The following is an 85,270-nucleotide window of genomic DNA, read 5'->3' on the forward strand; positions in this document are numbered from 1 at the left end:
ATTTTTACAAGCCATTCGCCTCATTAAACTAGAGTTTTCTCCAATTCCGGCTGTAAAAATAATGGCATCTAATCCGTTTAATATTGCGGTATAAGAGCCAATATATTTTTTGATTCTATAGGCAGCTATGTTTAATGCATTTTGACATTTTTCATCTCCGTTATCAGCTTTTTCAGAAATTTCTCTTAAATCAGAAAAGCCAGTTAAACCTTTCATTCCTGATTCTTTTTGTAATAAAGTGGTGACCTCTTTAACCGATTTATTGAGCTTTTTCATCAAAAATAAAAGTACAGATTGATCTATGTCTCCGCAACGAGTTCCCATTACCAAGCCATTCATGGGTCCAAAACCCAATGAATTGTCTATGCTTTTTCCACTTTTTATTGCAGACATACTGCAACCATTACCCAAATGAATTGTAAGAATGTTTTTAGATTTTGCTCCTAAATATTCAATGGCTTTTTCTGAAACATATTTATGACTTGTGCCATGAAAACCATAAGCTCTAATTTTATGTTCTTCTAGATAGTAATTTGGAATGGCATATTGATACGCTTCTTTTGGCATTGTCTGATGAAAAGCGGTATCAAAAATTGCAATCTGTTTTGCTGAATTAAATATCGTTTCAGCAATCTCTATCCCAGTTAGATTTGCGGGATTATGAAGTGGTGCTAAATCAAATAAATCTCGAATATTGTCTTTAACCTCTTGATTAACAATTACCGTGCTGCTGAATTTTCTTCCTCCATGAACAACTCTATGTCCAACAGCTTCAATTTCATCTACAGATTTTATTACACCAAGTTTTGCATCCATTAAAGTTTTAGCAATTTTTTTTAAACCCACTTCGTGGTTTAAAACAGGTAAAACCTCAGAATATGTATTCGTATCTTTTTCGTGCGTAAAAATGGCATCATCCATACCAATCCGTTCAATAATACCAATACATTTTACTACTTGTAGAGGCATTTCTATTAATTGATATTTTAAAGATGAAGAGCCTGCATTTAAAACTAAAATATTCATATTATCCCTGGTGTGCTTGAATGGCGGTTAATAAAACGGTATTAAAAATGTCATCTACCGTGCAACCTCTGCTTAAATCATTTACAGGTTTGTTTAATCCTTGCAGCATTGGACCAATTGCCAAAGCTCCTGTTTCTCTCTGTATGGCTTTATAGGTATTGTTTCCTGTGTTTAAGTCAGGGAAGATTAAAACAGATGCTTGGCCAGCTACTTTAGAGTTTGGCATTTTTGTTTTAGCAACAGTCATGTCTACAGCAGCATCATATTGGATAGGACCTTCAATTTTTAATTCTGGGTGTAAGGATCTAACGATTTCTGTTGCTTTTCTTACTTTTTCAACTTCTTCACCTTTTCCAGAACTTCCAGAAGAATAAGACAACATAGCAATTCTCGCTTCAATACCAAAAGCTTCTGCAGATTGAGCAGAAGAAATTGCAATTTCTGCTAATTGTTCTGCATTTGGGTTTGGATTTACCGCACAATCACCCATTACAGAAACTCTATCTGATAAACACATAAAAAATACAGAGGAAACTACTGAAACTCCAGGTTTAGTCTTAATTAATTGAAGTGAGGGTTTTATGGTATGCATTGTTGTATGAATAGCGCCAGAAACCATTCCGTCTGCTAAACCATTTAAAATCATTATAGTACCGTAGTAAGAAACGTCATGTACTAAATCTTTTGCAGTAGTTTCTGTCATTCCTTTGTGCTTGCGTGCTTCAAATAACGTATTTGCAAAATCAACATTATGAATAGAGTTTTCAGGGTTTAGGATATTTATTTTATCCAAATCTATTTGTAATCCAATTTGATCACATTTTAATTGAATTGCATTTTTATCTCCTAACAAGGTTAAATCAACAATATCTAGCAGCTGCAAACGAGCAGCAGCTTTAATAATTCTTTCATCTTCGCCCTCTGGTAACACAATATGTTTTTTAAAAGCTCTAGCTTTTTGCAGCAAATTATACTGAAACATACTTGGTGTTAGTTTATTTGACTTATAGGATGTTAATATGTTTGTTAATTTTTCTGCATTTACATATTTATCAAAAGTATCTAATGATAATAAGATCTTTTTGTTGTGAGTGGAGTATATTTTAGATTTTACTGAACCAATTTTGTTAGATACACCAAAGGTTCCTCCGTCGACAGAAATAATCGGAACGGTAGATTGCACACCTTCAATTAACTTGAGAATAGATTCTTCAGGAATTAAAGTTCCTGTTAAAATAATTCCTGCAATTTTTGGGTAGTTGCTAGAAGCATTGGCTTGCAAAGCTCCTAAAATAATATCGGCTCTATCTCCTGGAGTTATAATTAAAGCATTTTCTTTAATTCTAGTCAAATAATTACGCAATTGCATAGCGCCGGTACTATAACTTCCTATTGCATTATTTAAAAATTGTTTTCCAAATAAAACGCTACCATTTAAAGCTTTTACCACTTCTCTAACCGTAGGATATGACAAAAAATCAATTTTGGGAATAATGTCTATTTGTAGGTTTTTAGGAAAGCTTTTTTGTAATTCTTTTTGAATGTAATCAATTTCGTCAACTTCAATTTTGTTGGCAATAATACCAATAACATCAACTTCTTTATTAATAAAAGATTGATGAGTAAGTTGCATTGTATTTATGAAATCTTTCTTCTTTTTTCCATTTCCAGAACCCACTATTAATGCAGGAATTCCAAGATTTTTGGCTATCATAAGATTTACATCTAATTCTGTAAAGCCACCCTCACCTGAAAAATCTGTTCCCTCTACCAAAACATAGTCATATTTGGCTTCTAATTTTTTGTATTTTTTGATAACATTATGAATAACATCATCTGCTTTACCTTCACTTAACAATTCTACAACTTCACCTTGTTTATAGGAATAACAATCATTGTAGGCAATATCTAAGTTGAAAAAATTAATTGCTGTATTTGTATGATCATCAAATGAACTTGGTTTAACTTCGTTGATAATAGGTCTAAAATAGCCTACTTTCGAAGATTTGGTTAACATCATTCTTAAAAGACCTAATGATACCAAAGATTTACCGCTGTCAGATTCTGTTGCGGCAATATAAATTGCTTTACTCATTGTTTATGAAAAATTATTTGTCAAAAATATAGCATAAAGTCACTACTAATTATGATAAAGGTCATTATTTTTTAAATAAAAAATATCTTTTTTTATAAAAGTATAGCAATTCCCAAAAAGATAAAGTTAATTTATTTGGAAACACACTTTGTATTATATAGAGCTACAATTTTTGGAATTTCTTTAACTTTACACTCCTTGTTTTCTAAATGTTTCATAATTAAAGAACACGGCTTGAGACGTTTTTTTATAATTTCTCCAAACCTTCTTTTTGAAGTCATTTCAGTGTTCCCAAAAAAGAAAGCTTTGCCTCATTGTTTTTTACCATTTAATACTCGTAATTAATTTTATTAGCGTCTACAATTTTTGTTGCTAGAGCGCCTATCAAACCAAAAGTATGTAAATAGTTAGATTCAATAGCAATAGCACACAATGATAAATTATCGTTCTCTATAATTACTTGGAGTAATTTTGGAGCTCTTTTGCCTCACGTTTTTTTGTAACGAAAGGAATGAGAAATAGAATCTTTTTTTAATATTAAATTACTACTATTTTTATGATTGTATTTTTCTTTTTTTGAATTTTTATGATCCTTGTAAATTGTTTTATCATTTAAAGTATTAATTCGAGCAATTCCATTTTTAGTTGTTTCATTCATAAAATGCAATTCAGCTTCAAAATACTGAGCATAAGATTTTAAGTAAAAAAGTAATAAAATAGTCTTCTGCGTGCTGGCATAGATTCTTTTAAACTTGTAAAACGCCCATATTAAATTGCTTTTTAATAGGAGCATGATTGGCAGCTTCTATTCCCATAGAGATCCAAGTTCTCGTGTCTAATGGGTTTATAACGGCGTCTGTCCATATTCTTGCGGCTGCATAATAAGGAGAAATTTGCTTGTCATATCGAGATTTTATTTTGTCAAATAGCTCAGCTTCTTTTTCAGGGGTAATTTTTTCACCTCGTTTTTTAAGTGAGGCTGTTTCTATTTGTAGTAGAACTTTTGCAGCAGAATTACCACTCATAACTGCTAGTTCTGCACTTGGCCAAGCAACAATTAATCTTGGGTCGTATGCTTTTCCGCACATAGCGTAATTTCCTGCTCCGTAAGAATTTCCAATAATTATTGTGAATTTTGGAACTACAGAATTGCTAACGGCATTTACCATTTTTGCACCATCTTTTATAATTCCTCCATGTTCAGACTTAGAGCCAACCATAAAACCGGTTACATCTTGAAGGAAAACTAAAGGTATTTTCTTTTGATTGCAATTCGCAATAAAACGAGTTGATTTATCCGCTGAGTCATTGTAGATAACGCCACCGAATTGCATTTCCCCTTTCTTTGTTTTTACCAATTTTCGCTGATTAGCAACAATACCAACGGACCAGCCATCGATTCTTGCATAACCAGTTAAAATGGTTTTTCCATAACCTTCTTTGTATTGTTCAAACTCAGAATTATCCACCAAACGTTTTATGATCTCTAACATATCATACTGCGCGTTTCTTTCTTTTGGAAGAATTCCGAAAATATCGTCTTCTTTTTCTTTTGGCGGAAATGCTTCTTTTTTACTAAAGCCAGCTTTGTCGTAATCACCAATTTTATCAATTATAAATCTTATTTTATTTAAAGCATCTTTATCATCTTTTGCTTTGTAATCTGTAACCCCTGATATCTCACAATGTGTAGTTGCTCCGCCTAAAGTTTCATTGTCAATACTCTCACCAATTGCAGCTTTTACCAGATAGCTTCCAGCTAAAAAAATACTTGCGGTTTTATCTACGATCAATGCCTCATCACTCATAATTGGTAAATAGGCACCACCGGCAACGCAACTGCCCATAACGGCAGAAATTTGAGTAATTCCCATACTACTCATTACCGCATTGTTTCTAAAAATTCGTCCAAAATGTTCTTTATCGGGGAAAATTTCATCCTGCATTGGAAGGTAAACTCCTGCAGAATCTACTAAGTAAATAATAGGTAAGTTGTTTTCTATGGATATTTCTTGAGCACGTAAATTCTTTTTTCCAGTAATAGGAAACCAAGCTCCAGCTTTTACGGTAGCATCATTGGCAACCACGATACATTGTTTTTCGCTGATGTAGCCAATTTTCACAACAACTCCGCCAGAAGGGCAGCCTCCATGTTCTGCATACATTTCTTCACCAGCAAAAGCGCCAATTTCGATAGATTTAGACTTGTTATCTAACAAATAATCAATTCTTTCTCTTGCAGTCATTTTGCCATTTGCGTGATGTTTGTCAATTCTCTTTTGACCACCACCTAATTTTACTTTCACAAAACGTTTGCGTAAATCTGAGACTAAAAGTTTATTGTAATCTTCGTTTTTATTGAAGTTGATATCCATAAAAAATAGTTGTTATAAGATGCTAAAATAAGAAAATTTTAACTGTAAGAATTGATAATATTGTCAACTGTTTTAGCTATTTCCTTATGTTGATTTTCCTTTTCTAAGCGAGTTGGTTCTGCAATTCTTTCTGTACAATTTTTTACGGCGCAGGTTTCACAGGTAACGCCAACAATATTTTTATGAAAAGTGTTTTCTTTAAGAAAAGTAAGTTTCTTTTTTAAGTGAGGAGAAAGTAACATTCCAATACTTACACTTCTGTTAATGGCTTTTTTAAAAGGATCTGGAGTTGCCGAAGAAAGTACTAAATATTCGTTTTTTTGATTTTCGTAAGAAGAAATTTGAATGCCAAAAGTTGCTCTTTCTTTGGATGAATTTTCTAAGTCTTGAATTGTTTTTATAGATATCCAACGTCTGCAATAATGCTCATTTTTTCTGTTTGCATGAGGTGCTTGTTGTTGTGTTATGTGTAGTTCTTTACTTAGTTTAAATTCTGGTGAATTCTCTTTGTGTGTAAAACGTAAGAAAAATAAATTTTTGATTTTGAAAAACTTGGGTAAAATATTTGTTAAACGTTGGTAAAAAGTTTCTTGAGAGCAATTAAAGCTCTTAATTATTTGATGCAGTTTTAAAGGTTTCCAGTCTTCCTGTTCAAAGAAGTTTGTTAGTTTCTCTGTTAAATTTTTTCTTGGGATAATTAAAGCGCCAGCAAAATAAGATGCAATAAAATTATTCAAAACTTGATCAAAATTTTCAAATTTAATCCAAGGGAAAGTGTAAAGTCTATCTTTAATCTTTAAATGATTGTACGCCAATTCTTTTGCGTAAATAAATGTTTTTTGTGCTTCAGAAATGTTTTTATCAATTAAAAGTATTTTCTTTTTTGGGATATAAATGTTTCTCAAAACACCTAAATTGTCGTGTTTAGAAAGTTCTTTGTCATCAATTTTGTATCCAAATTCTTCGATTAAAATTTCTTCTAAATCCTTGGAATTTATTCTTTTTGATAAGTTTATATGATATAATTTGGCAAATTTCTCTACATCATTTTCAATATCTTCAAAATAATTATTGTGCGCTTCTTGGTACGAACGTAAAGATGCTAAAAAAAAGCTTTCTCTTGTTAGGTTGTAGTTTTGTGCAATTTTTATAATTGTACTTATAAACGCATTAACTTTTGCAGGAGCGTTTGCAATGATGTCTATTAGATTATTCTCTTTGATACCAAATAGCTCTAGTGGTATTTCTTTCAAAATTTTAGATTGTAAAATTTCGCCAATAGGTGCAAGGTTTTTATCTAGTTTTAAAGATACAAAATGGTCATAAGGAACTTCTAAATTTTCAGAAAGTAATAATATTTTATCTGTTTTTGGATATTTTTTTCCTTTTTCAATTTCATTTAAATACGATTTTGAAAGTCCGGATAACTTTGCTAGACCAAAAAGAGAAAGGTTCTTCTCTGTTCTTATTTGCTTCAGTTTTAAGCCAAATATTAATCGTATGTATTCGTCTTCTATCATCATAAATCAAAGATAAGAATAAATAGCGAATTAATTTAATTAATATTTTTATATTATTTAGCGAACGTTCGCTTGTGGAGTTCAAATATATTTTATATCATTGTAGTGTAGAAATTAAAATATTCTAATTATGGAAGAAAATAGTATTATTAAAGAAATCAGTTTTAAAGAATTTAAGTTTGATGCGTATCAAGATGTTTTAACTAACAAGGCTCAATTGTTTTTATTAGAATTACATGAAAAATTTAATCAAAGAAGATTAAAATTATTGGAAGATAGAGAAGCTGAACAAGCTTATTTTGATGCCGGAAATTATCCTTCTTTTCCAAAAGAGACAAAAGAAATAAGGGAATCTGATTGGGTTTGTGCTCCTTTGCCGGAAGATTTATTAGATAGAAGGGTAGAAATTACAGGTCCTGTAGAGCGTAAAATGGTAATTAATGCTTTAAATTCTGGTTCCAAAACTTTTATGGCAGATTTTGAAGATAGTAATTCTCCAAACATTCATAATAATTTGCAGGGTCAAATTAATTTAAAAGATGCTATCAATAAAACAATTTCATTCTATGATGAGAAAAAGGATAAAACCTATCAATTAAATAAAGAAACGGCAACGTTACTTGTGAGACCCAGAGGTTTACATTTAAATGAAAAACATTTTACTGTTGATGGTGAGGAAATGTCTGGTTCTTTTGTAGACTTTGGGTTGTATTTTTTTAATAACATTAAAGCATTACAAGCGCAAAATTCTGCTACCTATTTTTATTTACCAAAATTAGAGCACTATTTAGAAGCAAGGTTATGGAATGATATTTTTGTGTTTGCCCAAGAATATCTAAAGATTCCTCAAAACACAATTAAAGCGACTGTTTTAATAGAGACGATCACAGCAAGTTTTCAGTTAGATGAAATTATTTATGAGTTAAGAAATCATATGGCTGGATTAAATTGTGGTCGTTGGGATTATATTTTTTCTTACATCAAAAAGTTTAGAAATCATCAAAATTTTATGGTACCGAATAGAGATCAAGTAACAATGAAAACACCTTTTATGAAAGCTTATTCTTTGAGGGTTATTCAAAAATGCCATAAAAGAGGAGTGCATGCGATGGGAGGAATGGCAGCACAAATTCCGATTAAAAATGATGAATTAGCGAATAATAATGCATTCGCAAAAGTGTATGCAGATAAAGAGCAAGAGGTAAAAAATGGACATGATGGAACTTGGGTTGCGCATCCAGGATTAGTTTCTTTAGCAATGAACGTATTTAATGAAAACATGATGACAAAAAATCAAATTCATGTAAAAAGATTTGATGTAAATGTTGGAGTTAAAGATTTAGTTGAAATGCCAAAAGGAACCATTACTGAAGATGGCGTTAGAAAAAACATTAATGTAGGTATTTTATATATAGAAAGTTGGTTACGTGGAAACGGAGCGGCTGCAATATATAATTTAATGGAAGATGCTGCCACGGCGGAAATCTCTAGGACTCAGGTTTGGCATTGGTTAAACCATAATATTCAATTAGAAGATGGGCGCTTTTTTAGGGAAGAAATGTATCAGCAATTAAAAAAAGAAGAATTAGAGAAAATTCAAGAATTAGTTGGTGAAACTAATTTTTTAAATGGAAAATTTGAATTAGCAATTAACCTCTTTGATCAGTTAGTTTTATCAAAGGAGTACAAAGAGTTTTTAACACTATCAGCATATAAATATATTTAAAAAAAATGTCTCGCAACTACGGCAATAGTGTGCGAGACGAAATTATCAAAATCTAGAAACCTTAATAATCAAAAGACAAAATTATGAAAAAATTATCACAAACGAATTATAGTTCAGCATTAGAAACTGTAAGAAATCTTAAAGAAAAATATGGTAATTCTTGGAATGCAATAAGTTCTGAAAGTGCAGCAAGAATGGTTACTCAAAATCGTTTTAAAACAGGTTTAGATATTGCTAAATATACTGCAGCTATCATGCGAAAGGATATGGCAGAATATGACGAGGATTCATCTAACTATACACAATCTTTGGGTTGCTGGCATGGTTTTGTTGCGCAACAAAAAATGATTGCTGTAAAAAAACATCATAAAACAACCAATAAAAGATACTTGTATTTGTCTGGATGGATGGTTGCTGCATTGCGTTCAGAATTTGGGCCGTTACCAGATCAATCTATGCACGAAAAAACGGCTGTGCCATCATTAATAAGCGAAATTTATGATTTTCTTCGTCAAGCAGATGCTATTGAATTGAATGATTTATTTAAACGATTAGAGAATGGAGAAGATGTGCAAGATCAAATAGATAATTTCGAAACTCATATTGTTCCAATTATTGCAGATATTGATGCAGGTTTTGGAAATGAAGAAGCTACTTATTTATTGACTAAAAAGATGATTGAAGCAGGAGCATGTGCGATTCAAATTGAAAATCAAGTTTCAGATGCAAAACAATGTGGCCATCAAGATGGAAAAGTAACGGTGCCGCATGAAGATTTTATTGCTAAATTAAATGCCATTAGATATGCATTTTTAGAGTTGGGTGTGGATGATGGAATTATTGTAGCACGAACAGATTCTGAAGGGGCAGGTCTAACTCAGAAACTACCAGTAAGTCAAGAGCCAGGAGGTTTAGCTTCTAAATATTTAGCTTTTGTTGAGGCAGAAGAAATAGCAATTAAGGATGCTAAAGAAGATGATGTTCTATTGAAAAGAGATGGTAAATTAGTACGTCCAATTAGATTGGCCAACGGTTTGTATAAATTTAAAGAAGGTTCTAATATAGATAGAGTTGTGTTAGATTGTATTACCAGTTTACAAAATGGGGCAGATTTATTATGGATAGAAACACCAACACCAAATGTAAAGCAAATTGCAAATATGGTAAATAGAGTAAAAGAGGTTGTGCCAAACGCTAAGTTGGTGTATAATAATTCGCCTTCATTTAACTGGACACTTAATTTCCGAAATCAAGTATTTGAAGAAATGCTTTCTGAGGGAGAAAATATGACAGCTTATGATAGAAATAATTTAATGGATGTCAAATATGATACTTCTGAATTAAGTTATCGTGCAGATCAAAAAATTAAAACTTTTCAAATTGATGGGGCAAAAGAAGCAGGGATTTTCCATCACTTAATTACTTTGCCAACGTATCATACAACAGCTTTGCATATGAATGATCTTACGGAAGGTTATTTTGGTGAAGAAGGAATGTTAGCCTATGTAAAGGGTGTTCAAAGACAAGAAATTAGAAAAGGAGTTTCATGTGTAAAACATCAAAGAATGGCAGGTTCTGATTTAGGTGATGATCATAAAACTTTTTTTGCTGGTGATAAAGCTTTAAAAGCAGGAGGAGAGAACAATACTTCAAATCAGTTTGAAGCTTCTGAAGAGGTTAAAAAAACACGAAATAAAATTTCAAAAGTAGCTTAATAAATTTACGGAATTCATAATTAAAAAATCCTCTTTGAGCTGCTCAAAGAGGATTTTCTTATTTTTAATCAAAGAAAAATGTTCTTTTATTTGATAGTTAGTTTTGTTTTACCTGAAGAAATTAAGCTGACGTTTAGCTAGTAATCAATTGAAGGAGAAGTCTTTTGATGTATTTTCCTAGCTAGCCTTAGTTGTCAATATCTAAGTGCACGTTAAATGGAGGTATAAAATGTTATTCTCTTAATTGAGATTTAATATCTTGAAAAGTTAATGGATTTGTTAAGAATAAAATAAAGCTTTTTTTTACATATTAATCTATTTATTTAAAAGACTGTGTAAAATTAGTTGTGATCTCAAATCATAAAATTAGTACTTAGAATTGGCCTAAAAAAAAGGGTTTTATAGCTGTACATATTTAAAGTAATACTTCTTTTAATTAAAAAAAAATAACGAAATTTGTTATCTAAAAATTGCTCAATTTTTTTCTGTTTAGAAGTTTTTTATTTGTAAAAATATTTATGCTAGTGTATGTTGTATATCACCATTTATGCTGCTGTAAAAATTGATGATATGAAGATGAAAGGATTCGTTTTTCTTAAAATTAAAGGGTAAGATATAATGGTTTAAAGAGATTTTGTTATCATAACAACAGATATAAATTATAGAGAAAAACGGATGACACTAAAAAGTATTTAAATATGGGTTTAAAAGTAAAAAGAAGTTTTGAAGATGGAAGTTAAAGATAAAATTAGTAACGTTACCTCTAAAGTTATTTCCAGTATTTGGGGTACTTTAGAGCAATTTAATTTTGATTTTACGTTTAAAAACGGAAAAACAAGAAATGTATTTCATGAAGTTTATGGAAAAAGTGATGGAGTTGCAATTTTGCTTTATAATACTAAAACAGAAAAAGTAATTTTATCGAAACAATTTAGAATGCCCGTTTTTGTGGCAGGTATTTCAAAAGGATTTTCTATCGAAGTTGTTGGCGGTGGAATTGATAAAAATGAGTCTCCAGAGACTTGTGTGATTCGTGAAACGGAGGAGGAAGTTGGTTATCGAATATCAGAAGTAAAAAAAGTATGCACTGTTTTTTTATCACCAGGCATTGTGAAAGAAAAAGTACATCTTTTTGTGGGTGAATATAAAGATGAAGACAAAACAGAAAATGGAGGAGGTCTTGCAATTGAAAATGAAGAAATAGAAGTAATAGAAATATCATTCATAGATGCTTTAAAAATGATTAAAACACAAGAGATTATGGATGCAAGAACCATTTTATTATTACAGTATTTGGAAATAAATCAATTTATATAGGAGTTAGCTAGTTCCTATTTTATGAAAAATTAGTGGAATTTTATACTAAATATTTAGTAAAAATAGGTTTTATAGTAACTAATTTCATGTTGTTTTTTGTTGATGAAATTGACTGGATTCGGGAAGTTTTTTAGAAAAAAAATGAACAAATAATAGATTCCATTCAATTGTTATCTAAACAGCAAAATAAGATTCAAGAAATACAACATCTTCAGAAAAAAATCGATTCAATAAAAATGGATAAGTAAAGTTTTCTGTTTTCATTTTTTAGGCATATTTCGTTTATAAGTTTAGTTATGGGTTTGTCCTCTTAGACATTCTAGAACATTAAATTATCATTGTAAGAAAAGAATTTTCGAGTAGGAAAATCCGCTCCAATGAATTATTGTTGTTGTTTTAAACAGTTTATTAAAGATTAAAAAATGAATAATATAAAAGAAAAACATACAAGATAAAAAATAAGTACTAGAATTGAGATAACAAGTCCAGCTATTGCTAGTTTATTCCGTTTTTTATAAATTCCTGCCCAAGATAAACTAAATCCAAGAAGCCATATTATCCAACCCAAAAATGTAATCCATGCAATAAATATGGAAATTAATGCAAAAACGAATCCTGCGCTCCCTATTCCATTTGATTCATTTTGTTTTGCTTTTATTGATTGTTTTTGGTTTTCAGTTTTTTGGTCATTAATTGATGTCATTTGATTCATAACTTTTGATTAGATTTAATTTAGAGTCTAAATTGACTAAAACCTATTAGTGAATATACATCGTTTTTAATAACCAATATTTAAAGTAAGTTAAGTTAGTTTTTTTATCATAGAATATCAACCGTAAAAACATCCATTTTAAGTAAAATCCATTTTAAATATTTCCTTGGATTTATTTTCCTTGGTAAATAAATTTTTATTTTGTAATTTTGTCTTGAATTTATAAAGGTACAAGATGAAAATTACTAAGATTATTTACTATATCTCTATAGTGTTATTAACCTTATTAATGCTTTTTTTGCACATTTTATGATTGGAGACGGAGAACAGAAGGAAGCAGCATTCACAATAATTCTTTTAATTACCTCTTACAAAACTGATAAAAAAATTAAAAATGCTTAGAGATAAAAATGCTGAAGTAGTTTTAACAAATAAAAACTATCTGGCTGAAGTTAAAACAAGAAATCACTTTTTAGTAATTGATGAACCTGTCAGCTCTGGCGGTGACGATAACGGCCCAACACCAGTTGAATACTTATTAACTGCAATAGGCGGTTGTGTTTCAATAACCTTAAGAATGTATGCAGAAAGAAAAGGATGGGATGTAGGTAAAATAACTGTCAATGTTTCTCAAAAAGAAGAGTCAACTTCTGAAGGAATTAAAAAATGGTTGGTTGAAGATATTTCCTTTGAAAAAGAAATCACTGAAGATCAAAAAAAGAGGTTGTTGGTTATTGCAGGGAAATGTCCAGTGGCAAAAATGATAAAAGGAGAAACAAAAATGGAATCAAAAATTATATAAATGAAAAAAGTATTAGCGTTTGCAGGAAGCTCGAGCTCAACATCTATCAATAAAAAATTAGCAATTTTTGCTGGAGAGAAGTTAGAAAACACCTCTTTTGATGTGATAGACTTAAAAGATTTCACTTTACCGATTTATAGCATTGATGAAGAACAAAATGGATTTCCAGGAGATGCAAAAAAGTTTACTTCTTTGTTGGATAATTATGACGGATTTATCCTCTCATTAGCAGAACATAATGGATCTTATGCTGCAGCTTTTAAGAATGTTTTTGATTGGAGTACAAGAATAGAAAAGAATTTTTTTAGAGATAAACCATTATTATTAATGGCAACTTCACCAGGAGGTAGGGGAGGGCAAACAGTTTTAGAAACAGGAGTTCAATCATTCTCTAGAATGGGTGCTAAAGAACTAATTTCTTTTTCTTTTCCAAGTTTCTACGATAATTTTAAAGATGGTAAAATCATACATGAAAATTTATTAATATCATTAAAAGAACAAGTAAATAAATTTGAGAATGCTGTAAATCAATCCATATGAAAATAGTTTTATACGGGAAACAAGGACATGCCTATACAGTTGCTTTTAAAAATTTTTTAAATTCAACCGATGTTCCTTATGTATATAAAGATGTTTCTAAGGATGCTGAAGCAAGAGAACATAGCAAAGAACTATATGATGGAGTTGTTAAATTTCCAACTTTATTTGTAGATGATACCATCTATTTAACGCCAACAACTGAAGAATTTAATAAAATAATGCAAGATTTAAGATTAAGAGCATAATTATGGGAGACATTTCTAAAGATATCAACTCTAAGTTTATAAACTGTAAGGTAAAGGCATTAATCAATATAAAATATACTTTTAATTGGTTAAATAGCAGGGAGAATGAGTTTTTTAAACCTTATGGAATTTCTCCACAACAATACAATATTTTAAGAATTTTAAGGGGTGCTAAAGATAAAATTAAGGTTCAGATTGTGAAAGACAGAATGGTAGAAAGAGCTCCAAATGCAACTCGTTTAATGGATAAGTTGTGTGATAAAAACTTAATTGAAAGAGAGCGCTGTGAGCATGACAGAAGAGTAGTGTTTGTAAAAATAACGCTATCTGGGTTGGATTTATTATCTACTATAGATGACAATGAAAAGGTGTCTTTTTTAGAAAAATTAACAGATGAAGAAGCCATTACTTTAAGCAATCTTTTAGATAAAATTAGATAGAAAAAATTTTTAAAAATATTTTCCTTGGGAAGTATCTATAGAATGTTAGTTTGAGTGACTAGTATTTTTTATCAGAATTGTATCGAGAGCTAATAGATTATTTAATTATGAAAAAATATAAAACAATACAGCATAAAGTTACAAGTCCTATGGTAAATATGGGGCCAATAAAATTGCGTCAACCATTGCCAACGGAAGAAATAGAAAATGTAGATCCGTTTTTATTGTTGCATCATTATGGGCCTTATGCGATATCAGAATTTAACAATCCGTTTGATTTAGGGCCGCATCCGCACAGAGGTTTTGAACCAATAACATTGTTGTTTAAGGGTGAGCAATTACACAGAGATTCATTAGGAAATGAAATGGTGGTGAAAGCTGGAGATGTTCAATGGACAACAGCAGGTCATGGAATTATCCATGCTGAGGGGCCAACTAAAGAATTTGTGAAAGAAGGGGGAGATTTAGAGGGAATTCAGTTGTGGTTAAACTTGCCAGCAAAAGATAAAATGATGACACCGAATTATCAGCACTTAGAAGAAAAACAAATACCAAAAATTTTTTCTGAGGATAAAAAAGTGCAATTAAATATTATTGCAGGTAATCAAAATAATGAATCTGGTTTGATACAAACTCAGACGGCTGTTAACGTTTTTACCTTAAAAGCAAATAAAGGGGGACAATTAGAAATTAATATTCCAGAAAAGCATCAATCTTTAATTTATTTGTTAGTTGGTGAAATTTTAGTGAATACTTCAGAACTACTCAGGAAAGGAGAAAGCCAAATGGTTACTTTTAATCAAGATGGAAATACCATTCAATTTGAAGCAAAAAAAGAAAGTACACTATTGGTTTTATCAGGAGAACCAATTGGAGAAAAAATTACTCAATATGGACCTTATGTAATGAATACTCAAACAGAAATTTTGGAAGCAATGCGCGATTATCAGAAGGGTAAAATGGGGTATTTGTATTAATCAAGAAAGTTAAATCATGAATAAAATAATACACAAAGCAGCATCTAGAGGTCATGCAAATCATGGATGGCTGCGGTCACATCATACATTTAGTTTTGCAAGTTATCAAAATTTAGAAAGAATGAATTTTGGGATGTTACGCGTTTTAAATGATGACGTTGTGGAACCAAAAATGGGGTTTGGAACACATCCTCATAAAAATATGGAAATTATTTCTATCCCTATTTCTGGAGCCTTATCTCACAAAGATAGTATGAGTAATAAACGTTCTATAGAAGTTGGGGAAGTACAGGTTATGAGTGCAGGAACTGGTTTAACACATTCAGAATTTAATGACAGTGAAACAAAGGCTGTAAATTTTTTACAACTTTGGATTATTCCTGAGTTAGAAAATATAATGCCTTATTACAATCAAAAAATATTTAAAGCGATAGAAAGAAAAAACAAATTTCAAGTTTTAGTTTCCCCAAAAGATAAATTGGTTGCAGGTTCTTTGCCAATAAACCAGCAAGGATATATTTCGATGATTGATTTAGATAAAGGCTTCGAAACAACTTACAATTTAAAAAATGGAGCTTATTTTTTCTTAATTGAAGGAGAAGTATTAATAGAGGATGAAACTCTTGAAAAAAGAGATGCCATTGGAATTACGGAAAAAGAAAAAATCAATATCAAGGCAAATGTGTTAAGTAAATTGTTAGTGATTGATGTTCCTATGAAATAGGAATTAAATTATAAATTTTTTAAAGCCAAAGAATCAATTTTTTTGGTTTTTTATTTTCAGAAAATAAACATATCTTGCAAACTATTATGCATGCATAATAAATTTAACTCCAAGATTATGAAATATAAGCACATTTTTGAACCATTAGATTTAGGTTTTACAACTTTAAAAAATAGAATTTTAATGGGTTCTATGCATACAGGTTTAGAAGAAGAAAAAAATGCTATTGATAAAATTTCAACCTATTACGCAGAAAGAGCTAAGGGAGGAGTTGGTCTTATTGTTACAGGAGGAATTTCACCAAATATTCAAGGTTGGACAGGGCCTTTTGCTGCAAGAATGTCTTCAACAAAACATGCTATACAGCACCAAAAAATAACGAATGCAGTTCATAAAGAAGGAGGGAAAATTTGTATGCAAATTTTGCATTCAGGGCGTTATGGATATCATCCTTTTAATGTTGCTCCCTCTAAAATAAAGTCGCCAATAACACCTTTTAAACCATTTAAGTTAACACAATCAGGAATCAAAAGAACAATTAGAGATTTTGTAAACTGTGCTGAATTATCTAAAATGGCAGGTTATGATGGTGTTGAAATTATGGGCTCGGAAGGCTATTTAATCAATCAATTTATTGCAAAAAGAACCAATAAAAGAACTGATAATTATGGTGGTGCATATGAAAACAGAATGCGTTTACCTATTGAGTTGGTAAAACAAACTCGTGAAGCTGTTGGTAAAGAATTCATTATAATTTACCGACTATCAATGTTAGATTTGGTTGAAAATGGTAGTTCTTGGGAAGAGGTGGTTCAACTGGGTAAAGAAATAGAAAAAGCTGGAGCCACTATTATAAATACAGGGATTGGTTGGCATGAGGCTAGAATCCCTACAATTGCAACTTCAGTTCCAAGAGGTGCATTTACTTGGGTTACAAAAAAAATGAAAGAAGAATTATCAATTCCTTTGATTACTTCTAACAGAATAAATATGCCAGAAACAGCTGAAAAAATATTATCAGAAGGAGATGCAGATATGATTTCTATGGCGCGTCCTTTTTTAGCAGATTCAGAATGGGTAAATAAAGCAGCACAAGATAGAGTAGACGAAATAAATACATGTATTGGTTGTAATCAAGCTTGCTTAGATCATGTTTTCGAACAAGAAGTTGCAAGTTGTTTAGTAAACCCTCGGGCTTGTCATGAAACAGAACTGAATTATTATCCTACAGAAAGTCAAAAGAAAATAGCAGTAATTGGAGCAGGTCCAGCAGGTTTAGCAGCATCAACAATTGCGGCACAAAGGGGCCATTTGGTTACTTTATTTGATGCGGATAAAGAAATTGGTGGTCAGTTTAATCTTGCAAAACAAATTCCAGGAAAAGAAGAGTTTTATGAAACCTTACGTTATTTCAAGAAACAAATTGAACTTCATCAAGTAAGCTTAAAACTAAATACTAGAGTTTCTGAGGATGATTTAAAAGATTCAGATTTTGACGAAATTATAGTTGCAACAGGAATTAAGCCGAGAGAATTAAAAATTGAAGGAATTAATCATCAAAAAGTATTGAGTTACATTGATGTCTTAAAGTTTAAAAAGCCAGTAGGCAAAAGAGTAGCTGTAATTGGAGCGGGAGGAATTGGTTTTGACGTTTCAGAATATTTAACACATGAAGGAGAATCTACCTCGCTAAATATTGATGCTTGGTTAAAAGAATGGGGAATTGACAAAACGCTAGAAGCCAGAGCAGGAATTGAAGGAGAAAAACCATTAATTCATGCAGCATCTAGAGAAATTTTTATGTTTAAAAGGAGTAAAGGAAAATTTGGTGGAAATCTTGGAAAAACTACAGGTTGGATTCACCGCTCTAGTTTAAAAAAGAAAAAAGTTCAGTTTATAGGAGATGTTTCTTATACTAAAATTGACGATCAAGGGTTGCATTATACACAAAATGAGGAAGCTAAAATTTTAGAAGTAGATCATATTGTTATTTGTGCAGGTCAAATACCTTTTAAAGAATTATACCAACCTTTATTGGATGCAGGTAAAAAAGTACATGTAATTGGTGGAGCAGATTTTGCATCAGAGTTAGATGCAAAAAGAGCGATCAAACAAGGTGCAATATTGGCGGCCAAAATTTAGTTTTTTCTTTAATTGCTATGGGGAACTCTTATCAAAAAAATGTATAGTATTCGCAAAAACGAATACATTTAAAAATCATAATTATGAAATCATTCTCCCTTAAAGAAATATTAGCAATTGTTAACGGTGAACTTATTGGAAATTGTAAAGATTTAATATTCGCTCCAGAGCAAATTGAAAATGCAGTAAAGGGGAATGTTACCTTTATAGGAAATTCTAAATATGCTCGTTTCTGGGAAAAATCAAAGGCGAGTATAGCAATTGTATATGACGGAATTAAGGTGCTTCCAGGAGAAGGAAAAGCATTTATTAAAGTAAAAAATGCTGACTTAGCAATGGCACTGATATTGGATGCTTTTGAACCGGAACCTCCCTATTTTGAAGCAGATATTCATCCAACAGCGGTTATAGATAAAACTGCAAAAGTGGGAAATGGATGCAAAATTGGTGCAAATTCTTATATCGGTAAAAATGTAATAATAGGGGAAAATGTAATCATCTACCCTAACGTTTCTGTTTTTGATGATACTATTATTGGAAATGAGACAGTTATTTGGTCTGGAACAGTGATTAGAGAACGAAGTAAAATTGGAAGTCATTGTATTTTTCATTCAAACGTTAGTATTGGAGCAGATGGTTTTGGATATAGACCAAGTAATGATGGTAGAGGCTTAGTTAAAATAAAGCATATTGGTAATGTTGTTATTGGAAATGCTGTAGAAGTAGGTGCTAATTCATGCATTGATCGTGGAAAATTTAGTTCTACTGTCTTAGGCGATGGCTGTAAGATTGATAATTTAGTGCAAATAGGTCATAATTCTGTGCTAGGAAGATGTTGTATAATGGCTGGAAACAGTGGTTTAGCAGGTTCTGTAACGTTAGGCGATGGAGTTATTATTGGAGGTAGTGCTTCTATAAAAGATCATGTTACTATACATTCTGGTGCTAAAGTTGGCGCTGGTTCTGGCGTTATCAGTGACGTAGAAGCGGGTAAAACGGTAGTTGGTTATCCAGCATGCGATTCAAGAGAAAAAATGAAACAGTGGGTAGCTTTGCGTAAACTTGCAAGAAATTAAGTATGTAATCTATAACACTTTCTAACCCCCTAATTTATAAGACTTTTTATCAAATCTATAATTTGACAGTATCAAATAAATACCGATATTTGTCGAACAAATTAACGAATTACATAATATGGGAATGAATAAAAATACAGTGCTTGCTTGGGCAACATTGATAATGATACTTGTAGGATTAGGATTAATTGCTTTAGGCGCTTTTAGATATAATGAAGTTGCAGGTTGGGGATTTGCAGCCGTTGGTGTTGGTTTTTTTGCTATTGCTTGGGTTTTTAATGCCTTAAAGGGTAGAGTATAAAAAAGTCTACAATTTTCAGTAGCAGTTTTCAAATTAAATTTAAAAAAAAGTATAATGAGCGACGATAAGAAGGTTATCTTTTCGATGAATAAGGTTTCTAAAACCTATCAATCAACTGGTAAACAAGTATTAAAAGATATATATTTAAGCTTCTTTTATGGAGCTAAAATTGGAATTCTAGGTTTAAACGGATCTGGAAAATCAACATTATTAAAAATTATAGCGGGTGTAGAAAAGAATTTTCAAGGCGATGTAACTTTTTCTCCTGGTTATAATGTTGGGTATTTGGAACAAGAGCCTCAACTAGATCCTGAGAAAACTGTTTTAGAAGTTGTAAAAGAAGGGGTTGCAGAAACTGTTGCAATTCTTGACGAATACAACAAAATTAATGATATGTTTGGTTTAGAAGAAGTTTATTCTGACGCAGATAAGATGGAAAAACTAATGAATCAGCAAGCAGAATTGCAAGATAAGATTGATGCTGCCAATGCTTGGGAATTAGACACCAAATTAGAAATAGCAATGGATGCTTTAAGAACTCCAGATTCTGATAAAAAAATTGGAGTATTGTCTGGAGGGGAAAAAAGACGTGTTGCATTATGTAGATTATTACTGCAAGAGCCAGAAATTTTATTATTAGATGAGCCAACAAATCACTTGGATGCAGAATCGGTGCATTGGTTAGAGCATCATTTAGCACAATATAAGGGAACCGTAATTGCAGTAACACATGATAGATATTTCTTAGATAATGTAGCTGGTTGGATTCTTGAACTGGATAGAGGAGAAGGAATTCCTTGGAAAGGAAATTACTCTTCTTGGTTAGATCAAAAATCTCAGAGAATGGCGCAAGAAAGTAAAACAGCTTCTAAACGTCAAAAAACATTAGAACGTGAGTTAGATTGGGTTCGTCAAGGAGCAAAAGGTCGTCAAACAAAGCAAAAAGCTCGTTTGAAAAATTATGACAAATTAATGAGTCAAGACCAAAAACAAGTTGATGAAAAATTAGAAATCTACATTCCTAATGGACCTAGATTAGGAACAAATGTGATTGAAGCAATTGGTGTATCTAAAGCTTATGGAGATAAATTATTATACGATAATTTAGAATTTAATTTACCACAAGCAGGTATTGTTGGGATTATTGGTCCGAACGGAGCAGGAAAAACAACGATTTTTAAAATGATCATGGGAGAAGAAGCTCCTGATAAGGGAACTTTTAAGGTAGGTGAAACTGCTAAAATTGCATATGTAGACCAAGCACATTCCAATATTGATCCAGAAAAAACAATATGGGAAAATTTTTCGGACGGTCAAGATTTAGTTATGATGGGAGGAAAGCAAGTAAATTCTCGCGCTTATTTAAGTCGTTTTAATTTTTCTGGAAGTGAACAAAATAAGAAGGTCTCTGCTCTTTCTGGTGGGGAACGTAACCGTTTACATTTAGCCATGACCCTAAAAGAAGAAGGGAATGTTTTACTTTTAGATGAACCAACAAACGATTTAGATGTAAATACTTTAAGGGCTTTAGAGGAAGGTTTAGAGAATTTTGCTGGTTGTGCAGTGGTTATTTCTCACGATAGATGGTTTTTAGATAGAATTTGTACACATATTTTAGCTTTTGAAGGAAATAGTGAAGTATATTTCTTTGAAGGAGGTTTTTCTGAATACGAAGAAAATAAAAAGAAACGTTTAGGTGGAGACTTAATGCCGAAACGAATTAAATATAGAAAGTTAATTAGATAGTTTTCATATATTTTTATTGAATTAGTGCTCTCTTCATGACAATGGTCATAGTTGAAATTAAAGGTTATATATACTTTTAATTAATTGTTTCATTTACAATTTAGAGGGTATTAATTTAATCTTAATATTATGAATAAAAATTTTTTAAAACTTGCGTTTCTAATGCTATCAGCATTAGTTTACGGACAAGCGGGCCACGTTATGCAAGGTGTTGGTGCCGTTAATATGTCTATGGGTGGCGCAGCCACTGCACAACCCTTAGATATTTCCGGAGCTCTACAATGGAATCCTGCGGCAATATCAACTTTTGATAGTAAAATATTAGATTTTAATTTTGGTTTATTCTATTCATCTCCAGAATTAAGTTCTACTGGATTTGAGTTTAATGGATCAACTGGCGAACAAACAGGAAATATGATTACTGGTCTTACTGAGGATGATAGAGGTGTCTCTCCTATGCCAGCTCTAGCAATGGTTTGGGGAAAAGAGGATAGCAAACACACCTTTGGTTTATCGGCTTTTGGTATTAGTGGTTTTGGAGTTACTTTTCCACAGCAAGAGTTTAATTTTAATCCAATTAATAACATGCAACCTTTTGGTTTTGGTCGTGTAGAATCTGATTATATGTTATTGCAAGTTGGTTTGGCTTGGGCATATGAAATAAGTGAAACATTTTCAATAGGTATTCAGCCAACAATTAATTATGGAGCATTAGAGTTAGCGCCAAGTCCATTATCTTCTCCAGATTTCACACCACCTTCAGGTGCTCCAGGTGATCAAATGTACCCAAATAGTGATAAAGCATCTGCTCTTGGTTTTGGGGCACAGTTTGGGGTGTTTTACAACTCACCAAGTGGAATTAAATTAGGAGCTTCCTATAAAACCGGACAGTCATTTGGGGATTTAGAATTTAAAAACACTTATTTGGATGGCTCTGTAGCTCCAGATGTTTCATTTAATATGGATTACCCAGCAATATTATCATTTGGTGTAGGATATTCAAAAGGAGATGTTGATTTTGCTATGGATTACAGATATGTTGATTATGAAAATACTGATGGTTTTGCTGAAAAAGGATGGACCCAAACTGGTTCAGTTGCAGGATTTGGATGGAAAAATATAAATATACTTTCCGTTGGACTTCAATACAAAGGAATTGAAAAATTACCTTTAAGAGTTGGTTATACATACAGTAGCAATCCTATTGAGGATGAATTGGCATTTTTCTCAATTCCTGCAACTGCAGTTATTGCGAATGCTTTTCAATTAGGTTTTAGTTACCCAATAACTGATAATTTCATGTTGAATGGTGTGTATCATTATGGTGCTAGTGATGGAAAAACAGAAGGGCCAATGTTAAACCCTAATTATTTATCATCTACGAATCCTTATGGAGCAATTCCAGAATCTAAAGTTGGTTACGAAATGACAACAAGTATGGTGATGTTTGGTGTAAGTTATACATTTAAAGAATAGAAGGTTTTTTTTTTACTTACGCAGAAAATAAGAAAAGCCCTATTTTAAAATAGGGCTTTTGATTTTTATATTCTTAACTTCTTCTCTTTCTGCTAATTTTTCTTTTTTTAGAATTTTTATCGGTCTTTATAGAGCTACTATTTTTATCTGCTCTTTGTGTGCTGTTTTCTCTTTTAATTTTAGAAGAGGTTCTTTTTTTAGTATTTTTTACAACCTCAACTTTTTTGTTTCTATTAGGTTTTCGATAAGAATTATTAGCATTTCTTTTTCTCTTTTTTCTTGGATCAATCTCGGTTGAAGGTTTTCTCCTTTTTAAAATTGTACTTCTTTTTCCTATTTTGGCATTAGGTCTAGCTTTATAGTAATAAAAATTTTGATCCTCTCTAAATTGGTTATAATTTCTTTTAAAGTCATTTCTATAAAAATAACTATCATTATAGTTACAAATATCACCAAAACTTATGTTGAACCTTATGCCATTATCATAATAAAAATCTCTTACATTTCCATAAAAATTAGGATTTCCCCATCTATCGTAATGCACTCTTAAATCTCCAACCTTTGTTAGTTTTCCAAATCTGTATCTCATCGAAATACTACCTATTCTAGTAACATTTCCTCTATAATCGTAATTGATAAAAGCATTTCCAATTCTTGTAATCCTGCCTCTATAATCTCTATTTACGCGAACACCTCTGTTATTTATTCTTCTATTATAATCATTATAAGAATTTTCAAGATGCGTGTTAAAATCAAAATTACCATTTGTAAAAATGTAGAACTCGATTCCACGTTCTATGAAGTTTACAGCATTGTCATAAGTGTAATTTACCCTAATTCTGTTTGGTTTTTCGTTTCCCGTTTTGGCTTCAATGGTAGAAACCATGATCAACATTCCAAATAATATAAGTGCCGTTTTTTTCATAATATATGATTTTAATGGTTTTGCCTACTCTAAACGCTTTTCAGCTTCCGCATTTGATTATCATAATTTCAAAGAACGTGCCAAAAGATGTAAACTAAGTTCTCTGATTTGGAATTTTTTAATGTATTGTACTGATATGTAGGTTTTTACTGGTGTCTTAAGAGAATAATAATATAATTTTAAGGCTACTTCTAAGACAATATAACTTAGAAATAAATAATTATTAGGTGTTAGAAGCTAGTAAGATAAATTTGTAAAAAGTATTAGAATTGCTAAATAATATTTCTGATGAATACAATATTAGTTCTCTTTGTTCTATTATATACTTCCTACTTTAGAGGTGTTTCTCTGTTTAAAATGAATCTTAAAAAGAAAATAAATAGAAAGGATCTATGAACGTAATAAATTAGGTAAACAAGAACCTTACGGCTAGTATTGTATTAGTAACTGAATGACGAAATAGTACTTTTGAGTTTAGTGCAGCATCAAATAAAAATTAAGAAGGATTCTAAGATTCAGAAGTTATAGTTTTACCTGCTGAAAAATAAATTCCTGATTATTTTGTTTTATATACATTTCTTTGCAATTGGTTGGGTGCTCAAATCTATGATTTTGTCTTAAATTGAAAGAAGGGTTATCAGCTAAAAAAATACCCTCAAAGTCTTTTTCACCGCATCTTGTATATCTAGAAATTCTGTACTTTAGAGCATCTATTTTTTCTTCAACCTTAAACCAAGCTCCACTGCCAACTCCAGATAACCAGGTGCCATTTATTAAATTAAATGTTTTTATATCGGGTATTTCAGAACCAATTAAATTAAGTTCAGAATCAAATTTTTTAAAGAAAGTAGCATTGTATTCTTTTAAAATAGACCGGTTTTTATATTCTTTAATCTTTTGGTTTTTTACCTTATAGACTGTTCTACTTGTTCTTCCTTTTAATGTATTTCCAATAGGACTAGGAGTTAATAAATGAGAACTTTTTAACTTTAGTTGGATGCTTTTTTTTGTGCAAGAATTTATGATTGTATCGGTTACAAACCTAGCACAATTGCTGCCATTTTTAATAAAAGCACCATAAGGAAATTCTTTTTTATCAATTAAATTATAAATAAAGTTAAATGCTTTGTCATAATTAATTTTATGATTAACACTTGCAATTAACCTTCCTGCTCCATGTGTTTTTTCAGGATGTTTTTCCAACCACAACAAAATGTCATCTAGATTCGTTAGTGCGTTATTTTTAAAGGAAGCTTTTAAAGGAATATAAATTTCGGGATCTGTTTCAAAAGATCTTACGCGGCCATTTCCATAAGAAGTTATATATCGGCCAAAATCAAAATATTTAATTTCAGATTCATTTTTTTTGATCAATAATAGTGCAGAATGCCCTGCTTGAATTGCATGCTTGTTGCCTATGCCAATTTTTGGCCAAATTCTACTTGAATATTCCCTGTAGGCGGGTCTAACAATAGTATCAGGAAAGGATAATATAACGATAATGGCATTTTCCATTTTATTTATTTTCATCCTTAGCGATTCTTTTCCCCGTTTTACAATGTATTTTATTTTCTATTTTTATTGGTTTATTTATTGTTAAAAAGAGAATTACTGATTATTTTAAAAGTTTTAAATGCAAAGTAAATCGTGAAAATTAAAGCAGCAAATCCTACTAAAATTAATAGGTATGCAATATAAATTTTTGGAGATTCTGTAAATCTATCAAAAGCTTTAAAGCCCATCGTTAAAAGTATAGGAGACGCAATAAAAAGAAATACTAAAATTCCTAATCTTATTAATCCTTTGCCTAGTAAATTTGTGTCTGTACTCATGGTTTATAATTTTGAATAGCATTTCTTACACTTCCAAATTTTTGTAATAAGGTACTTGCTGTTGTTTGGTCTATGTTTAATGCGGCAACCAACATTTTTTCACCTCTATCTACTAATTTATTATTAGATAGTTGCATGTCAACCATTTTGTTTCCTTTTACTTTTCCAAGTTGAATCATGGTTGCAGTAGAAAGCATGTTTAAAACTAGTTTTTGTGCTGTTCCTGCTTTCATTCTAGAGCTTCCTGTTACAAATTCTGGTCCTACAACTACTTCAATAGGAAATTGAGCTGTGCTAGATAAAGGACTATTTTTATTACAAGAAATGCTACCTGTAATAATGTTGTTTTCGTTACATTTTTCTAAAGTTGAAATAACATAGGGTGTCGTTCCTGAAGCAGCAATGCCAACAACAATATCTTTATGAGAAATAGCATGTTCTTGTAAATCTAACCAACCTTGATTTGTAGCATCCTCAGCAAATTCAACGGCTTTTCTAATCGCATAATCTCCACCTGCAATTAAACCTACAACCAATTCATGAGGAACACCAAAAGTTGGCGGGCATTCCGAGGCATCTAAAATACCTAATCTTCCAGAAGTTCCTGCACCAATATAAAAAAGTCTTCCCCCTGTTTTTAATTTTTCAACAATTTGTTGGGTTAATTTTTCTATTTGAGGCAGTGCCTGCTCTACCGCTAAAGGAACTGCCTTGTCTTCGTTATTAATATTGGTTAATAATTGAGACACAGTCATTTTTTCTAGATGGTTGTATTTAGAATCTTGTTCTGTAGTTTTTGTAAAAGTCATCAATCAAAAATACATGTTTTATGTTATTATTGATTACTTATCGCAAAAGTTATTTAATCTTTTTCTACCAAATCTAATGAAAAAGAGTCTGTTTCTGAAATATGAAAATATCCTAGAGGGAAATTTTCTTCAGCAGTCATATTGATCATATTCCCTAATAAAGAAGAAGGAACAGTTTGAAAAGGACCTCCTGAATTTTGTCCACTTTGATTTACCAAAACTCTAAAATAAGTGAAATACTCTTTTGAAACTCCAGACATTTTTATATTTACCGTTGTTGGCAATTCGATATCGTCTTCACTGTAAAAGAAAGAAAAATTATAATCAGCCCCATTAAAAAAGCGATCCTCTATAGAAGTAAATAAATTATTGGTAAAATCAAATAAGTAATAATTATCTTCAAAATCCGAATCTGTAAAATCGATTCTCACCTCTGTTTCTTTTCCAGAGAATAAAGTCTCATCACCTTGAACAGCACTTAATAATGGCGTAGATTTTATTTTACTAGCCTTTCCTTTATACGTTTCATTGTTGTGAATTACTGTTAATTCATATGCAATATTATCAGCAGGAATAAAAGCAGTTTCAGGTTCATAACTTCCATCTGCATCTAGATCAGAAAAATTAATAATACTAAGGTTTGATAAGTCTGTAAGAAATACAGTAGCATTCGTAACTACCGGAATTACGTCTTCAAAATAGTCAGCTGATAATTTTAATTTTACAACTGTATATGCGTTAACCGGGCTTTCGTCAAAATAAACTTCAAAAGCGGCATCAATAATTAATTTTGGTTCAATAGAAGGAACATCAATAGTAACAACTTTTTCACAATTAGTAAAAAACAATATGAATAAAACAGGGAGTATATATATCTTTCTCATCATCTGATTAAAATTTAAAATTATAAGTAACAGAGGGTACCAAACCAAATATTGAAGTCTGAACTGCTTCGTTTCTAAAAGTTTCTCTATTCTGTCTAAAGTTGATAGATGCCGCATTTTGTCTTCCATATAAATTATAAATTCCAAAAACCCATTCTCCTTGCAATTTTCTTTTTTTGTTCTTGTCTGGAGTTAAAGTTGCAGAAATATCTAATCTATGATAGGCTGGCAATCTATCAGCATTTCTTCTGTTATCGTCAAAAACAGGAACATTTAAACCTTGTACTTCATATTGCCCCACAGGATAGTTTGTCGGTTGCCCAGTTTGAAATAAAAAATTTGCGTTGAATGTCCATTTTTTAGATAATTCATAACTTGCATTTATAGAAATATCATGCGTTTTATCATATGGTGAACTGTACCATTCCCCTTGATTAATGCCAGGTTCATTTGCAGTTCTGCCTGTAGTTTGTTGCTCTGATCTAGACAATGTGTAGGCCAACCAACCTTTAAATTTTCCTTCATTTTTTTTGAATAAAACTTCTAAACCATAAGCTCTTGCTTGACCATTTAAAATAACAGTCTCAATTTCGTTATTAGCAACTAAGTTTGCACCATTTATATAATCAATTCTATTTTGAATTTCTTTATAGAAAACTTCTGTTTCTAAGGAATAATCTCCATTTTTTATAGATTTAAAATATCCAAGGGCAAATTGATCTAATAATTGAGGTTTTATAAAACGTCCACTTGGTGCCCAAACATCCAATGGGGTAGGCGAGGCAGTATTAGAAAGTAAATGTAAATATTGTGCCATTCTGTTATAGCTCATTTTGAATGATGCAGCATCACTCAAAATATACGATAAGGAAACTCTAGGTTCAAAATTACTAAAAGTTGCTAATTGATCTTTTCTTTTGTAAGATTCTGTGCCAATAGCTTCAGCAGATTCGTATTTTTTAAATTGCGAATTATATATAACGGGTTCGTTATTAGCGTAAACATTAATTTCATCTTGTCCTAAGCGTGTGAAATTACTAAAACGGACTCCGTATTGTAACGTTAGTTTATCATTTATTTTTTGTTCAGCTTCTAAATAAGCGGCAAATTCGTTGGCGTATTTGTCTATTAATTTTTCTGGCTGAATCCCAGAGTCTTCTCTATTAGGTATGATTTCTCCTGGATTAAATTTGATGTAAATATTGTTAACACCATAGCTTAGTTTAAACTTGCTATTTAAATAATGTTTAAAATCATATTTTAGATTGAAGTTTGTGATTCCAGAATCCCATTCAAAACCAACAAAGTCGAGAATCAACCCGTAGAAATAGTCTGAATAAATTAAAGATAAATTAGAGAATATTTTATCAGAAAATAGATGATTCCAGCGTAAATTAAGCACTGTATTTCCATATTTATTTACAAAGTTGTCGCTAATTCCGAAAACGTCTTTTCCAAAATAAGTTGATAAGAATACGTTGTTTCTATCATTCATTCTATAATTAAATTTACCATTTAGATCATAAAAATATGCTTTGTTGTCATTGTCAAAAAGCGGTAAAAATAAATGAGCGTAAGAAGCTCTACCCGCTACAACGAAAGAACTTTTTTCTTTTTCTATTGGACCTTCCACTAATAATCTTGAGGAAACCAAACCAATTCCTCCGGTTATATTAAAGTCTTTACTATTTCCTTCTTTTTGATAAATATCTAAAACTGAAGATAACCTACCTCCAAAACGTGCAGGGATTCCACCTTTATATAATTTTACATCTTTAATTACATCAGGATTAAAAACCGAGAAAAAACCAAATAAATGTGAAGAATTAAAAACAATAGCTTCATCCAATAAAATTAAATTTTGATCTGCAGCTCCACCTCTTACATTAAAACCTGAAGCGCCTTCCCCTGCGCTTGTAACGCCAGGTAAAAGAATTAAAGACTTTATGATATCTGCTTCACCTAAAACAACAGGAATTTGTTTTATAGTGGCAGATGTTAATTTATTCACACTCATTTGAGGTGATCTGATATTTATTTTTTCAATGTCAGCTTCAAAAATGATTTCATCTAAACTTTCTGTTTCCTCATTTAGATATAAATTTTTAGTTAAATTTTCTAATACATTAATACTTTCATTGATAGTAGAAAATCCTAAGTAGCTAATTTGAATTTTGTGCATTCCTTTAGGAATTGTTATGGAATAAAAACCATACTCATTGGTAGTTGCACCTAAGTTTAATTCTGGAAAATAAATAGAAACTCCTATTAAAGTTTCATTATTAGAGTTGTCGTAAACAGTACCACTTATCGTAAATTTTTCCTGGCTAAAAGATGATAACGTTATGATGGAAATTAAAAATAGTAACTTTTTCAAATGAAGCATTTTTTGTTTAATATATTGATTCTATTATTCAACAAAACTACAACTATCTAGTTATAAAATAATGTTAAATTTAAAATTGTAGTACAAAAAAAACTGATGAGTATATCATCAGTTTTTTAATACTTTGTCTTGTTGGCTTTAAGCTAAAATACTATTTAAAAGGCTATTTGGCCTCATAGATTTTGTCGCTAGCGCTTCATTAGGTTTGTAATAACCACCAATATTTACCGCTGTTCTTTGAATCTCATTTAGCTCTGCGATGATTTTTTCTTCATTTTTTCTCAAAGTTTCCGCCATGGTTTTAAACTCTGCTTTTAACGATGCATTCTTATTTTGATGAGCCAAAGCCTCTGCCCAATATAGTGCTAAATAAAAATGTGACCCTCTATTATCTAATTCACCAACTTTCCTTGAAGGAGATTTATCATTATCTAAAAATTTGTCGGTAGCATCATCTAAAGTTTCAGCTAATACTAAAGCTTTCGGATTGTTGTTTGTTGTTCCTAAGTGTTCTAAAGAAACGGCTAAGGCTAAAAATTCTCCTAAAGAATCCCAACGTAAATGATTTTCTTCTAAAAATTGTTGTACGTGTTTTGGAGCAGAACCACCTGCGCCAGTTTCAAAAAGCCCTCCACCATTCATTAACGGCACTATAGATAACATTTTTGCAGATGTTCCAACTTCCAAAATTGGGAATAAATCTGTTAAGTAATCACGTAAAACGTTACCAGAAACAGAAATGGTATCTTCTCCTTTTATGATTCTTTCTAAAGTAAATTCTGTAGCTTCTATAGGCGATAAAATTCTGATGTCTAAACCAGAAGTATTATGATTTTTAAGATATAAAGTTACTTTTTTGATGATTTCTGCATCATGTGCTCTGTTTTTATCTAACCAAAAAACAGCAGGTGTTTCTGATGCTTTTGCTCTAGTAACTGCTAATTTTACCCAATCTTGAATTGGTAAGTCTTTCGTTTGACACATTCTCCATATATCTCCCTTTTCAACCGTGTGCTCTATTAAAACAGTTCCGTTTACATCCACAACTTGCACTGCACCGTTAGAAGTAATTTCAAAAGTTTTATCATGAGAACCATATTCTTCAGCTTTTTGAGCCATTAAACCAACATTAGGCACAGTACCCATTGTTGTAGGATCAAAAGCACCATTTTTTTTACAAAAATCAATTGTTGCGGAATAAATTCCGGCATAAGAACTATCTGGAATAATTGCTTTCGTGTCTTGTAACTTCCCTTCTGAGTTCCACATTCTACCAGAGGTTCTAATCATTGCTGGCATGGAAGCATCGATAATTATATCTGAAGGAATATGCAAATTGGTTATCCCTTTATCTGAATTAACCATCGCTAATGCTGGTCCGTGGTCAAAGGCATGTCTTATATCATCTCTAATTTCATCACGTTTATCTTTTGGTAATTCATTTAGTTTTCCTAAAAGATTTCCTAAACCATTATTTACATCAACACCGATTTTATTAAAAGTGTTTTCATGTTTTGTAAATAAATTATCAAAATAGACACTCACTGCATGACCAAAAATAATAGGATCACTAACTTTCATCATGGTTGCTTTCATATGTAACGAAAACAATACATTTTTATCCAAAGCGTCTTCATATTGTTCTTCTAAAAAGGCAATTAATGCTTTTTTACTCATTACAGTCGCGTCAATAATTTCTCCTGGTAACAAGTTTAATGTATCTTTCAAAACTATCTTAGTACCGTTTTCTGCAATATGTTGGATACTTATTGAGGTTGCATTCTTGGTGGTTATAGATTTTTCATTATGAGCAAAATCTCCTGCCTTCATTGTAGCCACATGGGTTTTAGAATCTGCAGACCAAGCACCCATAGAATGTGGATTTTTTCGGGCATAATTCTTTATCGCTTTTGGCGCTCTTCTGTCTGAATTTCCTTCACGCAAAACTGGATTTACGGCAGAACCTTTTACTTTGTTATACAGTGCAGAAATAGCTTTGTCTTCATCCGTTTTTATTTCTTCAGGATAATTTGGTATAGCATAACCCAGCGCTTGTAATTCTGCGATAGCGGCTTTTAGTTGCGGCACTGAAGCACTAATATTTGGTAATTTTATAATATTTGCTTCTGGTTTTTTTGCTAATGTTCCTAAAACAGTTAAAGCATCTTCCACTTTTTGATGATCAGGCAAATAATTTGAAAAATTTGCTAAAATTCTTGAAGCTAAAGAAATGTCTTTTGTTTCAATTTCTATATTAGATGATTTTGTAAAAGCTTTTACAATTGGTAAAAAAGAACGGGTAGCTAATGCCGGAGCTTCGTCTGTTTTTGTATATATGATTTTAGCTATTTTGCTCATAAAAGTATTTTGTTTTATTAAAGAAATATCTATGCTATGCTAAGTACGAAATCCTTTTCGTTTGAAGCGGCACAAATTTAGGAATTATAGGTGAGATTTTTACTGTTAAATTGCTATTAATTAAAGACTTTTGATATGTTTTTAATAATAAAATCAACTTTATTTTGTAGAAATGATATCAAAATAAAAGCCACATCTTACAATTGCTTGTAAAGATGTGGCTTTTTGAAAAAGTTTCTTAAACTGTTTTGTATTTCTACAATTCAAATAAGATGTAAATCCTATATTTCTTCCGTTGTTAAAGAAATTATAATTTACTTTTTCATTTTTTGAAACCTCCTTAATTTAAAATAAGCATAGTGCTTTTTTTAATTTGTAATTATTATCTGCTTAAATATAATCCTTTATTTCAGGTTGTTGTTTTAAAACGAACTGCTTTAAAGTGGTAATGATTATTTTTTAATATGAATCTTGTTACCCGATTAAGTTTATTACTGAACAATAATTTTATTAAGAACATTACTTTCTGAATTTAGAATTAATTTAATAGTTTCTGAAGAGAACTCCATTGCATTAATTGTCAAATTCTTTATAAAAATACTATTAAATTTTAGATGCGTATAATTTTTAAGAAATTAGAAATCAACAAGATATCAACTACGGTTATTAACATTTGTTCATGAAAAAAGCTTTGTGAATATTCACAAAGCTTTTTTATATTTTTAAGTAAAAAGAATTTATCTCCTTTTTTCAGTAATTCTAGCTTTTTTACCAGTAAGACCTCTAAAGTAGAAAATACGAGCTCTACGAACTCTTCCTTTTTTGTTAATTTCAATTTTTTGAATAGAAGGTAAGTTTACTGGGAAAATTCTTTCTACACCTACAGTACCAGACATTTTTCTGATTGTAAATGTTTCTGAAGTTCCTGCACCTCTTCTTTGAATAACTACACCTCTAAAAAACTGAGTACGTACTTTTTCACCCTCTTTAATTTCGTAATAAACCGTAATTGTATCACCAGCTGCGAAATCAGCAAATTCTTTTTTTGTTACAAATTCGTCTTGAACAAACTTTAATAAAGCTTCCATGTTTTAATATTTATTGATTTTGTAAAGTAACATTCACGATTTTTTCGTCAGAGGTTAATTTAGCGTTTGCAAAAGTACTAATTATTTTTTATTGATAAAATTAAATTTAATTATTTTTTATATTGATAATTAGTACAATAGAATACCCAGAACTTACGTGATTCTTTATTATTGATTTTAATAATAATTGGTGCTAATTCTATTACTTTATCAAAGTATTTAGTTAAAATAGGATTTTGAGTTCCTTTTAACTTATCATTTTTAAAGCGTTTATCAGAATCAATAAAAATAGCATTTTTGGTATTTAACAAAGCTAAGTTGTCGCCTAAATAATCAAAATGTAAGGCTGGTAAACCTATAATGTTTTGAGCATATACTTTCTCATCCATAAAAAAGTTTAAGCAGGCAGACGTTTTATAATTGTCATTAGAAAAAACGAAAGTATTTATTTTTTTTTCTGGTAAAGTCTCTATTTCGGATGCTAGTTCTTTCCATCCAACCCAAGTGTCATCACTTTTAATTGGCACTAAATAAAATAAAATTTGTGCACTAACTAGTATGTGAAATACTATTGAAAAGATAATTTGAGTTTTTAATAATTTCTTATTGATAAACATTCCTGCTAAAATGATTCCTGTAATGTAAGAAGGCATCATCCAATTTAATTTTACCCAATAAATAGGAGTAAGGCTAAAGAAACCTACAAAGGTTGGAATGAAAAATGCAAGTAAAAATAATGTTTTGGCCTGTGGTATTTTAAATTTTATCAACGCTCTTTTTACATATTTATATGTAAATGTGATGAAAATTAAAAATAAAACAGGTAATAATAAAAACATTTGATGCCCAATCGCACCAAAGAAATTTTTCGGAGATATTTTAAATTCTGAAATAGAACTCGTTCTTTCGGATGATTGAAATGCAAAGGACGCAAACTCATTTTGGCAGTTCCAATACCAAACAGGAAATGTTACTGCAACCGATAGTAGTAAAGAAATCCAAAACCAAGGAGAAAGAAATAATTTTCTGTATTTGTTTGAAAAAACAAGAAATGCAATAATACCTATTTGTAATAATAAAGCAGTGTATTTACTGTTAAAAGCTAAACCCATGGTAATTCCGCCTAATATCCAGAACCACTTTTTTTCTTCAAAAATAGCTTTATATAAGCAGATTAAACTCAAAGTCCAAAATAACAATAACGGAACATCTGGAGTAGAATTAAATGATAAAATGGATACAAAAATGGTTGAAGCTAATAGAACAATCGCTCTTGCTAGTTTCTGTTTTGACAAAAAGTAAGAAGCTAATTTATAGAAGCTTAGTATGGTTAACGTTGTAATGATAAAATCAGTAAATTTGATTGTGAAAATTGATTGACCAAATATTTCTGTAAAGATTCTTAATAGGTAGCCTATCATTCCGGGGTGATCAAAATAAGATAAAGACAGATTTTGACCATAGAGATAATAATAAGCATCTTGTGGCATTAATCCCATGAATGGAAGTAAAATCAATCTAAACAATTGAAATCCTAAAACCCAAGAAATGGCTTTGTTATTTTTTATAAATGATAAAAACTTATTCATCGTTCAGTAAATCTGGTCTTATTTCTTCAGTTCTTTTATAAGCTTGCTCATTTCTCCAGTCATCAATTTTTGGAAAATTACCAGATAATAGTACTTCAGGCACTTTCATTCCCTCAAACTCGGAAGGTCTTGTGTATACTGGAGGTGATAATAAATTATCCTGAAAAGAATCGGTTAAGGCAGATTGTTCATCACCAATAACACCAGGTATCAAACGAACAATAGCATCTACTAAAACAGCAGCTGCTAATTCTCCACCGGTTAAAACATAATCTCCAATGGAGATTTCTTTAGTGATATATTTATCTCGAATTCTTTGATCTACCCCTTTATAATGACCGGTTAAAATAAGTATATTTTCTTTTAAAGAAAGGGTGTTTGCAGTTCCTTGATTTAAGGTTTGTGCATCTGGAGTCATATAAATTATTTCATCATAATTTCTCTCAGATTCTAACTTTTTAATGCAATTTGAAATGGGTTCAATCATCATGACCATTCCTGCACCTCCACCAAATTGAGTGTCATCTATTTGTTTGTAATTACCTAAACCATATTCTCGTAAATCGTGAATTACAATTTCTGTCAAACCTTTATTCTGAGCACGTTTAATAATAGAATGATTAAAAGGGCTTTCTAATAATTTAGGTGCTACTGAAATAATATCTATTCGCATGATGCAAATGTAGGTTTTTTAGCGAATTTTTGAAGAAGGTTTTTGTAGTTTTTAGCTAAAAGTAAACTAGTGCGCAACTAGCGTGTGAGCATGAATTATTTCAGCTTTTATCTTTACAACGGCTCTTTGTTAAACCAACCAAACTTTTAATTTATCCAATATTTTAAGATTATTAAGTAGGTCTAAGTGATTACTATCATAAGAAATCCAAATATTTTCCTTCTTAAAGTCTAGGTTTTTTTTAGGATTTTTATGCTGTCCTAAAGCACTTTTTACATGCACTAAGGTGTCTCCTAAGACTTGAGTGGATAAAGGGGCGGTTTTATTTCCAATAACTGCAGCGATGCTATAAAACTCTATTTGCTTTGATAGCTTAATAATTTTCCTTTGATCATTTTTCATTTCAAATCGATCATTATTTTTCCAGTCTTCATCAATTAAGTTTCCATATCTTAAATCAGTTACTCCAGCACTTCTAATTTTTCCCAACCTGGCAAAAGGTTTTGCATAAGGAATAGATTCGAGAATAAGATCTAGATAATTACCTGTTCTTTCTATATATGAACCATGGTGAGGAGTTCCTAAAAAAACAACCTTTTTAAGGTGTTTGGTCCAATTTTTTTCATGTTGTTCTCCATAATATAATGCACTTCTAGTTACTAAGCCACCCATGCTATGAGCAACAATAACTAACTCTTCAATAGGTACAGGCCAATTTTGCACCAGTTCTTCTAACGAATTATTTAAATTTTGACCATTACTAGAAATATGGATACCGCTATTATAATTCAAGTAAATAAGTGTTTTATTTAATTCTTCTGCTACTATTTTTCCGTGGTTATGATTTTGCCGAGTCCATTGAATATCATTCATGCATGAACCATGCACCATCAAAAGAATTTTACCATTAATTTTTGGATAAACCGCTCTTATGTTTTCAGAATCAAGTTTTATAGACTTTGACTTATGTCGAAATTGCATTGTAATTTTTAAGGGATTCTCTTTCTCTTCCAGATAATCACCAATTACACCGTTTAAAACCGAAAGTATTGCCTCTTTCTTATGGGAATCCTTTATTTTACCAATAACAGGACTTAGTTGCTCAAGTATTTTATGTAAACTTTTGCCTATGAATAAAGTGCTCCATTTGATATTTTGATACGAGATGCTAGCAATATTCGTAATCAGTTTTTGAATAATTGTAGAAGGTAAAAAAGGAGGATGAACAACTTGTTTGTGCGCAGCCTCAACGATGTCTGTTATCCCAACAGTGGCATCCATAATTAAATGGGTAAGACCTTGAAGTTCTGTGTCTGTTTTTGTTTTTTTTGACATTATTAGGAGTCTTTTAAAAATTGACTATTGTTGACTTTTCTTTTAGATTCAGCAAAACTTGAAGTTAATGATTATCTTTTTAATATTACACGAAAGTTAATAAAGTTGTATTAAAAATTTACGTGTTGGAACTACCGCTAAAACTCTAAGAGTAATTTGTTTAGAGAATTTTAAATCTCTAAGAATTGATGTCATATAGACTAATGTTTTTCCTGCACTTGGCTGGGTAATTTCCGTCACATTTTTTCCTTTATATATTGGGTAATATACAGCTTCTTGAATGGGGGTTGGATGTGTAAAGCATAACTCTTTAATACTATTAAAAAGTTGATTAGAAAGGTCTAAATCTTTAAAAGTAGTCATGTAAAAAATTTTGATAAAGTTAGCTTGTTTATTTTTACTACTCTAAAATTGCCCTGATTTTTGATAGATAGAATTTAAATTCTTTTAAATGCATGAAATAGTCTAGATTTAGAATGAAAAAATAATTTTACAATTTACAAGCTGAAATAAATCAATAAAACAGTAATCATTTTATAATCTATAAAATGGTCAATATATTTAACCCAATTAATATTTTTGTATTTTGAGATTTTTTAGCCCAAAATATGAGAAACACAATCATTTTATTTTTATTATTTACAACTTCAACTATTTTATCTCAGAATAAAGATTTTTTTTATAAGGAATACTCTTACACAGAGTTGTTTGATATGATAAACACTGAGAAAAATGCTGTCTTTAAATTAAAAAATGCTTTTATTAAATATGACTTAACAATTGACACTCTTTTTACGGCAAGTAACACTGAAATATTACAAAGAGAAAAAAAATTGATTGTAGACAAGGAACTTCAGTTTGAAAATGTTCACTTTCAAAATCATGTTTTAACTAAAAAAGATAATGATTCTGGTTACTTAAGTAATATACATTTTAAGAAGAAGGTAAGCATTAGGAATAGTGCCTCTATTGCAATTATAAACTGTGAATTTGACGATATACTGAGTTTTATAGGATCTGGTAATTTTTGTAATGAACTAGAAACTATTAAACAGAATGAAAACATAAATGATTACATTAAAATTGAAAACTCTGTATTTAAAAACGGTTTAAAGATATTTTATAATTGTAATTATCAAAATAATAATTCTAACACAGTTATTTCTCTGGAAAAAAATATTTTCTATCCTAACAAAGACGAATATATCGGCACAAGTTTAGGTTTAATTGGAAGAAAATTTGGATCTTATCATATTTATGAAAACTCCTTTCCTATTGCTTCTTTTGTAAATATTGATAATAATGCTAATGGTATTATTCTAATTGATAATAATTTTAAGGAATCTATTGTATCCTTGAGTTATGAAAATAACTCAGAAAATGGAAAGTTTGAAATATCAGGAAATAAATTTAATAAAACTATTTTTCTAGGGATTCCAGAACTTAGCCAAACAAATATTATTTCAATTAAGCAATTTACAAAAGGTTTTATATCAATAGAAGCTTTTCAAACTGCTGTTGAATCCTCATATTATTCAAAGATAAAGGATTCAATAAAAAATCATTTTAATGCCTACACTAACAAACTTTTTGTGCAAAAATATAAAAATAATGCTGTGTTTGAAATAGAAAAAGTTTTCGAACTAGAAATATCTTTTCTAGGTAGATTATATGATTATTATAAATCACGTCACAACAATCGATCCGCAAATAAAGTCTATATCCGTCTAAAAAATTTAGAAACCGAAAGGCTTGCTTTTGAATATCAAAAAAAATCAACCTTCAAAAATTATTTTAGTTGGAAGATTAATCAATTTTTATCAATTTTTTCAGATTATGGGACAGAACCAGCCAAAGCAATTATTTTTTCTGTTCAAGTAATAATTTTATTTGCTTTAATTTACTTTTTTTTTCCAAACTCATGGGATACTTTAGGTAGAAATAGATTGATGTATCGGTTTGAATTTTTTCAAAAATACTTAAAGCGTAAAGATGGTATACATACATTATATCTAGAGGAAAATAAAATGGAAATTAATTCTTTTCAATTATTCAAAAAAAACCTAGAATCAAGTACTTTAAAACTTCCAATATTCTTTATAAAATCGGCTAAATTACTTTATAAAATTTCTATGTTAAGGACCAAATTAATATCGCGATTTTTAAAATCAACGGACATATTAAAAGGAACTTGGTCTGAACTTAGTCCGAATGAAAAAAAATGGAAAGGTTTTCAAGTAGGAACACTTTTTGTCCTCAGCGTTCTATATGACATTACTATTAAATTATTAAATGCTTTAATGTTGTCAATAAACACATTTACAACGCTTGGTTTTGGTGATATTCCTATAAAAGGTCTGACACGTTATTTAGCAATTATAGAAGGTTTTATAGGCTGGTTTATGTTAAGTATTTTCAGTGTATCGCTAATTTCACAATTACTCGGTTAAAACTTAATTGTATAAAAAAGTGAGTTGGAATTTAAATGGTTTACTGAACATCCGAATTCAAATAATTTAATTTAAACATCTTGCTAAGATAATAACAAGATGTTTAAATTATAGTTGTTAGTTACTTGTACAAACACATAATGTAGTTGGTTTACCGCATTTTGCACATTTTCTTGAAGATTTAATTTGTTTCGAAGGTGCTTCTTTAATTTTCATTCTTTAAGAGTTTTATGATGTTTAATTTATGAACTTAGTAAAAAATTTAAATTTAGATTTTATCCAAGTATATCCAAATATAAACAATTTATATTAAGTGAAAAAGTTGTTGTTTAGACATAGTGAAATAAGCTATTTAATTCAATTAGCAGGAGGTTCTATCATTACATCCAGACTATCTCCGCCAACAAATTGTTTATCATCTATTTGAGCTTACTTGGTTAAACCGTATTTACGTAAATCAGGTAAATAGATTTTTGCCAACCCTTTGTCTTATGCGTGTTTAGTTATAGAATGATTAAACGGACTTTTTTAAAGTTATCTCAACATTAATTTTTTTTGAGAAAATATAATTTTTGAGAAAAATAACATTGAAATAGTAATAAAATTCTTCATCTTTTAATTTATTTATTCTTCCAAACTTAAATGAAATAAAGCATCTCCTTTGTTCACAATTGGAGTTTTATTGATACAAAAAATATGACCGTCAAAAGGAGCATAAATTTTCTTGTTAAATTCACCAAAAGGATCTTGTATTACTCCTAGTACTTCTTTCTTTTTTACAAGCGTTCCGTTTTGTACGATTACTTTAAACATTCCAGAGTGAGATGCTCTTAACCATTTTGCTTTATGCACAAGAACTGGGGTTTCTCGAACACTAATTTCACCATCAATTAGCCCTAGGTGAATTAAAATATTTTTAGTCCCGTTAACACCCTCATTGATAATAGTAGGTTTTAGTTCTCTTGATTTCCCTCCTTCAAAAAGTAAAATGGTTTTACCCATTTTATGTAAAGTATCTCTTAAAGATTTTCCAATATTATTAGAGAAAACAATCATTGGGGGATTAAATATTTTTGCCAATTCAAAGCCTTTTTCATCATCTTTATTACATCTTATTTGTGCAATATTATCACGTTCACCGCCTCCTGTATGATAATCGATAACATAATCTACAAAAGGAGCTATTTCTTTTGTAAATTGATATGCAAATTGGCTTGCCAAGGAACCATTTAAAGTTCCTGGAAACATTCTGTTTAAATCACGACCATCAGGGAATTCTCTTGTCTGAATTAAATAACCAAAAATATTAAAGACAGGAATGCAGATGATAGTTCCCTTTTTAGGCTTATTGATTCCTAAATTAATAATTTCTCGAATAATCCCTACGCCATTTGTTTCATCACCATGTATACCTGCTAATAATAAAACTACTGGGCCAGAATTTTTAGATCGTTCAATAATTACAGGAACTTTTACAGTAGTTCTTGTGTGTAATTTTGCAACTTCTAAATCTAAAACAGTTTTTTTTCCTTTAGGTATTTCTTTTCCTAAGAGAACAAAAGGTTTATTCGACATGAATTTCTAAATAACGAATAATTTCTTTTGCAATATTTTTGCCCGTAGCCACCTCAATTCCTTCCAATCCTGGAGAGGAATTTACTTCTAATACTAATGGTCCTTTAGATGATTGTAACATATCTACACCAGCAACTCCTAAACCTAAAGCTTTCGTAGCTTTTAATGCTGTTTTTTCCTCTTCATCGGTTAGTTCTATAATCGTTGCATTTCCGCCTCTGTGCAAATTAGAGCGAAATTCTCCTTCTTTTCCTTGACGTTTCATAGCGCCAACCACTTTCCCGTCCACAACGAATGCTCTTATGTCTGCACCACCAGCTTCTTTAATAAACTCTTGTGCAATTACCCTAGCTCCCAATCCATTAAAAGCTTCTAAAACGGATGTTGCTGCGTTTTTAGTTTCCGCTAAAACAACGCCTAAACCTTGCGTGCCCTCTAATAATTTTAAAATTAGTGGTGCGCCACCGACAGATTCTACAACATGTTCTACATCTTTCGTGTAATTAGTGAAAACTGTTTTTGGTAAACCAACTCCAGCTCTTGCTAAAATTTGTAAACTACTTAATTTATCTCTAGATTTTACTAACGCTTGAGAAGAAACAGCTGAAAAAACTTTCATCATCTCAAATTGACGGATTACTGCAGTTCCGTAAAAAGTTACCGAAGCACCTATTCTAGGTATAATAGCATCGATATTGTCTAAGTATTCACCTTTGTAATATATCTTTGGAGATTTTTTTTCAATTTCAATATTACATTTTAAATGATCTACAACCATTACTTCATGACCTCTTTTTTCTGCAGCTTCTTGCAGCCTTTTGGTAGAATATAATTTTGGGTTTCTAGATAAAATTACAATTTTCATTATTCTTTATATTTTAATTTGTGTGATAAATTTACCTTAGCTGAATCTATCACAAATTTTTTATTTAAAAATTTTCTACCCAGTAAAATAGGGAATTTCATGTCTTTCCGTTCGCTTAATGTCAAGTGAATTGGAAAAGAAATGTTGAAAATGATAATTTCTGTTTGAATCATAAAGCGTTCTTGAGAAATACCATTAGAACTTTTTACTATTTTAGAAGAGTAATTTTTAAAGGTAAATTCTTTATTATTGTAAAATGGATGTTCTGGATCTAACAATGTAAATTTAATTAAATTACAACCATTGTCAGTGATTTCTTCAATATTTGAGCAATGTATGGAAGATGTGTAAGCGCCAGAATCAATTTTTAAATCTATATCCTTCAGAGATAATTCTGGAAAATCAGCCTTATCAATTCTACCAACTGTAATTTTCATGCGTGTAAATTAAACAACCATAAAAATAGTTATTGTATTTGATTTAACTCAATAAATAACTTAAAATAATTTATAATACTGCAATCGCAGCCTCTGCGCAACGCTCTCCGTCCATAGCAGCAGAAACAATTCCTCCAGCATAGCCGCCACCTTCTCCACAAGGAAACAAGCCCTCAATTTCTGGGTGTTCTAAGTTTTCTTTTCTTGGTATATTTACAGGAGAGGAAGTTCTAGATTCTACCCCAATAATATTTGCTTCATTTGTATAGTATCCATGCATCTTTTCACCAAAGGCAGCAAAACCTTTGCGCAATCTTCCTCCAATAATTTTTGGCAATAAAGAATGCAAAGGAGCAGATTTTAAGCCAGGTTGATAAGAGCAATCATTTAATTCTGGGGATAGTTTTCCATCAACAAAATCTACTAATCTTTGTGCTGGCGCAGTTTGTGTTCTTCCTCCAGCGTGAAATGCTATTTTCTCTAAATCTTTCTGAAATTCTAATCCTTTTAAAGCACCAAATTTTTCATATTTAGCAAAATCTCTATCAATATCAAGTTCTACAACAATTCCAGAATTAGCAAACTTATTATTCCTTCTTGAAGGAGACATTCCGTTTACAACAACTTCACCATTGGCGGTGGCCGCGGGTACAATAAATCCACCAGGGCACATGCAAAAAGAGTATACACCTCTGTTATTTACTTGATGCACCAAGCTATAAGCGGCTGCAGGTAAAAGTTCATCTCTTTGGCCAGAACAATGGTATTGAATTTGATCTATAATTTCTTGTGGATGTTCTACCCGAACCCCCATTGCAAATGATTTGGCTTTTAAAGTAATTTCTTTTTTATGTAATAGTTCATAAATATCTCTCGCAGAATGACCAGTAGCTAAAATGACAGAATTTACAGGCATTTCTTGTCCGTTCTGTAATTTTATTGCGCACAGCTTATTGTTGGTAACTCTGAAATCTGTAACACGGGTTTCAAAATGTATTTCACCACCAAATTTTAAAATATTCTCCCGTATATTTTGAATGATTTTCGGAAGCTTATTAGTTCCAATATGAGGATGGGCATCAATTAAAATTTGTTCTGTGGCTCCATGAAAAACAAGGTTTTCAAAAATTCGCCTAACATCTCCACGTTTTAAACTCCTAGTGTATAGTTTGCCATCAGAGTAAGTTCCAGCGCCACCTTCACCAAAGCAATAATTAGAATCTTCATTTACAATATGATCTTGATTTATGGCTTTTAGATCTCTTCTTCTATCTTGTACGTTTTTACCCCGTTCTAAAACAATTGGTTTGTAACCTAGTTCTATACAGCGCAAAGCCGCATACATTCCTGCAGGGCCAAAACCAACAATATGAATTTCTTTTGCTTTAGAAACATCTTTATATTCAAAAATATAATCAGATTTTTCGGGAATTTGTTCATTAATATAAACAGCAACTTTATAATTAAATATAATGTCTTTTTTACGAGCGTCTATAGATTTTCTTAACACTTTTACAGCAGAGATTTCACTTTTACTAACTCCTAATTGTTTAGATGCTTTGTGTAAAAGTATATTTTCTTTGCGTTCTTCTACTAAATTTACTCTAAGTTGAACTTCTTTAACCATGTTGCAAAAGTACTTAAATAGTGTCTTTTATTTGATTTTATAAAAAAATAAAACAGGCTAAGATTTTTCTTAGCCTGTTTTTGGTTTTGATAAATACTTTACAGTTTATCAAAAAGTTTAAAAGATTAATTACTTTTTTCTATTATTAATTTTTTAGTAATTGTTTCTTCTTTGTTCATTATTTTTAATAAATAGATTCCAGAAGCTAAATTATAATTACCCATTGTAATAATATTTCCAGCACTGTTTTCTTTAGAAATAGATTTACGTTCTATTAGTTTACCAGTAGTATCAAAAAGGAATAACTCAGTTTGTAAATTAACTGTTGTTAATTTAATATCAAAAATACCATTTGAAGGGTTTGGATAGATTGATAGGTTATCTTCAATAGAAGTATTTGTAAAACTTGTTTTACTAGCAGACTTAGCAATAGTGTTATCTACACAAACAGCATTACAAGCACCTAACGTATCTGCATGATCAGTACCAACACCATGTTTGGTTAAGTGTGTCATTACAGCATCTGAACTAATGTTAATTTGAACATGTTTCGTTCCTTTTTTACCATTTGTATGATGACATACAGTAACCTTTCCTTTATATCTACCTTTTTTATCAAAAGCTCTAGCGTCTATAACACATACATACATAGAAGTAGATGCAGTACATCCATTAGAGTTGGTCACAGTTACATCGTAGGTTGTACTTACTTCTGGACTAATACTAGGATTTGCTTCATTAGAAACTAATTCACCAGTAGAGGTTGTCCACTCATAAGTAAATCCACTTCCACCAGAAACCGTAGTTGTTAAATTAACAGTATCTGCAAAGCCTAAGAAAATAGTATTTTTCTTTTGAGTTTGTACAGCATTAAAATCATTAATGCTTATAGTTGGTATATCTCCAAGAACAGAAACAATTGCAGTACTAGAAGTTGTGTTATTAGAATCATCTGTAGCAGTTAAAGTAACCACATGGTCTCCAATATCATCACAAGTAAAGTGATCTTTATCAATAGCAAGTGTAAAAGCACAATTATCAAAAGTACCACCATCTATATCACTAGGAGTAATATCTGCAACACCATTTGCTAAATCAATAGAATAACTTTGAGTTATTACAGTTGGAGCAATATTGTCTTGAACTGTAACAGTTGCTGTTGCTGTAGAAACATTATCGTTATTATCTGTAACTGTTAATGTTACTGTATTTACTCCAGTATTAGAACAGTCAAATGAATCTACATCTAAAGAATAAGAAGCAATACCACAAGCATCAGTAGAACCATTGTCTATCATGTCAGCAGTGATTGAAGCGCTTCCATTTGCATCTAACTCTATTGTAATATCATTTATAATTACATTTGGTGCTATGTTATCTTCTACAGTAACAATTGCAGTTTGTGTAGACACATTATCATTGTTATCTGTTACGGTTAAAGTAACAGTGTTAGCACCAATATTAGAACAATCAAATGTTGTAGTATCTAAACTCAAATTAGCAATACCACAGGCATCATTAGAACCATTATCTACACCCGAAGGAACAATTGAAGCATTACCAAAAGCATCTAACTCAACAGTAATATCTTGTGTAGTTGCAGTTGGAGCAGTTACATCACTAACCGTTACAGTAGCTGATGATGAAGCTGAATTTTCGTTATTATCTGTAACAGTAAGAGTTACAGTATTAGCTCCAGTATTAGAACAGTCAAATGAATCTACATCTAAAGAATATGAAGCAATACCACATTCATCAGTAGAACCATTGTCTATCATTGCAGGTGTAATAGATGCATTGCCATTTTCATCTAAATTAACAGCAATATTTTGAGTGATTGCTTCTGGAGCAAAGTTGTCCTCAACAGTTATATCAAAGGAGCAAGTACTAGTATTTCCAGACAAATCTGTAATAGAAAACGTATTGGTTGTTGTCCCAATTGGGAAAATATCACCAGAGGCCAAACCTGCCGTTTGAACAGTAGTAATCCCAGGCCCTGAGCCAATTCCAAAAGTTCCGCAATTTCCATTATGACTGTTAATAGACCAACCAGTGTAGTCACCTGTTTCAAAACCTCCATTTACTAAGTTTGAGCCTGCAACCATTACATTATCTATAAACACATCAAAATAGTAACTGTTGATGGTAGCATCCACAATTCTAACCTGAATCGACTGACCTGCATAGGCTGAAATATCGAAGCTAAAGTTTGTCATTGGAATAGCATTCGGATCACCTGGTAAAGTTTTAAATAAAGTTTCAATCAATGAATTATTTGAAGGGTTTCTTATTTCAATTGCTACAAATTGACCGTTTGAAAAACTTTGACTGTGATTTGTATACTGCATATCATAAGTCAACATTTGACTTCCTCCGGAAGGAACCGTGATGTTTTGATACATATAATGCGAACTACCACAGTTTTGTAAAAATACAGCCATGTTTTGTCCTTCTGTTGGGAAGAATGTCATTGGCAATCCTGGAGAATTTTGTCTTTCCATAGTATTGTTAGCATAATCATAAAAAGATTCTCCTCGATGTAATTCATGTATTCCAGATGAAGTTCCTGAACAATTATCGGTACCAACGGGAGCAGAGTAATTAATTATAGCTCCACAAGTTCCTGCATCGTTGCTTGTTATTATGTCAGATGGGCAAGTCAATACTGGTGCCTCATTATCTGTTACTTCAATATCAAAACTTTGAGTTTCATTACCACAAGGGTTTGTAGCATTTAAGGTTACTGTAGTTGTACCTACATTGAATACCGAGCCTGCTCCAGATCCATTTCCATTTCCAGAAGTTGCACCACTAAAAGAGTAAGTTATAGTTGATGTTGGATTCCCTGTAGCTTCTACAGTATAATTTAGAGTAGCTCCACAAATACCAGCATCATTATTTACTGAAATATTACCTGGTACAGAACTAAAAGCTGCAGCTACACATGTAATTTCGGCAGTTAATGGTATTGAGAAGAAATTCTCATCACAATCATTAGAATTAAAGCTTAAAAAAGCTGAATACGTTGTGATATTTGGAGCGTTAAAAATAACATCAACAGTTGTTGTTCCACCAGCAGGAATTGCACCTGGAGAAGAAAAACCAGCTAAAGTAAAAGAACTAGCATCAGCGCCACTTAAAGTTAAGTTTGTAATATCTAAATCACCTGTTCCTATATTAGAAATTGTAATTGTTTGTGTATAATCTTGATCTGGAAAAACATTTCCATAATCACCATTTCCACTTACTTCTATTTCTGCAGGATTTGCAGTAATTGTAGTAGGTTCAGAAACAGCAGAACAACCAAACAAATCGATTACTCTAACACTATAACTTCCAATACTTGTTGCAGTATATGATTGTTGCGTTGCATTTGCAATATCAACTCCATCTCTCATCCATTGATAAATTGATGATTGAGTAGCTGTTAAAGTTGAAGATCCATTTGGTGGGCATAAAAATGCATTTCCACTTGGTGAAATATCAACAGTTGGGTTATCATTTACAACAACATCAGTAGTTAAAGATTCACCTGAACAACCTCCTGCGTTTGTTACTTCTACAGTATAAGCACCAGAAATAGTTGCTATATAATTTTGAGTTGTTGCTCCTGCGATATTAGTTCCGTCTTTTTTCCATTGATAAGAATCTCCATCATTGGCATTCATATTAACAGTTTCTCCTTGACAAACAGTACTTTGACCAGCCACAATAATTGCAGCAGGTTGTACATTTACAGTTGCAGTGCAAGTAGATTGATTTCCTGCTCCATCTGTAGCAGTTAGAGTCACTGTGTTTTCTCCTATGTCCGTACAAGTAAAATCGGTTTGTGATAAAACTAAAGACTCAATACCACAAGCATCCCCAGAACCATTATCTATCATTTCTGGTATAATTGTTACTGTCCCAGCAGGGCTTAAAGCAACAACTATATTTCTGCATGAAACAGTTGGTGGAGTCACATCATTTTGCGCACCTGTATTTCTGTGAAAACGAATTGTATTACTACTAATTCCTGAAGTTGCAATATCTGGTACAAAATCACCATCTAAATCACCAATAACAATTCCTGAAACTTCAGCTCTGTTAGAAGAAGTGTAGTCAAATCTTGGTGCAAAGCTAGGTGTACCAGCTGCAGAAGTAGTATTTCTATATACAGAAAATACATTTACTCCTAAAGATTTTGTTACAATGTCTGGATATCCATCACCATCTACATCACCAACACCAATTCTATAATTTCTTGTTGGAGAAGGAATGTTTACTACTGTAGCAAAAACAATATTTCCAGGAGTTGATATGTTTCTCCAAATTGCTGTATTTGTAGCACCTAAATAATTACAAGATGTAAAATCAATTCTACCATCTTTATCAAAATCTGCAATCATAGATCTGTAAGGAAAAGATCCACCAGAAGCCCAATATTCAGGAGTTTCAAAAGAAGAAGTAGTACTTCCAGTAGTAATTGTGTTTCTTATAGAAATTGCTCTATTAGATTGCCCTTGAGAACCTAAAAAGTCAGCTCTACCATCACCATCTACATCAGCTACTTGGATTCCTGTACATCTACCAACGCCACTAGCAACTAATTGTCGATTAGTGAAATTGAAATTACCAGGACCCGTACTTGTATTAAAGGCAATCCAAATACTCCCTCCATATTCTCCAATGATATCAACTTTTCCATCATTATTGAAATCTCCAGCTCCTACTTGATAACTAGAAACGGCTCTACTATTAGTAACATATTGTAATCCAATATTTCCAACACCAGTACTTGTGTTTCTCATTATTGCTCTATTGGTCACAATATCTTTAAGACCATCACCATCAAAATCTGCCACGGCAATAGATTGTGCTGCTCCTCCAGTTGAACCATTATTATATCTTGCAAAATTAATAGTTCCTGGTGTGCTATTATTAATAGCAATTGTAATCCCTCCACCATTTCTTGCAGAAATCACCTCAGGTTTCCCATCATTATCCATGTCTTGAGATAACATATTATAGGCACCATAAACACCACCTAACTCTTGAGACGTATTTTGATATGAAGTAGCTGTTAAAGGCGTAGGACAAAAAACACCATTAAAGTGTGTTCTTGAATATGCCGATAAATTACATTGATTTTTTACACTTATTAAAGAAGTTGTACTTCCTTCAGGTACTCTAACTTCTAAAGTTCCAAAAGAAGAAGAAACGATAGTCGCTTCTGTAGCTCCAAAAAAGACTTGATTTTCACTAGGCATTGCACTAAAATTAGCTCCAGTAATGGTTACTGTACTACCAATAAAACCAGTTTTTGGTGAGAAATCATTTATTATAGGTCTGTCTGTACATTGAGCACTTAATTGTCCGCTTACTCCCAAGCAAAGAATTAATGTTAGGATTGAAATTATTTTTCTCATGATTCTGTTTGATAAGTGATTTCAATTTTTATACTTGCTGTATCTATCCCTGCAGGAACTTCAAATTTTAAATTTGAATGTTCTTCAGAATTACAATTGGCAATAAACATATCTCCAAGTTTTGAAGCAAATGGTGCTATAATTACTTGAGCTGTGTTTCCAGCTGCATCAGAAATAGCAAATGTAAATCCTACTTTAGCATTTGTTCCATCTTCGTTAAAAGCGTTAATTAAAATTATTGCTTTAGAACTAGGTGTACATTTCACAACGGTGTAAGAAACGTCGTAATGAAATTCAGCTTCCTCTAAAGCTGTCCAGTTTTTTAATACTTCTGTCTCTGATTGAGCAGAGAGTGTAATTGAGAAAAATAAGGTCAATATAAAAATGACACTTTTTAAGTACGTTTTTTTGTTCATAATAATTAGTTTAGTTAGTAATTTAAGTTGAGGTTAATAGTTCATTTGTATAACAATACAATTACATTTAGTTAAAAAGGGGTTTGCTTTTTAGCTAAATGAGGCGCGAATAAAATTTTATTTTATTTAAAGGATATGCTGACGTTTCTGCAGTAAAGTTTTTAAGCGGAAGTAGTTTTTTTTCATTTTGTTATTATTTTAAAAGTTTTGGGGATTATTGTGTAAAATTGAAATACTAATTAAGAATATAATAAATTATGGGTATAATTTTTTTGATAATTTATTTTAATGTGTTGGTAATTAATTAGTTTGGGTGTTTTCTTTTTTAATGTTTTTCTATTTTTGGCATAGAGGTTTCTAACAAGAGATTTTAGTGTAGGAGGAGAGATGAATAGTTTATTAATTGAATTTAAATCCAGATTTATAGGATATAAGTTATCATTATTGTAGTTACTTAAATGATTATAAACTTTTACACTAGAAGCTTTTTTTAGTAAAATCAATTTATCCAATTGCTGCTTAATATCAGTGTCAATTATAAAAGAATTACTGGATTGTGCTTTGTTTGCAAGACAACATATTACGCATAATGTTAATAGATGTTTGATTAAATACTTTTTAAAAAAGGCAACGAAAATGTGCTCACTTGTAAGTAGGGGTATTATTTTCATAACATAAAAGTTTGGTGGGGGAGGTGAAAATAGGAAACGAATTAATTACTTATTTTCGATAAAGTGATCTTAATCTACGACGAATGTACAATATATTTCGTTTAAAATTATGATTTTAATAAAAAAAGTAATTTTATTTATGAACTTTATAAAAACTGTTTGTTTTTAGATAAAAGAAGTAGGGTTGTGTTTTGAAAATTTATTAACAATTATTTTATGAAGTGTAACCAATATTATTATTGATATAGTTTCAATAAAAACAGAAATTTCATTATCAGGTAATAAGTTAATTGCTGCGTTTTTGTTTTTATAAAGCTTTACTAGAGTAAAGAAACGAGCTAGAAAGTATAGTATAGTTTTTTTATATACTTGTTATAAAAAATAAAGACAGGCTAAGAATTTTCTTAGCCTGTCTTATTTATTTAGAGAATCCTCGAATTCCTCTAAAATTGTTTTCCTTTCATAATTTTAGGAAGGTCTATTCTTAATCTCTACTATTTCTATTAATGATCATTACTTTGGTAAAGACTTTATTGTTAGAGTATACTTTAACAACATAATTACCATCTCTTAATTTATAATCTCCCATTTTTACTTTTACGGAGTTATATTTAGATTTAGAATTAGGTTTTACCTTTTTATATTGAACCAATCTACCATAGAAGTTATAGATTTCAATTCTAGCTTCTTGAGTAAAGTTTTCTAATGTTACATAAAATTTACCACTAGAAGAAGGATTTGGATACATTGAAACGATTTCAAGGTTTTCAACTTCTTCCTCAATTTCTGTAATACAAGTAGCTTCACAACCTCCTAAAACATCACCATGTTTTAAGTGTCCTTTCACTGATTTAGCGCTTACAGAGATTAATTTGTCTTTACTACCATCACAAGAGTAATGTTTCTTGTCTTTTCCTTTCCCTTTCCCTTTCCCTTTGTTTCTGTCATCATGATGTCCATGGTGATGATGTCCATAATGATGATGACATATATTCACTTTTCCATTATATCTTCCATACTTGTCTTTCGATCTAGCATCGATTACACACACTTCAATAGAGGCAGTGTCAGAACAACCATTCGAGTTGGTTACGGTAACATTATAGGTTGTTGTAATTCTTGGACTCACTTTAGGAGATGCTTCTGTAGAAAACACATTTCCAGTATCATCACTCCATTGGTAAGTAAACCCTTTTCCACCAGTTACTACTGTTTTTAAGTGAATATATTTATTATATCCTAAGTAGAAGGTATTTAATTTTTGACCATCTACAGTTGTAAAATCTGGTATAGAAATGGTTGGTTGTTCACCAAGTACATTTACAGTTACCTCTTTAGTAGTAGTGTTTCCACTTTGGTCAGTAACAGAAACTTGTACTGTATTTTCACCTAAGTTATCACAATCAAAAGTACTGATGTCTAAGCTATAGTTCTCTAAGCTACAATTATCACTTGTAATAATTGTTCCTTCTGGTACAGGTAATAAACCACAATCAGTAATATCAAAATTAAATTCTCCTTTTGCTTTTTTACCTTTTTTGCCTTTCTTATCTTTATTACTAGTGTAATAGAACTGACCACTTAAGCCATAATTTCCGTTTTCTAAATTAGCATTATCACCAACTTGGAATCCATACTTTTCATACTTCTGCGTTAATTCAGTTTCTTGACCCGCATTAGATCCTGCACCTATTAATTTACTGCCTTCAGCCATTTCATAATACGTCCAATCTTTATAACTGTATCCTATCGTTTTTTTAGATCCTTTGTATTTTCTTTTTAAAGAAGACCATTCTGTCCAGTTTCTTGGATTCTGTAAATTTAAAGTTACAATCCATTTGTCATTGGCATCTTTCGAGTTTACCAATGTACCGGTAACCACAGCAGTACCATCAAGATTTTTTATAATACTACCTTGATTTTCATCAAAAGAGAAACGTCCATCTTTATTGTACTTGTCTTTATCTTTTCCATGCTTATTTGCATCCGCAGCACCTTTGTCATGTTGATTATAATTATACTTATTATAATATTTTAAGTACATAGCATAATCATCGGCATCAGATACTTTGCAAATATCGCCTCTTTCAACATCGTCTTCAGATAAGATTAAAACATCTTCTGGACTTATAGACGCATTCCCATTGGCATCTAGTGCCACTGAAATGTTTTGCGTTCCAACAATAGGAGCAATGGTATCTATAACAGTAACAATTGCAGTATTGGTTGCAGTATTACCATTAACGTCTGTTACAGTAAGTGTAACCGTATTTTCACCTAAGTTATCACAATCAAAAGAAGAGATGTCTATTGAAGAAGATAAAATTCCACAAGCATCATTAGAGCCATTGTCTACAGCTTCTTTAGTTGTAGAACCTTGTCCGTTTTCGTCTAAAGAAACGATCACTGTTTGTGTAATTACTTCTGGAGCAATAAGATCATTTACAGTTACTGTTGCCGTTGTAGAAGTTTGGTTTCCGCTTGCATCTCTCACTGTTAATGTAACCGTGTTTACAACACCGATATTAGAACAATCAAACGTTGTTGTGTCTAAAGATAACGTAATCGGACATGCATCCGAAGAACCATTATCGATCATATCTGGCGTAATTATTGCATTTCCAGCTGCATCTAAATCAATAGAAATATCTTGAGCAATAGCTATTGGGGCAGTTACATCATTCACGGTAACCGTTGCTGTTTTAGAAGAAACATTACCGTTTACATCTTTAACCGTTAAGGTAACCACATTGATACCAACATTTGTACAATCAAAATTATCTTTACTTATAGATAAAGTTGCTATACTACAATTGTCAAAAGAACCATTGTCAATCATACTTGGTGTAATCGAAACATTTCCAGCAACATCTAGGTTTACAGGAATATCTTGTGTGATTACAGTTGGATTCACGCTGTCTTCAACCGTTACAATTGCAGTTTCTGTGGAAACATTCCCATTGTTATCTGTTACGGTTAAGGTTACGGTATTTGCACCAACATTTGCACAACTGAAATCTGTTTTGCTCAATACTAGTGATTGAATTCCACAAGCATCATTTGATCCATTATCTACAAGAACTGCTGTTGTTGATCCGTTTCCAGAAGCATCTAACTGAACCGTTACGGCTTGCGTAAGTGCGATTGGGTTTACGTTATCTTCAACAGTTACAATTGCTGTTTGCGTAGAAACATTATCATTGTTATCTGTTACAGTTAATGTTACGGTGTTTGCACCAACATTTGCACAACTGAAATCTGTTTTGCTTAATACGAGTGATTGAATTCCACAAGCATCGTTTGATCCATTATCTACAAGAACTGCTGTTGTTGATCCGTTTCCAGAAGCATCTAACTGAACCGTTACGGCTTGCGCAAGTGCTATTGGGTTTACGTTGTCTTCAACCGTTACAATTGCAGTTTCTGTGGAAACATTGTCATTGTTATCCGTTACGGTTAATGTTACGGTATTTGCACCAACATTTGCACAACTGAAATCTGTTTTGCTCAATACTAGTGATTGAATTCCACAAGCATCATTTGATCCATTGTCTACAAGAACTGCTGTTGTTGATCCGTTTCCAGAAGCATCTAATTGAACCGTTACGGCTTGCGTAAGTGCCATTGGCTTCACATTGTCTTCTACAGTTACATTTGCAGTTGCTGTAGATATATTTCCGTTAACATCTTTTACTGTCAAGGTAACTTCGTTAGATGAGCCAGTTCCATTTAAATTGATGTTAGATTTAATCCAGTCAGCATCAGTCATATTAACCAATACTCCGTTTGCTAATGTTGATGATTTATCAGTAACGGTAACTCCATTACCTTCGTTCAATGGCCAAAAACCAACTAAAGTGTTATCTCCTGTGTCTGGACAATCTGTCAATAATTCTTGAATTTCGTTTTGGGTCAATGCACGATTGTAAATAGCAACTTGATCTGCTTGGAAAGCGTTATTTCTACTAGGTATTCTTCCGTCAATACCAATAGTGATTTCACTGTTGACATTATTTTTAATTTGACCATTAATACCTGCAGTAGTAGTAGTCAAGTTTCCATCTAAATAAAGACGTGTTGAAGTGGCGTCAGCTACGCCAGTAATTAAATGCCATCCAGATGTAGTGCTAAGAGATGTTGCTCTCCAAGTTCCGTTGTCATTGACGTACCAGATAATACCGTTGGCTCCACCTGCATGCATCAACCATACATTAGTCCCCATATTGTCTACTCCAAAAGTAGACTGGGTCATCCATGCACTATTACCTTGAAAGTTAACCCACCATGAAACAGTGATTTCATTATTGAATTCATGATATGGATCTCCGATTCTAACATAGTCATTGCCGGCACCAAAATCGAGTGCAGTTCCAGGACTGCAAGAAGAGCTACTTCCAACATTAGAACAACTAAAATCAGTAATGTCTAATGTCATTGTGTCAATTTCACAGTTATCGAAAGAACTATTATCAATCATTTCTGGAGTAATAGAAGCATTACCAGATGCATCTAATAGAACAGTAATGTCTTTTGCTATTGCAATTGGAGCCTCATTATCGTTTACATTAACTATAAAAGTTTTTGTTGAAGTACCAATTGCGTTTGTTGCAGTTGCAGTTACTGTAGCTGAACCAATAGTAAATAAAGAACCTGATGGTATATCATAAGTGATGGTTGAAGCAGGAATACCTGTAGTATCTGTAGCAGTATAATTAACTAAAGCCCCACATATACCTGTATCGTTACTTACAGAAATGTTAGTAGGAACTACAATTACCGGTGCAATGCCAGTTACTTCTACATTAAATGTAGCTGAAGCTATATTTCCTGAACCATCCGTGGCAGTGTAAGTCACTAATGTGGTTCCTATTGGGAAAGTAGCACCATCTGCAAAACCTGCAGTCAATGCCGTGGTCACTGTACAATTATCAGTCCCTACTGGCGCAGTATAATTAACAATTGCGCCCGCTGCACTTGTTGCATTTAAACTAATATCAGCTGGTGCTGAAATTTCTGGCTTAATATTGTCTTCTAAATTGAAAGTTATTGTTGCTGTTGCAGTATTTTCTGTATTACAATCATTTGTATTTCCTCCATATTCAACAACATAACCTTGAATTCCTCCTGCACTTAATGGTAAGTCATTCCATAATCCGTCATTTCTAAAATGTGCATAGTCTTCGTTACCAGCGTTGTTTGGTTCTCCACCTCCCCAAGCATGATAAGCTCCATTTACAGTTCCTCCATTTGATAAACCTGACCAGAATTGCTGACCATTTTCAGGACCACCAACCCATCTCCATTCACCTTCAACCGCAGCATCACTTGCACCAATCCAGCCTTGAGCTCCTATTTTAGAAAAAGCAAATTGATTTTCTTCAGCAGAAGTTATTGTTACTAAATAACCAGATTGACCATTGTAAGTTCTTGCTTCTGCTGCAGCTTTAGCATCTGCCCAATTAATATTTGGTGCTGAAATAAATTCATAAAAATGTCCATTACCAGTAAATACAGTTGTACCGTCATTTGGTTTTACTGTATAAGTTGTTGTAAACGTTTGGTTTGTTCCTGAATTTGGGGTAAAAGTATAAGTACCATTATTATTGTCAACAATAGTTCCATTTGCAGGTTGATCTACAAAATCAATTTTTAAATCACGTTCATAAGGATCTACATCATTTCCTAACAAATCGGCATCACTAAAAGTAAAAGTATCACATGTGTTTAATGTAAACTCATCTGCAACAGCATTTATAGGTAACACATCTAAAACTGTTATTGTAAACGTACTTTCGGCTTTGTTCCCTGAAGTATCTTTTGCGGTTGCTGTAACTACTGTTGTTCCAACTCCAAAAACACTTCCTGATGGTAAACTATAAGAAACTGTTACCCCACAATTATCAGTTGCAGTTGCTGCAAAATTTACTGTAGCTCCACAAATACCAAGATCTGAGTTTACAGTAATGTCTGATGGACTAGTAATAACAGGTAAAATATTGTCCTCTACTACTACAGAAGTAATATCTGAAGTTGCAGAACAACCATTAGCATTAGTTACAGTTACAGAAAAACCGCCTGTTACACCTGCATTGATAGTTCGAGTTGTCTCACCATTACTCCATAGGTAACTACTTCCTTCTGATGCCGTTAAGTTAACAGAGCTTGAAGGACATAAGGTTAAAGAATTATCAGCAGTAATTATAGATTCTGGTAATGAATTAACAGCAATTACTTTTGCCGCTGAAGTAGCTGCAACTCCTACACTATTTTTTACCACAACAGTATAAGAACCAGATTGGCTGGCAGCATAAGAATTTGAATTTGCACCTGAAATTGCATTATTATTTAATAACCATTGGTAGCTTGAAGCAGAACCGGCAGTTAACAAAACTGAACCAGGAGAACAAACTGTGGTTGGTCCTGAAGCTGTTATAATTGCAATAGGAGGCGGTACTTCATAGTTGAAATTAGCACTAATGTTTTTATCTGAATTAAGATTAACAATCACATTTGTGTTGGTACCTGAAACAGCACCTGACCAATTTAAAAACGTTGAACCTGATGTTGGATTTGCTATAAGTGTTACATTCGTGTTCTCTTTAAAATCAAAACTATTTACACCATTTGCAGTATTTATTCCTTCAGGTGAACTTGTAATAGATCCAGTTCCAGAACCAATAGTTGATACTATTAATGTCTTATTAACAGGATTTGCAACTCCTCCAAGTATATTCACTTTTACATCATATGTTGTTCCATAGGTATAAGTTCCACAAAGTGCAGGGCTGGCAGCATATTGCATAATCATTCTACCTATCATCGAACCATTGAAGGCCGTAGTCGGTATCGTTACTGTGCCTGTAAAAGTTTTAAAAGTGGCAAAACTTGAATTTTTTGCAAAAATTAACTCTTGTGGATCCTGTATAACGTTATCTTGATTTAAGTCTAACCATAGTTTGACATACTCATTGTATACAGTACCGTTAGTTCTCACATCAATTTCAACATTGTAGGTTTGTCCTGCAGTTAAGGTAGAAATTGCAGATGAAGTAAAATCGGCGTAACCTGTTTTTCCTGAAGTACGAATACCGTCATTTATCTTAATCCTGGTTACCCATTCATAATTTTGATTATTAGCTGAGGACGAACAAAGTGTTGACTGCGCATTTGCAGTTAATGGAAAAAGAGACATTAAAACAAGAGATAAACTTAATATTCTTGTATATAACTTATTAGATAGATATTTTTTCATGACTATTTTTTGTTTAATGTTGAGTTAACAATTTCCCATTCTGAAACAGATTTATTGAGGCTAGTTTTGATTTCTACTAATTGCGGTTCTTTCGTATTGTTATAATAGTCAAATTCTACTTGCGCTGTATCTCCATCTATAGTAAGAACTTTAAAGATAAAAAAGGACTTAACATTATTTGAAGAAATCTCCTGTCTTGATTGGAAGACAATAGCTTCGTCAAACTTTGATAGGTTAAGATTGTTCGAGAAAGTAATAGGGTATTGCATTATATGTATTGGAAGAAATGAACCATCTGTGTTCTTAGCTAAATGTTGCTGAAGGTCTAGAATATCAAGACATTTTTCGAGAATTTCAGTTTTACTAATTTCTTGAGAAGATGTAGCTATTGCTTCTGTCTCTGATTGAGCAGAGAGTGTAATTGAGAAAAATAATGTCAATATAAAAATGACACTTTTTAAGTACGTTTTTTTGTTCATAGTAATAAAGTTTGGTTAGTAATTTAAGTTTGATAGTTTATTTGTATAACAATACAATTACATTTAGTTAAAAAAACGTTTGCTTTTTTAGCTAAATGAGGCGCGAATAAAATTTTATTTAATTTAAAAGGTACGCTGAAGTGTTTGCGTTAAATTTTTTAAGCGGAAGTAGTTTTTTTTCATGCTGTTATTATTTTAAGAGTTGTGGGGATTTTTATGTAAACTTAAAAATAATAATGATTAATATCATACTCAAGGGGGGGTGATTTTTCTAATCCTTTTTTTTAACACATTGTTAATCAATAAATTAGTTCTATTATTTTTTCTTTTAATTCTTTTCTGTTTTTAGAATTGGTTTTAGCATAAATATTTCTAACATGAGATTTTAGTGTGTTAGGAGAGATGAATAGTTTTTTACTAATTATGGTATTTGTATCTCCTTTTTTTAGATATTTTAAAACTTCTAGCTCTCTTATTGTTAATGGTTTATTAAGTAGTTCGTTAGGTTGTAAAAGTATTAAATAAGGATCAACCAGACTTTTGTTTGGCTTCATTTCAGTTGATAACTGTCCTGTTTCAATAGAGTTTTTTAGTGCTGTAATATGTAATTCTCCTTCAATCATTATAGTTTTCATTCTGTAACTAATTGCATAGGTGAAAACAATAATATCTAACCAACTAGCAATTTTAACAATATCCATATTTCCATGAACTTCCCAGAAACCAAAAGGATAGCCAATAACAAAAAATAAGGCAAAAGGAACAATTAATAAATACCCTAAAACATAAAATTTTGCATAGGGTATTTTTTTTATATAATAAATACCAAAAATCCACAGGACAGGAAAGAGTGAAATTCCAATTGCGTCCCCAATGGCAATAAAAATAAACTTGTTAGAAATTGAATAACATATATATGCAGTTAACACTAGCACAGGGAAAATGTAAAATACTTTAGTAATTAATGGATGTCTTTTGTCTAGGTTTAAGAATTTTATTGAAAAAAGTAAAAACCAAATTTCATTAGAAATATGAATAAAGAACTCTAAATTATAGTAATTAGAATTATTTCTAAATAAATTTATGAATGAACCATCCCATAATAAGAAGTTAACCATTAATGATGTTAGAAAAAGAAGATAATATAAATAGGTTTTATCTTTAAATTTAAAAAAGAAAAAAAGATTTAATAAAATCATGATTATTGCTGTTCCGTAGTAGAAACTGTTAATCATTTGTTTATTAAGAATAAATGAAATAAAATTTTTCTCAGGGATAAATTTAATTGGAAAATTAGCTTCTTTTGGAAAATCTACTTTTAAATAGTACACTGATTTGTTCGCTGTGTTAATTTTAAAAGCAGGAAATTTATAATCTACAAGAAGCTGATTTTGAAGAAGGCTATTTCCTGATGATGAAATACGCTCTAACTTAAGGTTTGTAAGTTTGTAAATATCAATTTTACGAATGTGATGCGTTGGTATGTAAGCTATTATTTTTTTATGCTCTGCCGCTTCATTCACGGTTAATTGAAACCAATAGGAGCCATTTAAAAAGCCTAAACTATTACTCTCAGGCATTTTTTTAAATTCTTCAGAGGCTAGGTTTAAATCTAAATGATTGCTGTTTTTTTTATAATATAAGAGATTATAGGTGAATGGTAAATCTTTGCTTTTTGAGTTTGTAAAAATACCTTCAGCATTATTTTTTTGAATAAAAATAAAACTAAGAAATGTAAATATAAAAGTTAATTTTCTGCGGTATGATAACATAAAAGATTAATACAGTATTAAATTATGATATTATTTAAATAACTGGTATTAATGATTGGGTATTCTTAAAAAAAAATATTAAATAATTGTGAAGTAAATTCTGGGAGTTGTTTGGACTGATTTACTGTTTGGATAACCTTTTCTATATTTCATAGCTGTTTTTTTTTTTTTTTGAAACCAAATATAAAAAAAATAATAGACATTGAAAGCTAACACTAGATAAAGAATGAAGCTTTTACCATTCTTTCATTACCAAATAGGTCTTTGCGTAATTTTATATTTGTAAAACCTTTTTCTGCTAGTAATTTTAAAGTTTCTTGTCCTAAATATTGGTTAATCTCAAAGAAAAGAAGGCCATTTTTAGTTAAATGCTGTTTTGCTACGTCAGCAATTTTATCATAAAAAATCAACGGATTTTCATCAGAAACAAACAATGCTAAATGCGGTTCGTTGTGTAAAACGTTATTTTGCATTTCCACTTTTTCTAATTCTCTGACATATGGAGGATTGGAAACTATAATGTCAAATTTTTGCCATAAAGTAGTAGTTTTTAAAATGTCAATTTTAGAAAAATTAATTTCAACTTCATTTAAAATAGCATTCTGTTTTGCAATTTTTAAAGCATTCTCAGAAATATCGATAGCAGAAATGTTTGCCTGTGGTAAGTTCTTGGCCAGGGAAATAGGAATACAACCCGTTCCTGTTCCAATATCTAAAATTGAAAGGTTTTTAGTTTTATGATTTTCTAGATGTGAAGCTTCATTAAGAACCCAGTCTACCAATTCTTCTGTTTCTGGTCTTGGAATTAAAGTGTTTTCATCAACTTTTAAAGGCATTCCATAAAATTCTGTTTTCCCTAAAATGTATTGTATTGGTTTTTCCTTTTTTAATTGGTTTACGATTGTTTCTAATTCTTTAAAAATAGCATCAGAAATTTGAAAATTAGGTTTTAAGACCGTATCAATTCTTTGTAATTTTAGTTTTTCTTCCATTATGAGAAAGAAAAAAGAATCTATTTCTGTCTGTGGATAAATTTCTGAAAGTACTTCAGTAAAAAAGGTTCTAAATTCTTTTAAGATCATATTTTTTTTAGCATCCAAACATTACACGCATAATGACCCGTATTACCAACTGGTTTGTTTAAAGAGGTAAAGCCATTTTTTTTATATAATTTTTGAGCTGCCGTCATATAAGGCATGGTTTCTAAATAGCAGCTTTCAAAACCAAATTCTTTTGCTTTTTCTAAACACGTAGAGATTAATTTTGTGCCAATCCCTTTTCCGCGAACCAAAGGCAAAAAGTACATCTTTTGAAGTTCACAAAAATTGCCTTCGTAATTATCTAATTGTGCAATTCCGGCACCACCAACAACTTTATTATGCTGTTCTACAACAAAATAAATTGCTTTTTCTTTTTGATAGGTTTCAAACATGTTATCCGTGGCTGTATCTTCATAAGCGGTGCCAATTTTTGGAGCACCCATTTCTAAAATTACACTTCTAACAACATTTGCCAGTTCTGCATTATCTGCAGGTGTAATTTCTCTAATGATAAAATCTTGACTTGTCATTTATTACTGTATTTTTGCAAGAGCAAGTTACCTATTTTTTTAAAGATTTTTGATGAAAAAAGTATTCTATTTTTTAGGTTTATTTTTATTAATTTACAGTTGTTCTGTAAAAAAACCACCCGTTTTTATAAAGTTAGATGATGTAAAAGTAATCAGCTTTCAGGCAGATACAATTCAATTACAAGCAAATGCACACTTTCAAAACCCGAATGATGTTGGAGGTAAAATATTTACTGATCAAATAAAAGTAATTGTAAATGGAGAAGAAGTTGCGCAGGTGTATGCTGATGAATTTAAAGTTCCGGCGAGAAATGACTTTTCAATTCCTTTAAAAGTTATGATTCCTACAAAACGTATTTTTGAAAACAATAAAAATGGCATTTTAGGCGGATTAATAGCTTCTATTCTTAAAAATAAAGTAAAAGTTCAGTTTAAAGGAAACTTAAAGTATGCTGTTTTTGGTTTTACAAAAGAGTTTTTAGTTGATAAAACTCAAGAAATGAAAATAAATTTTTAGCTTAAGTTAGTTAAATTTCTCTTATAATTAATCAAATTATTAATCACGAATTATACATACAACGTTGTTTACAAATTGCCCAAAACGGTATTGGAAATGCACGTCCAAATCCTAGTGTTGGTGCAGTAATTGTTTTTGATAATAAGATTATCGGAGAAGGTTTTACATCTGCTTATGGAGAAAATCATGCTGAAGTAAATGCAATAAATTCGGTTAAAAATAAAACACTTTTAAAAGAAGCAACAATCTATGTAACGCTAGAGCCTTGCGCTCATTTTGGTAAAACACCACCATGTGCAGATTTATTGGTAAAGCATCAGTTTAAAATGGTGGTTATTGGTTGTTTAGATTCTAATGATTTAGTTGCCGGTAAAGGGGTTGGCCGTTTGAGAAAAGCTGGAATAAACGTAATTGTTGGTGTTTTAGAAGATGAATGTAGATTGCACCACAAACGATTTTTTACAGTACAAGAGAAAAAAAGACCTTATGTCATTTTAAAATGGGCAGAAACAATAGATGGTTTTATTGCTCCATTAACAAAAAATATGCAAAAACCTGTTTGGATTTCTAATAAGATTTCACAGCAATTAGTTCATAAATATAGAAGCGAAGAGCATGCAATTTTAGTAGGTACAAATACTGTTATTGCCGATAACCCTAAATTAAATGTACGAAGTTGGTTTGGAAATAACCCTGTAAGAATTGTATTGGATCGCAATTTACGAATTCCAAAAAACAGGAATGTTTTTGACGGAAGTATAAAAACCATTGTAATTACAGAAACGAAAGAGCATTTTCATTTTCAAGAAGATAAAGCCATCTTTTTTGAAATCATTAATTTTTCAAAAAATATAGCGAAGCAAATCTGTGAAGTTTTACAGAAACACCAAATTCAATCTGTAATTATTGAAGGAGGAACACAAACTTTACAAACTTTTATTGATGCCAATTTATGGGATGAAGCAAGAGTTTTTACAGGAGATACCTCTTTTATAAAAGGAATTAAAGCTCCTGTTTTTTGCGCAAAAATTACTTCAGAAATAAAAATTAAAAATGACATTTTAAAAAGATATTCGAATGATTAAAAACATCATCTTCGATTTTGGAGATATTTTTATCAATCTAGATAAACAGGCTACATTTGTAGAAATGGCAAAATTGGGGGTCACAAAAATTTCTGATGAAATGATTGGCGTGTATCATCAATACGAAAAAGGGTTGATGACTACTGATGAGTTTATTGATTTTTTTTATAAGAAGTTTGAAATACCTAAGGCTGATTTAGTTTACGCTTGGAATGCTATTTTGTTAGATTTTCCTAAAAAGCGTTTAGATTTTTTAAAAGAATTATCAGAAAGTAAAAAGTATAGGTTGTTCTTATTAAGTAATACAAATGACTTACACATTAAATGGGTGCAAGATTCATTAGGAGAAGTTTTTTATAATACGTTTGAAAAATCTTTTGAGCAGTTTTATTTATCGCATGAAATTAATTTTAGGAAACCAGATTCAGAAATCTATGAATTTGTTTTAAACGCAAATAATTTAGTTGCTGATGAAACTTTATTTGTTGACGATTTAAAAGAAAACACAGATTCAGCAAATAAATTGGGGATTCATGTTTGGAATTTAATTCCTAAAAAAGAAGACGTTACAGAATTATTCACTAAAAATAAAATTAATTGATTTATCTACTTTTAAGTATACTTTTTTCTACAGGTTTATTTGTGATTTTTAAATATTTCGGCATTTATAAAGTCGATATTTTAAAAGCGATATTTGTAAATTATATTGTTGCCCTTTCGATGGGGTTTGCTTTTGCAGAAAAAAGTTTTTCTGTTACAGAAATACCCAAACAACCTTGGTTTTTAGGAGCTGTTTTTTTAGGAGCTTTGTTTGTTTCCATCTTTTTTGTGATGGCAAAAACTGCTCACGAGAATGGAGTTTCTGTGGCTTCTGTTGCCGGAAAAATGTCTGTAGTTATTCCTGTTTTTTTCGGTGTTTTTCTGTATAATGAATCTGTTACAATTTTAAAAATAGCAGGAATTATTATTGCCTTAATAGCGGTTTATTTAGCGTCGGTGAAAGAGGAAAAAACAACGCATAAAAATGCAGGTTTATTATTACCTATTTTATTATTTTTAGGTTCTGGTGCGATTGATACAACTTTAAAATATGTGGAGGTTACTCATGTGCCAAAAGAAGAAGTTTCTGTCTTTTCCGGAAGTTTGTTTGGTATTGCGGCCTTTTTTGGTTTAATTATTTTACTGGTAAAATCCATTAAAAAAAGAACCTCTTTTGGTGTTAAAAATATTATTGCAGGTATTGTTTTAGGAGTCCCAAACTATTATTCAATTGTGTTTTTAATTAAAGCATTACAAACTAAAGGTTTTGAAAGTTCAACATTGTTTACCATTAATAATGTAGGTATCGTAATCGTTTCTACTTTGGTGGGAATTTTATTATTTAAAGAACAATTTAGTGTTAAAAATAAAATTGGAGTTGCTTTGGCAATTATTGGAATTGTAATTGTAGCCATGGCATAATGGAAAATGATGCATACAAAACTATAGAAAAACCGTCAGAAGAAACACTCTTTAAGGATAGGAATAGTAAATTTTTTGGATATGCATTTCCTGTCTTAAATGATGGTGACGTTAAAGATGCTATAGATCTCTTAAAGAAAAAGCACCATTCTGCGCGTCATTTTTGTTATGCATATCAAATAGGGATTGAGCAACTCGAGTATAGAGCCAATGATGATGGTGAGCCCAATAATTCGGCAGGAATGCCAATTTATGGCCAAATTCAATCTTTTGAAGTTACCAATGTTTTAATAGTTTCTGTTCGGTATTTTGGAGGAACAAAATTAGGGGTTGGTGGTTTGATAAATGCTTACAAAACATCTGCACAAATTACTTTACAAGCATCTGAAATTATTAAAAAAACAATAGATATTTTCTTTCAATTGAATTTTCAATACGATATGATGAATAAAGTAATGAGAATTGTGAAGGAGAAAAATTTAACAATTGTTAGCCAGAAATTAGAATTAGATTGTGAATATGTGATTTGCATCAGGAAAAAAGATGCACAATCAATTTTTGAAATTTTTAAAAACCTGTATAAGGTTGATATTGTTAAACACGATTAAACTATTTCAAATAATTAGGGTCAAAGTTAAAATTTGATTACGGTCTTTTAATTTAAAACTCATAAAATTGAATAATAATTACATTAATTTTTTTTTCATTCTCTGTTGCTTTACTTTTTTTGGGTTCAATGTAACAGCTCAATCAAATTTTGTAATCGTAGTTTTAGATGATCAAGGTTGGACAGGAACTTCTGTTCAAATGGATGCATCATTATTAGACTCTAAAAGTGATTATTATATAACTTCAGAATTAGAATCTTTAGCTTCTAAAGGAATGACTTTTTCTCGAGGATATGCACCTGCTCCAAAATGTTCTCCATCTAGAAATAGCATATTAATTGGTAAAACTCCAGCTCGTGCTAATTTTACAAACACAGATAATGTAATTGCTACAGGTAAAATTTTAATTGAGCCAACTATAATTACTGTATTAGATGGCAATGAAGTTACGTATGCAGAATGGTTAAAATCTATTGGAATGAACTATAGAACTGCACATTTTGGTAAATGGCATCAAGGAAATACATCTGACTCAAGTCCAGCAAATAATGGGTTTGATTTTACAGATGGTAGTACAAGTAATGGAGATGGAAGTCAAGGAGGAACTGTACAAGCAGATCCTAAAAAAATATTTGAATTGACAACAAAATCTATTGAATTTATTCAAAATGCAGTGAATGATGGAGTTCCATTTGCTTTACAACTTTCTCATTATGCGGTTCATAGTGATATTGAGGCTAGACAAGAAACTATAGATCTTTATAATGATGAGGCACAAAGACCTATAGGAACACGTCATGACAATGTGGAGTATGCAGCAATGACAGAAGATACAGATGATGGCTTAGGATTGTTATTAGACGAAATAACTAATTTGGGGTTGGATAGTAATACTTATGTGATCTTTGTTTCTGACAATGGGGGGCAAATGAATTTCACCGATAATTCACCTTTGTCATTTGGAAAAACATTTATAAAAGAAGGCGGAATTAGGGTTCCATTTATTGTTAAAGGTCCAAATATAATTCAAGATAGTCGTAATTCTGAAGTAATTGTTGGGTATGATTTGTTTCCAACAATAGCAGAACTAACAGGAAGCACAACTGCATTACCTGAAAATTTAGATGGGCAGAGTATTGTGCCTTTACTAACTGGAAGTTCTTTTTCAAGAACAAATCCAATCTATTTTCATTCACCTCATTATGATAATAACCCAAATAAGAAACCACGTTCAGCGCTAGTTAGTGGAAATTATAAATTAATGGTTGAATATGAAACAGGGGAGATTCTTTTACATGATTTATCTTCAGATATTGGTGAAAATATAGATTTGTTGGGTTCTCAGTCTACATTAGCAAGAACTTTAACAATAAAGTTAAGAGATTATTTAAAAGAAGTAAATGCTTCAATGCCAAAATTAGATCCAACTCATTCAAGTTTTTCTGGATCTGGATCAGATGTAGATGGAGATGGTTTAGATGATGAATGGGAACTTAAAGAGTTGCTTTCATATGCTTTTGATGCAAATGATGATCCGGATAATGATAGTTTTACAAACCTAGAGGAGCTTATAAATGGTACAGATCCATATGTAAATGAAGATGCTTTAAATATGGAAAGTTTATTTAACGAAACATCCATAAAAATTTATCCTAATCCAGCTGAAAAGTATTTTAAAATTGATATTTCTAAAAACTTAGATGTTTCAAAAATTTCTAACGTAAAAATTTATAACTCTACTGCAAGGTTGATATATAAAAACAACACTTTTGAAGAAAATTTGAATATTAAGAATCTGAGCTCAGGAGTATATTTTATTAAAATTATCTTAGGAGATCAACAAGTAGTGAAAAATATAATTATAAAATAAATAATTAAAACCCTAAACCTTCCAATAAATAATCAGGGCATCTTGTTGGTTTTTCCGTTTTCATATTCATAAAAGCTAAAACAGAATTTCCTGTACAAATTAATTCATCATCTTGATTTGTAATTTTATAATCAAACTCAATCTTCACCATTGGTTTTTTCTTTAAAAAAGTTTCGATGGTTAAAACGTCGTCATAGCGCGCAGATTTAATGAAATTACAGTTTAATGAAATTACAGGAAGCATTATACCGCTTATTTCCATATCTTTGTATGTAACCCCCAAATTCCGTAACCATTCAGTTCTGCCTAATTCAAAAAATTGTGCATAATTACCATGATATACTACCCCCATTTGATCCGTTTCAGAATATCGAACCCTAGTTTTTGTTGATGATTTTTTCAATAGGTTTAAACGTTTATAATTTTAACGATAATACGTAAAAAATAGTTAGTAATCAATAGCAAATTGATTTTTTTATACTGAATTTTATTCACACTTTTGTGTAGCCTTAGAAGAAGTTAAGATAAAGTTTTTATTAAAATAAGAATCTCGAATTTTACCAAGTTAATAAATGAATTATACTGCGGAATCCGTTTGGACGGACTGTCTATCTTTTATCAAGGATAATATTAAACCTCAAGCCTATAAAACATGGTTTGAGCCAATAAAACCCGTAAAACTCTCTGGAGAAGCATTAACTATTCAAGTACCAAGTAAATTTTTTTATGAATGGTTAGAAGAGCACTACATTAAATTATTACGTGTTGCATTAGTAAGACAATTAGGTAATGACGCCAAATTGATTTATGATGTAAAGATGGAAAATAATTATAGCAGTAATAGGCCACAGATTGTAAAAATACCAAGCTCAAATAGAGATCCATTAAAACCTCAAAGAGTTACTGTACCATTGGAGTCGAGTAAAAGAGAATTAAGAAATCCTTTTATAATTCCTGGTTTACAGAAAGTGAAAATTGAATCTCAATTAAATGCTAATTATAGTTTTGCAAATTTTGTTGAAGGAGATTCTAATAGATTAGCTCGTTCAGCTGGAATGGCGGTTGCGAATAAACCTGGAGGGACATCTTTTAATCCATTATTAATTTATGGTGGAGTAGGTTTAGGAAAAACACATTTAGCACATGCCATTGGTGTGGATATAAAAGATAAATATCCAGATAAAACAGTGCTATATATCTCTTCAGAGAAATTTACACAACAATTCATAGATTCTGTAAAATCGAATACAAGAAATGATTTTATTCATTTCTATCAAATGATTGATGTTTTACTAATTGATGATGTTCAGTTTTTATCTGGTAAAGTAGGTACACAAGATGTATTCTTTCATATCTTTAATCATTTACATCAAAATGGAAAACAGGTAATTTTAACTTCCGATAAAGCACCTGTAGACATGCAAGATATTGAACAACGTTTATTATCTCGTTTTAAGTGGGGATTATCTGCGGAATTACAAGCACCAGATTACGAAACAAGAATTTCTATTTTACAAAATAAATTGTACCGAGATGGTGTAGAAATGCCTGAAGAAATTATCGAATATATTGCCAAAAACATAAAATCTAACGTAAGAGAATTGGAAGGTGTAATTATTTCTATGATTGCTCAAGCCTCTTTTAATAGAAGAGAATTTTCTATTGAATTGGCAAAACAGATTGTAGATAAATTTGTAAAAAACACCAAAAAAGAAGTTTCTATAGATTACATTCAAAAAGAGGTTTCTAAATATTTTGATATGGATGTTGCTACTTTACAATCTAAAACTCGTAAAAGACACATTGTACAAGCACGTCAATTAGCAATGTATTTTGCGAAAAGATTAACGAAAACATCTTTAGCAAGTATTGGTAATCAAATTGGACAAAGAGATCATGCAACTGTTTTACATGCTTGTAAAACAGTCGATAATCTAACAGAGACTGATAAACAGTTTAGAAAATACGTTGACGATTTAACAAAGAAGTTAACTTTCTAAAAATTTCATTTTATCATGATAAAAATACTAATGGTGTGCTTAGGGAATATTTGTCGTTCACCTTTAGCAGAAGGTATTTTGAAATCTAAAATGAATCCTCAAAATTTTCTTATAGACTCAGCAGGAACTGCAGCTTACCATAAAGGTAATGCTCCTGATAAGCGCTCTATTGAAGTTGCTAGAAAATACGGAATTAATATTGCAGATCAAAAAGCAAGAAAATTTACAATCAAAGATTTTGATACTTTTAATTATATTTTTGTGATGGATGATCGTAATTATCAAGATATTTTGATGTTGGCAAGAAATCAAAAAGAGGAGAGTAAAGTGCAAATGATTTTAAATGAAATACATCCTACTCAAAATTTAAGTGTTCCAGATCCATATTATGGAGGAAATCAGGGTTTTGAACATGTGTATACAATGTTAGAAGAAGCTTGTGAAATCATAGCAAATAAATTGTCTTAAATCTAAAAAAAATGACAGGTAAACTCTATTTAATTCCGACAACTCTGGGCGAGACAGAACCTTTAGAAGTAATGCCTTTATCTGTAAAAAAGGTGGTAGAGCAAATAGATTATTATATTGTTGAGAATGAGAAGTCAGCTAGAAAGTTTATCAAAAAAATATCACCTAAAAAACAACAGTCTTCTTTACATATTATGTTGCTAGACAAATATGCAGAAGAAATAGAAACTCATAAATATTTAGATGTTTGCCAACAAGGAATTAATATTGGTTTGTTATCTGAAGCTGGAGTTCCTGCGGTGGCAGATCCAGGAGCAACTATAGTGAAATTAGCGCATCAAAAAAACATACAAGTTGTTCCTTTAGTAGGGCCATCATCTATTTTAATGGCAATGATGAGTTCTGGAATGAATGGACAAAATTTTGCTTTCAATGGTTATTTGCCAATTGATAAAGGAGATAGAAAACGAGCATTAAAAGATTTAGAAAAGTTATCTAAGGATAAAAATCAAGCTCAAATTTTTATAGAAACTCCTTATAGAAATGAAAAAATGTTTGCAGATTTAAAAGCAACTTTAGCGCCAACAACTTATTTGTGTATTGCTGTAGATATTACGCTGCCAGCCGAATATATAAAAACAATGATGGTAAAAGAGTGGAAACATCAACAACCAGACTTGCACAAAAAGCCAGCTATTTTTATTATTCAAAAGTAATTACGCTTTTGCTTTTCTGTCTGCGACAATGCTAGAAACATCATAGCCTCCAAATTTTTTCAGATATATTTGTATAGAAGAGCCATAAGCATCAGAAAAGCATTTTACTCCATTACTTCGTAAGTATTTTTTTACATTTCCTGCACCACCTAAATGCGCAGCAGCTAGAATTCCTGATTCTGTAATTTCAATCCCGTTAATGGTTTTACCAACAGAATTTTTAATGTCCTTTCTTAAAATCCATTTGTTTACTTTACATAAAGCAGTAAATGCTTTTTCCTGTAATTCTGGATTTTGTAAAAATTCTTTGGTGTTGTAAATTTCAAAACGTTCTAATGTAGTTCTTCCAAATTGATACTTTCCTAAATAGCCTAAGGTATTTACAACAGTATATTTTCCTTGAGATTCTTTAAAGGCGAGTGCTTGTTTAAAAGCAACAAAATTATTTTGTAAATAAGGAATGTTGTAATCTAAAAATTTTGGATACGATTTATTGTTGTTTTCTTTTAATTTACTATTCATTGAAATTGCGTGTACAAATAGTAAAAACAAACTCGTAAAAAATAAAACCTTTTTGATATTTATAATTTTTCTGTTTTGCGGTTGCAAAATTATAACATATTTATAATGTAATTGACCATCAGTGAGTTAATTTTATAAAAATTATAGATAATCTGTCTTAAAGGTGTTTTATTGATGATTCTGGATAACTATTCCCTTTACTTTTGTGATTTAAGTAATTAAATCCTTAGTTTTTTAAAGAATTTATTTTTATCTATTTACACCTTGCTTATTTAACCAAATATGATATTTAGCAGCATTTCTATTGTGTTGAACGAGTGTTTTTGCAAAGGCATGATACCCTAACTTGTCAACGTTTACGCACATGTACATATAATTGTGTTTCGTTGAATTTAAGACAGCATCAATAGAAGAAATGTCGGGCATTGCAATCAAAGTAGGAGGTAAACCTTTCTTTTTGTATGTATTGTAAGGTGAATTTATTTCCAAATCAGCCGTTAAAACTCTTTTTACTATGTAATCTTGTCCTTTAACTTCTTTGATACAATAAATAATTGTTGGATCTGCTTGCAAAGGCCAGCCCCTTTTTAATCTATTTAAATACAAACCTGCAACAATTGGACGTTCTTCTGTTTTCGCAGTTTCTTTTTGCACTATGGATGCTAAAGCAATTACCTGATCAATAGACATGTTTAATGTTTTTGCTTTTTCTAATCTTTTAGAATTCCAAAAACGATGGTATTCAGCTAACATTTTGTCTCTAAAATTCTCGGCAGATACATTCCAATAAAACTCATAACTATTAGGAATGCAAATTTGTAAAATAGATTTTTTTGATAATTTATTTACGGATAAAAATTTTTCATCAGTAAACGATTTAATGATGGAAATAGAATCAGTTTCTAGTTGTTCTGCAATTCTACCAGCTAATTTTTCTAAAGTATCTTGATTATTAAAGGATACTTTTGCAGGGGTTTGATTCCCACTTCTAAGCATATTAACAATATCATTATTGGACATACCTTTTTTTAAAATATACCTTCCCGATTTGGGTGTAGAAAAGTTTTTCTTTGCTGCAACTAAGAGGAAAGTGCTAGGGTTTTTAGAAAATTCAGATATTTTATTTTTTACATCGATTAAGCTATCTGCAGTGTATACAAAAAGAACAGTTTCTTTAGTAATTGTTTTTCCGAATATTTTTTGATAATAGTTGTATGCCAAAATTCCACCAATTAAAATAATGGTAGCGATAACGGTATATATAAATTTTTTACTCAAGTTTTTTTATGTTTAAAGAACTGCAAAATTACTCTTTTATCAACTGAAATAAAACTTCATCTTTAAATTTTCCTTCAGATAAAATCCAATCTTTTTTTACACCAGTTTTGATAAAGTTGTATTTATTGAATAAGGCTAAACTTTTTATGTTATCCGATGTAATATTTGCGTATAGTTGATGCATTTGTAAATGAGAAAAAGAATAGTTTATGATGATTGATAAAGCTTCAGAGGCAAATCCTTTTTTTTCAAAATCAGGATGAATTAAAATTCCAATTCCTGCCCTTTTATGTTGCGGGTTATAATCAAACAAATCAATCATACCAATTTGTTTTCTCGTTGATTTTTCTTCAATGAGCAAGCGAAGTTGTTTGCTTTCATAAATATCTAAATGGGCATTTTCTAAATATCGTTTTAAAATATATTTTGAAAATGGAGCTTGCGTATGACTAACTTCCCAAAAAGATTCATTATTTTCTATTTGATATAGAAAGTTTAAATCTTCTGGCTCTAAAGCACGTAAAATTATTTTTTCACCAGATAATGACATTTGTTATTATTTTATTTTTTGACTGCATAGAATTATAGTTAACATTATTTTACTGGATAGACATTTTTCTATGTTTGTATGTAATCAATAATTTAAAGTTAAATAGTTATTGTTCCTTTAAAAACAAATTTTGCTGGTCCTTTTAAAAACACGTTTTTATAAATTCCTTTTCCTTCTGTAAATGAAACTTCTAAATGACCACCTTCTGTGGATAAAGAAACTACATTACTTTTAGTTTTATTCGTTTTATGCATAGCAATTGCTGCTGCAGTAACACCCGTGCCGCAAGCAAGCGTTTCGTTTTCTACGCCTTTTTCATAAGTTCTAACTCTAAAAGAGGTAGCGTCAATTTGCTGAACAAAATTTACATTACTTCCTGGATCTTGATAACTATTTCTTATTTCTTTTCCGTTTTCAAAAACAGGATACTCATTTAAATCATCCACCAATTCTACATGATGTTGGGTTCCTGTATGCATGAAAACTGAATTTTCGTTTACTTGTATATTATTAACATTAATCATTTGTAAAGAAATAATATCATTTTTAATTTCTGCAAAATGTTCACCATCAACAGCTATAAAAGTAGTTTTATCTTTTATGATTTCTAATCGTTTGGCGAATGCAACAGCACATCTAGCCCCATTTCCACAAAAAGTTTGGCTACCATCAGGATTAAAATAAATCATTTTAAAATCAAAATTACTTTCATTTTCAATTAAAATAATACCATCTGCACCAACACCAAAATGTCTGTCTGCTAAATGAGAAATAAAGTCAGTATTTTCTTTGGGAAAGGTTTTTGCTCTATTGTCTATCATCACAAAGTCATTTCCTGTACCTTGATATTTGTAAAAAGTCAAATTCATAGGACAAAGATAAGTATTTCAAGAATAAAAAAAGTTTGTTAAAAAGTGGTTAAAGTCCGTTAAAAGCAAGTTAAACAGATTTTTTGAAAATGTTAAAATTGTATATTTGATATATTAAAAAAGCATAATTATGAAGAAACTTTTGGGTTTATTAGGAATAGCAGTTTTAGGCGGAGCACTTACATTGGGTGGTTACAAAATGTTCTTTAATGACACAGTAATTATAGAAAGAACTGTGCCTGAAAAGATGCAAACAGTGCAAACAAATTATAATCCAACATTTACACGCAATTCAACGGCTATTGCGGCGGCAGCCATAGATTTTACCTTGGCAGCAGAAAAATCTTTAAATGCTGTTGTCCATGTAAAAAATACCGCAATTAGAACACAGAAAAATCCTTTTGCAGAATTATTCTACGGAAATGGAAGTGGAACAAGAAAGTTTGAGCAAGTAGGCACAGGAAGTGGAGTTATTATCTCTTCTGATGGCTACATTATTACTAATAATCATGTTATTGATAGTGCTAACGAAATTGAAATTACTTTAAATAACAAGAAAAAATACAAAGCAGAGTTAATAGGAACTGATAAGGAGAACGATATTGCTTTATTAAAAATTGAGACAGAAATAGATTTGCCATATTTTCCTTTTGCTGATTCTGATACAATTAAGGTCGGTGAGTGGGTTTTAGCTGTTGGTAATCCTTACAATTTAACATCTACGGTGACGGCAGGAATTGTAAGTGCCAAAGGAAGAGATTTAGAAGGTAACACAGCAATTGATTCTTTTATTCAAACAGATGCAGCTGTAAACCCAGGAAATAGTGGAGGAGCCTTGGTAAATACACGAGGAGAATTGGTTGGAATTAACACTGCAATTTCTTCAAAAACAGGTTCTTTTGTTGGGTATTCTTTTGCAGTGCCATCTAATATAGCAAAGAAAATTGTAGACGATTTATTAGAGTATGGTGCTGTGCAAGAAGCGGTAATAGGTATCCGTTTTTCACCAGTTGATAATGACAAAATTGTAGGTGTAAAAATTGTAGGTGTTGAAGAAGGGCAAGGTGCTGCGAATGCTGGATTACAAAAAGAGGATGTGATTGTGAAAGTAAATAATGTAAAAATTACAAAATTTTCTGAATTAAGGGGGCAACTAACAGCAAAAAGACCCGGTGATTTTGTAAATATTACAGTAGAAAGAGAAGGTAAACTTGTTACTAAAAGTGTGAAATTAAGTAAGAAAGTAAAAAGGTTTATTTCGAAAACCTTTAATTGGGAATTGAAGGATTTATCAAAAAATGAATTAAAAAAGAATGATATTAATAATGGTGTAAAGATTATTAATACTGGAGAAAGAGAGTCTAAAGACAGTTTAAAGAATTTTATCATCACAAAAATTAATGATAAAGAAATTGAAACTGCTGATGAAGCTGTAAAAATATTAGAAAATGTCGCACAAAGTAGATATTCTATTGTTATTGAAATGATAAATACTGAAGGGGAAAAAGAAAGATTACGTTTCAGATAGATAATACGTTTAAAATTTAAAAGCAAGAATCCTGATAGTTTATCAGGATTTTTTTGTGGGTTAAAGATTTTAACGAAATCGATTTCGTGTTTTCAAAAAAAGAAATACTTTTGTAAAAATTTTAAATTAGTTATATATAGATGTCCTTAAATTTAGATTACGAAAAAGAAGTTGCATTGCAAGCAAAAACCAGAAGAGCTACAATAGAATTTATAAATATTGTAAACGACTTATGGTATGATAAATCTATAGAATTAGTTTTGTTTAGAAATACATTAGTAGATAAAAGAGCTAGTGAAGTTCTGAATTTAATAGATTATGCTAAAGAGTTTGTAAATAAAGCAATTACAATACAAGATGCATTAAGCATTGCCAAGGCAATTCAGAAAATAGATTTACCATCATCTAAGTTAGATATTGGTAAATTAGCTTACGAATGTCATTTAAACCCTAGTGGATGTCTAGATAAAGTAGCCTTTGTAAAAAAGCAACTAAGAAATGTTACTAATTTTAAAGATATTAAGCCTAAAGATGTTGTTTTATATGGTTTTGGAAGAATTGGTCGGTTGTTGGCAAGAGAATTAATGACTAAAATGGGGAAAGGTTCTCAATTACGATTAAGAGCAATTGTAACTCGTGGAGAAATTACGCAATCTATTTTAGAAAAAAGAGCATCATTATTAAGTATCGATTCTGTTCATGGAGATTTTTTAGGGACAGTGCAAACAGACATAGAAAATAAAGCATTAATTATAAATGGTACAACCGTTTTTATGATTTCTGCCAATAAACCAGAAGAGATAGATTACACAGCCTACAATATTAATGACGCTTTAATTATTGATAACACAGGTGCTTTTAGGGACGATGTAGAATTAAGCAGACACCTAAAAGCAAAAGGAGCAAGTAAGGTTTTATTAACGGCTCCAGGTAAAGGAATTCCAAATATTGTGCATGGCGTAAATCACAAACAATACAATCCCGATAAAGTAGATATTTTTTCAGCAGCATCTTGTACTACCAATGCAATTACGCCAGTTTTAAAAGTTTTAGAAGATAATTTCGGAATAAAAAAAGGACATTTAGAAACCATCCATGCCTACACAAACGATCAAAATTTGGTAGATAACATGCATGATAAATACAGAAGAGGAAGATCAGCAGCTTTAAATATGGTCATTACAGAAACTGGTGCAGGGAAAGCAGTTTCAAAAGCAATACCATCATTAGAAGGTAAGCTTACATCAAATGCAATTAGAGTTCCTGTTCCAAACGGTTCTTTAGCTATTTTAAATTTACAATTAAGAGTTCCAATCACAACAGATTCAATAAATGCAATTATGAAAAAATATGCTTTAGAAGGTGATTTGGTAGAGCAAATTAAATATTCTTTAGATAATGAACTAGTTTCAGCAGATATAATTGGTACAACAGCACCTTCAATTTTTGATAGTAAATCAACCATAACGGATAAAGAAACTATTGTAATTTATGTCTGGTATGATAATGAATATGGTTATTCTCATCAAGTAATGCGTTTGGCCAAACACATAGCAAAAGTTAGAAGATATACCTATTATTAAAAAACAGGTATGTTAAATGCATATTTAAAAACCCAAAACAAATTATTGTTTTGGGTTTTTTTATTATGAAATAATTAATTGCTTTATATAAATAAGAGGTGTGTATTTTCTTGATCTGCTCTTGCATAAAAATCACCAATAGTAATAATGTCTTCTACTTCATCAATTAAATCATCTTTTTTTAAGTGAAACATATCTACCGCTAATTTACAAGCCCATAGTCTGCAACCAGAATCAGAAAGAATTTCTAAAAACTCACCAACAGGCGGCATATCTAATTTTTCCATTTCTTTTTTCATCATTTTAGTAGCTAAAGCTTCCATTCCCGGCAAACCGCCTAGCATTGTGGGGATATGCATTGCAGGATTCCCAACTGTTGCAACTCTTAAATGCTCTAGTTTTTTCTTTTGAATTGCTTCTAATCCAAAGAAAGTAAAAAATATTTCTGATTCAATACCTTCCATTCTTGCTCCATTTGCCATAATAAAAGCAGCATAGACATTTTCTATTGTAGCTTTAGATAAGATAAAAAGCATTTTTCTAACTTTTGTTTTTCCCATGATAATTTGTTTTTGGATTAAATACAGCTTTTTGGTTTTGGTATTCCTGCAATCATTGTTGCTTTTTTAAGAGGCCCTCCAGGAAATAATTTATAAAATTCTTTAATGTTTATTACACCACTCTTTTTAATACCTCTAATAGATAATGCTTCTTCCTTTCTAAATTTATCATGAATATAATCTATTACTTTCCAGTTTTTATCTGTCATTTCAACTTCTTGTTCCTTGGCAATTTCAGCACCAATTTCTTTTGTCCATTGATTAAAATCGGTTAAATAGCCTTCTTCGTTTACATTTACTTTTACTTGTGCTAATGTTTTTTGCATAATATTATTTTTTAGTTTCTATTTTAATTAAGCTGTTTTCCTTTTTTACTCATTGTTGCGGATACAAATGGAATGTGTATTCCCTTGATAAGCATATTCCAATAAATCCATTTAAAAGCCATTTTCCCCATGTGATTTATTCTACTTTCTTTCAGTAAACTTAAGGGGCCGACTCCAGGAAAAGGGAAAGTACCTTCCACTGGTTCTTGTGTGTAATTAAAATCTATTAAAAGAGCTTTCCCATTACCAGTTTCAATGAAACAATTGGCATGTCCATCAAATTTTTCTTTTAATTCTTTACCATCTATATATCTTAAAATATTTTCGGTTAGAATCTCTGCTTCAAAGTGTGCAACAGAACCAGCCTTAGATGCGGGTAAATTAGTACAATCTCCAAGCGCAAAAATGTTTTCATTTGCTGTTGTTTGAAGTGTTGCTTTGTTTGTGGGAACAAAATTTAAATCATCTCCTAAGCCTGACCTTTCTATTAAAGAATCTCCCATATTGGTAGGAACTGTTACTAATAAATCATAATCAACTTCAGTATCTGCATAATCAATAATTTTATTATTTTCATAATCTACACGTTCAATATTAAAATCGGTCACTTCTTTTATTCCTTTTTCCTCTAATAAATAATGAAGTGCTTGTGTCGCTTTTGGTTTTGTAAATGCTCCGTCTAAAGGAGTCACAAAAGTAATATCAACTTTGTCTCTTATTCCTGAGTTTTTGAAATAAGAATCTGCCAGAAAAGCGAACTCTAAAGGAGCAACAGGGCATTTAATAGGCATTTCTGTTATGTGTATAACGAGTTTTCCACCTTCCCATTCTCTAAATTTATCTCTTAAGGCTTTCGCTCCTTCATATGTATAAAAATCAAAAATGTTTTTATGCCACATCGGTCCTGCCATTCCTTCGGTTTCCTCAGGTGCAATTTTTGTTCCTGTAGCGATTATTAGTAGGTCATAATCTAACTTTTTATTGCTTTCCAGTAGAATTTCATTTTTATCAGGAATAATTTTTTCAATTTTCTCTTGAATATAATTTACCTCTTTTGGAATGAATTTCTTTCCATTTTTTTTAACTTGTTTTGAGGTGTATATATCGAACGGTAGAAATAAAAATCCTGGCTGATAATAGTGTGTTTTATATTGATCTATAATGGTAATTTTCCAAATGTCTTTTTTTAATTTAGATACCAAATGATTTGCCATCATTGTTCCTGCCGTTCCTGCTCCTAAAATCACTAAGTTTTTCATAATTAATCATTTACAATTCAAATTTAATTTGTAATCGTTGATTAAAGTATGATATAAATCATGAAATTTTTTTATGTAACTTATGTTACAGAGTTGTTATTTAGGTCATAAAATAGAATTATAATTATGATGCGTTTTATATTTATTATATTATTTTTGAAACTAATCTTAGTCATTTTAGATTGACAAAGAAAAATTATTTAGCTTAATGACAATTCAACAAAAAATAGAGGAACTTCGAGAAGGGTTACGTCAACATAATTATAATTATTACGTTTTAGATAATGCCACAATTTCTGATTTTGAGTTCGATATAAAACTAAAAGAACTAGAAAAATTAGAGGCAGAAAATCCTATTTTTTTTGATTCAAATTCACCAACACAAAGAGTCGGAGGAGAAATTACTAAAAACTTTGAAACCATTTCTCATAAAAATAGAATGTATTCTTTAGATAATTCATATTCTAAAGAAGATTTGTTAGATTGGGAAAAGCGTATCAAAAAGATGTTGGGAACAGATAAAGTTGAATATACTTGTGAATTAAAGTTTGATGGTGCTTCAATTAATCTTACTTACCAGAATAACCATTTCGTAAAAGCTGTAACAAGAGGAGATGGTTTTCAAGGAGATGATGTAACTGCAAATATTAAAACAATTCGGTCTATTCCTTTAGTTTTAAAAGATGATTTTTTAAGTAATTTTGAAATTCGTGGAGAAATTATTTTACCTTTTGATGGGTTTCATAAAATGAATGAAGAAAGAATAGATATTGGAGAGGAGCCTTATAGAAACCCGAGAAATACTGCCAGTGGGAGTCTCAAATTACAAGACAGTTCAGAAGTTGCAAAACGTCCTTTAGATTGTTTATTGTATCATTTAGTAACGGATAGTAGAAAATATAAAACACATCTTGAAAGTTTAAAAAATGCAAGAAAAGCTGGATTTAAAGTCCCAGAAACTTTACAAGCAACAAAAACTATTGAGGATGTTTTTAAGTTTATTAAATTTTGGGATATTAAACGTCATGATTTACCCTATGAAACGGACGGAGTTGTTATTAAAGTTAATAATTTACAACAACAAGAAGAACTAGGTTATACTGCAAAATCTCCAAGATGGGCTATTGCTTACAAGTTTAAAGCAGAGCAAGTCTCAACGATTTTACACGGAATTACATACCAAGTTGGAAGAACGGGTGCAATTACGCCAGTAGCGAATTTAGAACCGGTACAATTGGCAGGTACCATTGTAAAACGAGCTTCGTTACATAATGCAGATCAAATTGAAAAGTTAGATATTAGAGAAGGGGATACTGTTTTTGTGGAAAAAGGCGGAGAAATTATTCCGAAGATTATTGCGGTAGATTTTACAAAGCGTCAAGAAAATTCAGTACCAACAGTGTATGCAACTATTTGTCCGGAATGTAAAACAGCATTGATTAGAAAAGAAGGAGATGCGAAGCATTATTGTCCGAATGAGTTTGGATGTGCTCCACAAATTACGGGTAGAATACAGCATTTTATTAGCAGAAAAGCAATGGATATTGAAGGTTTAGGAGGGGAAACTGTTGATTTACTTCGTAAAGAAGGTTTAATAACAAACTATGCGGATTTATATGATTTAAAAGCTAAACAAATCATTCCGTTAGAAAGAATGGCAGAAAAATCTGCACAAAATATTATTAAAGGAGTTTTAAAATCAAAAGAAATTCCATTTGAAAAAGTCTTATTTGCATTAGGAATTCGTTTTGTAGGTGAAACGGTTGCTAAAAAATTAGCGAAACATTTTAAATCTATAGATAAATTAATGACGGCAGATTTCGAAACATTAATTTCGGTTGACGAAATAGGAGATAGAATTGCCCAAAGTATTATCGATTTTTCTTCAGATTTAGGAAATATTCAACTAATAAATCGTTTAAAAGTTTCAGGAATTCAATTAGAAGTTTCGGCAGAAAGTTTAGAAAATTTAACAGATAAATTACAAGGAAAAATATTTGTGGTCTCTGGTGTTTTTTATCAAATGACTAGAAATGAACTTAAAAAAGCTATTGAAGATAATGGAGGTAAAGTGAGTTCGTCTATTTCTAAAAAAACAAATTATATTGTTGCTGGGGATAATATGGGGCCAAGCAAATTGGCAAAAGCTAAAGATTTAGGTATAGCAATAATTTCTGAACAAGATTTTATAACTAAAATTAGTTAGTGTGATAACGAAACGATGCGACCTATTTTTCCTGAAAGATCAAAAAAAAAGGTTTCTGAGTTCTTAGTTTTGTTAAATAAAAAATAAAATTTGAAAAAACTTCTGTACATATATATAATGATATTCTCTTTTGTGGCTTTGTCCCAAAAAAGAGAAAAAGATTCTTTGCCAAAAAATATAGAAGATTATGTTTTTGTAAGTCCAGGAGATACATTAACGATTAATTTGAATGAATTTTCAATCTTACCAAAACAAAAGTTTAATTCTAAAGTAGATGTTCGTTATTATTTATGGTTTCGTAGAAAAGTATTCAGGGCTTATCCTTTTGCAAAACTAGCCTCTGAAAAGCTAGATAGTTTAAACCTCAGATTAACAAGGATAAAATCTAGACGTAAACGCAAAAAATATACAAAACAAATACAGAAATATATAGAAGGTGAATTTACAGATCAAATAAAAAAAATGACCAAAACAGAAGGTCGTATATTAATAAAGTTAATTCATCGCCAAACAGGAAAAACTGTTTTCAACAATATAAAAGGATTAAGAAGTGGTTGGAAAGCATTTTGGTATAATACAACAGCAAATGTTTTTAGATTATCTTTAAAAGATGAATATCATCCAAAAACTACAAATGAAGACTTTTTAATAGAGGATATATTACAACGTGCATTTCAAGATGATTTGCTGAAAAAGCAAAAATCAAAACTTAATTTCGATTTTACTAAAATCATAGCATCAAAAAGAGCCAGAATAGATGTTGAGATCTATAAACAAATGTTTGCCAAGATTCGGGAAAAGAAAAAAAGAAAGCAAACAGGAAATAAAAAAAGGTAGCAATCTAAAATTGCTACCTTTTTTTTTGTTGAAATATTATTTTATTATAATGGATTTATTCATTGTTTTCCTCTAAAAGTTCTTCTTTTTTTTGCTCTTCGTTATCTATTTTAACTTTCGATTTATTTAGTTGTCTAAAAAGGAAATTCATACCGAATCTAAAATTAGCAGTATTTGAATCCTGAACTTTGCCACCAATACTAGAAAGGTCATCTAAAGCAGTATATAATTGCAAAAAGCCTAATTGTACAGCAAGGTTTGCTCCAAGTCTAAAACCGCCATTGTTTCCACCAGTACTTGCAACTAAACCATAAGTAGTTTTGTTTAATTCTCTGTTATAGCCTAAAGCATAACTAGGTTTAATGCTTATATAAGGATTCTTATTGTAGAAATAAGTAGCTCGAAAAACATTTTTTTCTGACATTTTATATTTTGCAGAAAAGAAAGTTCTTGATCCTATTTTCGACTTAAAACTTTCTTGACTTTCAGTTGCGCCTAAAACATTATTTAGAGCATTCTCAATTTCATCTTGTACATTTCCAGAATTCTGAAAATCAAATCCATTATAAACACCATTACTTACATCTTGCAAATTATAGTTGGTTACATTGTCTTTCCAGTTTATAGAACCAAGATCGTTAATAGATAATTCAAAAGAAAATTTCTCATTTATTTCGTACCCCAAACCTATGTCCATCCCAAAACCACTATTTTTCCCAAAGAAAGCGATGATATCTGCTGTATCAGAAACACCAGAAGTATTTACGGTAGCATTGGTGGTATTTAGTGTCCAAAGAAAGTTTGCAGGGTTTATGTCTAATGAAAATTGTGCACCATCTTCTAAAGAAGAATGCGCTATTCCACTAAGAGATTTTAATCTTAAACCTATAGAAAGTTTGTCATCTAAAAATGTTCTTGTAACTCCAATTCCTATTTCACTGTAAGAAGTAAAACCCAATTTTTCTGCAGTTAATGAAAAACTTTCACCAAATCCATTAGCAGCGACTGTTGTAAAATCTTTTGAAAATTCCCAAGCCAAATTGCTTTTAGCATTTGCGAAAAGTGTTAAAGATCCCTTTTTAGTTTTAAAACCGAGCATAAAAATATTTGCAACTATATCTGTAGCTACAACATTGGCATCTGCTGCCGATGCATTCAAGTTATTAAAATCAATTTTAATGTTGTTTCCACTTTCTACTAAAATATCATTTAATTTAATTCCTGAATTAAGATTAAAACCAATATTAAGAGGCGTACCAAAGTTTACCTTATATTTTGGTAAATATATAGGTGAAATATTTTGAGTTTGTATAACATAGTCTCCTAAGTTGTAAAATGATAAATAGTCTTGTGCTTTAACATTGTTCATTAAAATAAAAAACAAAAGTATAGTTGAGTATATAGTTTTTTTCATAGCTTCTTAATTTCCAGATATTATATTTGCATTGGCTTCAATAGCTACTGCAACATTTAATTCGTCACTACCTTTTATCATAACAGAATCACGTCCAGTAGGCAGTTGTAATATTACTCTAACGTTTATTTTGTCAGCATCAATTATATCATTAATTTCATTTTGATTTAATTCAATTTCAAAGTTTGAAAGTATTGCAACACCATTAGATTCTCCAGTATCATTTACATTTGCAGCTTGAAAAGCATTTATAGATTCGGTATGCACAACTTGGCCACTACTATTTTTGAATTCTAATAGGATATCTCCAGTTAAAGGAGTTTTGTTTTCTACATTTATTAATAATTTTATGTAATCAAAGTCACTCAAATCTTCCCCTCCACTAAAATCTATTTCTTTATCTAAACTTACTTTATCGAAATCTATAGATATGTCTGCATTAAAACCGTCATTAATAGCAGCATAAAAATTTTCATTAGGATTACCATCATCAATTGGGTTGGCTTTTCCAGAAATATCAAACTCTAAAAACGCAGGCTTAGACTCTAATAAAGCGCTTATGTTAGAGTTAGAGTCATCTAATGTTTGATTTGTAGCCTTTGCATTATCTCCAAAATTTTCTACTCCATCAATAATAATGGTATTAGGTAGTGATGAATTACTTGTATAGCTTAGGTTTAAAGAAGAATTAGCATTCACAGCTTTAACTGAAGATAAATCCATACTAATAGGGAAACCATAATCATTACTTACATTTATAGACATTACTGCATTGTCAAATGCTACATTTCCCTCACTAAAGTTATCAAAAAAGTCTCCTAAATCTATAGTATTTGAAGAAACGTTAAAGGATTCCTGCTTAAAGTCTCCATATATAACATCGTAAGCAATGTTGGTTATTTTAGCTTCGTAAGAAATTGCATCGTTTGCATCTATATTATTGCCAGCGGCAAAGGTAAAAGTTGCATCAAGATCAACTACAACTTTATTGTTAGTTTTACCTGTTCCTGTTCCGTCATTGGTGAGGTCTCCATTAAATTCACTTAAGTCAATTGAAATAGTTTCGTCTGTTCTTCCATTTATACTTATTGTTTTTGTATAAATACTTCCATCACTTTTTTTTGTAAATGATGGTATTGTAAATGTAAGTTCTATACTCGTATCTACTGCGGACTTAAAAGTAATACTCATATTACCTTCATTAAATTCAACACCAGTAATTTCTTGAGTTAACTCTAAATCATGTATTTTTTGATTTTCTCTGCTGTAGGTCCCAATCAAAGGATTTGCAACTCCAGGTGCTATTTCTGCAGTTATTGTATAAGGAAAAGTTTCCCCGATAGCAGTCAAATCGTCTTCAGTTATGGGGCTTTCTATTGAACTTTCAATTGAAGTATCATCAATGTCCACATTAAATGCATCATTGTTTTCCCCTGAAAAGGTTTCTGTGTAGCTGAAGCTAAACTCTTCTGTAGAGGTTGGTTCAAGATTACTGCTGCCTAAATCGTCAAATATTTCAGATAAATTGTAGTTTATAAACCCGGCAGGTATTTTTACATTGCCACTCCAGGAAATGTCATCTATGTCTTTATCTAAATAAGAGACATCACAAGAAATTGTTAGCCCTACAAAAAACAATGTAAGCCACAACTTAGTTACTTTATTCATACTTTTCAATTTCATAATTAATTTTTGTTTTGATTTGCAATATATGCATATATAAAGATATACACAGAATAAATGTATTCATGTTTAGTATTGATGGCTTTCGGTATTAGTATGATTGTTTCTTAAACGCTAATATAATAGTCATTACTTTTAAATTTTATTGTTTTTTAGTCATTTGATGGTTAAACGAGATTTCTAATATAGTTTTAGATTATTTTTCAATTTTATCGATTAAATAGGTGAAAAATAGCTTTGATTTATGACTGTTTTTTTTAAGACTTAAATTAGAATAATAAAGAATTGTCTTTTGAATCTCTAGTAGTTGATTTATTTGGTTATATCCCAAATAGCTGTGACAAGGTTTAATTTTTTAAAGGGCCAAAAAGGATTTGATTTTTTATGTTTTATTGATGTGAAAATAAGGGTATTTCATAGTAGTTTGGGTTGAAAATAGTTGTTTTGAAAAATATTCATAAAATTCCACAAAAAATTGGATATTGTAAATAGCTTTAAACAAGTGTTTTACGTTTTTTGTTATGATACTTTTGGATAAAGTATTGATAAATAGTTGTGAGATTAGAAAGAGGGT

66 protein-coding genes (1 of these 66 cut by a window edge) are annotated in these 85,270 nt (G+C 30.9%); 28 read left to right on the forward strand and 38 right to left on the reverse strand.

The window, feature by feature from the left end; genetic code table 11:
• The 4 genes from ATE90_RS03490 to ATE90_RS03505 all read right to left on the reverse strand — a co-directional run.
• Positions 1-1,026, reverse strand: the 5' portion of a protein-coding gene (locus tag ATE90_RS03490; protein WP_101450814.1) for an acetate/propionate family kinase. The gene continues 159 nt to the left of window position 1, outside the view; the window shows 1,026 of its 1,185 coding nt (coding positions 1-1,026); the start codon lies at positions 1,024-1,026; the stop codon falls past the left edge of the window.
• A gap of 1 nt (position 1,027) precedes the next feature.
• The gene (gene pta / locus ATE90_RS03495; RefSeq protein WP_101450816.1) at positions 1,028-3,121 is read right to left on the reverse strand and encodes a phosphate acetyltransferase; all 2,094 of its coding nucleotides are present in this window, start codon (positions 3,119-3,121) and stop codon (positions 1,028-1,030) included.
• A gap of 746 nt (positions 3,122-3,867) precedes the next feature.
• Positions 3,868-5,496, reverse strand: coding sequence for an acyl-CoA carboxylase subunit beta (locus ATE90_RS03500; protein ID WP_036787789.1), 1,629 nt, complete (start codon positions 5,494-5,496; stop codon positions 3,868-3,870).
• A 38-nt stretch (positions 5,497-5,534) separates the two neighbouring features.
• Complete coding sequence (locus ATE90_RS03505) at positions 5,535-7,019, reverse strand: helix-turn-helix domain-containing protein (protein ID WP_180335166.1); 1,485 nt, start codon at positions 7,017-7,019, stop codon at positions 5,535-5,537.
• 127 nt (positions 7,020-7,146) lie between these two features.
• On the opposite strand from ATE90_RS03505, the gene aceB reads away from it, so the two are divergent.
• From aceB to ATE90_RS03520, 3 genes are all read left to right on the forward strand, one after another.
• Positions 7,147-8,742: a malate synthase A gene (gene aceB / locus ATE90_RS03510; RefSeq protein ID WP_101450818.1), complete on the forward strand. Its 1,596-nt coding sequence runs from the start codon at positions 7,147-7,149 to the stop codon at positions 8,740-8,742.
• 83 nt (positions 8,743-8,825) lie between these two features.
• Entirely contained in the window at positions 8,826-10,457 is a 1,632-nt protein-coding gene (locus ATE90_RS03515) for an isocitrate lyase (protein WP_036787796.1), read from the forward strand.
• Between the two features lie 729 nt (positions 10,458-11,186).
• Complete coding sequence (locus ATE90_RS03520) at positions 11,187-11,774, forward strand: NUDIX domain-containing protein (RefSeq protein ID WP_052107584.1); 588 nt, start codon at positions 11,187-11,189, stop codon at positions 11,772-11,774.
• A 415-nt stretch (positions 11,775-12,189) separates the two neighbouring features.
• Here ATE90_RS03520 and ATE90_RS03525 read toward each other — a convergent pair whose 3' ends face one another.
• A complete protein-coding gene (locus ATE90_RS03525) occupies positions 12,190-12,486 on the reverse strand; it encodes a hypothetical protein (RefSeq protein WP_235317757.1) in 297 nt (98 codons plus the stop codon).
• Positions 12,487-12,880: 394 nt separating this feature from the next.
• On the opposite strand from ATE90_RS03525, the gene ATE90_RS03530 reads away from it, so the two are divergent.
• The 11 genes from ATE90_RS03530 to ATE90_RS03580 all read left to right on the forward strand — a co-directional run bounded on the left by ATE90_RS03530 (position 12,881) and on the right by ATE90_RS03580 (position 22,955).
• The gene (locus ATE90_RS03530; RefSeq protein ID WP_036787799.1) at positions 12,881-13,288 is read left to right on the forward strand and encodes an OsmC family protein; all 408 of its coding nucleotides are present in this window, start codon (positions 12,881-12,883) and stop codon (positions 13,286-13,288) included.
• Positions 13,289-13,828: an NADPH-dependent FMN reductase gene (locus ATE90_RS03535; protein ID WP_036787802.1), complete on the forward strand. Its 540-nt coding sequence runs from the start codon at positions 13,289-13,291 to the stop codon at positions 13,826-13,828.
• A complete protein-coding gene (locus ATE90_RS03540; RefSeq protein WP_036787805.1) occupies positions 13,825-14,073 on the forward strand; it encodes a glutaredoxin family protein in 249 nt (82 codons plus the stop codon). Before ATE90_RS03535 ends, ATE90_RS03540 begins: the two co-directional genes overlap by 4 nt.
• Positions 14,074-14,075: 2 nt before the next feature.
• Positions 14,076-14,513, forward strand: a complete 438-nt coding sequence (locus tag ATE90_RS03545) for a MarR family winged helix-turn-helix transcriptional regulator (RefSeq protein ID WP_101450820.1) — start codon at positions 14,076-14,078, stop codon at positions 14,511-14,513.
• A gap of 107 nt (positions 14,514-14,620) precedes the next feature.
• On the forward strand, positions 14,621-15,490 hold the full coding sequence (locus ATE90_RS03550) for a pirin family protein (RefSeq protein WP_036787811.1): 870 nt from the start codon (positions 14,621-14,623) through the stop codon (positions 15,488-15,490).
• A gap of 16 nt (positions 15,491-15,506) precedes the next feature.
• Complete coding sequence (locus ATE90_RS03555; RefSeq protein ID WP_036787814.1) at positions 15,507-16,214, forward strand: pirin family protein; 708 nt, start codon at positions 15,507-15,509, stop codon at positions 16,212-16,214.
• 117 nt (positions 16,215-16,331) lie between these two features.
• Positions 16,332-18,356, forward strand: a complete 2,025-nt coding sequence (locus ATE90_RS03560; RefSeq protein ID WP_036787816.1) for an NADPH-dependent 2,4-dienoyl-CoA reductase — start codon at positions 16,332-16,334, stop codon at positions 18,354-18,356.
• A gap of 83 nt (positions 18,357-18,439) precedes the next feature.
• Positions 18,440-19,432, forward strand: a complete 993-nt coding sequence (gene lpxD, locus ATE90_RS03565; protein ID WP_036787819.1) for a UDP-3-O-(3-hydroxymyristoyl)glucosamine N-acyltransferase — start codon at positions 18,440-18,442, stop codon at positions 19,430-19,432.
• Positions 19,433-19,556: 124 nt separating this feature from the next.
• Entirely contained in the window at positions 19,557-19,733 is a 177-nt protein-coding gene (locus ATE90_RS03570) for a CAL67264 family membrane protein (protein ID WP_223267264.1), read from the forward strand.
• A gap of 54 nt (positions 19,734-19,787) precedes the next feature.
• Entirely contained in the window at positions 19,788-21,479 is a 1,692-nt protein-coding gene (ettA, locus tag ATE90_RS03575) for an energy-dependent translational throttle protein EttA (RefSeq protein WP_036787825.1), read from the forward strand.
• Positions 21,480-21,608: 129 nt separating this feature from the next.
• Positions 21,609-22,955, forward strand: a complete 1,347-nt coding sequence (locus ATE90_RS03580; protein ID WP_036787827.1) for an OmpP1/FadL family transporter — start codon at positions 21,609-21,611, stop codon at positions 22,953-22,955.
• 73 nt (positions 22,956-23,028) lie between these two features.
• Here the strand turns inward: ATE90_RS03580 and ATE90_RS03585 are convergent, their stop codons facing one another.
• The 12 genes from ATE90_RS03585 to ATE90_RS03640 all read right to left on the reverse strand — a co-directional run bounded on the left by ATE90_RS03585 (position 23,029) and on the right by ATE90_RS03640 (position 37,197).
• The gene (locus tag ATE90_RS03585) at positions 23,029-23,880 is read right to left on the reverse strand and encodes a hypothetical protein (RefSeq protein ID WP_036787829.1); all 852 of its coding nucleotides are present in this window, start codon (positions 23,878-23,880) and stop codon (positions 23,029-23,031) included.
• 522 nt (positions 23,881-24,402) lie between these two features.
• Positions 24,403-25,410, reverse strand: a complete 1,008-nt coding sequence (locus ATE90_RS03590; RefSeq protein WP_081958190.1) for a DUF6695 family protein — start codon at positions 25,408-25,410, stop codon at positions 24,403-24,405.
• Between the two features lie 56 nt (positions 25,411-25,466).
• Positions 25,467-25,712: a DUF6095 family protein gene (locus ATE90_RS03595; protein WP_036787832.1), complete on the reverse strand. Its 246-nt coding sequence runs from the start codon at positions 25,710-25,712 to the stop codon at positions 25,467-25,469.
• Entirely contained in the window at positions 25,709-26,521 is an 813-nt protein-coding gene (murQ, locus tag ATE90_RS03600) for an N-acetylmuramic acid 6-phosphate etherase (protein WP_036787836.1), read from the reverse strand. The genes ATE90_RS03595 and murQ overlap by 4 nt, the downstream gene beginning before the upstream one ends.
• Before the next feature lie 53 nt (positions 26,522-26,574).
• Positions 26,575-27,408, reverse strand: coding sequence for a DUF4249 family protein (locus ATE90_RS03605; protein WP_235317758.1), 834 nt, complete (start codon positions 27,406-27,408; stop codon positions 26,575-26,577).
• Between the two features lie 4 nt (positions 27,409-27,412).
• Positions 27,413-29,791, reverse strand: coding sequence for a TonB-dependent receptor (locus ATE90_RS03610; RefSeq protein WP_101450822.1), 2,379 nt, complete (start codon positions 29,789-29,791; stop codon positions 27,413-27,415).
• A gap of 138 nt (positions 29,792-29,929) precedes the next feature.
• Positions 29,930-32,149 (reverse strand): NADP-dependent isocitrate dehydrogenase, encoded by a 2,220-nt coding sequence (locus tag ATE90_RS03615; protein ID WP_036787842.1) that lies wholly within the window; start codon positions 32,147-32,149, stop codon positions 29,930-29,932.
• A gap of 737 nt (positions 32,150-32,886) precedes the next feature.
• Positions 32,887-33,237 carry a 50S ribosomal protein L19 gene (gene rplS / locus ATE90_RS03620; protein WP_036787845.1) on the reverse strand — a complete coding sequence of 117 codons (351 nt, stop codon included), beginning with the start codon at positions 33,235-33,237 and terminating at the stop codon, positions 32,887-32,889.
• 110 nt (positions 33,238-33,347) lie between these two features.
• The gene (locus ATE90_RS03625) at positions 33,348-34,826 is read right to left on the reverse strand and encodes a glycosyltransferase family 39 protein (protein WP_101450824.1); all 1,479 of its coding nucleotides are present in this window, start codon (positions 34,824-34,826) and stop codon (positions 33,348-33,350) included.
• A complete protein-coding gene (gene trmD / locus ATE90_RS03630; protein ID WP_036787849.1) occupies positions 34,819-35,499 on the reverse strand; it encodes a tRNA (guanosine(37)-N1)-methyltransferase TrmD in 681 nt (226 codons plus the stop codon). Before trmD ends, ATE90_RS03625 begins: the two co-directional genes overlap by 8 nt.
• A gap of 129 nt (positions 35,500-35,628) precedes the next feature.
• Positions 35,629-36,834, reverse strand: coding sequence for a PGAP1-like alpha/beta domain-containing protein (locus tag ATE90_RS03635; RefSeq protein ID WP_036787852.1), 1,206 nt, complete (start codon positions 36,832-36,834; stop codon positions 35,629-35,631).
• A gap of 96 nt (positions 36,835-36,930) precedes the next feature.
• Positions 36,931-37,197 (reverse strand): DEAD/DEAH box helicase, encoded by a 267-nt coding sequence (locus ATE90_RS03640; protein ID WP_036787854.1) that lies wholly within the window; start codon positions 37,195-37,197, stop codon positions 36,931-36,933.
• 245 nt (positions 37,198-37,442) lie between these two features.
• Between ATE90_RS03640 and ATE90_RS03645 the strand changes: the two genes are divergently transcribed.
• On the forward strand, positions 37,443-39,284 hold the full coding sequence (locus ATE90_RS03645) for a potassium channel family protein (protein ID WP_101450826.1): 1,842 nt from the start codon (positions 37,443-37,445) through the stop codon (positions 39,282-39,284).
• A gap of 624 nt (positions 39,285-39,908) precedes the next feature.
• Here ATE90_RS03645 and ATE90_RS03650 read toward each other — a convergent pair.
• From ATE90_RS03650 to ATE90_RS03705, 11 genes are all read right to left on the reverse strand, one after another.
• The gene (locus ATE90_RS03650) at positions 39,909-40,859 is read right to left on the reverse strand and encodes a succinylglutamate desuccinylase/aspartoacylase family protein (RefSeq protein WP_036787859.1); all 951 of its coding nucleotides are present in this window, start codon (positions 40,857-40,859) and stop codon (positions 39,909-39,911) included.
• The gene (gene rimK, locus ATE90_RS03655; protein ID WP_036787861.1) at positions 40,849-41,724 is read right to left on the reverse strand and encodes a 30S ribosomal protein S6--L-glutamate ligase; all 876 of its coding nucleotides are present in this window, start codon (positions 41,722-41,724) and stop codon (positions 40,849-40,851) included. Before rimK ends, ATE90_RS03650 begins: the two co-directional genes overlap by 11 nt.
• On the reverse strand, positions 41,724-42,161 hold the full coding sequence (locus ATE90_RS03660; RefSeq protein WP_036787864.1) for an ATP-dependent zinc protease family protein: 438 nt from the start codon (positions 42,159-42,161) through the stop codon (positions 41,724-41,726). Before ATE90_RS03660 ends, rimK begins: the two co-directional genes overlap by 1 nt.
• A 70-nt stretch (positions 42,162-42,231) precedes the next feature.
• The gene (locus tag ATE90_RS03665; RefSeq protein WP_036787867.1) at positions 42,232-43,788 is read right to left on the reverse strand and encodes an NAD(P)/FAD-dependent oxidoreductase; all 1,557 of its coding nucleotides are present in this window, start codon (positions 43,786-43,788) and stop codon (positions 42,232-42,234) included.
• Positions 43,789-43,913: 125 nt separating this feature from the next.
• The gene (locus ATE90_RS03670; protein ID WP_101450828.1) at positions 43,914-49,196 is read right to left on the reverse strand and encodes an FG-GAP-like repeat-containing protein; all 5,283 of its coding nucleotides are present in this window, start codon (positions 49,194-49,196) and stop codon (positions 43,914-43,916) included.
• Positions 49,193-49,612 (reverse strand): hypothetical protein, encoded by a 420-nt coding sequence (locus ATE90_RS03675; protein ID WP_036787872.1) that lies wholly within the window; start codon positions 49,610-49,612, stop codon positions 49,193-49,195. Before ATE90_RS03675 ends, ATE90_RS03670 begins: the two co-directional genes overlap by 4 nt.
• A gap of 1,155 nt (positions 49,613-50,767) precedes the next feature.
• Positions 50,768-57,535, reverse strand: coding sequence for an HYR domain-containing protein (locus tag ATE90_RS03685; RefSeq protein ID WP_036787878.1), 6,768 nt, complete (start codon positions 57,533-57,535; stop codon positions 50,768-50,770).
• Positions 57,536-57,537: 2 nt separating this feature from the next.
• Positions 57,538-58,014 carry a hypothetical protein gene (locus ATE90_RS03690; RefSeq protein WP_036787881.1) on the reverse strand — a complete coding sequence of 159 codons (477 nt, stop codon included), beginning with the start codon at positions 58,012-58,014 and terminating at the stop codon, positions 57,538-57,540.
• 299 nt (positions 58,015-58,313) lie between these two features.
• Positions 58,314-59,786 (reverse strand): 7TM diverse intracellular signaling domain-containing protein, encoded by a 1,473-nt coding sequence (locus ATE90_RS03695; protein ID WP_101450834.1) that lies wholly within the window; start codon positions 59,784-59,786, stop codon positions 58,314-58,316.
• A gap of 215 nt (positions 59,787-60,001) precedes the next feature.
• Positions 60,002-60,868 (reverse strand): peptide chain release factor N(5)-glutamine methyltransferase, encoded by an 867-nt coding sequence (gene prmC / locus ATE90_RS03700; protein WP_101450837.1) that lies wholly within the window; start codon positions 60,866-60,868, stop codon positions 60,002-60,004.
• The gene (locus tag ATE90_RS03705) at positions 60,865-61,356 is read right to left on the reverse strand and encodes a GNAT family N-acetyltransferase (RefSeq protein WP_036787891.1); all 492 of its coding nucleotides are present in this window, start codon (positions 61,354-61,356) and stop codon (positions 60,865-60,867) included. Before ATE90_RS03705 ends, prmC begins: the two co-directional genes overlap by 4 nt.
• A 52-nt stretch (positions 61,357-61,408) precedes the next feature.
• Between ATE90_RS03705 and ATE90_RS03710 the strand changes: the two genes are divergently transcribed.
• The 6 genes from ATE90_RS03710 to ATE90_RS03735 all read left to right on the forward strand — a co-directional run bounded on the left by ATE90_RS03710 (position 61,409) and on the right by ATE90_RS03735 (position 66,897).
• On the forward strand, positions 61,409-61,873 hold the full coding sequence (locus tag ATE90_RS03710) for an LEA type 2 family protein (protein ID WP_036787894.1): 465 nt from the start codon (positions 61,409-61,411) through the stop codon (positions 61,871-61,873).
• 35 nt (positions 61,874-61,908) lie between these two features.
• A complete protein-coding gene (gene ribD / locus ATE90_RS03715) occupies positions 61,909-62,958 on the forward strand; it encodes a bifunctional diaminohydroxyphosphoribosylaminopyrimidine deaminase/5-amino-6-(5-phosphoribosylamino)uracil reductase RibD (RefSeq protein WP_101450841.1) in 1,050 nt (349 codons plus the stop codon).
• Positions 62,951-63,559, forward strand: coding sequence for an HAD family hydrolase (locus tag ATE90_RS03720; protein ID WP_091954642.1), 609 nt, complete (start codon positions 62,951-62,953; stop codon positions 63,557-63,559). Before ribD ends, ATE90_RS03720 begins: the two co-directional genes overlap by 8 nt.
• Positions 63,556-64,419 (forward strand): EamA family transporter, encoded by an 864-nt coding sequence (locus tag ATE90_RS03725; RefSeq protein WP_036787902.1) that lies wholly within the window; start codon positions 63,556-63,558, stop codon positions 64,417-64,419. Before ATE90_RS03720 ends, ATE90_RS03725 begins: the two co-directional genes overlap by 4 nt.
• Entirely contained in the window at positions 64,419-65,027 is a 609-nt protein-coding gene (locus ATE90_RS03730; RefSeq protein WP_036787904.1) for an IMPACT family protein, read from the forward strand. Before ATE90_RS03725 ends, ATE90_RS03730 begins: the two co-directional genes overlap by 1 nt.
• A 67-nt stretch (positions 65,028-65,094) precedes the next feature.
• Positions 65,095-66,897, forward strand: coding sequence for a sulfatase-like hydrolase/transferase (locus tag ATE90_RS03735; protein ID WP_101450845.1), 1,803 nt, complete (start codon positions 65,095-65,097; stop codon positions 66,895-66,897).
• Positions 66,898-66,901: 4 nt separating this feature from the next.
• Here the strand turns inward: ATE90_RS03735 and ATE90_RS03740 are convergent, their stop codons facing one another.
• A complete protein-coding gene (locus tag ATE90_RS03740) occupies positions 66,902-67,300 on the reverse strand; it encodes an acyl-CoA thioesterase (protein ID WP_036787926.1) in 399 nt (132 codons plus the stop codon).
• A 169-nt stretch (positions 67,301-67,469) separates the two neighbouring features.
• Between ATE90_RS03740 and dnaA the strand changes: the two genes are divergently transcribed.
• From dnaA to ATE90_RS03755, 3 genes are read left to right on the forward strand one after another with little or no spacing between them, the layout of a single operon-like run.
• Complete coding sequence (gene dnaA / locus ATE90_RS03745) at positions 67,470-68,897, forward strand: chromosomal replication initiator protein DnaA (RefSeq protein ID WP_036782347.1); 1,428 nt, start codon at positions 67,470-67,472, stop codon at positions 68,895-68,897.
• A 15-nt stretch (positions 68,898-68,912) separates the two neighbouring features.
• Positions 68,913-69,365, forward strand: a complete 453-nt coding sequence (locus ATE90_RS03750; protein WP_036782350.1) for a low molecular weight protein-tyrosine-phosphatase — start codon at positions 68,913-68,915, stop codon at positions 69,363-69,365.
• A gap of 11 nt (positions 69,366-69,376) precedes the next feature.
• Entirely contained in the window at positions 69,377-70,081 is a 705-nt protein-coding gene (locus ATE90_RS03755; protein ID WP_036782352.1) for an SAM-dependent methyltransferase, read from the forward strand.
• Here ATE90_RS03755 and ATE90_RS03760 read toward each other — a convergent pair whose 3' ends face one another.
• From ATE90_RS03760 to dapF, 4 genes are all read right to left on the reverse strand, one after another.
• Positions 70,082-70,603, reverse strand: coding sequence for a peptidoglycan-binding protein LysM (locus ATE90_RS03760; protein WP_235317668.1), 522 nt, complete (start codon positions 70,601-70,603; stop codon positions 70,082-70,084). It lies immediately after the preceding gene.
• Positions 70,604-70,852: 249 nt separating this feature from the next.
• A complete protein-coding gene (gene mltG, locus ATE90_RS03765; RefSeq protein WP_036782357.1) occupies positions 70,853-71,881 on the reverse strand; it encodes an endolytic transglycosylase MltG in 1,029 nt (342 codons plus the stop codon).
• 28 nt (positions 71,882-71,909) lie between these two features.
• Positions 71,910-72,431 (reverse strand): GNAT family N-acetyltransferase, encoded by a 522-nt coding sequence (locus tag ATE90_RS03770; RefSeq protein ID WP_036782358.1) that lies wholly within the window; start codon positions 72,429-72,431, stop codon positions 71,910-71,912.
• A gap of 98 nt (positions 72,432-72,529) precedes the next feature.
• A complete protein-coding gene (gene dapF / locus ATE90_RS03775; protein ID WP_101450847.1) occupies positions 72,530-73,300 on the reverse strand; it encodes a diaminopimelate epimerase in 771 nt (256 codons plus the stop codon).
• Positions 73,301-73,430: 130 nt separating this feature from the next.
• Between dapF and ATE90_RS03780 the strand changes: the two genes are divergently transcribed.
• Both ATE90_RS03780 and ATE90_RS03785 read left to right on the forward strand, forming a co-directional pair.
• Positions 73,431-74,828 carry a S1C family serine protease gene (locus ATE90_RS03780; RefSeq protein ID WP_101450849.1) on the forward strand — a complete coding sequence of 466 codons (1,398 nt, stop codon included), beginning with the start codon at positions 73,431-73,433 and terminating at the stop codon, positions 74,826-74,828.
• A gap of 140 nt (positions 74,829-74,968) precedes the next feature.
• A complete protein-coding gene (locus tag ATE90_RS03785) occupies positions 74,969-76,411 on the forward strand; it encodes a glyceraldehyde-3-phosphate dehydrogenase (protein ID WP_036782367.1) in 1,443 nt (480 codons plus the stop codon).
• An 83-nt stretch (positions 76,412-76,494) separates the two neighbouring features.
• Here the strand turns inward: ATE90_RS03785 and ATE90_RS03790 are convergent, their stop codons facing one another.
• From ATE90_RS03790 to sqr, 3 genes are read right to left on the reverse strand one after another with little or no spacing between them, the layout of a single operon-like run.
• A complete protein-coding gene (locus ATE90_RS03790) occupies positions 76,495-76,971 on the reverse strand; it encodes a DsrE/DsrF/DrsH-like family protein (protein ID WP_091954627.1) in 477 nt (158 codons plus the stop codon).
• A 17-nt stretch (positions 76,972-76,988) separates the two neighbouring features.
• On the reverse strand, positions 76,989-77,297 hold the full coding sequence (locus tag ATE90_RS03795; RefSeq protein ID WP_091954625.1) for a TusE/DsrC/DsvC family sulfur relay protein: 309 nt from the start codon (positions 77,295-77,297) through the stop codon (positions 76,989-76,991).
• A 23-nt stretch (positions 77,298-77,320) separates the two neighbouring features.
• A complete protein-coding gene (gene sqr / locus ATE90_RS03800; protein WP_036782374.1) occupies positions 77,321-78,556 on the reverse strand; it encodes a type III sulfide quinone reductase, selenoprotein subtype in 1,236 nt (411 codons plus the stop codon).
• 208 nt (positions 78,557-78,764) lie between these two features.
• Here sqr and ligA point away from each other — a divergent pair, with 208 nt between their 5' ends.
• Positions 78,765-80,762 carry an NAD-dependent DNA ligase LigA gene (gene ligA / locus ATE90_RS03805; protein ID WP_036782376.1) on the forward strand — a complete coding sequence of 666 codons (1,998 nt, stop codon included), beginning with the start codon at positions 78,765-78,767 and terminating at the stop codon, positions 80,760-80,762.
• A gap of 117 nt (positions 80,763-80,879) precedes the next feature.
• A complete protein-coding gene (locus ATE90_RS03810) occupies positions 80,880-81,599 on the forward strand; it encodes a DUF4294 domain-containing protein (protein ID WP_036782379.1) in 720 nt (239 codons plus the stop codon).
• 55 nt (positions 81,600-81,654) lie between these two features.
• On the opposite strand, the gene ATE90_RS03815 is transcribed toward ATE90_RS03810, so the two are convergent.
• Complete coding sequence (locus ATE90_RS03815) at positions 81,655-83,013, reverse strand: DUF5723 family protein (RefSeq protein ID WP_143741098.1); 1,359 nt, start codon at positions 83,011-83,013, stop codon at positions 81,655-81,657.
• 6 nt (positions 83,014-83,019) lie between these two features.
• On the reverse strand, positions 83,020-84,681 hold the full coding sequence (locus ATE90_RS03820) for a hypothetical protein (RefSeq protein WP_143741099.1): 1,662 nt from the start codon (positions 84,679-84,681) through the stop codon (positions 83,020-83,022).
• Positions 84,682-85,270 lie beyond the last annotated feature (589 nt).

The sequence above is a fragment of the Polaribacter sp. Hel1_33_96 genome, from assembly GCF_002846595.1.
Classification (GTDB): Bacteria; Bacteroidota; Bacteroidia; order Flavobacteriales; family Flavobacteriaceae; genus Polaribacter.

Bases quoted from the DNA above. Each gene is read 5' to 3' on its own strand.
- ATE90_RS03755 (WP_036782352.1), top strand. From the start codon at position 69,377: ATGACAGGTAAACTCTATTTAATTCCGACAACTCTGGGCGAGACAGAA.
- dapF (WP_101450847.1), bottom strand. From the start codon at position 73,300: ATGAATTTGACTTTTTACAAATATCAAGGTACAGGAAATGACTTTGTG.
- ATE90_RS03615 (WP_036787842.1), bottom strand. From the start codon at position 32,149: ATGAGCAAAATAGCTAAAATCATATATACAAAAACAGACGAAGCTCCG.
- ATE90_RS03720 (WP_091954642.1), top strand. From the start codon at position 62,951: ATGATTAAAAACATCATCTTCGATTTTGGAGATATTTTTATCAATCTA.
- ATE90_RS03785 (WP_036782367.1), top strand. From the start codon at position 74,969: ATGTCCTTAAATTTAGATTACGAAAAAGAAGTTGCATTGCAAGCAAAA.
- ATE90_RS03545 (WP_101450820.1), top strand. From the start codon at position 14,076: ATGGGAGACATTTCTAAAGATATCAACTCTAAGTTTATAAACTGTAAG.
- ATE90_RS03570 (WP_223267264.1), top strand. From the start codon at position 19,557: ATGAATAAAAATACAGTGCTTGCTTGGGCAACATTGATAATGATACTT.
- ATE90_RS03780 (WP_101450849.1), top strand. From the start codon at position 73,431: ATGAAGAAACTTTTGGGTTTATTAGGAATAGCAGTTTTAGGCGGAGCA.
- ATE90_RS03660 (WP_036787864.1), bottom strand. From the start codon at position 42,161: ATGAAAATTACAGTTGGTAGAATTGATAAGGCTGATTTTCCAGAATTA.
- ATE90_RS03580 (WP_036787827.1), top strand. From the start codon at position 21,609: ATGAATAAAAATTTTTTAAAACTTGCGTTTCTAATGCTATCAGCATTA.
- ATE90_RS03595 (WP_036787832.1), bottom strand. From the start codon at position 25,712: ATGAGTACAGACACAAATTTACTAGGCAAAGGATTAATAAGATTAGGA.
- ATE90_RS03610 (WP_101450822.1), bottom strand. From the start codon at position 29,791: ATGCTTCATTTGAAAAAGTTACTATTTTTAATTTCCATCATAACGTTA.
- ATE90_RS03730 (WP_036787904.1), top strand. From the start codon at position 64,419: ATGGAAAATGATGCATACAAAACTATAGAAAAACCGTCAGAAGAAACA.
- dnaA (WP_036782347.1), top strand. From the start codon at position 67,470: ATGAATTATACTGCGGAATCCGTTTGGACGGACTGTCTATCTTTTATC.
- ATE90_RS03760 (WP_235317668.1), bottom strand. From the start codon at position 70,603: ATGAATAGTAAATTAAAAGAAAACAACAATAAATCGTATCCAAAATTT.
- ATE90_RS03685 (WP_036787878.1), bottom strand. From the start codon at position 57,535: ATGAAAAAATATCTATCTAATAAGTTATATACAAGAATATTAAGTTTA.
- ATE90_RS03555 (WP_036787814.1), top strand. From the start codon at position 15,507: ATGAATAAAATAATACACAAAGCAGCATCTAGAGGTCATGCAAATCAT.
- ATE90_RS03560 (WP_036787816.1), top strand. From the start codon at position 16,332: ATGAAATATAAGCACATTTTTGAACCATTAGATTTAGGTTTTACAACT.
- lpxD (WP_036787819.1), top strand. From the start codon at position 18,440: ATGAAATCATTCTCCCTTAAAGAAATATTAGCAATTGTTAACGGTGAA.
- ATE90_RS03665 (WP_036787867.1), bottom strand. From the start codon at position 43,788: ATGGTTAAAGAAGTTCAACTTAGAGTAAATTTAGTAGAAGAACGCAAA.
- ATE90_RS03525 (WP_235317757.1), bottom strand. From the start codon at position 12,486: ATGAATCAAATGACATCAATTAATGACCAAAAAACTGAAAACCAAAAA.
- ATE90_RS03795 (WP_091954625.1), bottom strand. From the start codon at position 77,297: ATGCAAAAAACATTAGCACAAGTAAAAGTAAATGTAAACGAAGAAGGC.
- ATE90_RS03710 (WP_036787894.1), top strand. From the start codon at position 61,409: ATGAAAAAAGTATTCTATTTTTTAGGTTTATTTTTATTAATTTACAGT.
- ATE90_RS03645 (WP_101450826.1), top strand. From the start codon at position 37,443: ATGAGAAACACAATCATTTTATTTTTATTATTTACAACTTCAACTATT.
- ATE90_RS03705 (WP_036787891.1), bottom strand. From the start codon at position 61,356: ATGACAAGTCAAGATTTTATCATTAGAGAAATTACACCTGCAGATAAT.
- rimK (WP_036787861.1), bottom strand. From the start codon at position 41,724: ATGAAAATTGTAATTTTATCTAGAAACCCAAAATTATATTCTACCAAA.
- trmD (WP_036787849.1), bottom strand. From the start codon at position 35,499: ATGCGAATAGATATTATTTCAGTAGCACCTAAATTATTAGAAAGCCCT.
- sqr (WP_036782374.1), bottom strand. From the start codon at position 78,556: ATGAAAAACTTAGTGATTTTAGGAGCAGGAACGGCAGGAACAATGATG.
- ATE90_RS03690 (WP_036787881.1), bottom strand. From the start codon at position 58,014: ATGAACAAAAAAACGTACTTAAAAAGTGTCATTTTTATATTGACATTA.
- murQ (WP_036787836.1), bottom strand. From the start codon at position 26,521: ATGACTTTTACAAAAACTACAGAACAAGATTCTAAATACAACCATCTA.
- ATE90_RS03500 (WP_036787789.1), bottom strand. From the start codon at position 5,496: ATGGATATCAACTTCAATAAAAACGAAGATTACAATAAACTTTTAGTC.
- ATE90_RS03535 (WP_036787802.1), top strand. From the start codon at position 13,289: ATGAAAAAAGTATTAGCGTTTGCAGGAAGCTCGAGCTCAACATCTATC.
- ATE90_RS03635 (WP_036787852.1), bottom strand. From the start codon at position 36,834: ATGTCAAAAAAAACAAAAACAGACACAGAACTTCAAGGTCTTACCCAT.
- ATE90_RS03675 (WP_036787872.1), bottom strand. From the start codon at position 49,612: ATGAACAAAAAAACGTACTTAAAAAGTGTCATTTTTATATTGACCTTA.
- ATE90_RS03530 (WP_036787799.1), top strand. From the start codon at position 12,881: ATGCTTAGAGATAAAAATGCTGAAGTAGTTTTAACAAATAAAAACTAT.
- ATE90_RS03585 (WP_036787829.1), bottom strand. From the start codon at position 23,880: ATGAAAAAAACGGCACTTATATTATTTGGAATGTTGATCATGGTTTCT.
- ATE90_RS03810 (WP_036782379.1), top strand. From the start codon at position 80,880: ATGATATTCTCTTTTGTGGCTTTGTCCCAAAAAAGAGAAAAAGATTCT.
- ATE90_RS03540 (WP_036787805.1), top strand. From the start codon at position 13,825: ATGAAAATAGTTTTATACGGGAAACAAGGACATGCCTATACAGTTGCT.
- ATE90_RS03695 (WP_101450834.1), bottom strand. From the start codon at position 59,786: ATGTTATCATACCGCAGAAAATTAACTTTTATATTTACATTTCTTAGT.
- ATE90_RS03550 (WP_036787811.1), top strand. From the start codon at position 14,621: ATGAAAAAATATAAAACAATACAGCATAAAGTTACAAGTCCTATGGTA.
- ATE90_RS03520 (WP_052107584.1), top strand. From the start codon at position 11,187: ATGGAAGTTAAAGATAAAATTAGTAACGTTACCTCTAAAGTTATTTCC.
- rplS (WP_036787845.1), bottom strand. From the start codon at position 33,237: ATGGAAGCTTTATTAAAGTTTGTTCAAGACGAATTTGTAACAAAAAAA.
- ettA (WP_036787825.1), top strand. From the start codon at position 19,788: ATGAGCGACGATAAGAAGGTTATCTTTTCGATGAATAAGGTTTCTAAA.
- ATE90_RS03815 (WP_143741098.1), bottom strand. From the start codon at position 83,013: ATGAAAAAAACTATATACTCAACTATACTTTTGTTTTTTATTTTAATG.
- ATE90_RS03625 (WP_101450824.1), bottom strand. From the start codon at position 34,826: ATGAATAAGTTTTTATCATTTATAAAAAATAACAAAGCCATTTCTTGG.
- ATE90_RS03750 (WP_036782350.1), top strand. From the start codon at position 68,913: ATGATAAAAATACTAATGGTGTGCTTAGGGAATATTTGTCGTTCACCT.
- ATE90_RS03770 (WP_036782358.1), bottom strand. From the start codon at position 72,431: ATGTCATTATCTGGTGAAAAAATAATTTTACGTGCTTTAGAGCCAGAA.
- ligA (WP_036782376.1), top strand. From the start codon at position 78,765: ATGACAATTCAACAAAAAATAGAGGAACTTCGAGAAGGGTTACGTCAA.
- ATE90_RS03640 (WP_036787854.1), bottom strand. From the start codon at position 37,197: ATGACTACTTTTAAAGATTTAGACCTTTCTAATCAACTTTTTAATAGT.
- ATE90_RS03605 (WP_235317758.1), bottom strand. From the start codon at position 27,408: ATGATGAGAAAGATATATATACTCCCTGTTTTATTCATATTGTTTTTT.
- ATE90_RS03590 (WP_081958190.1), bottom strand. From the start codon at position 25,410: ATGAAAATAAATAAAATGGAAAATGCCATTATCGTTATATTATCCTTT.
- ATE90_RS03505 (WP_180335166.1), bottom strand. From the start codon at position 7,019: ATGATGATAGAAGACGAATACATACGATTAATATTTGGCTTAAAACTG.
- prmC (WP_101450837.1), bottom strand. From the start codon at position 60,868: ATGATCTTAAAAGAATTTAGAACCTTTTTTACTGAAGTACTTTCAGAA.
- ATE90_RS03820 (WP_143741099.1), bottom strand. From the start codon at position 84,681: ATGAATAAAGTAACTAAGTTGTGGCTTACATTGTTTTTTGTAGGGCTA.
- ATE90_RS03650 (WP_036787859.1), bottom strand. From the start codon at position 40,859: ATGTCGAATAAACCTTTTGTTCTCTTAGGAAAAGAAATACCTAAAGGA.
- aceB (WP_101450818.1), top strand. From the start codon at position 7,147: ATGGAAGAAAATAGTATTATTAAAGAAATCAGTTTTAAAGAATTTAAG.
- ATE90_RS03515 (WP_036787796.1), top strand. From the start codon at position 8,826: ATGAAAAAATTATCACAAACGAATTATAGTTCAGCATTAGAAACTGTA.
- pta (WP_101450816.1), bottom strand. From the start codon at position 3,121: ATGAGTAAAGCAATTTATATTGCCGCAACAGAATCTGACAGCGGTAAA.
- ATE90_RS03670 (WP_101450828.1), bottom strand. From the start codon at position 49,196: ATGAGAAAAATAATTTCAATCCTAACATTAATTCTTTGCTTGGGAGTA.
- ATE90_RS03790 (WP_091954627.1), bottom strand. From the start codon at position 76,971: ATGGGAAAAACAAAAGTTAGAAAAATGCTTTTTATCTTATCTAAAGCT.